This window comes from Chryseobacterium sp. MYb264, assembly GCF_035974275.1.
GTDB lineage: Bacteria > Bacteroidota > Bacteroidia > Flavobacteriales > Weeksellaceae > Chryseobacterium.
The window spans coordinates 1,498,862-1,614,204 of record NZ_CP142422.1; the positions used below are offsets into that span (position 1 = coordinate 1,498,862).

General features: G+C 34.5%; 111 protein-coding genes and 1 tRNA gene (2 of these 112 running past the window's edge). 41 read left to right on the forward strand and 71 right to left on the reverse strand.

Features of this window, described 5'->3' with window-relative positions; translation table 11 throughout:
• Window positions 1–119: the 5' end (the start) of a SusC/RagA family TonB-linked outer membrane protein gene (locus VUJ46_RS06365; protein WP_326984162.1), read on the reverse strand. It extends 2,725 nt beyond the left edge of the window; 119 of the gene's 2,844 nt are visible here — the first part of the coding sequence; the start codon lies at window positions 117–119; its stop codon lies beyond the left edge, outside the window.
• A gap of 376 nt (window positions 120–495) precedes the next feature.
• Between VUJ46_RS06365 and VUJ46_RS06370 the strand changes: the two genes are divergently transcribed.
• Both VUJ46_RS06370 and VUJ46_RS06375 read left to right on the forward strand, forming a co-directional pair.
• Window positions 496–1,173 (forward strand): DUF4197 family protein, encoded by a 678-nt coding sequence (locus tag VUJ46_RS06370; RefSeq protein WP_326984163.1) that lies wholly within the window; start codon window positions 496–498, stop codon window positions 1,171–1,173.
• 40 nt (window positions 1,174–1,213) lie between these two features.
• Window positions 1,214–1,519 (forward strand): DUF493 family protein, encoded by a 306-nt coding sequence (locus VUJ46_RS06375; protein WP_326984164.1) that lies wholly within the window; start codon window positions 1,214–1,216, stop codon window positions 1,517–1,519.
• A gap of 59 nt (window positions 1,520–1,578) precedes the next feature.
• Here the strand turns inward: VUJ46_RS06375 and VUJ46_RS06380 are convergent, their stop codons facing one another.
• The 22 genes from VUJ46_RS06380 to VUJ46_RS06485 all read right to left on the reverse strand — a co-directional run bounded on the left by VUJ46_RS06380 (window position 1,579) and on the right by VUJ46_RS06485 (window position 22,337).
• Window positions 1,579–1,929, reverse strand: a complete 351-nt coding sequence (locus VUJ46_RS06380; RefSeq protein WP_326984165.1) for an ArsC/Spx/MgsR family protein — start codon at window positions 1,927–1,929, stop codon at window positions 1,579–1,581.
• Window positions 1,930–1,967: 38 nt separating this feature from the next.
• Window positions 1,968–2,582, reverse strand: a complete 615-nt coding sequence (locus VUJ46_RS06385) for a deoxynucleoside kinase (RefSeq protein WP_326984166.1) — start codon at window positions 2,580–2,582, stop codon at window positions 1,968–1,970.
• A gap of 39 nt (window positions 2,583–2,621) precedes the next feature.
• The gene (locus VUJ46_RS06390) at window positions 2,622–3,545 is read right to left on the reverse strand and encodes a hypothetical protein (protein ID WP_326984167.1); all 924 of its coding nucleotides are present in this window, start codon (window positions 3,543–3,545) and stop codon (window positions 2,622–2,624) included.
• A gap of 90 nt (window positions 3,546–3,635) precedes the next feature.
• Window positions 3,636–4,661 carry a glutaminyl-peptide cyclotransferase gene (locus VUJ46_RS06395; protein WP_326984168.1) on the reverse strand — a complete coding sequence of 342 codons (1,026 nt, stop codon included), beginning with the start codon at window positions 4,659–4,661 and terminating at the stop codon, window positions 3,636–3,638.
• Window positions 4,662–4,917: 256 nt separating this feature from the next.
• The gene (locus VUJ46_RS06400; protein ID WP_326984169.1) at window positions 4,918–5,940 is read right to left on the reverse strand and encodes a glutaminyl-peptide cyclotransferase; all 1,023 of its coding nucleotides are present in this window, start codon (window positions 5,938–5,940) and stop codon (window positions 4,918–4,920) included.
• A 104-nt stretch (window positions 5,941–6,044) separates the two neighbouring features.
• The gene (locus VUJ46_RS06405; RefSeq protein WP_326984171.1) at window positions 6,045–6,470 is read right to left on the reverse strand and encodes an SRPBCC family protein; all 426 of its coding nucleotides are present in this window, start codon (window positions 6,468–6,470) and stop codon (window positions 6,045–6,047) included.
• Window positions 6,471–6,511: 41 nt separating this feature from the next.
• On the reverse strand, window positions 6,512–8,125 hold the full coding sequence (locus tag VUJ46_RS06410) for a Na+/H+ antiporter (RefSeq protein ID WP_326984172.1): 1,614 nt from the start codon (window positions 8,123–8,125) through the stop codon (window positions 6,512–6,514).
• Between the two features lie 38 nt (window positions 8,126–8,163).
• Window positions 8,164–9,168: a bestrophin family protein gene (locus tag VUJ46_RS06415; RefSeq protein WP_326984173.1), complete on the reverse strand. Its 1,005-nt coding sequence runs from the start codon at window positions 9,166–9,168 to the stop codon at window positions 8,164–8,166.
• A 78-nt stretch (window positions 9,169–9,246) separates the two neighbouring features.
• Window positions 9,247–9,921 carry a DUF2490 domain-containing protein gene (locus VUJ46_RS06420; protein ID WP_326984174.1) on the reverse strand — a complete coding sequence of 225 codons (675 nt, stop codon included), beginning with the start codon at window positions 9,919–9,921 and terminating at the stop codon, window positions 9,247–9,249.
• Window positions 9,922–10,059: 138 nt separating this feature from the next.
• Window positions 10,060–10,452, reverse strand: coding sequence for a DUF1398 domain-containing protein (locus VUJ46_RS06425; RefSeq protein WP_326984175.1), 393 nt, complete (start codon window positions 10,450–10,452; stop codon window positions 10,060–10,062).
• A gap of 153 nt (window positions 10,453–10,605) precedes the next feature.
• Window positions 10,606–11,055 (reverse strand): VOC family protein, encoded by a 450-nt coding sequence (locus tag VUJ46_RS06430; RefSeq protein WP_326984176.1) that lies wholly within the window; start codon window positions 11,053–11,055, stop codon window positions 10,606–10,608.
• Window positions 11,056–11,094: 39 nt separating this feature from the next.
• The gene (locus tag VUJ46_RS06435) at window positions 11,095–11,466 is read right to left on the reverse strand and encodes a VOC family protein (protein ID WP_267402532.1); all 372 of its coding nucleotides are present in this window, start codon (window positions 11,464–11,466) and stop codon (window positions 11,095–11,097) included.
• A gap of 27 nt (window positions 11,467–11,493) precedes the next feature.
• Entirely contained in the window at window positions 11,494–11,964 is a 471-nt protein-coding gene (locus VUJ46_RS06440) for a hypothetical protein (RefSeq protein ID WP_326984177.1), read from the reverse strand.
• Window positions 11,965–11,981: 17 nt separating this feature from the next.
• Window positions 11,982–12,437 carry a DUF1569 domain-containing protein gene (locus VUJ46_RS06445; protein ID WP_326984178.1) on the reverse strand — a complete coding sequence of 152 codons (456 nt, stop codon included), beginning with the start codon at window positions 12,435–12,437 and terminating at the stop codon, window positions 11,982–11,984.
• Window positions 12,438–12,634: 197 nt separating this feature from the next.
• Complete coding sequence (locus VUJ46_RS06450; protein ID WP_326984179.1) at window positions 12,635–13,840, reverse strand: ABC transporter permease; 1,206 nt, start codon at window positions 13,838–13,840, stop codon at window positions 12,635–12,637.
• A gap of 2 nt (window positions 13,841–13,842) precedes the next feature.
• Complete coding sequence (locus VUJ46_RS06455) at window positions 13,843–14,799, reverse strand: HlyD family secretion protein (RefSeq protein WP_326984180.1); 957 nt, start codon at window positions 14,797–14,799, stop codon at window positions 13,843–13,845.
• 11 nt (window positions 14,800–14,810) lie between these two features.
• The gene (locus tag VUJ46_RS06460) at window positions 14,811–16,226 is read right to left on the reverse strand and encodes a TolC family protein (protein ID WP_326984181.1); all 1,416 of its coding nucleotides are present in this window, start codon (window positions 16,224–16,226) and stop codon (window positions 14,811–14,813) included.
• A gap of 194 nt (window positions 16,227–16,420) precedes the next feature.
• Window positions 16,421–18,580, reverse strand: a complete 2,160-nt coding sequence (locus tag VUJ46_RS06465; protein ID WP_326984182.1) for a peptidase domain-containing ABC transporter — start codon at window positions 18,578–18,580, stop codon at window positions 16,421–16,423.
• 59 nt (window positions 18,581–18,639) lie between these two features.
• Window positions 18,640–19,722, reverse strand: coding sequence for an HlyD family secretion protein (locus tag VUJ46_RS06470; RefSeq protein ID WP_326984183.1), 1,083 nt, complete (start codon window positions 19,720–19,722; stop codon window positions 18,640–18,642).
• Window positions 19,723–20,042: 320 nt separating this feature from the next.
• Entirely contained in the window at window positions 20,043–20,174 is a 132-nt protein-coding gene (locus VUJ46_RS06475; RefSeq protein ID WP_326984184.1) for a hypothetical protein, read from the reverse strand.
• Window positions 20,175–20,186: 12 nt separating this feature from the next.
• A complete protein-coding gene (locus VUJ46_RS06480) occupies window positions 20,187–20,348 on the reverse strand; it encodes a class IIb bacteriocin, lactobin A/cerein 7B family (RefSeq protein WP_326984185.1) in 162 nt (53 codons plus the stop codon).
• Between the two features lie 270 nt (window positions 20,349–20,618).
• A complete protein-coding gene (locus VUJ46_RS06485) occupies window positions 20,619–22,337 on the reverse strand; it encodes a helix-turn-helix domain-containing protein (RefSeq protein WP_326984186.1) in 1,719 nt (572 codons plus the stop codon).
• Window positions 22,338–22,533: 196 nt separating this feature from the next.
• Between VUJ46_RS06485 and VUJ46_RS06490 the strand changes: the two genes are divergently transcribed.
• The 4 genes from VUJ46_RS06490 to VUJ46_RS06505 are packed head-to-tail and all read left to right on the forward strand — an operon-like array spanning window position 22,534 to window position 27,957.
• Window positions 22,534–22,710, forward strand: a complete 177-nt coding sequence (locus tag VUJ46_RS06490; RefSeq protein WP_326984187.1) for a hypothetical protein — start codon at window positions 22,534–22,536, stop codon at window positions 22,708–22,710.
• 12 nt (window positions 22,711–22,722) lie between these two features.
• A complete protein-coding gene (locus VUJ46_RS06495; protein ID WP_326984188.1) occupies window positions 22,723–24,900 on the forward strand; it encodes a prolyl oligopeptidase family serine peptidase in 2,178 nt (725 codons plus the stop codon).
• Complete coding sequence (locus VUJ46_RS06500) at window positions 24,900–27,110, forward strand: lantibiotic dehydratase family protein (RefSeq protein WP_326984189.1); 2,211 nt, start codon at window positions 24,900–24,902, stop codon at window positions 27,108–27,110. Before VUJ46_RS06495 ends, VUJ46_RS06500 begins: the two co-directional genes overlap by 1 nt.
• A gap of 7 nt (window positions 27,111–27,117) precedes the next feature.
• Window positions 27,118–27,957 (forward strand): thiopeptide-type bacteriocin biosynthesis protein, encoded by an 840-nt coding sequence (locus VUJ46_RS06505; RefSeq protein WP_326984190.1) that lies wholly within the window; start codon window positions 27,118–27,120, stop codon window positions 27,955–27,957.
• Window positions 27,958–28,021: 64 nt separating this feature from the next.
• On the opposite strand, the gene VUJ46_RS06510 is transcribed toward VUJ46_RS06505, so the two are convergent.
• Genes VUJ46_RS06510 through VUJ46_RS06520 form a run of 3 tightly spaced genes read right to left on the reverse strand, consistent with a single transcriptional unit; the run spans window position 28,022 to window position 40,317 of the window.
• On the reverse strand, window positions 28,022–28,507 hold the full coding sequence (locus tag VUJ46_RS06510) for an ecotin family protein (RefSeq protein ID WP_326984191.1): 486 nt from the start codon (window positions 28,505–28,507) through the stop codon (window positions 28,022–28,024).
• Window positions 28,508–28,549: 42 nt separating this feature from the next.
• Complete coding sequence (locus VUJ46_RS06515; RefSeq protein ID WP_326984192.1) at window positions 28,550–34,420, reverse strand: alpha-2-macroglobulin family protein; 5,871 nt, start codon at window positions 34,418–34,420, stop codon at window positions 28,550–28,552.
• Window positions 34,420–40,317 (reverse strand): alpha-2-macroglobulin family protein, encoded by a 5,898-nt coding sequence (locus VUJ46_RS06520; protein WP_326984193.1) that lies wholly within the window; start codon window positions 40,315–40,317, stop codon window positions 34,420–34,422. Before VUJ46_RS06520 ends, VUJ46_RS06515 begins: the two co-directional genes overlap by 1 nt.
• 18 nt (window positions 40,318–40,335) lie before the next feature.
• Between VUJ46_RS06520 and VUJ46_RS06525 the strand changes: the two genes are divergently transcribed.
• From VUJ46_RS06525 to VUJ46_RS06535, 3 genes are read left to right on the forward strand one after another with little or no spacing between them, the layout of a single operon-like run.
• Window positions 40,336–41,091: a hypothetical protein gene (locus VUJ46_RS06525; protein WP_326984194.1), complete on the forward strand. Its 756-nt coding sequence runs from the start codon at window positions 40,336–40,338 to the stop codon at window positions 41,089–41,091.
• 3 nt (window positions 41,092–41,094) lie between these two features.
• Complete coding sequence (recF, locus tag VUJ46_RS06530) at window positions 41,095–42,198, forward strand: DNA replication/repair protein RecF (protein WP_326984195.1); 1,104 nt, start codon at window positions 41,095–41,097, stop codon at window positions 42,196–42,198.
• 1 nt (window position 42,199) lies between these two features.
• Entirely contained in the window at window positions 42,200–42,493 is a 294-nt protein-coding gene (locus VUJ46_RS06535; protein ID WP_326984196.1) for a hypothetical protein, read from the forward strand.
• Here VUJ46_RS06535 and VUJ46_RS06540 read toward each other — a convergent pair.
• From VUJ46_RS06540 to VUJ46_RS06550, 3 genes are read right to left on the reverse strand one after another with little or no spacing between them, the layout of a single operon-like run.
• Window positions 42,471–44,501: a recombinase gene (locus tag VUJ46_RS06540; protein ID WP_326984197.1), complete on the reverse strand. Its 2,031-nt coding sequence runs from the start codon at window positions 44,499–44,501 to the stop codon at window positions 42,471–42,473. The two genes, VUJ46_RS06535 and VUJ46_RS06540, sit on opposite strands and share 23 nt — an antisense overlap.
• A gap of 13 nt (window positions 44,502–44,514) precedes the next feature.
• On the reverse strand, window positions 44,515–45,159 hold the full coding sequence (mtgA, locus tag VUJ46_RS06545; protein ID WP_326984198.1) for a monofunctional biosynthetic peptidoglycan transglycosylase: 645 nt from the start codon (window positions 45,157–45,159) through the stop codon (window positions 44,515–44,517).
• A gap of 45 nt (window positions 45,160–45,204) precedes the next feature.
• Window positions 45,205–46,251 (reverse strand): ABC transporter substrate-binding protein, encoded by a 1,047-nt coding sequence (locus VUJ46_RS06550; protein ID WP_326984199.1) that lies wholly within the window; start codon window positions 46,249–46,251, stop codon window positions 45,205–45,207.
• Between the two features lie 59 nt (window positions 46,252–46,310).
• Between VUJ46_RS06550 and VUJ46_RS06555 the strand changes: the two genes are divergently transcribed.
• Window positions 46,311–46,384, forward strand: a tRNA-Arg gene (locus VUJ46_RS06555).
• A 21-nt stretch (window positions 46,385–46,405) separates the two neighbouring features.
• On the opposite strand, the gene VUJ46_RS06560 is transcribed toward VUJ46_RS06555, so the two are convergent.
• Together VUJ46_RS06560 and VUJ46_RS06565 are read right to left on the reverse strand one after the other, a co-directional pair.
• Window positions 46,406–47,911 carry a recombinase family protein gene (locus VUJ46_RS06560; protein ID WP_326984200.1) on the reverse strand — a complete coding sequence of 502 codons (1,506 nt, stop codon included), beginning with the start codon at window positions 47,909–47,911 and terminating at the stop codon, window positions 46,406–46,408.
• Between the two features lie 100 nt (window positions 47,912–48,011).
• Window positions 48,012–48,227, reverse strand: a complete 216-nt coding sequence (locus VUJ46_RS06565) for a hypothetical protein (RefSeq protein ID WP_326984201.1) — start codon at window positions 48,225–48,227, stop codon at window positions 48,012–48,014.
• 489 nt (window positions 48,228–48,716) lie between these two features.
• On the opposite strand from VUJ46_RS06565, the gene VUJ46_RS06570 reads away from it, so the two are divergent.
• Window positions 48,717–49,136, forward strand: coding sequence for a single-stranded DNA-binding protein (locus tag VUJ46_RS06570; protein ID WP_326984202.1), 420 nt, complete (start codon window positions 48,717–48,719; stop codon window positions 49,134–49,136).
• A 38-nt stretch (window positions 49,137–49,174) separates the two neighbouring features.
• Here VUJ46_RS06570 and VUJ46_RS06575 read toward each other — a convergent pair whose 3' ends face one another.
• The 3 genes from VUJ46_RS06575 to VUJ46_RS06585 are packed head-to-tail and all read right to left on the reverse strand — an operon-like array spanning window position 49,175 to window position 50,333.
• Window positions 49,175–49,747, reverse strand: a complete 573-nt coding sequence (locus VUJ46_RS06575; protein WP_326984203.1) for a DDE-type integrase/transposase/recombinase — start codon at window positions 49,745–49,747, stop codon at window positions 49,175–49,177.
• Window positions 49,741–49,959, reverse strand: a complete 219-nt coding sequence (locus VUJ46_RS06580; RefSeq protein WP_326984204.1) for a helix-turn-helix domain-containing protein — start codon at window positions 49,957–49,959, stop codon at window positions 49,741–49,743. The genes VUJ46_RS06575 and VUJ46_RS06580 overlap by 7 nt, the downstream gene beginning before the upstream one ends.
• Window positions 49,960–49,979: 20 nt before the next feature.
• The gene (locus tag VUJ46_RS06585) at window positions 49,980–50,333 is read right to left on the reverse strand and encodes a transposase (protein WP_326984205.1); all 354 of its coding nucleotides are present in this window, start codon (window positions 50,331–50,333) and stop codon (window positions 49,980–49,982) included.
• A 165-nt stretch (window positions 50,334–50,498) separates the two neighbouring features.
• Between VUJ46_RS06585 and VUJ46_RS06590 the strand changes: the two genes are divergently transcribed.
• From VUJ46_RS06590 to VUJ46_RS06610, 5 genes are all read left to right on the forward strand, one after another.
• Window positions 50,499–50,987 carry an RNA polymerase sigma factor gene (locus VUJ46_RS06590; protein ID WP_123853370.1) on the forward strand — a complete coding sequence of 163 codons (489 nt, stop codon included), beginning with the start codon at window positions 50,499–50,501 and terminating at the stop codon, window positions 50,985–50,987.
• A gap of 83 nt (window positions 50,988–51,070) precedes the next feature.
• On the forward strand, window positions 51,071–51,901 hold the full coding sequence (locus VUJ46_RS06595) for a FecR family protein (protein ID WP_123865296.1): 831 nt from the start codon (window positions 51,071–51,073) through the stop codon (window positions 51,899–51,901).
• Window positions 51,902–51,987: 86 nt separating this feature from the next.
• Complete coding sequence (locus VUJ46_RS06600; protein ID WP_326984206.1) at window positions 51,988–55,107, forward strand: SusC/RagA family TonB-linked outer membrane protein; 3,120 nt, start codon at window positions 51,988–51,990, stop codon at window positions 55,105–55,107.
• A gap of 10 nt (window positions 55,108–55,117) precedes the next feature.
• A complete protein-coding gene (locus VUJ46_RS06605; RefSeq protein WP_326984207.1) occupies window positions 55,118–56,860 on the forward strand; it encodes a RagB/SusD family nutrient uptake outer membrane protein in 1,743 nt (580 codons plus the stop codon).
• A gap of 18 nt (window positions 56,861–56,878) precedes the next feature.
• Window positions 56,879–57,982: a metallophosphoesterase gene (locus VUJ46_RS06610; RefSeq protein WP_123853367.1), complete on the forward strand. Its 1,104-nt coding sequence runs from the start codon at window positions 56,879–56,881 to the stop codon at window positions 57,980–57,982.
• Between the two features lie 698 nt (window positions 57,983–58,680).
• Here VUJ46_RS06610 and VUJ46_RS06615 read toward each other — a convergent pair.
• The 3 genes from VUJ46_RS06615 to VUJ46_RS06625 all read right to left on the reverse strand — a co-directional run bounded on the left by VUJ46_RS06615 (window position 58,681) and on the right by VUJ46_RS06625 (window position 61,279).
• On the reverse strand, window positions 58,681–59,082 hold the full coding sequence (locus tag VUJ46_RS06615; protein ID WP_326984208.1) for a recombinase family protein: 402 nt from the start codon (window positions 59,080–59,082) through the stop codon (window positions 58,681–58,683).
• Window positions 59,083–59,638: 556 nt separating this feature from the next.
• Complete coding sequence (gene nhaA, locus VUJ46_RS06620; RefSeq protein ID WP_326984209.1) at window positions 59,639–60,826, reverse strand: Na+/H+ antiporter NhaA; 1,188 nt, start codon at window positions 60,824–60,826, stop codon at window positions 59,639–59,641.
• Window positions 60,827–61,069: 243 nt separating this feature from the next.
• The gene (locus VUJ46_RS06625) at window positions 61,070–61,279 is read right to left on the reverse strand and encodes a hypothetical protein (RefSeq protein ID WP_326984210.1); all 210 of its coding nucleotides are present in this window, start codon (window positions 61,277–61,279) and stop codon (window positions 61,070–61,072) included.
• A 389-nt stretch (window positions 61,280–61,668) separates the two neighbouring features.
• Here VUJ46_RS06625 and VUJ46_RS06630 point away from each other — a divergent pair, with 389 nt between their 5' ends.
• Complete coding sequence (locus tag VUJ46_RS06630) at window positions 61,669–61,863, forward strand: hypothetical protein (protein ID WP_326984211.1); 195 nt, start codon at window positions 61,669–61,671, stop codon at window positions 61,861–61,863.
• A gap of 367 nt (window positions 61,864–62,230) precedes the next feature.
• Here the strand turns inward: VUJ46_RS06630 and VUJ46_RS06635 are convergent, their stop codons facing one another.
• The 4 genes from VUJ46_RS06635 to VUJ46_RS06650 all read right to left on the reverse strand — a co-directional run bounded on the left by VUJ46_RS06635 (window position 62,231) and on the right by VUJ46_RS06650 (window position 65,881).
• Window positions 62,231–62,524: a putative quinol monooxygenase gene (locus VUJ46_RS06635; protein WP_123853373.1), complete on the reverse strand. Its 294-nt coding sequence runs from the start codon at window positions 62,522–62,524 to the stop codon at window positions 62,231–62,233.
• A gap of 99 nt (window positions 62,525–62,623) precedes the next feature.
• The gene (locus VUJ46_RS06640) at window positions 62,624–63,484 is read right to left on the reverse strand and encodes a helix-turn-helix domain-containing protein (protein WP_326984212.1); all 861 of its coding nucleotides are present in this window, start codon (window positions 63,482–63,484) and stop codon (window positions 62,624–62,626) included.
• A gap of 696 nt (window positions 63,485–64,180) precedes the next feature.
• Window positions 64,181–65,047 carry a helix-turn-helix domain-containing protein gene (locus VUJ46_RS06645; RefSeq protein WP_326984213.1) on the reverse strand — a complete coding sequence of 289 codons (867 nt, stop codon included), beginning with the start codon at window positions 65,045–65,047 and terminating at the stop codon, window positions 64,181–64,183.
• An 81-nt stretch (window positions 65,048–65,128) separates the two neighbouring features.
• On the reverse strand, window positions 65,129–65,881 hold the full coding sequence (locus tag VUJ46_RS06650; protein ID WP_326984214.1) for an SDR family oxidoreductase: 753 nt from the start codon (window positions 65,879–65,881) through the stop codon (window positions 65,129–65,131).
• A gap of 92 nt (window positions 65,882–65,973) precedes the next feature.
• Here VUJ46_RS06650 and VUJ46_RS06655 point away from each other — a divergent pair, with 92 nt between their 5' ends.
• Window positions 65,974–66,153, forward strand: coding sequence for a hypothetical protein (locus tag VUJ46_RS06655; protein ID WP_326984215.1), 180 nt, complete (start codon window positions 65,974–65,976; stop codon window positions 66,151–66,153).
• Between the two features lie 43 nt (window positions 66,154–66,196).
• On the opposite strand, the gene VUJ46_RS06660 is transcribed toward VUJ46_RS06655, so the two are convergent.
• Window positions 66,197–66,550 carry a hypothetical protein gene (locus tag VUJ46_RS06660; RefSeq protein WP_326984216.1) on the reverse strand — a complete coding sequence of 118 codons (354 nt, stop codon included), beginning with the start codon at window positions 66,548–66,550 and terminating at the stop codon, window positions 66,197–66,199.
• Window positions 66,551–66,961: 411 nt separating this feature from the next.
• On the opposite strand from VUJ46_RS06660, the gene VUJ46_RS06665 reads away from it, so the two are divergent.
• The 10 genes from VUJ46_RS06665 (at window position 66,962) to VUJ46_RS06710 (ending at window position 75,582) form a co-directional block, all read left to right on the forward strand.
• Window positions 66,962–67,315, forward strand: a complete 354-nt coding sequence (locus tag VUJ46_RS06665; RefSeq protein ID WP_326984217.1) for a hypothetical protein — start codon at window positions 66,962–66,964, stop codon at window positions 67,313–67,315.
• Window positions 67,261–67,770, forward strand: a complete 510-nt coding sequence (locus tag VUJ46_RS06670) for a hypothetical protein (RefSeq protein ID WP_326984218.1) — start codon at window positions 67,261–67,263, stop codon at window positions 67,768–67,770. The genes VUJ46_RS06665 and VUJ46_RS06670 overlap by 55 nt, the downstream gene beginning before the upstream one ends.
• A 108-nt stretch (window positions 67,771–67,878) precedes the next feature.
• Window positions 67,879–68,334, forward strand: a complete 456-nt coding sequence (locus VUJ46_RS06675; RefSeq protein WP_089768737.1) for a MarR family winged helix-turn-helix transcriptional regulator — start codon at window positions 67,879–67,881, stop codon at window positions 68,332–68,334.
• On the forward strand, window positions 68,331–68,981 hold the full coding sequence (locus VUJ46_RS06680; RefSeq protein WP_326984219.1) for a TolC family protein: 651 nt from the start codon (window positions 68,331–68,333) through the stop codon (window positions 68,979–68,981). The genes VUJ46_RS06675 and VUJ46_RS06680 overlap by 4 nt, the downstream gene beginning before the upstream one ends.
• An 81-nt stretch (window positions 68,982–69,062) precedes the next feature.
• Window positions 69,063–69,713, forward strand: a complete 651-nt coding sequence (locus VUJ46_RS06685) for a TolC family protein (protein ID WP_326984220.1) — start codon at window positions 69,063–69,065, stop codon at window positions 69,711–69,713.
• A gap of 5 nt (window positions 69,714–69,718) precedes the next feature.
• On the forward strand, window positions 69,719–70,675 hold the full coding sequence (locus VUJ46_RS06690; RefSeq protein ID WP_326984221.1) for an HlyD family secretion protein: 957 nt from the start codon (window positions 69,719–69,721) through the stop codon (window positions 70,673–70,675).
• 2 nt (window positions 70,676–70,677) lie between these two features.
• Entirely contained in the window at window positions 70,678–71,838 is a 1,161-nt protein-coding gene (locus VUJ46_RS06695; RefSeq protein WP_326984222.1) for an ABC transporter permease, read from the forward strand.
• A 59-nt stretch (window positions 71,839–71,897) separates the two neighbouring features.
• Window positions 71,898–72,773, forward strand: a complete 876-nt coding sequence (locus tag VUJ46_RS06700) for a helix-turn-helix domain-containing protein (RefSeq protein WP_326984223.1) — start codon at window positions 71,898–71,900, stop codon at window positions 72,771–72,773.
• Window positions 72,774–72,872: 99 nt separating this feature from the next.
• Window positions 72,873–74,462 carry an oleate hydratase gene (locus tag VUJ46_RS06705; RefSeq protein ID WP_326984224.1) on the forward strand — a complete coding sequence of 530 codons (1,590 nt, stop codon included), beginning with the start codon at window positions 72,873–72,875 and terminating at the stop codon, window positions 74,460–74,462.
• A gap of 172 nt (window positions 74,463–74,634) precedes the next feature.
• Window positions 74,635–75,582, forward strand: coding sequence for an alpha/beta fold hydrolase (locus VUJ46_RS06710; RefSeq protein ID WP_326984225.1), 948 nt, complete (start codon window positions 74,635–74,637; stop codon window positions 75,580–75,582).
• Between the two features lie 75 nt (window positions 75,583–75,657).
• Here VUJ46_RS06710 and VUJ46_RS06715 read toward each other — a convergent pair whose 3' ends face one another.
• The 6 genes from VUJ46_RS06715 to aceB all read right to left on the reverse strand — a co-directional run bounded on the left by VUJ46_RS06715 (window position 75,658) and on the right by aceB (window position 83,973).
• The gene (locus VUJ46_RS06715; protein ID WP_326984226.1) at window positions 75,658–77,463 is read right to left on the reverse strand and encodes a 3-hydroxyacyl-CoA dehydrogenase; all 1,806 of its coding nucleotides are present in this window, start codon (window positions 77,461–77,463) and stop codon (window positions 75,658–75,660) included.
• Between the two features lie 63 nt (window positions 77,464–77,526).
• Window positions 77,527–78,663 (reverse strand): catalase family protein, encoded by a 1,137-nt coding sequence (locus tag VUJ46_RS06720; RefSeq protein ID WP_326984227.1) that lies wholly within the window; start codon window positions 78,661–78,663, stop codon window positions 77,527–77,529.
• Between the two features lie 10 nt (window positions 78,664–78,673).
• Window positions 78,674–80,032: a Dyp-type peroxidase gene (locus VUJ46_RS06725; protein ID WP_326984228.1), complete on the reverse strand. Its 1,359-nt coding sequence runs from the start codon at window positions 80,030–80,032 to the stop codon at window positions 78,674–78,676.
• A gap of 3 nt (window positions 80,033–80,035) precedes the next feature.
• Window positions 80,036–80,587 (reverse strand): hypothetical protein, encoded by a 552-nt coding sequence (locus tag VUJ46_RS06730; protein ID WP_326984229.1) that lies wholly within the window; start codon window positions 80,585–80,587, stop codon window positions 80,036–80,038.
• A gap of 406 nt (window positions 80,588–80,993) precedes the next feature.
• Window positions 80,994–82,274 carry an isocitrate lyase gene (gene aceA, locus VUJ46_RS06735; RefSeq protein WP_326984230.1) on the reverse strand — a complete coding sequence of 427 codons (1,281 nt, stop codon included), beginning with the start codon at window positions 82,272–82,274 and terminating at the stop codon, window positions 80,994–80,996.
• Window positions 82,275–82,398: 124 nt separating this feature from the next.
• On the reverse strand, window positions 82,399–83,973 hold the full coding sequence (aceB, locus tag VUJ46_RS06740; RefSeq protein ID WP_123853380.1) for a malate synthase A: 1,575 nt from the start codon (window positions 83,971–83,973) through the stop codon (window positions 82,399–82,401).
• A 127-nt stretch (window positions 83,974–84,100) separates the two neighbouring features.
• Between aceB and VUJ46_RS06745 the strand changes: the two genes are divergently transcribed.
• The 4 genes from VUJ46_RS06745 to VUJ46_RS06760 all read left to right on the forward strand — a co-directional run bounded on the left by VUJ46_RS06745 (window position 84,101) and on the right by VUJ46_RS06760 (window position 87,913).
• Window positions 84,101–85,585: a helix-turn-helix domain-containing protein gene (locus VUJ46_RS06745; protein ID WP_326984231.1), complete on the forward strand. Its 1,485-nt coding sequence runs from the start codon at window positions 84,101–84,103 to the stop codon at window positions 85,583–85,585.
• Between the two features lie 393 nt (window positions 85,586–85,978).
• A complete protein-coding gene (locus VUJ46_RS06750) occupies window positions 85,979–86,548 on the forward strand; it encodes a DDE-type integrase/transposase/recombinase (RefSeq protein WP_326984232.1) in 570 nt (189 codons plus the stop codon).
• A gap of 156 nt (window positions 86,549–86,704) precedes the next feature.
• On the forward strand, window positions 86,705–86,971 hold the full coding sequence (locus VUJ46_RS06755; RefSeq protein ID WP_326984233.1) for a transposase: 267 nt from the start codon (window positions 86,705–86,707) through the stop codon (window positions 86,969–86,971).
• 285 nt (window positions 86,972–87,256) lie between these two features.
• Entirely contained in the window at window positions 87,257–87,913 is a 657-nt protein-coding gene (locus tag VUJ46_RS06760; RefSeq protein WP_326984234.1) for an integrase core domain-containing protein, read from the forward strand.
• On the opposite strand, the gene VUJ46_RS06765 is transcribed toward VUJ46_RS06760, so the two are convergent.
• The 10 genes from VUJ46_RS06765 to VUJ46_RS06810 form a co-directional block, all read right to left on the reverse strand.
• Window positions 87,881–88,138, reverse strand: a complete 258-nt coding sequence (locus tag VUJ46_RS06765; protein WP_326984235.1) for a hypothetical protein — start codon at window positions 88,136–88,138, stop codon at window positions 87,881–87,883. The genes VUJ46_RS06760 and VUJ46_RS06765 overlap by 33 nt on opposite strands.
• A gap of 458 nt (window positions 88,139–88,596) precedes the next feature.
• The gene (locus tag VUJ46_RS06770; RefSeq protein WP_326984236.1) at window positions 88,597–89,073 is read right to left on the reverse strand and encodes a hypothetical protein; all 477 of its coding nucleotides are present in this window, start codon (window positions 89,071–89,073) and stop codon (window positions 88,597–88,599) included.
• Between the two features lie 35 nt (window positions 89,074–89,108).
• Window positions 89,109–90,101, reverse strand: coding sequence for a YhdH/YhfP family quinone oxidoreductase (locus VUJ46_RS06775; RefSeq protein WP_326984237.1), 993 nt, complete (start codon window positions 90,099–90,101; stop codon window positions 89,109–89,111).
• A gap of 20 nt (window positions 90,102–90,121) precedes the next feature.
• Window positions 90,122–90,919, reverse strand: a complete 798-nt coding sequence (budA, locus tag VUJ46_RS06780) for an acetolactate decarboxylase (protein ID WP_326984238.1) — start codon at window positions 90,917–90,919, stop codon at window positions 90,122–90,124.
• Window positions 90,920–90,960: 41 nt separating this feature from the next.
• On the reverse strand, window positions 90,961–91,374 hold the full coding sequence (locus VUJ46_RS06785) for a cupin domain-containing protein (RefSeq protein ID WP_326984239.1): 414 nt from the start codon (window positions 91,372–91,374) through the stop codon (window positions 90,961–90,963).
• A gap of 1 nt (window position 91,375) precedes the next feature.
• Window positions 91,376–91,936 carry a reactive chlorine resistance membrane protein RclC gene (gene rclC, locus VUJ46_RS06790; protein WP_326984240.1) on the reverse strand — a complete coding sequence of 187 codons (561 nt, stop codon included), beginning with the start codon at window positions 91,934–91,936 and terminating at the stop codon, window positions 91,376–91,378.
• Between the two features lie 11 nt (window positions 91,937–91,947).
• Window positions 91,948–93,078, reverse strand: a complete 1,131-nt coding sequence (locus VUJ46_RS06795) for an L-dopachrome tautomerase-related protein (RefSeq protein WP_326984241.1) — start codon at window positions 93,076–93,078, stop codon at window positions 91,948–91,950.
• Between the two features lie 24 nt (window positions 93,079–93,102).
• On the reverse strand, window positions 93,103–94,038 hold the full coding sequence (locus tag VUJ46_RS06800; RefSeq protein ID WP_326984242.1) for an NADP-dependent oxidoreductase: 936 nt from the start codon (window positions 94,036–94,038) through the stop codon (window positions 93,103–93,105).
• A gap of 82 nt (window positions 94,039–94,120) precedes the next feature.
• A complete protein-coding gene (locus VUJ46_RS06805) occupies window positions 94,121–95,173 on the reverse strand; it encodes an L-dopachrome tautomerase-related protein (protein WP_326984243.1) in 1,053 nt (350 codons plus the stop codon).
• Between the two features lie 129 nt (window positions 95,174–95,302).
• Window positions 95,303–96,196, reverse strand: a complete 894-nt coding sequence (locus tag VUJ46_RS06810) for an MBL fold metallo-hydrolase (protein WP_326984244.1) — start codon at window positions 96,194–96,196, stop codon at window positions 95,303–95,305.
• Window positions 96,197–96,299: 103 nt separating this feature from the next.
• Here VUJ46_RS06810 and VUJ46_RS06815 point away from each other — a divergent pair, with 103 nt between their 5' ends.
• Window positions 96,300–96,656 carry a winged helix-turn-helix transcriptional regulator gene (locus VUJ46_RS06815; RefSeq protein WP_259113313.1) on the forward strand — a complete coding sequence of 119 codons (357 nt, stop codon included), beginning with the start codon at window positions 96,300–96,302 and terminating at the stop codon, window positions 96,654–96,656.
• A 39-nt stretch (window positions 96,657–96,695) separates the two neighbouring features.
• Here VUJ46_RS06815 and VUJ46_RS06820 read toward each other — a convergent pair whose 3' ends face one another.
• The 7 genes from VUJ46_RS06820 to VUJ46_RS06850 all read right to left on the reverse strand — a co-directional run bounded on the left by VUJ46_RS06820 (window position 96,696) and on the right by VUJ46_RS06850 (window position 103,153).
• A complete protein-coding gene (locus VUJ46_RS06820) occupies window positions 96,696–97,586 on the reverse strand; it encodes a helix-turn-helix domain-containing protein (protein ID WP_326984245.1) in 891 nt (296 codons plus the stop codon).
• Between the two features lie 51 nt (window positions 97,587–97,637).
• Entirely contained in the window at window positions 97,638–98,471 is an 834-nt protein-coding gene (locus tag VUJ46_RS06825) for an alpha/beta fold hydrolase (protein ID WP_326984246.1), read from the reverse strand.
• Window positions 98,472–98,607: 136 nt separating this feature from the next.
• Window positions 98,608–99,432 (reverse strand): SDR family NAD(P)-dependent oxidoreductase, encoded by an 825-nt coding sequence (locus tag VUJ46_RS06830; RefSeq protein WP_326984247.1) that lies wholly within the window; start codon window positions 99,430–99,432, stop codon window positions 98,608–98,610.
• A gap of 242 nt (window positions 99,433–99,674) precedes the next feature.
• Window positions 99,675–100,478, reverse strand: a complete 804-nt coding sequence (locus VUJ46_RS06835) for a helix-turn-helix domain-containing protein (RefSeq protein WP_120214446.1) — start codon at window positions 100,476–100,478, stop codon at window positions 99,675–99,677.
• 177 nt (window positions 100,479–100,655) lie between these two features.
• Window positions 100,656–101,633 (reverse strand): SDR family oxidoreductase, encoded by a 978-nt coding sequence (locus tag VUJ46_RS06840; protein WP_326984248.1) that lies wholly within the window; start codon window positions 101,631–101,633, stop codon window positions 100,656–100,658.
• A gap of 215 nt (window positions 101,634–101,848) precedes the next feature.
• A complete protein-coding gene (locus VUJ46_RS06845) occupies window positions 101,849–102,388 on the reverse strand; it encodes a carboxymuconolactone decarboxylase family protein (RefSeq protein ID WP_326984249.1) in 540 nt (179 codons plus the stop codon).
• 30 nt (window positions 102,389–102,418) lie between these two features.
• Window positions 102,419–103,153: a hypothetical protein gene (locus tag VUJ46_RS06850; RefSeq protein WP_326984250.1), complete on the reverse strand. Its 735-nt coding sequence runs from the start codon at window positions 103,151–103,153 to the stop codon at window positions 102,419–102,421.
• A 212-nt stretch (window positions 103,154–103,365) separates the two neighbouring features.
• Here VUJ46_RS06850 and VUJ46_RS06855 point away from each other — a divergent pair, with 212 nt between their 5' ends.
• Both VUJ46_RS06855 and VUJ46_RS06860 read left to right on the forward strand, forming a co-directional pair.
• Entirely contained in the window at window positions 103,366–104,169 is an 804-nt protein-coding gene (locus VUJ46_RS06855) for an SDR family oxidoreductase (RefSeq protein ID WP_326984251.1), read from the forward strand.
• A gap of 37 nt (window positions 104,170–104,206) precedes the next feature.
• Window positions 104,207–105,124, forward strand: coding sequence for a helix-turn-helix domain-containing protein (locus tag VUJ46_RS06860; protein ID WP_326984252.1), 918 nt, complete (start codon window positions 104,207–104,209; stop codon window positions 105,122–105,124).
• A gap of 10 nt (window positions 105,125–105,134) precedes the next feature.
• On the opposite strand, the gene VUJ46_RS06865 is transcribed toward VUJ46_RS06860, so the two are convergent.
• The 5 genes from VUJ46_RS06865 to VUJ46_RS06885 form a co-directional block, all read right to left on the reverse strand.
• Window positions 105,135–106,043, reverse strand: coding sequence for a helix-turn-helix domain-containing protein (locus VUJ46_RS06865; RefSeq protein WP_326984253.1), 909 nt, complete (start codon window positions 106,041–106,043; stop codon window positions 105,135–105,137).
• Between the two features lie 94 nt (window positions 106,044–106,137).
• Window positions 106,138–107,358, reverse strand: coding sequence for an MFS transporter (locus VUJ46_RS06870; RefSeq protein ID WP_326984254.1), 1,221 nt, complete (start codon window positions 107,356–107,358; stop codon window positions 106,138–106,140).
• Between the two features lie 88 nt (window positions 107,359–107,446).
• Window positions 107,447–108,268, reverse strand: coding sequence for an SDR family NAD(P)-dependent oxidoreductase (locus VUJ46_RS06875; RefSeq protein ID WP_326984255.1), 822 nt, complete (start codon window positions 108,266–108,268; stop codon window positions 107,447–107,449).
• A gap of 175 nt (window positions 108,269–108,443) precedes the next feature.
• Window positions 108,444–109,010 carry an NAD(P)H-dependent oxidoreductase gene (locus VUJ46_RS06880; RefSeq protein WP_326984256.1) on the reverse strand — a complete coding sequence of 189 codons (567 nt, stop codon included), beginning with the start codon at window positions 109,008–109,010 and terminating at the stop codon, window positions 108,444–108,446.
• 4 nt (window positions 109,011–109,014) lie between these two features.
• Entirely contained in the window at window positions 109,015–109,818 is an 804-nt protein-coding gene (locus VUJ46_RS06885; protein ID WP_326984257.1) for an enoyl-CoA hydratase/isomerase family protein, read from the reverse strand.
• Window positions 109,819–110,050: 232 nt separating this feature from the next.
• On the opposite strand from VUJ46_RS06885, the gene VUJ46_RS06890 reads away from it, so the two are divergent.
• From VUJ46_RS06890 to VUJ46_RS06915, 6 genes are all read left to right on the forward strand, one after another.
• Window positions 110,051–110,371, forward strand: coding sequence for a winged helix-turn-helix transcriptional regulator (locus VUJ46_RS06890; protein ID WP_326985077.1), 321 nt, complete (start codon window positions 110,051–110,053; stop codon window positions 110,369–110,371).
• A gap of 45 nt (window positions 110,372–110,416) precedes the next feature.
• A complete protein-coding gene (locus VUJ46_RS06895; protein WP_326984258.1) occupies window positions 110,417–111,274 on the forward strand; it encodes a helix-turn-helix domain-containing protein in 858 nt (285 codons plus the stop codon).
• A 121-nt stretch (window positions 111,275–111,395) separates the two neighbouring features.
• The gene (locus tag VUJ46_RS06900; RefSeq protein WP_326984259.1) at window positions 111,396–112,439 is read left to right on the forward strand and encodes an alpha/beta hydrolase; all 1,044 of its coding nucleotides are present in this window, start codon (window positions 111,396–111,398) and stop codon (window positions 112,437–112,439) included.
• A gap of 213 nt (window positions 112,440–112,652) precedes the next feature.
• Entirely contained in the window at window positions 112,653–113,180 is a 528-nt protein-coding gene (locus VUJ46_RS06905; RefSeq protein WP_326985078.1) for a TetR/AcrR family transcriptional regulator, read from the forward strand.
• Between the two features lie 4 nt (window positions 113,181–113,184).
• Entirely contained in the window at window positions 113,185–113,598 is a 414-nt protein-coding gene (locus tag VUJ46_RS06910) for a nuclear transport factor 2 family protein (RefSeq protein WP_326984260.1), read from the forward strand.
• Between the two features lie 371 nt (window positions 113,599–113,969).
• Window positions 113,970–114,818 carry an AraC family transcriptional regulator gene (locus VUJ46_RS06915; protein ID WP_326984261.1) on the forward strand — a complete coding sequence of 283 codons (849 nt, stop codon included), beginning with the start codon at window positions 113,970–113,972 and terminating at the stop codon, window positions 114,816–114,818.
• Between the two features lie 41 nt (window positions 114,819–114,859).
• On the opposite strand, the gene VUJ46_RS06920 is transcribed toward VUJ46_RS06915, so the two are convergent.
• A protein-coding gene (locus VUJ46_RS06920; RefSeq protein WP_326984262.1) for an alkene reductase crosses the window boundary here: on the reverse strand, window positions 114,860–115,343 show its 3' end. Its footprint extends 638 nt past the window's final position; 484 of the gene's 1,122 nt are visible here — the last part of the coding sequence; its start codon lies beyond the right edge, outside the window; the stop codon is at window positions 114,860–114,862.

The following is a 115,343-nucleotide window of genomic DNA, read 5'->3' on the forward strand; positions in this document are numbered from 1 at the left end:
ACCTCTTCGATCTTCTGTTCTTTTGGAACCGTATCTTTTGGCGTAGTTTGTGCATTGACGTTCATACCAAAGTACAAAACAGCAATGAGTGATGAATACTTTAAATCACTTTGTTTCATATAGTTTAATTTTATTCGTACAATCAATTTTTGGAAAGGTTTGATAAACCTCTTTTAATGCCTTAGTGTAAATTCTAATGTATTTCTCAAAAAAAGACATTAGCCAAAATTATAAAAATATCCTTTATATCGTTAATATTTCATAAAAATTTTTAAAATTGACCATAAAAAAAACGAATACTCAACAAAATAATAAATAAAACGCCATTTTAATAATATATAACACATTTTAAAAAAAATAATGCAATCGATTTTCCACCTATGTTTTTAATAATTTTCCCCAAAAAAACGTTCTAAGCATAAAATTTTGTTAAACAGAATATAGTGTTTAAATTTGGTTTGTTATTTGAGAAGATATAAAGTTTAAGAATTATAAATGAAAAAGTATATTATTGCCGCTGCTTTAGTTATTGGAACGGGTGCAGTTATTACAACAAGCGTTCATTCATGCACTACGTTGGCTACTACCGATCTGGGTCTTTCCATTATTAAAAAGTTTTTGCTGAACGGAATTGATAAAGGCGCAAATGTTTACAGTAATAGAGAAGCCTTCTTACAAAACAATATGGTAGATAAGGCGCTTCCCAAGCAGTTGAGAGAAATTAATTCACTATTGGAAAAAGTAGCTCCCTCACTGGTACAGAAAGAGAGAGCCTATATTGCAGACGCAGCCGTTTACACGGTCAATATTTCAAAACCTATTTTGGTAAATGCGGTCAACAGCCTGAATGCGCAGGACGTGACTAGAATTATCAATGGTGAAAAAGGAACTGCGACACTCATCCTGAAAGAGAAGACATCTCAGCAGCTTATAACCGCTATCACTCCTAAAGTGGAAGAACAGCTGAACCAATATGGAATTGTAAAAAGTATTAATACCGCTTTAGCAGGCAGTAATTTTCTAGGAAGTCTTTTAGGAGGAAATACAACAACAGTAAATTCAGGTGGATTAAGCCAATTAGCATCTGAACAATTAGTAAACGGGATATTCAATATCATCGAGGATTACGAAGTTCAGAACTCTAAATCACTTTTAGGACCACTTGGAAAATAGAAAATTTTTCACTATTTTTATATATATTTAAAATTTGTAGATGGATATATTACAAGGAAACCAGCACGCTAGTCCTGAAGATTTTTATCAGTCTTTGAAGGACAAACTGGAAGGTCATCACGATTTTCCAGAAGACTATTTATTTAAATTCATCATTCCGACAGACCAGTCAAAGCTTACGGAAATCTATAAGGTTTTTGACGGTATTAAATTCACGCTGGGAAACCGCGAAAGTAAAAACGGAAAATATACTGCCTGCAATATCAACGCATTTGTTTTAGATGCAGATCAGGTGGTACGTATTTATAAAGAAGTTGCTAAAATAGAAGGAGTCATTCTATTATAAGAAAAACAAAAAAGTCAGCATTCATGCTGGCTTTTCTGTTTATATTTGTAAGCTAAATCTTAATTCTCAATAAAATCTATCACTTTTTCGATAGGTCTCCCGATGATCGCTTCATTTCCTTTAATTAAAATCGGTCTTTGTACCAAAGATGGATTTTCAGATAAAATAGTTAGCCATTCTTCTTCAGAATATTCTTTATCTGCCCACTGTTCTTTATAAAGTTTTTCATTATCCCGAATGATTTCAGAAACATTTTTGTTTAATTTCTTCAAGACCGTTTTTATCTCTAAAACACTCAAAGGCTCTTCCACCATATTAATAACTTCAAAAGCAACTTTATTTTCTTTCAAATATTCCAACACCGCATTGGATTTAGAGCAATTTGAATGATGTAAAACTTTAATGTGCATTTCAAATGATATTTATTAAATTATTCAATACAACTTAATTAAAACAAGCCGTTTAATTCCGCTTCAATTTTATCTAAAATAAATCCAAAATCTTCAGGTTTTTCTACGAAATCCAAATCATCTACTTCAATGATCAAAAGTTTTCCTTCTGTATAATTTGAGATCCATTTTTCATATTTCTGATTTAGCTTAGAAAGATACTCGATGCTGATTGATGCTTCATATTCCCTTCCTCTTTTGTAGATTTTTTTAACCAGATTCGGAACGTCAGACTTTAGATAAATTAAAAGATCCGGTGCAGAAACGAAAGATTTCATCAAATCAAAAACAGAAGAATAATTATTAAAATCCCTGTCTGAAAGTAGTTTCATATCATTTAAATTCTCAGCAAAAATGTGAGCATCTTCATAAATTGTACGATCCTGAATAATATTCTTCCCACTCTCTCTGATCTCTTTTACCTGACGGAATCTGCTTCCCAGAAAGTATACCTGCAAAGCAAAACTCCATTTGCTCATGTCCGCATAAAAATCTTCCAGATAGGGGTTGTGATCTACATCTTCAAACTGTGCATCCCATCCGTAATGTTTAGAAAGCATTGTTGTTAACGTCGTTTTTCCTGCCCCAATATTTCCTGTAACCGCAATATGCATATTTTCCCTTAAATGTTTATGATTAATTAAAAAAATGAATTAAACTCCCAATTTCTGAACCTCGCCGATTTCTTCAAAAAGTTGCAGCATATCAAAAGCATCCGACTTTTCCGAAGATTTGTCTTTCTTCTTTTCTTCTGAACTTTCTATCGATTTTTTAGCAGGTTCTGGTTCGGTTTGCTGTTTAATTTCTTTTCTGTTTTCCAGGCTGTAAAGATAAAGTTTGTTCGCTTTGATTTCAAAATAAGAAAGGGTATTTTTATCCACAATTTGTGCATCAGGATCTTCAAAAACCTTTACCATTTCTTTTTCCGGAACATATTTTAGAATAGAATTATTCGTAATCACCAGAATATTATCGTTTTCACGGCGAAATCTTTTTCCGTTCAACACCTCCGCTTCAAAGATCTTTTCAAACTTCAGACTGAATACCCGAATATGTTTTCTAGTAAGAATATATACTTTATTCTCATATACCAGAAGATCCATCAAATCATCAAAACTTCCTTCAAACGGATAAGAATTAATCGTGGTATCGTTCCTGAAATTATACTGAACCAAACGTTTCATACTATCATCGAGCAACCAGATTTGCTGCAGATCCTCAGCATACGCCATTTTAATAAATCCGAATTTTTGCTTGAAATCTACTTTTTGAATTTCATTAAGATTCTGATCCACAAATTTCATTTCCTGAGCATTTTCGGAGAACATGGGTACGCTTAAAGGATTTTGAACCGTCTGAATTTTAAACGGAACCGTCACCATCAGTTTCCCGATCTGCTTTCCTAAAGAATCATATTTTGTAAAGCTGAAATCTTTGTTTTTATAGATATACAAATTCCCATAATCATCGGCAAGCATATCCTTCGCTTCCTTCAATTTTAAAGAATCTAAAGGAAGGGCTTTCTGCGCAGAAACAGCACAGAATGCAAAAACAAATATTAAATATAAGAATCTCAAATTTTATTTTGGTAAAGATAACTTTCTTAAACGGAACGTCTGCAATTTACAGCCTTTTATTTATACTTAAACGAAGTTTATATTTTAATATTATTTGAATGAAACTTCAAAAATTTTCGCCCAGTTCTTCCCTGTTATCAGCATATTATCACCTTTAAAGGCAATTCCGTTTAAAACATGTTCGCTGTCTCCGCCATCATTTTCGGCCGTCAGTTTTGTAAAGTCGAATTTACCTACTACTTCTCCGTTAGCCGGATTAATTTTCAGAATAATCGGCCTGTGCCATACATTAGAATAAATAAAACCGTTGTGATATTCCAGTTCGTTGATTTTTTCAAACGCTTCGGTATTTCCAGCAACGGCAAGGGTTTTTACCACTTTTGAAGGGTCGTTCACATCAAGAAAAAACAGATTTTTAGAACCGTCTGTTGCAATAAGGTTTTTGCCATCATACGTTAATCCCCAGCCTTCCGCAAGATCATTAGGCAAGGTAAATTCTGAGATTTTTTTCAGTGTAGCTTTATCATAAACGAAACCTTTTCTATTTTGATAGGTCAACTGATAGATTTTATCGCCCACAATTGCACAACCTTCAGAAAAAATATCAGCGGGCTGTTTTTCTGTAATTGTTGGTGTTGTAGAACCTAAAGTATATTTAATTAATTGAGAATTTCCCGATAAGCCATCACTTTCGTAGATATAATTTCCGTCCATCTGAAAGCCTTCAACAAAATTATTCGGGTCGTGAGGATATTCAGCAATGATTTGATAAGCAATATTCTCTTCAGGATTTTTAGCAAAAACATTAATGGTGGCATCCTGATTTAAAGTCTCGCCACTTTTAGTTTTAATGATAAAAGAAACATTATTATCTCCCAAAGAAAAAAACTTCGGATCAACCGTTAAATTGGAAGTTTCTTTGTCTCCAAAACTGATGGTAATGGTTTCTGCATCATCTGTAACCTCCTTTGGAAGTGTAATTTTATCTCCAAAATGATAGCCTTGATCCTGCTTTGAATTATTATAATCCGCCAGCGTATCCATCATTTTTTCTTTATTATTACAAGATGCCAACAAAAAAAACGCGGCCAATCCCAGTACAATATTTCTTTTCATTGAATTTTTTATCATTTTTCAAAAATAGTAATTTTAAACCTATTTAGCCTGAGTTGAAGGGAATAGTTCACGAATAATAGGATGCAACTTTAGTTTAATTTTGAAAAGTTTTTATTTGAAAAAAGTTCTCGATACATTTTTCTTCATTTCACTGCGAAAAACACTCGAACAGACGTAAAAAACTTAATTCTTTATAATGAAAAATAGCGCTCCAAAAAGGAACGCTATTCTATTTTATTTGATGAAAGTTCATTGATTATTTAATCTGAACTTCATATATTTTTGGCCAGTTTTTACCCGTCACCAACATATTTTCACCTTTAAAAGCAATTCCGTTTAAGACATCATCGCTTCCTTTTGTATTCTGCTTCGCAATATCTGTAAAGTCAAATTTCCCAACCACTTCACCGTTTGCAGGATTAATTTTTAAGACAATCGGTTTCTGCCAAACATTAGCATAGATAAATCCGTTGTGAAATTCAAGCTCATTCAGCTGATCGTATGCTTCCGTATTTCCTGCAACAGCAATGTATTTCACCATTTTTGAAGGATCTTTCGGATCTAGGAAATACAACAATTTACTTCCGTCTGAAGCAATAAGATATTTCCCGTCATAGGTTAAACCCCAACCTTCACCAAGAACGTTCGGATAAGGAAATTCAGATAACAATTTCAAAGAAGCTTTATCATAAACATAGCCTTTTTTGCTCTGCCATGTCAACTGATACACTTTATCACCAACAATTGTACTTCCTTCAGAAAAATCCTCAGGAGCTTGTTTTGTTGCAACTAAAGGCGTTGTAGTTCCTAAAGTATATTTTAAAATTTGTGAAGAACCGTTTTGTCCGTCACTTTCATAAATCGTATTTCCCTCTACCTGAAATCCCTGAACGAAGTTTTTTACATCGTGAGGATATTCAGCAATGATTTGATAGGCGATATTTTTCTCCGGGTTTTTTGCAAAAACGTTAATTGTTGCATCCTGAGTTAAAGTTTCTCCACCTTTAGTTTTAATATTAAAAGTTACGGCATTATCTCCTAACGTATAAAATTTCGGATCGATAGTAAGACTTGTTGTTTCTTTATCTCCGAAGCTGATGGTAATGGTTTCCGCTTTATCTGTGATGTCTTTCGGAAGATCAAGCTTGTCTCCAAAATGATATCCTGTACTTTCTTTAGAATTATTGAAATCTGCTAATGTATCAAGAATTTTTTTGTCATTATTACATGAAGCCAACATCAAAACCGCCGCAAAACCTGCTATTATATTTTTTTTCATTGAAATCTAAATATTTTTCCCAAAAGTAGCAAATTTTATTCCGCTTTACGAATTTTGGGCTTAGGGTTTACCAAATTGTAATAGAACCGTTTAATTTAAATAAACTATTGTTCCAAATGCGGTTTCAGACTTCTTCCGATAATTCCGTCCCAGCCTTCAGCAAAAGATTCTCTTGAAAAATTTTCGCCTAATTCTTTTAACTGATCAATTTCATCATGAATTAATGTAATTACCGTTTCGTCAACTTGTTTGTTCAGTTCCCAGGTTACACTCGTTGTTCCTTTTGAAAGTTCAGGGAAAGCCCATGAATATTTCAGTTTTTTATTCGGAATAATCTGTAAAATTTCACATTGATGATGATATTTTTTCTCATCGCCCGGTTCATAAAAATTGAATATTTTCCCAACTTCCAATTCAAAATCGGGAATATTAAAATACCATGATTTCATTTCATTTTTATCTGTGATCGCGTTCCATACTTTATCGATGGGTGCTTTTATTTTATATTGAACAATGATCGGGATGCTCATATTCTACTTTCTATTTAATTCTAAATGATACTCTTTTCCTGTTAACTATGTGCAAATCCTGTAATTTTAGCTTCATCAAAATCCAGTTGCATTTCAATGGTTCTCATCACATGATCATCAAAAATCTTTTCACGTTTCATACGATGAAGTTCATTTCTCTGCGCCTGAATAATCTGTCTCATCACATCTTTATTTTCACTCATTGCCGTTACATAATCGCCTGTGGAAGCCATACATTGCGCCTTATCTACCATCATCATCATTTCGTTTTCCAGCTTATGTTTTTGATGCTGAACAAGACTGTTGGTTTGTGCAAGATCTGAAAAATCATTTTCCAGTTTATGTAAAGCCGTTTCTTTTAATTTTCTCATTAAAATAACTTCCTGTTTTTCTTCAGGCAACTCACTTCCGGCATCATTTATTTTTAAAAATTTCAAAATCGGTGTCAATAATAAACCTTGTCCTACCAATGTAATTAAAATAATCACAAATGTTACAAATAAGATAATGTTTCGGTGAGGAAATGCTTCGCCATTAGGTAAAAATGCCGGAATCGACAATGCCGCTGCCAAAGAAACAACACCCCTCATCGCCGCAAAACTAATGATAAAAGGCTCTCGCCAATCCGGTTTCGGAACTTTTAATCTTAATTCTTTTGAACACAATCGTGGAAAATACATCAGCGCATAACTGTATAAAATTCTGGTTCCAATAATGGCTCCACCAATTACAATGCTGTAGAAAATTCCTTCTGAAATTGTGTAATCTTTCATAGCAGCTACCACAACGGGTAATTCTAAGCCAATTAAGATGAAAATAATAGTATTCATCAGGAAAATTAAAACACTCCAAACATTTCCGGACTGAATTCTCGAAGTATGACTTAAATAACAATGTGAATTATAAGACATCAACAAACCTCCTGCAACCACCGCCAACACTCCAGAAAAATGAAAATGTTCGGCTCCGACATACATGATGTAAGGAACAATTAATGTAATAATAGTATCGATATTAGAATTTGACGGAATAATTTTAAGCAAAGAACCAAAAAGTAATCCTGCGCCCGCTCCTACAGCAATTCCGCCAACAGCCATGGTGAAAAAATCTTTTACAGCTTCTCCAAAAATGAACTGACCGGAAATAACGGCTGCTAAGGCAAATTTAAAGACAATTAAACTCGATGCATCGTTGATTAAACTTTCGCCTTCCAGAATACTTGTAATTTTCTTCGGAATTTTCATGTGCTTCAAAACCGAAGTTGCGGCCACCGCATCCGGCGGAGAATTTACGCCTCCCAATAAAAATCCCATCGCCACGGTAAGCCCCGGAATAATGGATGACGACAAATAAGCAACGACAATGGAGGTTAAAAATACCAATCCGAAAGCCATTGAAAAAATCTGCTTTCTCCATTTGTGAAAGTCTTGCCACGAGGTAAACCATGCCGCTTCAAACAAAATTGGAGGAAGAAAAATAAGGAAAACCAAATCGGGCTCTATTTCTATATGTGGCATTCCCGGGACAAGACTTATCAATAATCCTGCAATAACGAGGAAAATAGGATAAGCAACTTTCAGTTTTTGCCCGATCATTACCAATATCATCACAGACAACAATACCGCGATTGATATAATGACGTATGTGTGAATCATTTTATATATGTTTATTTAGTTAAATTTTTTTATCTTTTTTAAAGAACAATATTATTTTTTGCTGTAATTGGCGCCGGAAGATTTTCTTCATCCAACATATCACGCATATCGATTTCTATTGTTCGGCTGATCTGTGTAATCGGAACGTCGTTCGGACTTCCTTCAAAAGGATTTACAGAAGCCTCTCCTACACTATCCAATGTATGAAAACACCATGTTACCAATAACGAAAACGGAATATTGAACCATAAAGTCAGCCCTTCAAGAATAGTTCCGTCACCTAATTTGTCAAATTCTTTTAATAAACCAAAAGGCACAAAAAGAATGAATAAAAGCAACAGATAAGTTGTAATAGAAGAAAAATTTCTTGGATAAGGAAAGTTTTTAATTCGTTCTGCTTTCCCTTGATTATCGGTAAACTTTATCAATTGCTGATTGATTTGCGTCCACTGAAAATCGTTGATTTCTCCATTTGCATACGCTTCCGACAATTCTTTACTTTGACTTGCCATCAGCTGTGTCGCTCTGTTTTTCTTGTTTAAAATATATTGAAGTTCCGTTTCTGAAAGGTAATTTTTCAGTTCATCATCCAACTTCGACAATCGTTCGGGAATATCATACTTTCTGGCATATTCATCAAACTGTGCCGTATCCATATTTTCCCAGGTTCTCGTCTCACGAAGCTGAAAACGAAGCGCCGTTAACCATGCATAATGACGTAGAAACATCTCTTTTACTTTACCTGAATTTTTAGATGAAAGAGAATCTCGCAAAATATATCCGAAACTTCGGCTGTCATTAATAATCGCTCCATAAATCTGCCTGGCTTCCCAAAGTCGGCTGTAGCTCGCATTATTTTTAAAACCTACGATGAAAGCAACCGCCGTTCCCATGATTGCAATCGGTTGCCATGGAAATGAAAGGAAGGTACATCCTAAAAAATACAAAATAGTAGGAATTGATGATAAAACCGTGAGCCAAAGAATACTTCTCTTTGTCCAGACTGCAAATTCGCGGGCTCCAAACCTTTTTCCTGAGTGCATAGTGTTTCGTTTTTAATAGTTTATTGTTATTATTTTTTAAGGGTTTTTAGCACTCAGCAAATTTATTTCATCAACCCCCTAGTTTTTAGTAAACGAAATATTGTTATAAAAACCAATCTGAACCTGTCCTCGGTTTCTGTTCTCCTGAATCTGGTTCATATATCCCGCTTCCACTCTCATATTTTTATTGATTACATATCCCAACGCTCCATACACCCTGTTTCTGTCGAAAGTCGGACTGTTCAAATGAAGGAAAATTTCATTATAAACAGAACCATAAAATGTTTTCGGAAGCATTTCTTTATTATTAAGCGGAATATTAAGTCCTAAAAGATAACGAAACCTCATCCTGAAATCATCCTGTAAAAAACGTTCTTCCAAACGGTAACGATGCTGAAGATTGAATCTTCCGAACTTTTGTTTTGTAATATATTGCTGAAAAATTCTGTGTTCTATATTTTCAGTTTTTTCACCGTTTATATAAGGTTGACTTAAAATAAAACCATAACCCAACAAAATATTGTTATTATTTTCCGTTAAATCATATCCAATTCCGGTACGAATCAGGAGTTGCTCCAAATCTCCTCCCATATCAAAATTTCTATACTGGATCTCGTTATGAAAATTTAATTTTTTACTGATTTTATTATTTCCAAAATACATATACCAAGCTCCCAGATCATTTTTTTGCGCATACGAGAATGTTGCTGCCAATGAAAAAATGCTTAAAGCCAACGTTTTTAAAATCTTCATCTTCTTAAATTTTACCTTTATGTTTATTATTAAAATCTATCAAATTTAAAAATTCAATATTAATTATCAATAATAAGCAAAATTTAATTGTTGTGAAAATTTTTCTTTTTCAAATAAAAGTTCCTGATCAACGGTTTGTTATGAAGGAACTTGCTCCATCAACACATCATTTCCTGAGTTGTCAAAATACGTACAGGTAAGATGAGTCAGATCCATTTTCCAGCCTTTAATTCCGGTTTCTGCACAGTCTTTACAAAAAGTAGGATAATCTGTACCGCCTTGCTGGTGAAGTTTTAGCCTCGATTTAAATTCATCCAAATTCAAATCTTCAGCGATATCCATTGTTTCATATTTTGCTCCTGTGGAAACAGATTGATTTTCTGCATCAAAATATTCTGCATTACCGTCACTCACATAAGTCACATAATTTGCAACTCCCAAATCTTTTATTGCTTTAATATAATTTGGAAAATCGGCACCGCTTTTTACTTTTTGGTGCTCTGCTTTAATTTCATCAATGGTGAATTTCATTTGTTTATTTTTTTAATGATGAGTTTTATTTCAATCACAAAATTTTCAATTCAAATTTAAAAATTTTTGGAATGCAAATGTATTATAAAATAAAAACTGACGGAATGTTCCGCCAGTTAGTTTTTTCGATATTTCGTATTCAAAATATTAATCTTATGGATGTTGCTGCATTTTCGCAGGATCGTCATAATTTACCATCCAGTTGATCTCGAATTTATCGGTAAACATTCCGAAGTAAGCACCCCAGAAAGTATCTGCTAAAGACATTGTTATCTGTCCGTCAGCAGAAAGCCCATTGAACAGTTTTTCTGCTTCTTCCTTCGATTCTGCATTGATGGAAATGGAGAAGTTATTTCCAGTTTTGAACTGAGAAGCATAGTCGCATCCCGCATCGCTTCCCATTAAAATTGTTTCTTTAGAAATAGGAAGAGAAACGTGCATGATCTTGTCTTTATCTTCTTCTTTCGCTTCCTGACCTTCCATTGGAGGCATTTCACCAAAAGTTCCGATGTAAGGATATTCTCCTCCGAAAACAGATTTGTAGAAATCAAAAGCTTCTCTACAATTTCCGTTGAATGTTAAATAAACGTTTACTGACGCCATAATGTGTTCTTTTTTAAAGTTGAGTTTAATTTGTAAATATTATCTATGCTGATCTATTAAAATCATATTACCATCCGGATCTTTCAGGTAAATATGTTCAGGCCCCTCAGTTGATTCGTCTGCTTCTTTTTCGATCTCAATTCCATTTTCCTTCAGATGTTTCTGAATAGCGCGAACATCATCAAAAGATTCAAGATTCTGAGCATTTTGGTCCCATCCGGGGTTGAAAGTAAGCATATTTCCATCAAACATTGCCTGAAAAAGACCGATAATATGATCTCCATTTTTCAGGATCAGATAATTCTGGTCGATATTTCCCGCCATCTGACTGAAACCTAATTTTTCATAAAAATCCTTCGATTTCTGCAGGTCTTTTACACTTAAACTAATTGAAAATGCTCCTAATTTCATATAGATTTTTGTTATGTATCAACTTAATTACTGATTGTTCAAACTCGTTTTGAAGTTCAGGGTTCCGTCATAGCTTTTCCAGTCGCCTGTAAGTTCAATAGTCTGTCCGTCTACTTTTTCTGTGGTTTTATTCCACTTAAACTTATAGACAAATTTTCCTTTGAAAAGCCCTGAATGCTTTCCTTTATTTTCTTCAGCAAATTCATATTCACCAAATACAATTCCTTTTTTCTTGGCGTCTCTGTATTTTGTGATCGTTAGTTTTCCTTCCAGTTTTGCATAAGTTTTATCGACAAGTGAATATCCTGAAACAAAATATTCCTGATCGTTCTTTTTATTCTGTTCAGAAATATTGATCTTCAGTTTGAGTTGCTGCTTATCATTACCAATTGTTCCGATATAAGGCTTGCTGTTATTCAGCCATACATTCGAAATATCAGGCATTTGCGCCATTGCAAAATTGGAGACTAAAATGAGGAATAATAAAAGTTTTTTCATGTGTTCTGATTTATTTTTTAAACTCCGAATTGAGATAAATGGTGATTTAAATGTTTAGCAAACATATTGTTCCATTCGATAGAATTTAGTTTTCCGAAAGAAAAAGATTCTTTTCCGTCAAAAGCTGAAGCTCCTAACTGTTGAGTTTTTTGGATAAAACCAATCAGTCTTTTCTTTTCATCATCAAAATTCTTTCTTCCCTGAACCAAAAACTGAGGCGATGTAGGAGAATCTCTCGGATACGCTTTTTCACCTACCACTTTAGGTTTTACGAATCTCTTAAGGATAAACTTTGCAATTGCTCCCGGTTTTTTATGTTTTTCCGGTTCGTATACCATTTCATACGTGATGCAACAGTGCGCCAACATTTGATCTACCGTCATTTTACCCCATAATCCGTGGGTATCTTCCACCAGTTTATTTATTCTATCTATATAATTCTGAGCATCTTTCGCATCAAATACATTTTCCATAGCTTATTTTATTTGTCAAAGCAAATATATCAGTTTTTTTGTATCATTTTTCAACTCATAAAAAAAATAGTAAAAACACTGAAATACAATAACATTTATGAAATATATGTTACGAAATACCGATTTTTGATCATGAATTAATTACAATTTTTTAATGTTAAAATTGTCAGTCCGTCAAAAGTTAATTTTATGATGAATTAATTCAAATTCTCAGAAGAATTTTCGTTTGAAATTGTAACAGATTTTGGATTTTTGAACATCAGCCACATTTTAATTTTTAAAGCAATCCACCCTAAAATGGCGTAAACGATTAAAAGAATACTTAAATGTTTTAAATATGGATACGTAAGTTCTACAGAACCTTTCTGAATCAGTAAAATTTTAAAAGCCTGTAAAAAAGGCGTCAACGGAATAATATTCGCGATAAACTGTACAAAAGCCGGCATGGCATTCAGAGGCCAGGTAAAACCACTGATGATGAATGCCGGAGAAGCAATCACCATTAATATCTGGGTAGCTTTTAAAGCATCCGGAATTAAAATACTGATCAACACTCCTAAAAATGAAGCTGAGCCCACGAAAACTGCAGTTAATACAATAAAATTAAAAATTCCTTCCGGCATCGGAACCTTGAAAATCATATGCATAAAATAATAAACACTCACAATTAAAATTGAAAAAATCCAGATGGGAAGAACCTTGATTAACATTGTTGGAAACGCCCATTTTCGCATTTTTGCATATTCTTTAATAAATGTTCCGCCCTGAAATTCTGCAGCAAAACTCACCGCCATCGCCAGTAAAATAACCTGCTGTAAAACTACGGCCAACATCGCCGGCCACATAAAAATCAGGTAATTTCCTGTGGTATTGAATAATGTGATATAATTAGCTTTAAAAGGCTCATACTGTGTTACTGCTCTTGTAGCTGGCATTCCCGCTTTTTGTAGCGCTTTAATAGAAACTCCTGCCGAAAAAGTTCCTATGGTTAACTGCAAAGCTTTGGATGCAAAATTAGCCGTTAAAACATTTCCTGTATTCACATACACGTTGAGTTCAGGATATTTTTTCTGAAGAATAGATGCTTCAAATTGAGACGGAATAATCACCACCGCGGCGGCTTCATGCTGAATCACCTCATCTTTAATACTGAAAGGTTCCTGCAAATACCGAATGATCTTAATACTTTTATTGTCTTCCAACATTTCTGTCAATTGGCTCGACAAAGGTGTATTATCCCTGTCGATCACCAAAACCGGAGTATTTTCCACTTTTCCGCTTTTGTAGACGAAACCTAATAATGTTGCATAAAAAACGGGCGCCAGAAAAAATACGGTTCTCAAGGTCGAATTACCGATAAACAGCTTAAATTCTCTTCGTAAAAGTCGGAAAAATTCTTTCATAATTATTTCAGCAATACATTTGAATTCACCAAAATATCTTTCGCTTTATTCATATCATCAGGTTTCACCTTGATTTCGTAGATCGCGTCCTGTAGCTGATAATCGGGGTAAGCTGTTGTGATATCTGCATATTTTGTCAATTGTTTGATATATAAAATCTTTCCCTGCAATTTCTCTTTATTATAAGGAACCTCCATATTCACGGTCTGCCCTTTTTTATACTTCGAGATCTGACTTTCAGGAACTGTAAAACGGAAAAACGTACTGTTAGGAATATATCCGTTGAACAATGCAAAACCTGCTGTCGCCAACTCTCCTGGATTTAAACTAATAGTCTCAATTTCCATGTCGTTGGTGGCTATCACATATCTTTCGGAATAGGCTACATTAGCTTCCTGCAAAGCACCTTTTGCCTGTGAGGCCTGCCCTGCTGCCATTTCCACTTTTTCGAAACGGGTCCCTCTTTTCACATCATCCAATTCTGCTACCACCGCGTCGTACTGCGCTTTTGCGCCCTGCATTTTAGCATAAACTTCATCATAAGCCTGTGGTGACATCAAGCTGTCACGATACATATTGGACGCCCTTTTATATGATTTCTGTGCAAAATCGTACTGTTCTTTCAACCCTTTATATTTTGCCTGAAGCTGCTTCATCTGATCGGCCGTGGCTCCATTTTTTGCCATCTGTTCCTGAGCTGTGGCTGCACTTACGGCACCCTGAGCCTGAGCAATTTTTGCAGAAACTTCAGGAATATCAAGCAATGCCAAGGTATCCCCTTTCTTTACGGTTTGCCCTTCTTCTACAAGTATTTTCACAATTCTGCCTGTAACTTTCGGAGCAAAAGAGATCACTTCTTTCTTTGTTTTCCCTTCAGAATCGTTCAGTTTTTCTTTTTTGTTGTCACAACTTCCCAGCAAGAGCAAAACAGCACATAATATAGAGAGTTTTTTTTGCATCATTTTAAATTTTAAGGTTGATAAAGTTTCGCAATATCCAGTTCTTGAGTCGATCTCATCAACTCAATTCCCGCTCTTCTCTGGTTGAAGACCGCATTTTGATATTCCAATTCGGAAATTTCAAGATCATTTTCAGCATCGATAAGTTGGGAAGACTTGCTCATCCCGTATCTGAATTCTTTTTCGGCCTGTATCAATGCATTTTTTGCCAACTCTTTTTCCTTTGATTTTAAAGCAATCTGAGCGGTGGCAATATCATAATTCGTTTGATTATTGGCTAGATTCAGGGTTAGTTTTTTCAGCGCATCTTCTTTTTGATTCTGAAGCATTTCTTTCCCGATTTTAGCGGTTTCTTCGGCATGTTTTCCTTCATTTCCATCAAAGATTTCCCATTTGAAACCTACTCCGGCAGTAATTAAAGGAAAAATATTGATATTTGTGGGTCGCCAGTCCAGTTTCGCTCCACCATATCCCAACTGGGGAATCGCAGGAATTACATTTTCCGACGTTTTAATGCGGCTTCCGTACAAACCAATGTAGTAAGCAGAAGCCATCAACTGAACTTTGGGGATTATCCACGTTCTTTCCGCTTTTATTTTATAATCGGCAGCAACAATTCCGTGTTCCAACGCACGAATCTCTGCTCTTTGTTCGATGCCTTTTTCGGGAGCTAATAATTCCACAGGCTCTAACACTGGTTCAATTAATCGTAATCGTTCCTTATTGATTCCCGTTAAAATATAAAGCTGCGTTAAGAGTAATTCTTTTTTGCCCTCATATTCCACCACTTTTGCATTGAGTGTGGCCTGAGCAAGTTCTATTTTTTTATGGTCATAAGGTGTAATTAATCCGTAACCTAACGCCTTATCGGCTGTTTTCCGATTAATATCTAATCTTTTCGTACTTTCATCCAACACCTTTTTTGACTGATGAATCAAAGCCAGCTGATCGTATGCTTTTGAAATCGCTGCTATGACCTCATCCTTTGTTTTTTCGAGCAGTATACTTTCTGATAACTTCTTTTCCTCAATCGCTTTCTTCAAATATTTCACCTTTCCACCGGAATAGACCACCATTTTGGCATCCGCTTTGGCAATACCCGAAAAGCCTGAAACATTAAGATTATTATTAAAACTTCCTTCCGGAATTCTGATAAATGGGGTTAAATTAATTTCAGGAGAAGTAAGACGAGCCGTAGCATTAAGATATCCTGCCTGTCCGCTCATTTCCAACGTAGGAAGAAAAATATCCTTCAGTTTATGCTCATCAAGATCGGTGAGTTTATTTTGGGTCAGCTGCATTTTAAGATCGGAATCCCGCACCACTGCACTATCCAGTAATTCTCTGAAATCAGGCGCAGACTGAGCCCAGCCCAATACCGGAAGTGTCAAAAAACTAAACGTAAAAATCAATAGATTGCTTTTCATGGTTCATGTTTCTAACAAATATAATGCAAAAAACGATGTAAAACCATAAGAAATTCCCACAATAGAGTGAATTTAAAAAGAGTTTAAGTCCCGTTTAATAGAAAACCTTTATTGATGATAGTTTTAGCGGAATTGTTTAACTGAAATTTAAGTTTTGTTTTAATTGAAAATTTTGTTAATCTCTACCCTCTTGGCTAGTCCAGTTTTGTTCCTTGTTTTTCCCACATCATTTTATAGATAGAATCTCTTGAGATTAACTCTTGGTGTCCACCCTTTTCTATAATCTGCCCTTCTTTCATTACCAAAATGGTATCAGAATTAATAATAGTACTCAAACGGTGCGCAATAACAATCATTGTTTTTCCTTGACTTCTAAATTCCTGTAATGTATTTTGAATAACCATCTCTGATTCTGTATCCAATGAAGAAGTGGCTTCATCTAAAATTAATATTTCAGGGTTTTTGTATAAGGCTCTGGCAATGGCAATCCTTTGTTTTTGACCTCCAGAAAGCAAAGCTCCGTTTTCTCCTAGGTACGTTTGAAATCCATTAGGTAATTTTTCTACGAAACGTAATATTCCCAAATTTTTAGTAATATTTAGAATTCTCTGTATATCGGGAAAATCTTCACCTAATGCTATATTTTCGATCACATTTCCGGAAAACAAATCTATCTGCTGCGGAACTACAGATACTAAATTTCTTAAAGAATGATTAGAAATATAGTGGCTGTCATAATCTCCAATCATAATTCTTCCTGTTTTAAGTGGGTATAAATTTTGAACCAAGGAAGCTAATGTACTTTTGCCACTACCACTTTCTCCAACAATAGCAGTTGTCTCTCCCTTTTTTATAATACAATTAAAATTCGTAAATACTTCGGTTCTGCTACCATAACTAAAACTTACTTCTTTAAACTGAATGTCTCCAATATTTTCTTTTATTAATTCTAATTTATCTGCACTCTCCTCACGTTCCAGATCCATGATTTCGAAAAGACGGTCGGCAGCTATTAGTGCATTCTGAATAGTTTTATTCATCCCGATTAATTGTGATACAGGATTGGTGAAATATCCAATCAAAGCATAGAAAGACAATAATTCTCCAGGGGTTATGATTCTATCAATCACATATCCTGAGCCCGCCCAAAGTAGTACAATCGTAAAAATTCTGGATAAAAATTCGGATGAATTGCCTGAAAATAAGGCATTCTTTACAGAAGCGTAAATTGTTTTTAACAATTTGGAAAAAGCATTGTCTGTTTTATTATTAGCAAAAGTTTCTACGCCAAATTGTTTAATCGTTTTTACGGAAGTGATGGATTCCACCAAATGAGATTCTAGTTCTGCACTTTGCTCCATCAATTGTCTTTCTACTTTTTTATTCAATTTATTGGTAATCCAATATACTAAAAAATAGAAAGGAATTACTAATGCTGTAATTAATGCCAACTTCCAGTAATAGGTAAACATTAACGCAAATGAAAAAATAATGATAAATAGATTTACAAAAATCTGTATGGAAACATCATTTATAAAGGTTCTTATTTTGACAGCATCATTTACTCTTGAGATAATTTCTCCGACTTTCATGGTATCAAAAAAACGTTGAGGAAGTTTTAGTAAATGTTTATAATAACCGAGAATAAGATGCTTATCCATTTTTTGCCCCGTTTGTAAAACTAAAACACTTTTCATGGCTCCAATAAAAATTTGAAACAACAGTATGACTATCATTCCAACTGAAAGTAAGTTGAGCAACCGCTTATTACCGTCTATCAGAACATAATCTGTTATTTTTTCTATATAAATTGAGGTTGATAATCCCAAAATAGTATACACCAAAGCACCTAACAAGGCTTGAATTAAAATACTCTTATGTGGCCGAACCAAGTTCCAGAATCTTTTATAAAGGCTTGTTTTTTCATTTCTTTGTTCAAAATACTCATTAGGTTCTAATAGGATTAGAACCCCTGTCCATATTTTTGAAAACTCTTCTGTTTTGTATTCCTCCAGCTTCCCTCTGGCGGGATCCATTACTGTAATTTTATCCTTTGTGACTTTATAAATGACCACGTAATGATGCATTTGTCCGTTAACAATAATATGAGCTATAGCAGGAAGTGGAAGCTCTGGTAGAGCATCAATACCACCTTTTACTCCTTTTGCATTGAAGCCCATTTGTTCTAAACCTTGTATTAAACCTAAAACATTGGTTCCTCTTGTATCGGTATGGCAAATTTGTCTGATTTTTGCAATTGGCATTTTTAATCCATAATGGATCGCAACAGAGGCAAGACAAGCAGCACCACAATCTTTAATGTCATGCTGTTTAATCAATATATCCTTTTTCATTTGTGTGTTAAAACTTTGAAATTATCGTAAAAGTTTTCATGGTAATTATGGGTAAAGATTTATTTTAATTTGGGGTTGAACCAATCGTCAACACGGTCAAATAACAATTGCCATAATGTGCGGTCAAGCAAATGAAAACGTGCTGTAAAAGTCATTCCCTTATCTATTTCTCCTTTATACCCGTTTTTCAATTGCAAATAGTTTTTATCCATTTTACAAAGAACTCTAAAGGAAGCTTCTCCAGATTGTTCATTAATTTTAATATTCTGATCGATCTCAGAAACTTTGCCTTTCAATAATCCCCATTGATTATAATTATAGGTATCGATTTGGTATTTTACATTTTGTCCGACATGGATAAAACCAATGTCTTTAGGGGAAACTAAACATTCAGCAATTAATGAAACTTCCGGAGAAATTTCTCCTATATTTTGTCCCTGTGTTAAAAAGTTATTTTTCTGTATTCCGGAAAAATTTACAAGTCTCCCTGAAATGGGAGCTGTTATGATATAATTTTTTTGTTCTTGATTAATACGCTGAACTTCTGAACCTAAAGAGCGGATTTGTCTTTCTACCTCTCTTTTTTGAGTTTGCCACTGAGCAATTTGTTGCTCTCTTACTCCGGCAATTTGGTTTTTAAGCCCTTGAAGATTGTAGTAAAATTTATCATATTCTGCTTTAGGGATTACTCCCTGATTAAAAAGTGTTGCGGCTCTATCAAAGTCTTTTTGCGCTAAAGACAATTGTGTTTGTACTTGTGCAATTCTTTCCTGCATGGCGGACAGTTCTCGTTGATATTGTCCGGTTTGTAATCCCGAAACTTGTGCTCTCGTTAATTTACTGAGATCCTGCAACTGTGCTGAATAGTCTGAACTTTGACTGTTTTGAAGATTTTTCTGTGTATCCAGCTGTTCTGCTGTGACAATAAGCAAGGTATCTCCTTGTCTGATTTCCTGATTATTCTTTTCTAGTTTGTTATAAATAACTCTTCCTGAAACGATAGCAGAAATTTTTGTATTCTCCTGGACAGATCGTATAACGCCTCTTGAAGAAGAAGAAATAGGAACTTTTGTGATCGGTAAAATGCATAGGAAAACAACTACAAGAACTAATATTCCTATATAAATTGATTTTTTGAACATTGAAAATTTGAGATTTAACTATAAGAAAAGTTTATTATAATTTTGATAAGCCTAAGCTTATGCTGTGACTAAAATATTACTTTAACATCCTATTATAGCGAGTAATATTAAAAGTAAATTATTTTTATTAAATTATAAATATAAAATTACAGGAAGAAGAAAAATACTACTTCCTATAATTATAATATGTATTTGTTTTTAGTTTAATAAATAAAATAATGCCTTGCCAATAACTTTTCCACAAATAAGAATGAAAATAAAACTTAATATACAAGCCACTATGATACTTACTTTTTTAGAAAAAACCATATAATTAAAATTTACTTTTTTGAATGTTCATATTGTGTCTCTTTATATCCTACATATATGCCTAGCATTAATGCAAAAACTAAGAGACCACCACCGTTTATATCTTTCTGCTCTTGTAAAGTTAATTCTTTTATATTTTTCATAATTAAAAAAAATTAATGAGTTAGGTAATAAGCGGCTTTTCCAATTTCTTTTCCACCATAATAAACGGCTGCTGTCACTGTAGCTATGCCCATGATTAATGGTAAAATACCTCCCTCTGTTTCTTGTAATTCCTTATTGTTCAGTTCTTGAACATTTAATTTTTTTAGATTCATATCTATATTATTTTAAAAATTAATATTTTTTTTGCCATACAATCCCTGGCATGGGTTTTTGCTGATCAGCGAGCGTTATATTTATATTTTCTGCACTGTACACATACAAAAAATAAAACATTTGTGTTTTTATCTGAAGCAAACTTAAATCAGAAATTGACAGAAAAAAAACAATACTTAGACGGATTTATAAATTCAGAATATATATTTATAAAACCTTTCAAGATTAAAATTCTGAAATTCAATTATTTAGAATAAACAAACAGTAAACTATAGTAAATTTGATTTTTCGATTTCCTTAATATAAATAGAGGGTGTAGTTTCGGTTTTTTTCTTAAATGCAATTGAAAATGCTTGTACATTATTATAACCAATCTCCTCTGCAATAGCTGGCAATTTATAAGATCGAAATTTTTTATCTTGAACAAGTCGTTCCAAAACGTAGTCAATCCGTAAATCATTAAGATAAGAAGTGAAATTTTTACCTTTATGATTATTAATAGTCTCGGATAAATAGGCCGTATTTGTCTTTATATTTTTTGCCAAACTAGCTAAAGTAATACCATTTTTTAAAAAGAGTTGTTTATTTTCAAAAGTATCTAGTCCATTCAAAATAAACTTAGTAACATCATCCGGAACCGTTTTGGTTGTTTTGTTTTCTATTTCCTCGACAGGCACAGGTATTTGAGACTCAATAATTTCTTTATTGATGGTAGATTCAATATTTCTTTTTTCAATACGTTGAATTAGTTCTTGAGCTATTTTTCGGTGTTTGCTTGCTGTTTTCTTCGCTTTATAATAAAGAGTTAAAATTAATAGAAGGACTAAAATTAAGACACCAATAGAAATATATAATATTCTTTTTCTATTTTTTAAATCTCTGATAATATTTTCTTTTTCTTGTAGAAGATTGGGAGTATCATACTTTTTAGGCAATTCTGTAGAAAGATATTGAAACTGGTCATCAAGTTTTTTATCTACTTTTAGAAAACGATCGATATAATACAATTGTTTTTCTTTATCATTTTTTTCTTTGTAATAATCTATAAGATAAGTGTATACTTCGCGGAGCTCGGGAAAGGTGATATTAGTTTTTTGTACATTAAAATCTAATTTAATATAGGCTTCAGCCGCTTTTTGGGAGTTCTTTAAGCCTTCATAAGATTTACCAATATTTAATAAACAATAATCTGCATTTTGATCACTGATTTTGGAATAGTAAGCATTAGCTATAGAAAAATTTTTAATTGCGGATTTATAGTTTTTTAACTTTAAATTATAAGCTCCTGTGTAATATATATATTGGTTGAAAACATATTTATTTTTATCTGCCAATTGAGATTTTTTCCCTTCATTTATAAGAATATTTGCAGAATCAATTTTATTTAGTTCAATATAACAGTAAATTAGACTAATCCGCATCTGATTATGTTGCGATTCATCAGTAAAACTTCTTTCATTATACAGATAATATCTGAATGTTTTAGCTGCTTCTGCATTTTTACCTATATAACTATTTATATATGCTATATTCATATTTGCATATGCTGTAAGCTTTTTGTCTTTTTGCAGCTTTGCATATTGTAATCCTAAAATATAATTATCCAAAGCAAGCTTTAAGTTATCATATTTGTAATAAAGATTACCTTTCATTAAATATGTTTGAGAAGGATATATTGTTCCTTTTAAATTTCTTGTAACTACAGTTGTACTATCTAAGTATTTTAGTGCATTAGAAAAATCTTCATTAAAATGAGTAAGAACATAGCCGTCAGCTATTGCTAGATTATTGTTTTCTTTTTTAGCCTTTTGCAGATAATATTGAGCTATAACCTTAGCATTATCGACTTTAATATTATCATTGTAATTATAAAATTTGTTTTTTAGCTCTTTATAATTAAATGCTCTTAAACTATCAACTTGTTTATTTTGTGAATAAAATAAATTGCTAAATAATATGATTAAAAGTAAGTATATAGATTTCATCATTTTGGAAATTCATTACAAAAATAGGGTTTTCATAATTAAAAAAGATGTGAAACAAGAATAAACAAAAAAAACATTAACATCTACATTTTCAAAACATTACATCATTTTCCATATATACATTTATAAATCTAAAAATATAATTCTATTTAGTTTTATAAAATTTACTTTCTTTGTAAGATAAATTTTAATATTATTAATGATGAAAAAACAAAATCAAAGTGAAAAAAAATTGTCGTTAAAAAAAGTTCAATTAATGAAGCTTAATGCTATGAAAACGATTACTGGAGGTGGCGGGAATCAAGCGGGAATTAATATGAACGGAAATGATGACCCAAATCTTCCTACTCCTTTTCAAACAGCTAGTAGTAAGTAATTCTTAAGACTAATGAAAATAAAAATATTTCTTATTATCAGCTTCTCATCATTTTTTACGAGTGCTCAAAAAACAAAATTACCTCAATCAAAGCCAACTATTGATGAGTATTTTGGAACTAAAATCATTGATGATTACAGAAATTTGGAAAATTTAGATGACATCCAAAACATAGATTGGATGAAATCTCAGACAGCTTATACCAATTCTGTTTTAGATTTAATTCCTAAAAGGAATTACTATGTAGAAAAAAGACTAGAACTTGATACAAGGCAAGGCTATTCTGTATCAGATTTGAAGATAACAGATAATAATAAATATTTTTATTTAAAGAAAAAAGGAAATGAAAAAATAGCAAAATTATATTATCGAGAAGGATTTCAAGGAAAAGAAGAATTACTTTATAATCCTATTAACTACAAAAATTCAGAAACAAATCATGATTTTATTATCAATTATATAAGTCCAAGCTTAGATGGTAATAAGATTGCTGTTTCAATAGCTGAAAAAGGTGTAGAGCTATCCGATCTGATTATTATCGATGTTAAAAAAAAACAAATCTATCCTGAAGTCCTTACCAATACTGCGCCTGCTAGTTTTGATGGAATAAAATGGTTAGATGATAGTAGCGGTTTTTTTTATGTAAATTTTTCTACAATTGATTCTAAATCTAAAGACTTCTATAAAAATACTCAGACTGTTGTTTATAAAATAGGAACTGATCCAAAAAAAATAATTGATGTTTTTTCTGCCAAAAACAATCCTGATTTAAATATTGCTGAGGATCAATTTCCTATGATTTTAAATTCTGATATTGATGATCAGTTTTATAAAGGAATGTTGTTAGATTTCCAATCATACCGAAAAACATTCATAATCAATAAAAAAGATTTATTAGCTGGGAAAAAAAATTGGAAATTATTTTCTGAATCAAGTGATAAAGCTAAGAGTTTAGATTTTTTGAATGATCAAGTCATTTTTTTATCATACTATAATTCATATTTAAATAAATTATGTAGAACAAATATTACTAATCCAAATTTTAAAAATGCTGAAGTATTAGTTCCAGAGAAAATAGAAGAAATAATTAAAAGCTATAGAATAACAAAAGATGGTATTTATTACACCACTACTAAAAACGGTGTAGAAGCTAAATTGTATCTATATAAAGATGGAAAGGATAATGTAATTAAACTCCCTTTTCCATCAGGAAATATTGAATTACAGAGTAAAGGGAAAAATTATTCAGATATTTGGATTACCTGTTCTGGGTGGGCAAATGATGAGCAACGTTTTAAATATGATGTAAAAAAGGATTTTTTTATTCCAGAAAACATGGCTCCTGTGGCAGAGTATCCTGAATTTAAAGATATTACTGTTGAAGAAATAAGTGTAAAAGCAAGGGATGGACAAGAAATTCCAGTTTCTTTAATTTATAATAAGAACATTAAAAAAGACGGCAAAAACATGGTGTTGATTGACAGCTATGGTTCTTATGGAATTTCCTCTAATCCTTTCTTTGCTAAAACTTACTTGTTATGGGCTAATCAAGGTGGAATGGTCGCTGTAGCTCACGTAAGAGGGGGAGGTGAAAAAGGAGAGCAATGGCGCTTAGGAGGATATAAAGAAACAAAGCCTAATACTTGGAGAGATTTGATAGACTGTACAGAATATTTAATAAACGAGAAATATACCTCAAGAGATAAGGTCGCTATTTGGGGAGCCAGTGCAGGAGGAATTACAGTAGGCAGGGCTATGACAGAAAGACCAGATCTTTTTAAAGCAGTCATAGCTGAGGTTGGTTCATTAAACATGCTTAGAGATTATACAAAACCTAATTCTCAGCCTAAAGAGTTTGGAAGCATAAAAGACCCAAAGGAATTTAAAGCTTTATTGGAAATGGATGCTTATCATCACATTAAAAAAGGAGTAAAGTATCCAGCGACTTTCATCACAGGAGGGATAAATGACCAAAGAGTTATTGTTTGGGAGCCTGTAAAATTTGCAGCTAAATTAATGACTAATGATGCATCTTCTAATCCTGTATTATTAAAAATAGATTTTGAAGGTGGGCATGCTGGTAATGTACCTGTTGCTCAACGATATGCTAATTTAGGCGATATGTTTGCATTTGCATTATGGCAATTAGGACACCCTGATTACCAGCCAAAAGAAAATACAAAAAAATAATGTCTCGTTTTCCTTATCAATTTTTTGAGGAGTATGTGGTACGTACTCCTCTATTTTCATATAAAAATTTCCAAAATCAGTTTAATGGATATGTTGTTTCTGATGATGAATTAAAGAAAATTTGCAGAGAGCCTATTTTTTTGGAAGCTATTTATTTGTCCTCACCATCTTTATACGTGGAGATTAATAAGTGGCTTGGTTCAGAAAAAGATTTTTCTACAAAAGAATTTCAAAAATTAAAGCATACTATTTTAAAATATTATAGCCGAATAAGTACAAGATCTACTCCATTCGGATTGTTTTCAGCGGTTAGGTTAGGGAAATTCAGTTTAGCGATGTCTAACATTCTTAATAATGAAAATAACCAACGCTCAATCGATCATCTATTACGAGATACCAAATTGGATATGTCTTTTCTTGTTTCATTGGCACAACATTTTACGCAGCAAATAGAAATTAGAAGTAAGCTTTTATTTTTCCCGAATAACAGCATCCACCAAGTAGGAAATAGAATTCATTATATAGAATATAAGTACACAAGAGGAAAAAGAGACTATATTATTTCTTTAGCTCCCCTTTCTGAAGAATTACAGCAGATATTAAATTTTTCAAAGAAAGGCAAAACGCTGCAAGAAATTGGTGATATTTTGATTAATGATAATATTACGAAAGAAGAAGCAATAGAATTTGTAGAAGAGCTTATCGAAAATCAAGTGCTTGTAAGCGAATTAGAACCCAATGTTTCAGGAGATGATTTCTTAGATTCCATTATTACTATTTTAGAGAAAAGGAAAATAAAAGCTGAAGCCGAAATTTTAATTTCGATAAAAAATAAACTGAATGAGTTAGACCAAAACATTCATAATTCAATTTTTAAGTATATTGAAATTGAAGAATTAATAAAATCTTTTTCAATAGAATATGAATCTCAATACCTTTTTCAAACTGATCTCTACAATAAAACATTATTTTCTTTATCATCTGAATGGAAAAGAAAATTAAAAAAAGGAATAAGTTTTTTGAACAAACTCAACCTTAATCAAAGAGAAAGTGAATTTTCGAAATTTAAAAAAGTTTTTAGCGAAAGATTTGAAACACAAGAGTTGCCCTTATTATATGTTTTGGATAATGAAGTAGGAATCGGATACAAACAAAATATTCATTCAAAAGGCATTCATCCTTACCTAGAAGATTTAGTAATTCCCTATTCGCAAAAGAAACCAAACAAGAATATTGAACTTACTCCTATTTCAGTAAAGCTTAATGAGAAATTACAGGAAGCTTTACTGGATAATCAACAGACTATTGAACTTACTGATGAAGACTTTAAAGATTTTGAAGAAAATTGGAATGATTTACCAGATACAATCTCCGTAATGACAGAAATAATTTCTGAAAATAATCAGGAAAAATTATTCTTAAATACTTTTACGACAGGTAGTGCTGCTAATCTTTTGGGGCGATTTTGCTCTGAAAAATCTGAAATCCGTCATTTAACCAAAGCTATTGCTCAAAAAGAACAGGAGCTTCATCCTGATGAGATTTTAGCAGAAATCATTCACTTACCGGAAGCTAGAATTGGCAATATAATCAGAAGACCCACTTTAAGACAATATGAAATTCCTTATTTAGCTCAATCCCTTTTACCAGAAGAAAATCAAATACCTTTAGAAGACTTATATATTTCGTTAAAAAATGACGAAATTATTTTACGCTCGAAAAAATTGAACAAAGTAATAAAGCCATATCATACAAACGCACATAATTATTATACCAACACCCTTCCTGTATATCATTTCTTAGCAGATTTATATTCGCAGAATATGAGATCAGGACTTTCTTTTAATTGGGGAGGATTAGAGCATGTGTATTCATTTCTGCCAAGAATAGAATATAATAATATCATTCTTTCAAAGGCTAATTGGAAAATTACAGAAAAAGAATTTTCTTCTTTGGATTTGACAAACTCACACAAAGCAGATTTTCTTTTGAAATTAAAAAATTGGAGAAATAAAAGAAAAATTCCTGCATGGGTTCAATGGGCAAAGTTTGATCATACGCTCACAATAAACTTGGAGAATTATGATATGGCAATGCTTTTTATTCAAACTGTAAGAAAAGAAAAGACGATCAATATGGAAGAATTTTTATATAACGAAAATGATGACTTTAAAAGAGAATTTATTTTTCCCATGTATAAAGTAAAATAAAACAGTGATGAAAAGAAAGTTTATTCCAGGAAGTGAATGCTTGTATGTAAAAATTTACACCGGTATTAAAACAGCAGATCTTGTTTTGGAAGAAGCTGTACAACCGATCGTAGAATCTTTTCAGGCTAATAAGCACATTTCAAAATGGTTTTTCATTCGATATAATGATCCTAAACCTCATCTAAGAATAAGATTTTTATTAAATCATAGCAACCATTATAATAAAATCCTTCATCAACTTCATCATGTTTTATCTGAATATTTAGAGAGCGGAGAAATCTCACAAATTACATTTGATACTTACACTAGAGAAATAGAACGTTATGGAGAAAATACGATGGAAGAAGCTGAATCTTTATTTAATAAAAACAGCGAATTTACTCTACAGTGCCTGCATTACGATGATGAAGAGAAAATCATCATTTCTCTTTTTTATGTGGATGAAATTTTAAACATTATTGGTCTTTCTACTCAGGAAAAATTAAACTGGATTAGAGATTTTAACAACGCATTTAAACAGGAATTTAATGCGGATAAAAAGCTTAATTCCCAATTAGATAAAAAATACCGAGCATTTAAGCCAAAATACTTAGATTTTATTCAGTCCGAAGAATTTTTGGAGGAAAGAAATATTATTATTTCGAATATTAAAGAAAGTAATTTAATATTACAAAACATATTATACCATTATGCTAACCAATCCCTAGGAATGTCTTTACAAAGCTTTTTCCAAAGCATATTTCATATGAATATCAACAGACTTTTTATTTCTAATCAGCGATTGTTTGAAATGATAATCTATGATTATTTGCTAAGATATTTCAAAGCAAAATCCTTTTCTAAATAATCAAAAATAAAGTGCAGACAACTATTTATCTGCACTTTTATATAATTTGTTAAAGTAATCATATTTATTTTTGAACCGCTTTCTTCATCGCATCCGGACGAAGCACTCTGTAACGCACTTCCATATCTTTCGGAATATAGAAAACCAATGGCAACTTGCTGTTGTATCTCACCGTTTCAGGCTTTAAGTTGACGAATTGTTTGGTCAGTTTCTGATCCGGACAGCCCATCAACGTACCTCCTACTTCACCTTTAGATTCAACATCATAGTAAGTGTAGCCCCATCCTTGCAGGTCCTGAGTTTTTACTTCGCCCATCATAAAGTGTTTGTTGCAGTCTAGCATTTTTTCTGCACCTACAAAAAACTCAACTTTTAAGTCGTTTTCGTTTTTAGCAATAGGCAACTGAACGTATACTTGTTTATAACCTTCTTTCGCTTTCGGGAACATTTCAATCTCCAGTTTTGCGAACTTTTCTGCTTTCTTCTGAGCAAAAGCGTTCACTCCAATCATCATTATTAAACCTGTCATCAGTGTCTTTGAAAATTTCATATTTTTTGTATTTTAATTTTACAAATTCCTTAAAGCCAAAAATCATTCCAAAATCTGAACATTCATTCCTTTCGAGTGAGAATTCATCTGCGGCGCATAATAGTTCTGCATCGTGGTAATACCGTTTGAGAACTTCCCGGCAGCATTCGCAATATAATCGTACTCAAATACATATTTACCTTTTGGCATGTATTGAATATAGAAATTTGTGGATGCGTCTTTAGTAGATTGATAATATCCTAAATTATTTTTCCATTGATATGCTGAAAGTACATCCACGGGCTCAAATCCCGCCGCTCTCATGTCTTTAATATGAATAAATTCCATTGGGCGATCGGTATTCAGGATCATTTTTACCGTTACCTTATCGCCTACTTTCAGTGGCGTTTCAGGTGTTATTTTCTGTAATTCTTCGCCGTTTACCGTTTTGATTTTTTTGTATAATTCTTTGGTAATCGAAATGTAGTTTTCAGAAGATTTTATTTTATCCAGATCTTCATAATATTGCCAGAATAAACCTCCCTGAACAATTCCTGCTCCAGGTTTTGTAATGGTAACGGTTGCAAGGTTTTTATTTAAAATATCAGATTTTACAGCCGATTTCACATATCCCGTTGCCTGCGTTTGTGGCTGCAGTTCTTTTCCGCCCCAAACGATGGTTGCCTTATCGCTTTCAGCGCTTGTCCATGATTTTCCTGAATTTAAAATCGTAAAAATAACCTCCGAAGTACCTCTTGACGTTCCCCAAGAATTAACCTCTTTCTGCGTAATCAGCCAGATTTTCATATCTTCAATAAACTTCTGATCATTTGGTTTCAGCGTATTGAAAGCTTCCAAAGCACCCGCCTGATTCACCACTTTTGAACCGAACCAGCCCCAGCCATCCAGATTTTGTTTCCAATAAACACCTTGTGTTTTTGTGTTTACTGAAGTTTCTTTTAAGTAATTTAATAATTTATCTGAAACCTCTTTTAAGCCGTAATCATTCATCAATAAAGCCGCACGATGTAATCCGAAGAAGGTAAAATCTGATAATTTTGCCGTTTTTGCTTTTTGTTTAACCAAAGATTTTAAAGAAGCTCCTTTGCCTTTCAGCGGATATTCTTTTTCCCAGTAATTTCTCGTGTCCAAATAATCCAATGACCAGTTTGTCCAGACATTTTTTTCATTCGAATCATAATATTTACCCATTTCATGATCAACATATCCAATCAGGTTTTTCACTAATTCTTTTTGTTCTGAACTTTGATAATCTTTCACGTTATCTTTCAACCAGGAATTAATCTTCCCTAAATTTTTAAGAATATATAAAGAAGTGGAATACGAACTCGGATATCCCTGATACCAAGAGAAACCTCCATCTGGATTTTGCAGTTTTTTGAAATCATCCCAATCCTGATTGATCGAATTTTTCATGGTATTTGCATCGAAAAGCAATGCCAATTTAGCCATCTGCTCACTTTCATTTTTACTTTCTAAAACCCAAGGCGTTTCTTCCAGCAACAATTGTTTCAGCTCCTGATTTTTTTCAAGATTTGAATTTAATAATCCTTTATTCTGATACTCTTTAAAAACCGTTTTCATTTTCGGATTGGCTTTAAAAATTTCTGAAGCCAAAACATCGGCAAACCATTTATTAAAGATGACATCTGCAGAATTATTCGGATCATTTTTCAAACTTGGAAGCGCAAACATAATTTCCCAAATAGGATTGGTCGTGAGCTCCAAGGTATTTGATACATTGGAAATCGTTGATGAATTGACATTTTTAAGATTTTCAAGCTCAAAAGTTTTGGTTTCGCCTTCTTTTACAAAAATCGGAAGCGCATCGGTCACCAACATTCTGTTAGGAAGAATCGCCACTGCTTTTTGCTCACCGTCAGAATATTGCCCCGCCTTGGCAACGATTTTTAAAATAATCGAAGAAATAGTATTCGGAACTTTCACTTTCCATGTTAAAACTGAATTTCCATTTTCCTCAACCGAAAAAGCCTGCTCTTTATTATATCCTGAAACCGCTGTTACTGTACTCAATCCGAATTTTTCTGAAATATCTTCATTTGTAAATGCATCAAGAACCTGCAATTGGGCAGAACCGTTTAACTTTTTATTAGTTAAATTAGATAATTTTGACTGTAAATTAAGTTCATCCCCTTCTCTTAAAAATCTAGGATAATTGGGGGTAACGGAAAACTCTTTCTGAGTGACCACTTCTTTCTGTAAAGTCGCCGCTCTTGCATCTTTGGTGTGAGCCAAGAACATCAATTTCCACTTTGTTAATGCTTCTGGAGAAGTAAATTCAAAATTTACATTTCCTTCGGAATCTGTTTTAAGATCCGGATAGAAAAAAGCGGTTTCATTTAAATTCTGACGAACAGGAATTTTGTCTAGTTTATTCTCAGAACCTTCTCTATCAATCGCATTATTATCATAATCTCCATTAGCTACAATATCTATTGCAGCATCATCAGTTACAGCTTCTTTTTTCATTCTCATGGCTACGGGAGCTGCAGAAGGACTTGGAACTCTTGAACTGAAAACCTTCACACCTGCAGCCCTTCCAGATAATTCACTTAATACAGTATATTGCATTTCATTATCAAACCAATTAAACTGAGGAACTTCCACATAATTTCCATTGAAATATTTCGATCTTTTTTGATAATAGCTTGAATAAAGGCTTTGTCTCATATCATACGATGAAACAATAGAATAAGGCGTGTAGAGCTTTTGCCAGTTAAAACTGTTCGCAGCAAACTGATCCAGAGACATATCGTACATATTCGCCAAAACCTCAGCATTGATCTTTTCTTTATCGCTTCCTGAAACTTTTACAGTCCATTTTTCCTTAGAATTAGGTTCTAATTTATCTCTGAAAGTTACTGTTTCAATCTTCAGAGGTTGTTCTGTGCTTTTAATTTTCAGATCAACACTTTCGGTCTGAACATCATTGAATGAAACGATTTGAAACTGAAGATTTACCATTGACACAGACGGATCTTTTGGAATCTCTGTTGTATATTCCAGCAAACCGTTTTTAAACTGATGACCCTCTGAAATTGTTTTTCCTGAGCCATTTTGAATAAAAACATTTACCAAAGCATTAGGAACCGCAGAATAAACATATACTTTTGCCTTTTCCCCTCTTGAAAATTCATTTTTAGGATCTAAAACGGTCAAGAATGTTTTTTGATTTGGCTTTAATGATTTTTTGTCCCAAACGCTGAAATTCTGAGCTGTTTTAATAGTATCTTTTCCTTCAATATTATACAATTCCAGCTGATAAGTTCCGGCATCCAGTTTTCCAAGATCCAGATCTGCTGTTGGTTGTTGGATTTTATTAATTAAAACTTTCTCTACTTTCCAGTTTTTTAACTCATCATTTTTATCATAAAGATCATGCGGAAATTTACTGTAAAACTCTTCTTTTGAATATTTTGGTTGATCCTGAATGACGGTTTTAAAATTATTTCTAAAAATCCTGCCCGGCTCCTGAAGTTTGGTCAGTTTTACCTGATAAGACTTTTTAAGATCCTGCTCATTATAATTCTTGGTTTCAACTTTCAGTTTTGTATTTTCATCAGAAAAAGTATTTTCAATATCATCCGCTTTGATATAATGGGAAACCGAAGCCACTTTCAGCTTGGTGTCAGCAGACTGCGTTTCACCATTGATATCTGTTATAGAAGCATTAATTTCATAATTATCAATCTGAATTCCTTCAATCTTTTCATCTTTTTTAAGATCTAACTGAATGGTAAATTCTCCTTTCTCGTTCGTTTTAACGTCCCCTAAAATCGAGTTTTCATTATCATTATTTTGCGGATACCAACTGAAATATCTCCAACGGATATTACGTTTTTTGATTTCATAATTGACCGTGGTATTACTCAATGCAACACCGGAAAACATCATTGCCTTTCCTTTCAGTTCAATGGTTTGTCCGTATTTATAATCTCCTTTTACCGGTTCAAAGGTCACTTCAAATTTGGGACGTTTATATTCTTCAACACTTATATCTTTATATCCGGCCGTTCCACCATCCGTTTCCAAAGTAAATCTGCCGTTCAGCTTTCCTTTTGGGAGAGTAAAACTTCCGTGATAAGAACCAAATTCATTGGTGGTAAATTCCTGAGAACTTACATCCTGATAATTGGCATCTTTCAGCGTAATTTTCTGCTTTAATCCTGAAGCAACCGATTCAATTTCTTTGTTAATTTTCGTATTGATGACTTTAAAATAAACCGTCTGGCCAGGTCTGTAAATGGCACGATCGGTAAAAATCTGAGCACGGGTTTGGGTTTCCTTATTGGGATTTCGGTCAGCATAATATTCCCTGTAGACATTTGTGAATTGATAATCATTCGTTTTAGGCTGCTGAACAAGATATTTTACATAATAGTTTTTAGAAGGCAAAGTAAAAATACCGTTTGCATCTGTTTTACCTTGAGTTTTAGTCAGACTTTTACCATTGGTGTATTCGTAAAATGTAAGATTTTCATTAGCTATAGGTTTTCCATTTTCACTGTTGACCAATTTAAGCTGAGTGGAATTAACTTCACCTCCGCTCTTACTTTGATAAATAATTTTATTGTTTGAAACTAAAAAATAAAAATTTTGTCTTTGATCATTTTCACCGTTTGCGACATTATATTCAGCAATATACACTCCGGAAGGAAGAGGTTTCATTTCCAAAGAGGTTGAATGACTTTGATAATCTTTGGCATCCGTCAACTGGAATATTTCTTTTCTTACCTGATTTTTTTTAATAGTTTTGAATAAATCTCTATTAGAATTTCCCGAATACTGCATAAACAAAGTAAAATCATCTTTCACTTCATAGATATTTAAAGAAAACTGGGATACATTTTTGTGATCAACCACGAAATGAATCGGCAGATTAGGTTGCGTTTGCTGCTCATATCTAAAATTGAGGGTCGGAATTTTAATTTGTTCTTCAATATTTTTGATATTCTCAATAAATGGAGACTTGGGATACTGAGCTTTTGCCTGACTGGCGATTTCCAATGCTTCTTTCTGTTGTTTCTTTCCAACCAGTTCAGACATGATCTGCTCCATGACCAAAACCGTGTAATCTCCTTCTGTACTAGACTTAACAATATTTTTCAACTGCTCGAGTTTATCTTTACACTGATTAAAATTGCAGTTTTCTTCCAGCTTCTGATGCATAAAATACAGCTTTGAATTTCCTGTATTTTGAGCAATCAATTCATCAAAAACAGCATCAATTATCTTTCTGTTTTCAGCAAGCTCGTTTTTAGTAAAAAGTTGATTATCTGAAAAGAAATTTACTTTTTTCAAATCATACCAATCGGCCAAAGTCGGAAAATAAGCGATGTCTTTAACATTAGAAAAAAGATCCTTGTATTTTGCTAAAGACCCCTTTTTCATTTCAGATTTCTGCTGATCTAATGTCTGAAAATTTTTCGTTAGATAATTTTTAAAATCAAGTTTACTCCATGTTTCTATCTGCGAAACATCCTGAGAATTAAGATTTGTTCTTCCGTTTACTTTCCATGAATTTTGATTATAATAATCCATGAAAAAATTATTGGTCAGTACTTTAAAAACAATTTTTTCATCTCCTTTCAATTGTTTTTCAGCCTCCTGAATTTTGGTAAAAAAAACTGATGCCGCATTATTTTGATCATCATCCGAAGTCGTATTCAAAATACTGAATTCAGCTTTCAGAGAGCGGATGAGCTGTAAGGTATTATTTTCTTTCATGGCCTGTTTTTGTATGTCTAAAACAATGGGAAGATTAGATTTAAAAGTTCCCGTTTTGCTGTTTTCTTCCACTTTTTTCCATTGGTCGTCGTAGTATTTTTGTGCCTGTATCTGATTAAAGACAGCCAAGCATAAAATGAGGGTGATAAGTTTTATATATTTCATTATTGTTTATTTTTAATTTCAATGGTATCGCCTTTTGTCCGGGCATTCATCTGAGGAGCATAATAATTCTGCAAAGTGGCAAATCCGCTGGAGAAATTACCCGATGCATTACATATCAAATCATATTCAAATACATATTTACCTTTCGGCATATAGTAAATATAGAAATTGGTAGATGCATCTTTGGTGGTCTGATAATATCCCAGATTATTCTTCCACTGATATCCTGAAAGCACATCTACAGGCTCAAATCCCGCTGCTCTCATATCTTTCAAATGAACATACTGCATCGGACGATCCGAATCAAGAATCATTCTTACGGTCACTTTATCTCCTACATTTAACGGACTATTTTCTGTAATTTTCATTAATTGTTCTCCATTTTCAGTTGGCATTTTTTTATAAAACTCTCGGGTCATGGCAATATACGTTTCGGTAGATTTTACTTTGCTCAGATCTTCATAATATTGCCAGAACAATCCTCCCTGAACAATTCCAGGACCAGGTTTTGTAACGGTAACTTCACCTAAACCAGGATTTATCTTCTCCGATTTTACAACCTTTTTCAGATACCCTGTCGTTTTCGAATCCTGAGAAACTTCTTTTCCGCCCCAGATTACAGTCGCTTTATCAGCTTCTGATGTCGTCCATGATTTTCCAAAATTCATCATAATGTAAATAATTTCAGCTGTTGTTCTGGAGTTTCCCCACGAATTATTTTCCTTTTGTGTTGCCAGCCAAACTTTTGCCTCTTCAATAAAATTAACGTCTTTGGGCGTTATTTTATTCAGAGCTTGAATAGCTCCGGCATGATTAACTGCTTTTGATTCGTACCAGCCCCAATCATTCAGGTTTTTCTTCCAATATACCCCTTGTGTTTCTGAGGAAACGGAGGTTTCTTTTAAATAATTAATTAATTTTTCTGATGCAACTTTTAAACCATAACTGTCAAAAATAAGCGCTGCCCTGTGAACTCCATAGAAAGTAAGATCTGTTAATTTAAACGTATCTGAACGTTCCTTAATAATTTTTTTCAGCCTTGCTCCTTTCTCACCAAGCGGATACTCTTTTTCCCAATAACGTCGGGTATCTAAATAATCCAAAGCAAAATTACTCCACGGGTTATCTTCTTTTTCTTTCCAATATACATCCAATTCCTTGTCAATATAATTGATTAGTTTGGAAACCATTTCTTTCTGACCTTTCATTTGATATTCTGAAATTCCTTCTTTCAGCCATTCGTTCATTTTACCCAGATTTTTAAGAATATATAATGACACTGAATAACTGCTTTTATAGCCCGGAAGCCACGAAAAACCTCCATCACTACTTTGATACTGCAATAAAATTTCCCAATCGGAATTAATGGAATTTTTCATCGCATTCACATCGAAAAGTCTTGCTACTTTATTCATTGTTTCTTCTTCAGATCGCGATTGTAAAACCCAGGGCGTTTCTTCTAAAAGAACCTGTTTCAATTCCTGATTTTTTTCAAGATTACTTTTCAGAAGATCTTCAGATTTATATTCATCAAAAACTGCTTTCATTCTGGGATTTGCTTTAAAAACCTCTGTTCCCACAATGTTGGCAAACCAAGTATTGAAACGCGAATCTGAACTGATATTAAGGTTATCACTTAAATCGGGAAGCGCAAAAAGAATTTCCCAAATAGGATTGGTTTTTAGGTCTAATGTATTGCTGAAATTAACAGCTGTTGAAGAAACATTATCAACTAAATTATTTATTTTAAATGTTTTCGTTTCGCCTTCTTTTACAAAAATCGGAACGGAATCTGTTAAAAGCATGGTATTGGATAAAACCGCAACCGGAATCTGCTCGCCATCAGAATATTTCCCTGATTTTGCAACTACTTTTATAATAATTGAACTGACTTTATGATAAGGCGTTTTTATTTTCCAGCTTACCACTGAATTTCCGGTTTCCTTTACGTCAAAATCTTTCATAGAAGAGCTAATTCCAAACTGAGAGGTAATATCTTCATTATTTTCAGCATTCAAAATCTGTAAAATGACCGAACCTTTTAATGTTTCTTGTGTAAGATTGGAGATTTTAGCCTGAAAATCAAGTTCGTCTCCTTCTCTTAAAAACCTTGGATAATTTGGGGTTACAGATAGTTTTTTCTGCGTAATAATTTCTTTTTCCAATGTAGCTGCTCGGGTATCTTTTGTATGTGCTAAAAACATCAGCTTCCATTTTGTTAATGCTTCCGGGGTTGTAAATTCAAAGCTTACATTTTCGTTGATGTCTGTTTTTAAATCCGGATAAAAAAATGCAGTTTCATTTAGATTCTGGCGGGCTTTTACCTCATCAAGAATTTCTTTCTTATCGCCTGGTTTTTTAATATCATCTTTATCTAAAACTCCGTCATAATCAGTATCTTCATATTTCGCAAAACGATTTCTAGAACTTTTAAAACTACTTTCAACTTCTTCAGCGGTAACTTTTCTAGGTTTAGGGCATCCATTATATTCAGGCAGTCCGGGAACAGTAGGACAAGCATCATTTCGATCATCAATCCCATCACCATCAGTATCTGTGGTTAAACCATATTTTATTAAAAGATTATATAAAACATCATCATCAAACCAATTAAATTTTGGTTCACTAACCATTCTTTTTTCAAGATAGTTTACTTTTTTCGACCAGTATTCTTTTTCAATAAAATTTTCAATATTAAAATCTTTTATAATATTTGGTGGATAGTAAATCGTTGACCATCTATAATTGTTTACAGCAAATTTGTCTAAAGATTGATCATACATATTCGCCAAAACCTCCGCAACAACTTTTTCTTTATTTCTACCTGTGATTTTTACACTCCATTTTTCTTTGGAGTTCGGCTCTAATTTATCCCGAAAAGTCGTTAATTCTATTTTTAATGGATCTTCATCCTTTTTTACATAAATATCAGCATATTCATTCTGAACGTCGTTATAGTGAGCCACGACAAACTGAACATTATATTTTACAACTTCTTTATTTTGAGAAACCGGAAAAGTGAAAGAAGCAAATCCGTTCACAAACTTTTTTCTTTCAAACTTTGGTTTTCCAGTTCCATCCTGAAGATAAATATTTACCGTAGCATCAGGAATCGCAGAATAAGCATACAAAGTTACCGAAGAGCCTCGCTGCACTTCTTTTTTAGGTTCCACAACTTTCAAAAATGGATACTGATTTTTGCCCAGACTTTTATTACTCCAAACACTGAAATCCTGTTCTGCTTTGATGGAATCTTTCCCTTCAATATTATAAATAAGCAATCGGTAGGTTCCCGCTTCTAATTTGCCAAGATTTAATTCTTTTCCTTTTTTAGTACCATCAATAATAGTTTTTAAAGTTTCCCAATATTTCTGATCTTCAAATTTATCATATCGGTCATGAGGAAATTTGCTTAAAAATTCTTCTTTTGAAAGTTTTGGAAGATCCTGAATATTCTTCTTAAAATTATTCCTCAAGACTCTTTCAGGTTGCTTAAGCTGAATAAGTTTTACTTTATAACTTTTATCTAAAGCAATCCCGTTATAATTGAATGTTGAGACATTCAGTTTTACCTCATTTTCAGCAGAAGTTTCTTTAATTTGTTCAGCCTCCAGATAATGCGAAATGGAAGCTACATTGACATCCGTCGCGGCTGATTGTGTTTCTCCGTTAATATCCGTAATACTTGCTTTTATTGTATAACCATCGATTTGAATACCTTCTTTATTCTCATCTTTTTTAAGATCAATTTTAATAATAAATTCTCCCTTTTCGTTGGTCTCTGCTTTTCCTAGAATCGGATTGTAATTGTTGTAAATATCTTCATACCACCAAAAGTATCTTTTACGGATATTCTCTCTCTTAATCTCATAATTTACAACAGCATTATTCAGGGGAATGCCTGAAAAGGTAAGCGCTTTCCCCTTCAGTTCAATAGTTTCGCCATATTTATAATCACTTTTAATGGTATCAAAAACAATTTCAAATTTCGGACGTTTGTATTCTTCTACAGAAAAATATTTTGTACCATACAAATCTCTTATATCATGTCTTCCGGATGTACTTAAACTGAATTGGCCATTCATTTTATCCTTCGGAAGCACAAAAGTTCCACTGTAAGAACCAAATGAGTTAGTTTTAAGCTTTTGAGTAGAAATAGCCTGTCTGTTCGCGTCATATAAAGTAATTTCCTGTTCATTATCAACAATCAAGGCATCTCGTTTTTTTTCAAAATCAGGATACGTTGAAATGACTTTAAAATGAACCGTTTGGCCGGGTCTGTAAATTTGTCTGTCTAAAAAAATCTGACTTAAAGGACGTTCATCTCTATAATCATGATTCCATTCGTAATCATTATTCAATAGATTAAAATCATTAGAATCTGGTTCATAAAGAAGTTCTGTACGGCTATAGTGATCAACCTTCGGAGCAAATCTTGCAAAATTATCTGTTTTAATAAGAATTTCAGTTTCACTCACATTCGAATAATCTCTAAAACCATACTGCTGTAATTTTGTATTTGGTTTTATTTCGCCATTTTCCCTTGAAAGCAAAATATAATTTTTACTCTGATCATAAATCACCCTTGAAGAAGTCGCGATAATTAAAAATCTAGAAACATCTTCACCGTTAATATATTCTGCAATATAAAGCCCTTTCTGAAGCGGATTCATTGCTAAAGAAGTTGTATATGTTTTGTAATCCTTTTTATTTGGCAAAGAAAAAATATCCGTCCGTACGAGGGTTTTATTAATTTTATCAAAAAAATCTTTATAATTAAGTTTTTCTAAATCTTCAAGATTATTCTTAAAATCATTAACCTTGTAAATTTTAACTGTAAAACGATCCGCATTTTTATGCTTGGCAACAATATGAATTGGTTTTTCAGGTAAGTTGTGAACATCATAAGTGAGCTCTACAAAAGGCGCTTTTATTGTATTTTCCTGCGAAATAATGTTACTTAGAAATTTAGAATTCGGATATTCCAGTTTCATCTTATCAATAAGTTGCACAGACTCCAGAAACTTTGATTTACGGTTAAAAAAATCTACAACATCTTTAGTGATTAAGATCTTATAATCTGCTTTCAAAGGTGAGTTGATTAAAGAAATCTGTTGATTAATAAAATCTTCCTTATCCTCTCCCGAACTTTCAGAAATAAGTTTTTGATGTTGAAAATAGAGTTTAGGATTATTATCATTAGAATCAATTAAATTCTGATATAATGTAGAAATAATTGTCTTATTTGCTTTTAATTCATCTTCAGTGAAAATATAATTTTCCTTTAAAAAATCTATATTTTTCTTCATCTTCCAATCATAAAGCGTAGGAAAAAACTCAAAATCGCTTTCGCTTTTAAAAGCTTCTTTATATTTTTCCAAACTAACTTTTTTTAGTTTATGATCAATATTTGAAAGCTCTTTAAACCTTTGGATATAGAAATTTTTAAAATCCAGTTTGGTCCACGATTCTATTTTTGAAATATCTCCTTCGTTAAGATTCGTTCTTTTTTGAATTTCCCACTTTTTTGTATTAAAATAATCCTCAAAAAACTCAATTTCAAGAACTTTGAAAAGTAAAAGATCATTTTTACCCATCCTTTTTTCTGCCTCTTGTATTTTCGTAAAAAAGTCAGATGCATAATCATTTTTCGGATCGTCTTTAGTTTCTTTATAAATTGTAAATTCAGTTTTCAGAGCTCGAATAAGCTGTACAGCATTTTTTTCTTTAATAGCTTTATTCTGAATTTCAATAATAATTGGTAGATTAGATTTCACATCTCCATTGTGGTAGCCTTCAGCAATTTTTTTCCATTGATCCTCATAATAGTTTTGAGAATAAAAAAAACTACAGGAAAATAGAAAAAATAATAAAACACATTTGCAGATGTTTTTCATAGGTATTAATTTTGATAAATGAACGTTTTAAAAATACTGAAAAAATCCGTTATCGATAGTCAACTTTACGTATCCTTAATGGGGACTCTTTTTGCAGTGTTTTTCATGGAAGAGCAAAACACATTCCGTTACCCTACGTTTTTTTTAATTTTCATCACGTATTTCAGTGGTTATCTGTATACAAAATATCAATATACCAGGCATTTCTTTAAAATTTTAATCTTAAATGCTATTGGTGGAATTATTTCTGCACTTTTAATTTATCATAACCATAATGAAATCAGGCTTCTGAAATGGTTTATTATCGTTGTTTTAGGACTTTTGTATAACAGTTTTTTTCTCGATGTTTATATCCGAAAAATCCCTTTTCTGAAAGTATTCTATGTAGGTTTGGTTTGGGCATTGGTGAATTGCTGGCTTACGTTGCCGGAATTTAATCTTTCGATTTTTTTGATTAGTTTTTTCTTCATCACCGCACTGGTTTTACCTTTCGATATTCGGGACATGAAAAGTGATACAGTTCAGACCTTTCCGATGCTTATTGGAGTTCAAAATACGAAGCATATTGCCTATTTGCTTATTTTTGTGAGTAATATTCTATCGATTTTTTATTTAGATTTAAATTATTCAATTGCATTTTTTTTATCAAGTATTGTCACTTATATTTTAATTTACTTCTCTGAAAATGAAAGAGATGACAGTTACTTCTCTTTTGGAGTGGAAAGCTGTTCTGCACTTCCCTTTTTATTTTTAGCAATAATGAAGTATTTTTGACAAATGAAAATCAAGAATCTTTCCCTTTATAATTTCAAAAACCATTCTGAAAAAAAATTCGACTTTTCTCCGCAAATCAATTGTTTTGTGGGAAATAATGGCGCAGGGAAAACCAATATTCTTGATGCGCTGCACTATCTTTCAGTAGGAAAAAGTTTTCTGGGAAATACCGACCTCAACAACATCAAAAATGAAGAAGATTTTTTCACGATTAGCGCTGAAATTCAAAACGAAGAAAGCGAAGATATCATAAGGATAACACAGCCGAAAGAAGCAAAAAAAGTCATTAAAAAAAATGATAAAAGCTACGATCGCCTTGCCGACCACATTGGCTATTTGCCCAGTGTCATGATCTCACCTTATGATTCTAATCTTATTTCAGATTCCGGGGAAAGCAGGAGAAAGTTTTTAGATTCGATGATCTCTCAGACAGATTCTGAATATCTTTTTAATTTAATTCAATATCAAAAAACCATTCAGCAGAGAAATGCTTTGTTAAAATATTTCGCTAAAAATAGAGTTTGGGATAAAGATTCTTTAGATATTTACAATGATCCTATTACGAAATTTGGAACTAAAATTTTTGAAAAAAGAAGAATTTTTGTTGAAAAATTAAATCCTATTGTTCAGAATTTTTACGGAATTATTTCCGGTGGCAAAGAAACGGTTTCTGTCATTTATGAATCTCATCTGCTTGAAGGTTTTGATTTTGCTCAACCTGAAAAAAAATTTAATGATCTTTTAGCAGAAAGCCTAGAAAAAGACAGAATGCTGACTTACACTTCCAAAGGAATTCATAAAGATGATCTTTTATTTGAAATGGATGCTATTTTAATAAAGAAAATTGGTTCTCAGGGACAGCAGAAATCTTTTTTAATTTCATTAAAACTGGCTCAAATGAGTCTTGTAAAAGAGCTGACAAACAAAATACCTATTCTTCTTTTGGATGATATTTTTGATAAGCTGGATGATACAAGGGTTTCACAATTGATAGAGCTGGTGAATCAGGAAAACTTCGGACAAATTTTTATTACCGATACCCATCGCGAACGAACAGAAAGTGTTGTGAAAAAAATTAATGAGGAAAGCATAATTTTTGAAATTTAAAATGAAGAAGAAAAAACGTGAATACCAATCTTCGGAATTGGTAAAATCTTTCGCCAAAATCTACGGATTTGAAGGAAAATTGGTTGCATTCGAAATCAAAGACTTTCTTGAAGAATATTTGGATGAAAGCCTTTTTCGTGAGATAAAAACGGTAAACATTGAAAATAAATGCATCATTATTAAAATCGATTCTCCTTTGTTAAAACATGATTTTCAGATGCGTAAAAGTTTCTATCTGAGAAAGTTTCAGGCAAAATTCGGAGAGGAAAAATTTAATGATCTCCTGATTTTGTAGTCATCGTACTGCTCATCAAAGCGTCTGCTTTTTTGTCTAATCCCGAACGGAGCGGAAAGAAAAATTTCAGCGGATGCTTGACGAAATATTTGAAAATTTCTTTATAAATCATACTTACCTGTCCAAAATTCAGTTTTCTTGATCGGAATGCTAAAAACATCGATAAGGTAAAACTTACCAAAAAGTTGAAGAATCCAATAAGGAAAACGGTTATGAATGATAACCAAAAAGTATAAGAATCGACAGAAAAATCTTTTCCATAAAGTCCGATGGCAAAATTACCTGCTGCAAATGTGATGTGACGGATATCCAGATCTAAACCGAAAAATAAACCTATCGGAGCGGTTGCCCCCAGAAAAACCCCAAACCAGAAATTAGAAACAATTCCGGGCCAGTTCTTAGCATAATACTTAGACAGCCCTTTCGCAAACTTTTTACCCAAAACCCTTCGTATCGAAAAGTTTTTTGCAATACGCTCCGGAATCTGATAAAAAACGGAGTTATTCCCAATATTACCTGAAATAATTCCTGAAATGAAAAGATAAAAACCGGCAATACTTGCGTGTAAAATTGCCTTAGATTTAAAAGGATCCAGATCCATTAATAATTTATCCGACCGATCGACCGCCAGATTCTGTGAAAAGAACACATCCAGACCGTAAATTATTAACAAAGCAATAGGAAATGACAGTACAACATTACCCACGAATGCAATAAATTGGCTTCGGAATAATTTCGAGACCAAATGAGCAAACTCAACGTAATTGCTCCGATTATTGCCCTCTTCAGACAGTATCTTCGTCATGGTCGCCGCTGTCATTGCAGGCTGCTTGGTTGCCAATGTAAAACCCATCAGATAGATCATTACAAAGCCCATGGCATAATTCATAGAATATAGAAAGGCATGGGAGAAATCACTTCCCGGAATATAGCCGTACAGCATTTTCAGAACGCACAAGGCACCTACAATAATCCCGCCACCACTGGCTTTATAGAACATCGTCATATATTCTTTCCTCGTAGACGTTATATAGTGTGTTCCTGTTTCTGCGGTATGGTTTGTGATGAGATGTGAGATTAATCTTGTACTGTCATTGATTAGCTCTGAGATATTATTTCGATGGGATTTGTAACTTAATACATTAAATATTAACTGTTTTGATTTAATTAAAACGTCTTGTTCATCGTCAATTACAAGGAGCTGAGCGATTTCAAAAATACGCTGCAGCTGCTGCCGGATTTTGAGAAGAGACTGATTAATCTTCCCGGAAATACCATACTTAGAGGAGTTTTTAAAGGCAATACTAACAAAATCCAGAGACTGCTCAATATAAATTTTAATCTGTTTATATCTGCTGTCTTTGGAATTTAACTGAATTTCAGGATTTAATTTACATTCTTCAGCCAAATCCTCAAGTTCATTTTGTAAAGCTAAAAAAGGGTTGTCAAAATTTTTGTACTCAGGAGCCATTCTCACCACTTCCACTTCCATGGCAGCACCTGTCACGCGCCAGGAAAGGATATTCATTGCGAAAAGCATCTCTCTCTTGACATTAGGTTTTAAAATAAAATCAGAAATTCCAGCAATTTTAAAAAACTCATTGATTTCGTTTTCAGGAAGATTATGAAGATATTTTAAATCTTTTTTTGGCCTTAAACTAACATTATCAATGAGATACCAAACTGTTTTCTCATTAACAACCGGTGGAAGAATTTTATTTAAAACTCTTTTTTTTAATTCAGGAAAAAAAGCATTTTCAGATAAAATATTAGCTTCTGTTAACGATAAATTAAATGGTTTTCCCTCGAAAATATGATGAATATAATATTTAAAATTTTCAGTAGTTTCCTGATTTTCTCTAAAAAAATTAAGCACCTCTGTAAAATCGCTTTCTTTTATAGACTCTAAAAATTCAGCTAAAGGCTCTAGTGAAGACGTTTCGTTCCTAAAAGAAAAGTATTTTTTAAGAACAGATTGAAAATGGGTACCGGAATTAAAAAATTTCATTGGTACAAAGATACTATTTCAAACTCACATTCCTCATCTGTCTCATGATCCAATTATGTTTCTTTCTAAGATAGGCCGATGGATTTTTGGGATCATATTTCTTTGGATTAGGCAACACAGCAGCTATCCATGCAGCTTCTGAAGTCGTAAGATCCTTTGATGACTTATTAAAATAATACTGTGATGCTGCCTCAATACCAAAAACGCCCTGTCCCATTTCAATTGAATTAAGATATCTTTCCAAAATAATATCCTTACTCCACACCTTTTCGATAATGAATGTATAAACAGCCTCCAGCCCTTTTCTCACCCAGCTTCTGCCCTGCCAGAGAAAAACATTTTTTGCCGTTTGCTGGGAAATCGTACTTCCACCACGCAGTTTTTTTCCTTTCTCATTGTTTTTCATCGCCTTTTCGATAGCGGTATAGTCAAAACCATCATGAATAAAAAACTTTTGATCTTCAGACGCGATAACGGCTTTTTTCACATTATTTCCCATCTCATCATAAGAAATATAATCCCTGTGAAGTTTTCCATATTCAAACAGACCTCCGATCTGAGTAAGGGTAATAGGAGGATTGAAAAACCTTCCCCATACGATGAACACTACATTCAGTATAAGGATAATGAAGATAAACTGTTTAATTTTTTTCCACATAACATTCTGTAAAAAGGAATAGCAAAAATAAGGAAATCCTTTGATTTATTGCAATTCTTTCATGTAGGTTAACTGATACTCGGGTAAAAGTTCGGAGTGAAAGATCTTAATATAATCTTTTAAAACCCAATCAGCCCTTACCACACCGCTTTCAAAGAAATCATTGGCCTTATCTTTTTCTTTCCCTGTAATTCCATAGACCTTTCCTTTATTGAAAACTTCTAATTTTTCGTAAAAAGGATTAATATTCAGCATTTCTTTCTTAGAGACATGATTTCCAGCATTTACCCAAAACTGAACATTTCCTGATTTAGCAAAAACCTCTTCAAAGCTCATCGTTACCGCTTTTTCATCTGAATTATCTTTTAAAATATAATTGGCATTGGCATCTGAAATATAATTGGCTACCGAAGTTTTTCCTCCGGGAAGATACCAGACATCGCCATACATTTCATTCGCGAGAACCGTTGGTTTTACTGTAGACTTTAAAGCCAATTCTTTTAAATCATTGTAATTTTTCTCAATTTCATTAAACTTCGCCTCTGCTTCCTGGTCTTTACCCAAAAGTTTTCCGAACAGTTTAATATAAGCCGTTTTCTCTAAAGGTTTCTGTTCAAGATATTCATCAAGAAAAACAACCTGAATTCCATTATTCTTCAGTAATTCATAGGTATTTTGAAAACTCGCAATATAATTGGTGAAAATAGCATCCGGCTTTAAAGAAATGATTTTTTCAACATCATATTTCTGATCGCTTCCTATATTCTGAATCTTTCCATCTTTTACCAAGCTCTGAATTTTATCTGAATAAATATATTCCGGGCTCGAAACACCAATAATTATATTTTCAGCATCCAACTCTGAAAAATATCCCGCCAAACTGGCATTTAATAAAATAATTTTCCTGAATGGCAGTTGATCTGCTTTGAAATTATAGGTATAATTTCCCGATTTTATCTGTAAAGACTTGATATCTTCTTTAAACTCCACCCGATTGGAGATTAAAACAGCATCTGCAGACGAAATTTTTGGTTCTCTTTTACAGGTGATTAGCGTGAAAAATGCGATAAACAGTAAATTTTTTGCTTTCATCTTTCAAAGAAAAGAAAAAAGTGCTATATTTGCAAACCTTTAAACAACAAGGAAACAACGGCCTCGTGGCGCAACTGAATAGCGCATCTGATTACGGCTCAGAAGGTTACAGGTTTGAATCCTGTCGAGGTCACTAGACCGACATTTGCAGTTTTCACTCGCTTATGTCGGTTTTTTTATATCCTAAACCATTGTTATACTGATAGATACACTGAGCAACAATATTCATTTTAGGTGTTTGAAAACTTTTTCCGTCAAATTCGACTTTTTTTGGAAATATCAAACACCCTATCGTCCTTTTTGTTTGAAGATCGCCCTGCTGATAAAGGTTTGAGAGATTTTCCATGGAATCCAGCGCATTTTCTATTTTTGTCTTGATATCAAGTTCCTTGCTTTCTGCAACAATGTATTGAAGTTCCAATTCTAACTGTTCGATTTGGGTTTTTGTGAGCATTTTTACCTCTTTGTAATCCTCTTCATCCAATTTATCAGAAAGATATTTATCTCTCGCATTGGTAACTTTTTCATGAAGCAAGCTAATCTCTTTTGAAATAGATTTTCTTTTCGAATCAATATCAAAAGTGAATTGTTTATAATTGTCTAAGAGTATTTCTTTCATCAAGTCTTTGATGATTGGATTGTATTCTAATTTTGAGATTTCCTTTTCAAATAGTTCATTTAATTTATCAGAGTCAAATCTAAAACCACACTTGTAATGACAGTGATAATAGTAATAAGTTTTTGACTTCCCTTTGGCGCCACTCGCGGTAAGATTCTTTCCACATCTTGGACAAATAAGAAGCCCCCGAAGTGGAAACCTCTCATTACCCAGAACCCTTCCACCAGGTCCCTCCACTTTCCTTTTCTTGTCCATTATCTGTTGAACTTGATAAAACAGTTTTTCACTTACAAGTGCTTCATGTTTTCCATCAGTATAGTAAGCTTCTTCCTGCTTATAGTCCTCGATATAAATTTTACCGCAATACACAGGGTTTCTCATTGCTTTCGCAAATGCACTTCGTGACATGGAAATTCCTTCCCTTTTATTCATTTGCAGTCTCACGTGGTCAGCCGGAATATGTCCTTTCGAAATCTCATTAAACGCCCAGATGATATTTGATGCCTCCGGTTCTTTTATAGCAATATACTTTTTACCGTCTTCCTGACTTCTGTTGATATATCCGTAAGGTGCAATTCCCATCAATCGCCCCTCTTTTTTTGCTCTTCGCATTCCGTGGAAAGTATTCAAGGCTCTTCGGTCGTTTTCTACCTCAGGAGTTGAAAGGTATATTGCCAACATTAGTTTATTTTCAGGAACAGACATATCCAAGGGCTGTTCAATAGCTTGAGGAATAATGTGATTTTTTTGAAGCAAACTTATCATTTGGTATGCATCGCCAGTATTGCGACTGAATCGATCCCACTTAGTGAATAGAACCAAACTGCTTTTATGACTCTTTTTTTTAATTTCAATGAGATACTTTTTCCATTCTGGACGTTCAAAACTCTTAGCTGAGTGATCTTCATAAATAACCCTATTAATAACTATATTGTGATTAGCACAATATTTTCTTAATCGTTCATCTTGGTCTCTTTGGGAATAACCTTTCTCAGCTTGTTCATCGGTTGATACCCTTATATACAAATCTGCAATATCCATAATTGTATTGATTTCGTTAAAATTTAGATTTAGAAAGCATCAAAGGATAGGTGATGCCATAGAAATTCATCATTCCGATATATAGCTAAGATACAAATTATCAATCAGCTGCAAAAAATTCTTTTAAAGTAAGTTTTACAATAGTATATAAAAATTCCATAATTTCTTCTGATTCTTCTTGATTCACCTCGTAACCAGCTTTATTTAATAACTGTAAAGCTCTTTCAGATGGAATCTTTTTTAACTGTATTGACGGAATGTATGTATCGATTTTAATTTTTTGGGCAGTTTGCTTCTTTGCTCTCTCTCTCTTCATGATAATCTTATTGAGAATTGTAACTCAATAATTGTAATTTACGGAGCAACATTATCACTTCATTTATACTTCTTTGTAAGTCATGAATTGGCTTTATTATTCTACTGATTTTAAATGATAATTTCTTATAAAGTAAGAGTTCACCAAAATCTATAAAAAAACATAAAGCAAATTCTACAACTATATTGATACAAATATTGTAGTAAAACAATTTCTCAAATGTAACCGATAAAAAGGCAGCTAAGGTATATCGGTCATCCATCACACATTCCAGCCAAAAGACTACGGCATAAACGGTTTCCTCCCTAAAGGTACCCTCCAATTATTCCGTTTCCTTTTGGCTTTTCCTATTGCCCTGTAAGATTATCTGCTTTCTTTTTTCCGGTTTTTCTTTTGAAAAATATTTAGCGAAGCCCAAGGGGCTTTCAGGGAAAGGACGGAGAAAAGATCGTGAACAAATCAAAATGTACAATTTTAAAAAGCAATGTTATGAACATTATCGGAAGACTGACAAGAGATGCAGAAGTACGCACGCTGTCAAACAAAAAACAAGTAGTCAATTTTTCAATTGCTACCAATGACAATTATCGCAATAAACAAGGCGAAAGAATCGAGCAAACCACCTACTTTGATTGCTCTTACTGGATTTCGCCAAAAGTAGCTGAAATTCTTACCAAAGGTGCATTAGTAGAATTGAGCGGAAGAGCCTACACAAGTGCATGGATAGGAAAAGACGGGCAAGCACACGCAGGATTAAATTTTCATACTTCACAAATCAAAGTTCATGGAGGAGCTGAAAAATCAGGTGCTACTCAAACGGCTTCTAAAAACAGTACTAAATCGGAAAGAGTTAAATCCGAAAAATCTACCTCAGAGAAAAAGGAGGAAGATGACGATTTACCATTTTAAAACATTCTCAAACATTTTCTAACATTTAATTACAAACATCATGGATGATAGAAGTGATTGAGTTTTACCACGTTTTTCATCGTTCTGTGGTATCGTTCTATTTTCCCTTGGGTTTGCGGATGCATCGGTCTTCCGTGAACCTGCTTCATCTTTAAATCTTCTTTCAGGTAGGTTCTGAGTTCGTTTGATATGTAGCAGGAACCATTGTCTGAGAGTAATTTCGGTTTGGCTTTAGACTTTAATTTTGCTTTTTCAATCGCTGTATTTACTGTTCTTTTCACATCTTCGGCCTTCATCGAATCGCATAGCTCCCAGTGGATGATATACCTGCTGTAGTCGTCTAAAACAGTGCTCAGATAGTACCAACCCCAACCAATCACTTTAAAATAAGTGAAATCTGTCTGCCACATTTGATGCACAAATTCTGTCTTATCCTTAAATTCATTTGCTGCTGAAAGTAAAAAATGATTCGGTGCAGGGATTAAATCCCGTTGCTTCAAAATCCTGTAAACACTGGATTCTGAGATGAAAATACCTTGTTCATCGGTAATTTTGTGCGCCAGTTCTCTTGAGGAAAGTTCTGTATCTTCCAAAGCGATTTCTACTACCAAATCTTTTTGTTCTTCCGGAATGCTATTCCATTGTCTTTTAGATGTTTTTTGGATGTTTCCAAGCCATCGTAGCCGTTTTCAAGGTATTTCTGATACCACTTATAGAAAGTACTTCTTGCAATCCCAAAGCTTTCCAAGGTTTGTTTTACACCAATTTCACTCGTAGTAACTTCTTGAATAATTTCGTATTTCTCACTTGCTGATAATCTCATAAACTTTCTGTATTTATGGGTTAATCCAGCATGTCTAAGCTTTTTTTCACAATGTCATAGCGCAGAACCAAATCCGCAACCATCTCTTTCAGGCGGGCATTCTCTTTCTTCAAATCCGACACTTCATCACTCGTTGCTTCTCTAATAACATCGCCATTGAGCCGTTTTTTACCGGCTTCCATAAATTCTTTGTTCCATGAATAAAACTGAGATTGCGCAATACTATGCTGTCGGCATAGTTCTGCTACAGAAGTTTCTGCACAAAGCCCTTCCATTACAATCAAAATTTTCTGCTCGGCTGTGAAGATCCTCCTTGTATTTTTACGGATGTCTTTAACGAATTTTTCGGAACTTTTCTTTTTAGGTGTTTCCATAATTAAATGTAATTCTTTTTTTGAAAACACTCCTTAACTTTTATACTATATAATGTCTACTTTTTGCTGACGATTTACACATAGATTAAAATTAATATATATTTGATATTACCTCAATTCGAATTGAGTATTTTTGCGACTTACTGAAACCGTTCGGTTCTTATAATGGAACATTTTAAAAAAATATATTTAGATTACAAACATCAAGTATACTTTTTTGTTAAAAAGTATATTTCAACTATGGAAGATGCTGAAGATGTTGTTCAGGAGATTTTTGTACATCTTTGGAAACATTCTTCCTCTCTGAAAAATCCGCAAACGTTAGAAGCTATCATCTTTAAAACCGCTCAACAGGAAGTTTCCAATTATTACAGAAAGAATAAAATACTTTTCTCTTACACTGATGAAAGTTTGATAAAAGATGAAGCCGATCCAGAAAAGGGAGATCATGAATTTAAAGATGAACAATTGAAAAAAATAGAGATTCTGATGGAAGAACTTCCGGAAAGAAGCAAAACTTTTTTCTATAAAAATAAACTGGAAAAAATAAGTTATTCTCAGATCGCAAAAGAAAATAATATCTCAAAAACAGCTGTAGAAAAACAGGTCAATAAAGTAATCCGATACATAAAGGCCAATCTAAATCTATTTTAACGAAATATTAACTCATGTAAACAAATCATTAAATCCACCTCTTCGGGGTGGATATTTTTATATTACTGCGTAAATATAATTGTATGAAAGATTCTCAAAAACATTTTGAAAAAACCTGGAAGACTGTCTCTACTGAAAAACAGGAAATGGATTCTGCAACAGATTCCAGAATATGGAGAGGACTAGAAGGAAAAATCAGAAGAGAACGTAGGCAAAAATATTATTGGAGTGCTGTTGCTGCTATTTTGCTGCCTTTGTTTGGGATACTGTTTTTCTATGAAGATGTTACTTTAAAAGAAACGAAAGGTGAGTTAACAGTACTTGTGTTGCGAGCAAATGAGTCATCTAAGACTTTCAGATTATCAGATAATAGTATGATTACTTTAGAACCTCATAGTACATTATCGCTAAGTAAAGATTTTGGAGAACGCTCCAGAAATGTAACATTTCAAGGGAAAGGTTTCTTTTCTATTGCTAAAGATAAATCCAAACCTTTCATCGTCAATGCAGGTGATTTTAGTGTTGAAGTATTGGGAACAAAGTTTTCGGTCGATCAGCAATCGGATGAAAAAAAGGTAAAGCTGCTTGAGGGAAAAGTAAAAATAGAACACAAGGGGAAGCTCACTTATCTTCTGCCACATGAGAACTGGAGCACTTCTCCTACCAAAAGTGATTTCCATTATTATGCAGTGAGCACGGCAAAATCTTTCACCTTTGAAAATACAACCTTCGAAGATGCCATCGCTGAAATAGAAAACACCTATGGAACTCATATTACCTATCCTCGAAAAATTGCTAAAAATCAAGTATCGGGTTCTTTTTCAGGAAATCTTAAAGAAATTCTTTCGATTATAAATTATCCTTTTAACCTAAAAACAACATTCAACAATGACCAAGAAATAATTCTCTATTAAAATAAAACAGCACTAATAATGTGGCGTTATCAGTGCTTGTATTAATTCAAAATTCGCTAAAGAATAATAATTAACTCATCAAATTTATGAAAAAAACTGCAATTTCTATTGCTTTACTCGTAGCTGTAGGGTTACCGGTGTATAATTATGCACAAACCCAGGCTAATGTGCCTGTAACCAATACTCAAAAGCAGGTTCCTCTTGTCCAGATCATTAAAAAATTAGAAAAATCAACCAAAACTAAGTTTTTTTATTCTGCTTCAGATTTTAGAAATATTTGGGTAGATGAGAGCAAAATCAACTACTCTTCATTACAGCAAAGTTTAGAATATTTAAAAAAGAGTATTCCATTAGATTATCAAATTCAGAATAATACGATAACTCTAAGAAAATCAGCCAGTACTTCTTTTGTTGAAAATAATGTACAACCGATAAAAGATACTCTGAACCAGCAGGAGAAAAAAATAGAAGAGGTAGTGGTTGTTGGATATGGCACCCAAAAGAAATCAATAATAACAGGTTCGGTATCTGTTGTAAAAGGTTCAGTAACCGAAGGGCAGCCCGTATTATCTGCAGGAAATGCTTTACAGGGTCTTGCAGCAGGTGTTACGGTTACTACACAAACAGGAGCTCCCGGTGGTGATGCCGGAAATATCAGAATCAGAGGGATCAACAGTTTCGGAGGATCTGACAGCAATCCGCTTGTGATTATTGACGGTGTTGCAGGAAATATGAACGATATTGATGTTAATATGATTGAGTCTATCTCTGTTCTTAAAGATGCCGCTTCTTCTGCAATCTATGGTTCAAGAGCAGCTAATGGAGTTATTCTCGTGACCACAAAACGTGCTAAAGGGAATAAGCTTACTGCACAATACAGAGTATATACAGGATGGCAAATGGCTACGGCAATCCCAAAAGTTACCGATGGCCTTACCTACATGAAGGTGTTTAACGATGCGAGTATGAATGACAACGGTACCAAGATCTACAGTGACGAAGCAATCAATGCTTTTTTAACCGCTTATAATAAAAACCCGAACAACTATGACTGGCAAAAGGCTATTCTTCAGGGAAGCGGATATTTACAGGATCATTATTTTTCACTGTCGGCAAAATCAGGAATTATAAGTGTAACTCCATCATTTGGATATGCAAAGCAGGAAGGGATTATAAAAAACACCGATTTTACAAGGTTTACTTTCCGTAATAATATGGATATTACCCCAAATGATCAGTGGAATATCAAATTAGATTTATCGGTAGTCAACAAAGACAGAAAACAAATTGCTGACGAAGCCACGATATGGAATTATCTTGGGAGAATGCCCACCAACATTCCCATCTATTATGGAAGTAACTATTCTGATGGATGGGTAAAAATAAATCCGGTGGGTTTCATCGAAGACGGAGGAAATCGCAAGCAAAATAATCTGGAATTTTTTGGAAATTTAAATGTTTCCTACCAACCTACGAGTTGGTTAACCTTAAAAGGACTTGTCGCTCCAAGATATGTCACTACCAATATCCATCTTTTCAGAAAAAGTGTAAATACCTATTATGAAGACGGAACTGAAGCCGGTGCAGCCAATACTTTCACTGAACTTACAGAATCTGCAAGACGACAGTTTTATGGGACATACCAGTTTCAGGCAAATGCAAAAAAAGAATTTGGAAAGCACAGTTTTGAACTTCTTGCCGGGGCTTCAAGAGAAACCTATGATGAAAAAATATTATCCGGCTATAGAAGAGATTTTCTCTATGATAATTACGAAGTCTTAGATGCCGGTGCAGACAATGAAACGAAAGATAATGGAGGTTCAGAATATGAATGGTTATTAGTTTCTGCTTTTGGTAGATTCAATTACAATTACAACCAAAAATATTTATTTGAAGCCAACATGAGGTACGATGGAACTTCAAGATTTATTGGTAAAAATCGTTGGGCAGTTTTCCCATCATTTTCTGCGGGTTGGGTAGTTTCAAGAGAAAACTTTTTCGAAAATCTAAAAGGAACCATCAGCCAATTGAAATTAAGAGGTTCATGGGGAAAATTAGGAAATCAGAATATCAGCTCTTCTTATTATCCTTTTTCAGAACCGCTATCATTGGGAAGTACTTCTATGAACGGACAGGTATATCAAACGATACAGCAATTGATCATGTCTAATCCTGATTTAAAATGGGAAGAAACCACGATGTCCGGAGTTGGTCTTGATGTATCCTTATGGAAAAAATTAGACTTAACCTTTGATATGTATGATAAAAAAACTGACGGAATTCTTTTACGATTAAACACCTCTCAACTTACAGGTTTAGAACCTCCGATACAAAATGCTGCAACAGTAAGCAACAAAGGTTGGGAAATCAGCGCACAATACAATGAAAAATGGGGAGATTTTAAAATGAATCTGGGCTTCAATCTTTCCGATGTCAATAATAAAATCCTTGATATGAAAGGTCAGTCTTCGGGGACATTACTTCGCCAGCAAGTGGGCTCCTCTGTAAATTCTATCTATGGATTTATTGCTGACGGTTTATATCAAAATCAGGCAGAAATTGATGCAGGTCCTACACAGTTTGGAACTTTAAAACCGGGAGATATCAGATACAAAGATATTGCCGGAGCTTTTGATGCTAATGGTAATCCGATTGGGGATGGAAAAATTACAGATGCCGACAGGGCTATCATCGGAAGTACAGTTCCCCGATATACGTATGGTTTCAATATGGGATTTTCCTGGAGAGGTTTCAGATTGTCAGCATTGATTCAGGGAGTCGGAAAAGCCGATGGTTACTTAGATTCACATTACTCAATTCCTACAGTTAACTCAAGTGCGGTGAAACCTTGGCAGCTTGATTACTGGACTCCTGAAAACACTGATGCCAAATATCCACGTGTTTCCCTCACCTCTACCAATAATACACAAAACTCCACCATGTGGATGAGAAGCGCTGCTTACACCCGTCTCAAAAATGTACAGATTGGCTATGAACTGCCAAAATCCTTTATTGACAATACATTCCTGACGAGTGTTTACATTTATCTCAATGGTCAAAACCTATTGACTTTTACAAAATTCTACGAAGGATATGACCCTGAAATAAATTATAACGCAGGAAGTACCGATGGTGTTTCCTTGGGAGGCGGAAACTATTATCCGCAAGTAAAAACATTCTCTTTCGGTATTGATGTTAAATTCTAATTACAAAACAATGAAAAACCTTATAAAAATATCGTTATTATTCATCATCACTGCGTGTACAAGCGCCGATATGGATTTACAACCTCTAAACGGTCCCACATCAGGAACTTTTCCGGCTTCCTACGAGGAAGGAAAAATGGGACTTTTTGCCGCATATAGAAATTTAAGCACTTTAGATGCAGCCAGTACACCTATTTGGCATGTGATGGATAATATCACTGATATCGGATACGCAAGACCGGGAACCAACTACACCTCTCCTATTACAAGTTCTATCACCACTACCAATGCACTAGCTATAAAACCTTGGGAAATTCATTATAAGACGATTGCAAGATGTCATGCCGTATTAGATAGATTAAATGATATTCCGGGGCTTACCGAAGCACAAAAGACAGAGCTTGGTTCAGAATTAAGATTTATTCGTGCCTATTGCTATTCTCAACTGATTGAGCTGTATGGGGGCGTTCCATTGGTAAAATCAACAGTAACACTTGATAATGCAAATGTTCCAAGAACATCTATTACAGAAATTCAGCAATTCATTATTGAAGAACTTGGAGCAGTTGCCCCTCAGCTTCCGATATCACAATCGCAGTTCGGAAATGTACGTGCATCGCGTATTGCAGCCTTAATGTTGAAAGCAAGAGTTGAACTTTATTCTAAACAATATGCAGCCGCAGCAGCGACTTCAAAGCAGGCACTAGATTTGGCAGCAGGAGTTCATAGTTTAACTGCTTTTAATTCTTCCGTGAATTATGTTGGTAAAGATCATACCGTAGGAGAACCTGATCCTAGTAATATATTCGGACATAGTGGTTTTTCGGGGAGCAAAGAATGGATCTGGGTTGCAGAATACAACATCAATGTCCCAGGATATCTGCATAATCAACAGTATTATTCAGCATCCCGTTTGGGTAAAGGAGTTTGCTATTGGGGACCGACTCAAAATCTTATCGATTCGTATGAAATGACAGACGGTTTGTCTATAACAGAATCTCCATTATATGACGAAACAAACCCATTCAAAAACAGAGATCCCCGTCTTGATATGTATGCCGTAAGACCACATTCCAGATACCTTGGATATCAATTTGAACCTAACACCGCTTTTTCAAAGGTAAACAACTATTGGACAGTTGTAAACGGAAGTGCTCCAAGCCAGGTTGCCAATGCAGATGCCACGAATGCCTATCGCTCATTCAGTGGTTACTTATGGCGAAAAGTGGTTGATATTGCAGACTTTAATTCTACCTCTGTAAGTGGAAATTCAGATTTAAATGTGGGAATTTTCAGATTACCTGAATTAATGTTGATTTATGCAGAAGCAAAAATTGAACTGAATCAGTTAGATAATTCCGTTTATGATGTGATTAATCAAATTAGAGCACGCGCAAAAATGCCGGCTTTAAATAATGGTCTATCGCAAACTGAATTGAGAAAAGCCCTTCGATATGAAAGAAAAGTAGAATTAGCAAATGACGGATTGAGATGGTACGATATAAGACGTTGGGGTATTGCCAACAATGTAATGAACGGATATTTATATCTGAACCGTAACGCAAACAACTGGACAAAATCTGCAATTTCAAGTTTTGATGAAAGCGCCAATCCCGTCTACAATCATCCAAAAGCTTCCACCTATTTTACCACCCAACAAGTAGTCTACAAAGTAAATAAAGATGAATATTGGCCGATACCACAATCGGAAATGGACGCCAATCCTTCATTAAAACAAAACCCAGGATATTAAGCTATACAAAAGAATTTTATGAAAAAGAATATATCATTACTCTTACTACTGCTTTCTGCAGTGTTTTTCGCGCAAGAAAAATTTCAGGCTCCAAAACTAGACAATGAAAAATCATGGAGTATCATCCTCATTCCCGATACCCAAAACTATGTAAAATGGAATCAAAATCAGCCTATTTTAGATTTGATGGAGCGATGGATCGAGGATAATATCTCGACACTTAATATTAAAATGGTCTGTCAGGTTGGTGATTTGGTGGAACACAATAATATTCTTAATCAGGGATATGACGGCGATCAAAGTGCAGACGACCAATGGAAAGCCATACAGTCTATCATGGGAAGACTGAATGAAAAAGTTCCTTATGTAGCTGCCACCGGAAACCATGACTTCAGCATCAATAATGAAGGACGAAGATTTTCTCGTTATAATGAGTTTTTCCCTTCCAACTTTAACAGTTTAAATCAAAAACATTTAGCACAGAACTTTTTTAATGATGCCGGAGCTCCAAGCATGGAAAATTCGGTTTTGGAACTAAAAGGATTAAATGGATTGGACTACTTATTTGTCAGCCTTGAATTTGCACCCCGAGATAAAACCCTGGAATGGGCTAAAAAAGTCTTGGAAATGCCTCAATACAAAAACCACAGATCCATTTTAATAACCCATGCTTTTTTGAATGAGAAAGACAAGCGAACAAATAAAGAAAATTCATGGTTCATGTATGAGCCCTTTTTAGTCAATAATGTTCCTCAAAAGTCTAAATCTATCGCACTTCCGCAATCTAATAATGGAGAACAGATATGGGAAAAGCTGATACAGCCGTCCCAAAATATGCAGTTGGTACTAAGTGGTCACATTTCCGGTGAAGGGTTTCGCACTGACACTAACAGCTTTGGAAAAAATGTCAATCAAATGCTTTTTGATATGCAGAGCGAAGGTGGCGGTCACCGCGATGGTAACGGAGGCGATGGCTGGCTTAGAATTATTGAATTCTATCCCGATAATAAAACAGTCAAAGTAAAAACCTATTCTCCTCTATTCGGAATTTCCCCAACGACTCAAAAGAACGCTTATAAAACCGACCCTAGAAACGAATTTATTTTTAAATTTACTGAGTAACATAATGTGATAATATACTTGAATGTACCAAACTATAATTTACACATAAATCATTTTATTACTTATCGACTAATAAATCGGATTATAAAATAAATGAAATTACATTTTTTGATTTGGTGCATTCTAGTATATAATTGCCATATTTTAATGTACCAAATTATATCTCTATATAAATTATGATATCTACAACAAACTAAATATTCTATCAACTTTGTGAACTTAAAAGACAATAGAAGTAAACTAAAGCCAAGCTATGTCAATTTCAATTGTTTCAAATGCATAAATTATATTACAAAAAACTTTACAACTACAAGAGCCTTAATGCTAGATTTGGGATAGCCAATTCGTGTTTAATTTGGCTCAAACGAACCAAATCATCTATAAAAGTGTTTGAAGATACGCTCGTCTTGCTCACAAAACCGACGTTAGAAGAATTCTTGCTTCTTTGTCGGTTTTTTTAATATATAACCATCTGTTTTACTGCAATATACAAGATTTCCAAAATGGTTCGATGTTATAATTTTCAACAATAAAGCCTTTTAGTTATTAATTACTCAAAATACTGATTATTAATATTTTACATAAAAAAAAAAAAAAAAACAGCACTATTCATTTTAAAATAATGCTGTTTTTTTGTTGACAAGACAGTCTCATAAAGTCCTATTTCGATCAAATCTATCTTTGGATTGGCGAACTTTTTATTTTTTAAGACCCATATTTTTTATCTCTTCGTCCGTATGATTATCCAAAATTTTAGCATACCTATAAAATGTTGCTCGAGTCAATCCGAACGGCTTATAAATATCTTCCGGACGTTTCGTGACATCCTTATATATATTACGTAAAAGTAATAGCTTCGAAATTGTCTCTGTAGTGTAACCTTTAGGTCTCCTACCTAGCCTACCTCTTGCTCTTGCAGATTGCAGTCCTGCATTAGTTCTTTCTCTTATTAATTCTCTTTCATATTCAGCCAGAGAAGCCATTAAATTTAAAAATAGCCTGCCTTTAATTGTAGATGTATCTACACCATCGACAAGACCTTTTATTATAATCCCTTTGTCACTTAAACTTAAGACTAAATCAATCGTTTTTTGAGACAAAAATTCGATTAATAGTAAATCTTACCACGTTCAATTTTTAGTATTTGCAATACATGCATCTTCTTTATAATTCTAATAATTGTCTCAACTCGTAAAGAAGTCAGACTAGCCAATTGATATCTAGTATAGGGTACTTGAAAACTATACTGTTCCGTGCAATTAAAATAACTCTTTAGATGATCAAGTAGCCTTTGAACCTTAATCATTGGGGCACCGATAGCAAAAAAACTCGAAACCAAATATATGAAATGCAGACGTTCTGCTGTATAGCAATTGACATCTACCAAAATTTCAGGTTTTTTCTGGATTAGATTAAAGTAATTAGATTTCGGCAAGCAAAGTATCGTACATGATGTTAATGCGATTGCACTAATTCCATATTATTGCCAAAAAATTATCTTGTTTCATAATAATTTGATATTGCGAAATAAGAAAGAAAGCAATAAATATTTATCGTTTTTTGACACTTTATAACTCACGACCTTAACAAAGTACAGAATTTTAAATTCCTTGTGAGTATAAGCCTCTGGCTAAATAAAATATAAAAAAGTACAAATTAAATTTCGGATTCTTTCGTATATTTTCCTGAAAACTTCAATACAAAAAATCCGATTAGGCCTGCAATTACCGATGTTAGGAGAACTGATAGCTTAGCTTCCTGTATGAATATTTCATTATCAAAAGATAGAATTGATATAAATATTGACATTGTAAATCCAATTCCCGCCAAAAAACCTATACCCAACATATGCTGAAATGAGCTATTTTTAGGCAACTGACCTATTCTCAGTCTTGAACATAAGGAAGATGTTAGAATGATTCCAATAGGTTTTCCGAAAAGAAGTCCTAATGAAATTCCTAATCCTAACGGCGATGTTATTCCTTCAATCATTTCTTTTTGAAAGGTAATATTTGTGTTAGTGAAAGCAAACAACGGAATTATAAATAAATTGACAGGCTTCAGCAATGTGTGTTCTAGCTTTTCCAATGGAGATTCTACATCACTGTCATTTGTTGGTAAAGTCATTGCAACCAGTACACCTGCAATTGTTGCGTGAACCCCTGAGTGATGAACAAAGTACCAAATAAAGATTCCTGGAATAAGAAACAAATATGAGTTTTTTACATTAAACTTATTCATTAAAATAAGTATGATTAGACCAATACCGGCAAAACCCAAATATAACCATTCTATTCCTCCGCTGTAAAATATAGCAATGACTAATATGGCAATCAAATCGTCAACGATAGCTAATGCAGCTAAAAAAATCTTCAAACTGCTTGGAATACGATTATCTAGTAAGGAAATTACAGCTAATGCAAAAGCAATATCGGTTGCCATAGGAATTCCCCAACCTCCAGCAGTTACAGAACCACCATTAAAAGTAAGATATATGATTGCAGGCACAATTGCACCTCCAACAGCCGCAATAATTGGTAGCAACGCTTTTTTAGGAGTGGAAAGTTCACCTTCTACAATTTCTCTTTTTATTTCAAGTCCAACCAATAAAAAGAAAATCGCCATCAAGCCGTCATTAATCCACATACTTACAGAATAATTAAGATGGATAACGCCTCTGTCAAATCCTATATAGGTATCCAATAAATTTTGAAGGTATGATGCTGATGAAGTATTGGCAATTAACAGGGAAGCTAAAACGCAAAGTAATAGTAGAATGCCTGCAAAGTTTCCAGATTTGACAAAATTTTTAAAAACGTGAAGGTTGATCTTCTTTTCACTCATCGAAAAACAATTAAAACTGCAATATAAGGAATGTTACAAACAATCAAACAACAGGGATGCCAATACATTTTGCAGTATAACAATTCTTCTGTATGATAAAAGAAAGGAATGAAGTAATTTTAAAATGTAGGATGAGATTTTGTCCCCCCATCCTATCGATTAAGATATTGTATTACATAAATATTATTAAACGTTTTTTTGAGATTGTAAACAATGTCAGTTTATGAGTAGAAACTTTTACTATTACTTGTCTTTGAATTTTGAAAAGTATTGATTTCCAATGTAAACACCTACTGAAATTACTAAACCTCTGAGGAACGACCAGAATAATATTTCGTTCACTTTATTTGTGGTGTAATTAGTATCATCGTAAAAATTAATTTCCATTAGAAATATAATTACCGTCATTATCAGTGCACCTAATGAAATTTTTTCTAATCTTTTCGAGTCCATATAATAAAAATTTTTTGACTTTTTAACCGGTGATGAGCTAATATATCATTTTTGAGATTTTAAAAGTGGTTATTAACGTTTCGGGGCTTTGCGATGGTGGGCAATCGAAGCACAAATCTTCAATTTTACACAAAAGTTGAACCGAAGAACTACCGTTGAACTTTGAAGTTTCGCCCCACTATCGCAAGACCCTTGTTGAACTAAACCTCCGGTAGCTTTACAGTTCGCATAAATCAGTTACTTTGTAAAGTTAATTAAAAAATCACTAGAATGGCAACAAAAAAAAGAGTTTAGACGAGCTCAGAGAAAACAAAATTATCAATCAGGCGAAGCTCGAAGTTCCTGGTTTTACAGAACTTTTAGACCGTTTTAAACCTACCGTTTCGGTTTTGGGAAGAAGCCGAAGTACGTTCAATAATCACTCCAGACACGTCGCTGCGGTATCGCTGCATTTCGGTAAAATCCCGACAGAATTAGATGCAGAGCAAATCTATCATTACCTTTTTTATCTTCAGAAAAAATCAAAATCACCTTCACAATCTTATTTTAAACACACGGTTTTTGGAGATGAGCCAAAACTTTGAAACCCCTAAAATCTAGCATTTGGGTAAGAGAATTTATGCCCAAAAGTGAAGGAAAACACGATAAAACCAAGAAAAGCTACCAATATTATTCACAAAAAAAGAGACTCTTCTAGAAGTCTCTTGTATATCTTTAAAATTTTCCGTCGAAAAACCCATAATGCTGAAAAAAAAGCTCCCGAAGCTTACGTTCAACATGAGTTTCATTACCGGCTTTTCAAGAACAAGGACACTCTCGTTATTGTGTGCTGAACTTCTTCGTCAGTCTAATCTTAATTTATATTCAAGCTGTTTTGCAAATAAAGAAAGCCTGTCGAAATTCATTTAAAGAACTCTGACAGGCTTCCATTTTAGAATACTTGTGCTTTGTTTATTTAGCTGCTAACACATCTATTTTCTCAATAGAAGGTTGAGTAGCCAACAATTCAGGTGCATTTTCCATTAACGCTTTTGCAATCTTACCACCAAGATGAGCTTCTCTGCCTTCTTCATCTGAAAAAGTATCAAAAATTCCAAATGTAGAAGCGTCAATACGGAACGCATACCATGTAACAGTACCTGCTTCTTCATTAGCAAGTGGCAATGCACCTGTAATAAAATCTTCAACATCTTTTTCTTTTCCTGCTTTTGCCTCTAGTCGAACTAATAATCCTAGTTTTTTCATTTTTTTTATTTTTAAATTAAACCAATTTTGTTTTAACAAATGTAGCACCTTTAAGCTTGTGGTACTTTTTTATTTAGCTCAAAAACTTATGAAAAAAGGTCAAGTTTTCATAATGTTTTTTGGACTGTAACCAAATTCATTTTTAAAAGCTGTGCTAAAATTTGATAAGCTATCATAACCAAAGTCCATATAGATTTCTGATGGTGTTGCTTCATTATTGAGCAATAATTTTTTGGCTTTGTTGAGCCGTTTTAGTTGAAACCATTTTCCTGGAGACTCTTGATATAATTGTAAAAATTTTCGTTTAAAAGTAGACAGACTCATATTACATAGAAAAGCGACCTCGTCAATATTCAAACTCGTGTACAGATTTTTTTCAATGACCATTTTAAAAGATAATTCTCTTTCATTGATTAACAATGAATGTAGATAAACAAAAAAGCTTTGCCCATACTTATCAGCCAGATACAGCATAATTTCTTCAAATTTCAATTCCAGAATCTTTTGAGAGATAGTTTGATTCAAACCATAAATTTGTTGAATAGAATTAATAAAATGGATAATAAAATTGTCTTTTTGAATAAGGAAAAAGGGACTATTGGTCGTTGTTTTATTTAAGTTATTTGGATTAGATAAATGCCCATATTTCAATAAAAAATCATTAATATTTTTCTGAGAAAAGAAAAAGAGTAGGCAGCTGTAGCTATTTGCCCCGATAAGTTCTGTTGTTAAAAAATTCCCCGATGCAAGGAGCAAGGCTTGCGTAGGATCTATTGAAACGATGTCATTAGAAAAGTGAATGTCCTTTTGACCGTCCAACAAAAAACTGAATACATTTTTGTTTAGGTTTATCTTATTTTTGGAAACATGTTTATACGCTTCGTAGTTAGCAATTTGCAGGTCTGGAGTCTCTGTGTGGTTATTATCAAATAAATGTTCAGGAAAGTTTATAATATCCATAAAATTATTGTCTTAAAAACATTTTGGCATTCTAAATATATTAAATTTCTATTTCAAAAATCGTTTCCTCAAGTTTGGATGAGAAGTTGTTTAGCCTTGTACATAACAGTTTGGGGCTTTGCGAAATGAGCTAAAATCGAAAACGAAAGTTTCGACTTAGGCTACACAAAGTAAAAGCCAATTTCTATACGGGAAATTATGAAAAAAAAAGCTAATAAAATTGGCATTGAGGAATATGAAGCAAAAAAAATTTAACTAGCACGTTACACCGCCATTTTGCCAATACAATTTTTGCTTAAACCTTCGGCGGATTTACCATACGCATAATTAAGTTGAACTAAACCTCCGGTTGCGAGCTTCGATTTGCGCGGTCCGCCAAGTTGGTTTTTGGAGATGAGCCAAAACTTTGAAAAGCCTAAAATCTAACATTTTGCGTAAGAGAATTTATGCCCAAATGTGAAGGAAAACACGATAAAACCAAGAAAAACCACCAAATTCACCCACAAAAAAAAGAGACCTTTCTGAAAGTCTCCTGTAAATCTTTAAAATCTTTCGTCGATAAGCCCATAATGCTGAAAAAAAGCTCCCGAAGCTTCCGTTCAACAGGAGTTTATCTCAGCGTTTTTTATTATTTATTTTGGTTCGATGATTTTTCAATTCATTGTTGGCTTTGCAAGCCCAACGAAACTCTGGTTATTATCTGCTGGCTTTATTTTCTCTATACGTTGTGGGTGTCATTCCAGTATGTTTTTTAAAGAATCTTGTGAAGTATGTGGGATATTCAAAGCCTAAATCATACCCAATTTCGCCAACAGTTCTATTTGATGTTTCCAAATGCTTTTTTGCCTCTGAGATTATTTTATCCTGAATAATTTCTGAGGGAGTTTTACCAGTGTTGTATTTTATCAAGTCGCCAAAGTAGTTGGTAGACAAATGTAATTTATCGGAAAAATAATGAACATTAGGTATTCCTTGCTGGCCGTTTAAATAGTAATCGTTTAATAACTTTTTAAATTCTAATACTAATTTGTTATACAGTGGCTGTCTTGTTTCAAACTGACGTTTATAGCATTTGCCTATATAAGTAAATATCAGATTGCAATATGCCAACAAGAGAGCCATGTCATAGTTGTCTTTTTGGTATTCCTCCAAAATTTGTACATACAAATTTTCTATTCTATTTTGCTCATCATTTGTTAGGAATAAGGCTTCGTTAATGTCATACTGAAAAAAGCTAAAATCAATGTTGTAATCTCGTAAAAGTATGGGCGAAATCAAAATGTGGTAACCTTCCCATCTTTTATCTATATTCCAACTGTGAATTTGATTAGGTTTAATAAAATATAGAAATGCTGATGTTGTATCAAACTCAGTATTTCCATACCAATTTAAGTCTGTCATATTGCGCTTAAATGCCATCATATAAAAGTCTGATGTAAGCCCATCACACAACAAACGTAAACTTTTACAGTCTTCATATTTTACAACATCTATCAAGTCTTTCTTTGGGTCGTTGTAACCATTAAACCTGTTGTATTCTTTTATGTTATCAAAATGAATCATAAGCTTCATTTAAAATTAAGGATAAGACACCATAAGAAATGCCTTATCCTAATATTAAAATTACGTCTAATTATTGAATTATTAAAATTCCTGTACGGTCGGACGAAGAACAATTTCGTTGATATCTACATCTGCGGGTTGTTCTATGGCATAGGCAATGGCTCTTGCAACAGAATCGGCTGGAATGGCGTGTATGTAAAAATCTACTACGAAGTCAGTACTTGCTTTGTGTGAGCTTCCATATTTCAATTCTGAATCAATAGCACCTGGTTCAATGGTTGTAGTTCTAATTTTTCCACCTACTTCGTGGCGTAACCCTTCGGAAATAGCCCGAACTGCAAATTTGGTACCACTGTAAACCGTACCTCCTGGACTAAATACCTTAATTCCTGCTACAGAAGAAATATTGATAAAATGTCCTGATTCTTGTTTTTCGAAAATAGGCAATGCTGCTGCTATTCCGTACAATACTCCTTTGATATTAATATCAATCATTCTCTCCCATTCATCCACTTTAACTTCAGTTAATGGAGCAATTGACATTAAGCCTGCATTATTCAAAAGGACATCAAGTTTCCCGAACTCACTGATGGCTTTATTGATTAAAGCTTGTACATCGGATTTATTGGTTACGTCTGTTTTAAGATAAACTGCTTTTCCGTTTCCTTGTTTATTAATGTCTACAGCAATTTTGTTTAGGCTTTCTTCTCTGCGGGCTCCTAAAACTACGTTTGCTCCTTTAGCAGCTAAAAGACGTGCAGTACTTTCACCTAAGCCACTACTTGCTCCTGTAATTACTACTACTTTACCCGAAATGTTCTCTGATAGATTCATACTTATTAAATTTTAATTTATGATTTTTAATAATTTATGATGCAAAATTACTTCGATGATACATTTCTGAGTTAAAACAAAATAGGGAAAAGATGAAACAAATTACAGGTATGGGTGAACTTAAGCTTGCAGATAAATTCCAAATTTACGCATTGCGTCAATCCAAATTATATGATATTCGCAAAGCCATTTATACTAATAATATAAAATATTATTTTGATGAATTGATCATTGGTTTCATACAGTCTTATTTTGGTCAAATCTACGTTTAGATTAGCGAACTTTTTACATTTTAACCCCCATTTTTTTAATTTCTTAATCAGTATGATTATCCAAAATCTTAGCATAACGGTAAAAGGTAGCCCTAGTCAGTCCAAAAGGCTTATAAATATCTTCGGGACGTTTCGTGACATCTTTGTGCAGTCCCAACCAGATTGCATCCATTTGTCTTTGATTCACCTCCTTTAAAGTTGGCATACCATACTTTTCAATAATGCTAATCACTAATTCTTGATTCCTGTGATCTTCTTTAGCGAATTTAATAAGTTCATTTGATTTTCTTATCCGTTGGTCATTTTCTAAAACTTCGCTCAAAATTTGACGTTGTCTGCTGCAATCGACTTCAATAATATCTATTGAACCTACATAGACAAATTTATCCCTATTCATATAAAGGAATATTGATATTATTAAAACAAGAGCGGTTAATATGCTGAAAAATATTTTTTTTTATCTTCATTTCTATTTTTGTGTCATATTCCAAAATGGGCTGACCACTTGGTTAAAAACTAATTTTTCTCAAAGATAGGAATTATTTTAAGTGTCGGAATAAAATATGGATTATAATAGTGACATCGTCACAACGTCCTAAATTATCAAAAAATGTCTGCACTGATTTTTTTTAAACTAAGTTGGGCATTTTAGGGCAGATTAAACGGTATAGTGTTCAAAATTAATATATTTGCTTACACAATCACGTTTATGGCTATGTTTACATTATTTCTAAGTTTTCTTCTTGTATGTTTTTTTCTTGTAAAAAAATTAATAGTGGGGAAAAGATTTCACAAAATGCCAAGAAGAATGATGTTTTTTTTAATTCCTATGCAAGTAGGTACGCAATGGGGGCTTACAGATACATTGGGAAATATAAAGGTTTCTCCTCAATATGATGAAGTAATTGATTTCGATATTGATCCGATTATGGGAGAGCCTACACGTTCGTATTATTTGATGCGAAAAGGAAATACGCTTCATTATATAGATTCAAACAATAAGAGATATTTTACCAATTTTGAAATTGTCCAGGATAGTGATAAAAATATTTTTTACAAGAAAAATAATCGAGTGGGATTCACTCGTCCCTCTTTTGTTAACGGAGAATGCAAATTGATGAAAATCCTGACTCTTATCCATATGATAAAATTACCAGATTAAAAGATAAGCTATTTTCTTACAGCATCGTAAAGACTGCTAATAAAGTTGGACTTTTAGAGTACGAAACTAAAATTGTGATTCCTTTACAATACGATTCACTAGACTATTCCGTTCAAGGTGAGACCGCAACTTTTACAGCTTATCGTTTGAAAGAGAAGAAGATTATTTCAACTGAAAGACTTCCGATAGACCTGAGACTTCCACCACCGCCAAGTACAAAGAGTAAAATAACCTGGGAAGAATTATTAAAGATGGAAAAAGTACCGGACGGTGAAGGCTCTGCATTACTGAAGAGATATAAAAATATTTCGCGAGTGAAAGGAAATCTCAACAAAATAGTAATAAAAGAAAATAATAGCGAGCGGTATGCGATTTTTGATAGGTACTCAAATCAGCCATTAGAATTAAAGTATCGTTTATTTTCACTAATCACAAATTGTCTTAACAATAATTAAATCAAAAGCTTATGTCATCTCAATCATATCAAGATTTAAAAAAATTTAACACAAATAGTTGTTATTACAACTATTGTTTAATTAACTTTGTTCAATAATAATTTTTATATGAAAGCTGAAAAAATATTAACTGAACAAGATCGATACAATCTGCTTACCGGTAATGTACCTCTACTGTTCAACCGTTTTTTGGGTCAGCAATTCAAATTGAATAATATTAACCTGACCCGGGAACAATGGTCGGTGCTAGTACCTTTATGGAAACAACAGGGATGTTCACAGCAGTCAATAGCAGATTTTACCCACAGGGATAAACCCAGCATAACTAGACTTATTGATCAATTGGAAAAAGAAGGTTACGTAGAAAGAAGGTCTCACCCTACTGACAGAAGGCAAAATCTAATATATTTAACAAATAAAGGAAAGGAGATAGAGGAAAAAGTAATGTATATTGTGAACAATGTCACCGAAAGAGCAACCAGAGGACTTTCCGAAAATCAAATTATGGAGATAAAAAACTTCTTTCAGCATATTCAAAACAACATTCAAAACGAAATGTTATGAAAAAAATAAAGTTAGCCATTACATTTATCCTATTCGGCACTATCACCAACGCACAGATTCTTATAAGTAAGGATTTGGATTATGCTATCGGAAAGGCATTGCAAAAAAATACTGAAAAAAGGAATCAAGATCTTGAATTACAAAAATTAGAATTAGAACGCAAAAGCATATTGGCAAAATATATACCGAAGGTCGAGGCGTCAGGTTTATACTCTTACATCAGCAGTGATGCAAAATTAGATCTAGCTACCCTGAATTTACCCATCACAGGATATCCTGTTTTTGGGGGATCTTCCGATTTCAGCACAAATGCGAATATCCTTTATGGAGGTATTACCGCAAAAGCGGTACTGTTCAGTGGCGGACAAATCCTAAATGGAGCCAAGGCTCTCAAAGAAAAAAACACAGGAACAGCTTTTATGATGGAAAATCAGAAAAATGAGGTCATAAAAGATATCATAGGGAGCTTTGACCGTCTCAAACTTCTGGAAACCGCCGAAAAACTCATCGATAACAGCGAAAAGAGATTGAATAAGGAAAAAGAAAGAGTAGAAAAGGCGATATCCGAAAGGTTGGCAATTCCTTACGACCGAGATAAGATCAAACTTTCCACTCTGGAATTGGCTTCCAAACGTGCAGATGTTTAAAATAAAAGAAAACTTCTGATACTCAAGATAAAACAATCCACCAATCTTTCTGAAGAAGAAATTCTTAAAACCAATCATCAGTTGGAGCCCATCATTATTTTGGACAGCCTGAGCACAGCAGAACGAAATGAGGTAAAAGCACTGGAATCTTTCAAAAAAGCTTCCGAATATGCCCTTAAAAAAGAAAAAGGAAGCCTTCTTCCCACAGTTGGGGCTTTTGCGGGATATAGCTATGCATCATTATATAATGCCAATACAAAAGTGCCGATTGAACAATTAAATACGACCGCCAATTTGAAACTAAATGAATTGACACTACATCCGAACTGGATGTTAGGCGTGGCCGTGAAATGGGAACTCTTCAGCGGATTTGAACGTAAACATAAAATAGACGAAGCCAAAATAGGACTCGCCCAGGTTGAAAATAAACTAGCTGACACCAAAGAAAAAGTAGACCTGGAATTGGAAAAAAACAAGGTAGAATACAATACCACGTTACATAAGGTAGATATTGCGATCCAAAGGGAAAAAATAGCACAAAATAATAATGAGATAGCATCAAAACAATACAGATTAGGGCTTATTAACGTCACTGAACGCCTGGGGGCGGAAAACGATATATACAAAGAATCCTTAAACAAAGTAGAAACCGTGATTGAACAGCGTAATGCTGCTATTGAAGTTTACCGTGCATCGGGAAAATTATCAAACTTTATTAAAATCCAAAACTAAGCAAAATGAAAAAAATTATTTACATACTAAGCATTGCAGGCATTTTAGCTTCTTGTGAGAATAAACCGAAAGTATCACAAACCATCCAGGGAAAGACCGAGCGGGAAGAGATTGCAGTAGTAGGCAAAATAGCAGGCAGGATAGATAAAATTCTGATCAGCGAGGGAGCTCTTGTTAAAAAAGGAGATACATTGGCGATATTGGAAATCCCGGAAGTAGACGCAAAAAAATCACAGGCACAAGGTGCGGTAAAATCTGCTCAGGCACAATATGAGATGAGTGTACACGGTGCTACTGCCAATCAGTTGGCACAGCTCTATGCCAAGAAATCCGCTTTGGTAGAGCAATATGAGTTTGCAAAAAAATCGCTGGCAAGAATGAATGCAATGGTAAAGGATTCACTGGTTCCGCAACAGCAATATGATGAAGTATTCGCCAAGTATCAGGGAGCCAAATCACAAATGATAGCCGTAGATGCAGAAATTGCCGATGTTAAAAACGGGGTCCGCATAGAACAGCAAACAATGGCGTTGGGACAAAAAGACCGTGCACAAGGAGCTTTGAAAGAAGTACAGGTTGCCGAGAAAGAAAGGTATATCATTGCACCACAGGATATGAAAATAGAATCCATCACATTGAAGCTGGGGGAACTGGCACTACCAGGATATACGCTTTTCAAAGGTTCTCTTAATAATTCCATTTATTTCCGTTTTACTATTCCTGAAAGCCAATTGGCAAATTATGCACAAGGAAAAGAAATCAATGTGCATATACCTTACAAGAATCGGGATATCAAAGGGAAAATCAGAAATATAAAACAAATAGGTGCCTATGCTAATATTGCTACAGCATATCCTGATTATGAAGTGCAGGACGCTTTGTATGAAATATTGATAGACCCTATTAACATCCAACAAGCAAACGATATCCTAAGCAAAACAACAGTAACGCTAAAACCTTAATAATGAAAACATTTCTCAATCTGATCAAACGGGAGTTCGGTTTGTTCTGGAGCAACAAGGTTCTCAGAATTTTGTTTATTGGGGCTCCTTTGATGTACGGTATTTTGTTGGGATATGTTTACAGCAAAGGGAAAGTGACAGATTTACCAATTATAGTGGTAGATTATGACCAAAGCGCACTCAGCCGGAAAGCCATCGAAATGATGAATGACAACGAAGTTTTGTCTGTTGCAAGGCTGCAGTTTGATGAGACAAACCTCAATCGTTTGATGATTGAGAAAGATGCAACCTGCGTCGTTATTATCCCAAAAGATTTTGAGAAAGATGTGCTGACAAAACGATATCCTGAAGTCACTACCATAGTCAATACTGCAAATGTATTGACGGCAAATTATTCTTCATCAGCACTTCAGCTGGTCTTAGGAACCCTCAAAGCAGGAACACAGGTCGAAACATTGCGCAAACAAGGAGTTCCGGAAAATTTGCTAATGAGCCAGTATGAGCCATTTAAAACCACGTTTATAAAAAAGAACAATAGAAGCACCAACTATATGTATTTTTTGTGGCCAGGTGTTTTGGCTACTGTGCTTCAGCAGGTATTACTATTGGGGCTTGCTCTTTCTTTTGCTTCCGAGTTTGAAAACTGCACTTTCAAATATCTGGTACATAGAAGCCGTTCTGCATTTATGCTGATACTGGTTAAAATCTTGCCTTATCTCATAATGAGCTTCGGGATATGGCTGATGTACTGGGGTTTTACCAAGTGGTTCAGAATTCCTTTTTATGAAAACATTTTTCCGCTTACCCTTATAGCGGGCGTTTTTGTAATCTCGGTCTGCTTTATAGGAATTTTGGTAAGTATCCTTGTTCCGAACCAGCTGAAAGCTACGGAAATCCTTATGGTTATTGCCACACCCAGCTTTATCCTGTCAGGATTTACCTGGCCGCTCAGCCAAATGCCAGCTTGGGTTCAGTATATTGCAAATATCATCCCGCTTACACATTTCCTACCTGCCTTTAGAATACTTATCATAGAAAAAGGCGCTGTAGACCTCACCTATCCCTATGTTATAAAAATGATAATCATAGGAACAGTAAGCGCCATTGCCAGCTATAGTGTTTTATTTTACAAAGTCCGAAAGATTAAAAGAGAGGAGCTGTAGCGAGATAAATATAAGGCGAAAATTATATCGGCCTACATAAATCCATTTAAAAAGGAACCATGAAAGCTTACGAAAGTATTAAAGAAATATTATCTTTTTATCACGTACATTGCGACGAACCTTACTTTATATCGTCAGGAAAACTCATTTTTGAATTCCCAAAAAGACTCTTCCGAATGGATTTTTATGCATTCTGCATCTGTATTTCTGGTAGTATAGATTTAGAAATTGATAATCAGCATTACAAAATATCCCAAAACGGATTCCTGATATCTGCTCCGTCAACAATTATAAAATTTGTAAATACCAGCAAAGATTTCCGTATGAAGGTTCTATTCTTTGAAAAGAATTTCCTGCTCAAGTACATTTCTAATCCATTTTTTATCGAGAATCTGTCTCTATTCAATAAAAATAGCTTTAACGTAGTAATTTCCAACGAATCAAGTAGTACGCACTTAATCAATTTATTGGATTATCTTCAACAGCAGACCACGAGGAATGGTCGTTTTACAGAAGATATTGTTCGTACTATTATTATTAATATTTTATTGGAAGTTGCAGTCCTAATTGATAAAGACAGAAAAGACAACGCATATCCTACTCCACAGGATAACAATAATATTTTTTTTAAATTCAATGAATTGGTGAAAGAAAATATTTTGCAGCATAAGGACGTACAATACTATGCGGACAAGCTATTCATTACCAACAAATATCTTATTCTGATTGTAAAAAAAGCGACCGGCAAAACGCCACATCAGATTATTGATGAGGCCTTATTAAAAGAAGTATACGTTCTGCTCGGCTATCCAGAAAAAAACATTTCTCAGATTGCATTTGAAACGGGCTTTAATTCTACCTCTGCATTCGGCCGTTTCTTTAAAAAGCATGCGTCAATATCGCCCCAAAGGTACCGAAGACAACAGTATTTTTAAAAAAGAAATTCCGTATATGATTTTCGAATTTAGGGACACTAAGGAATTAAGGTATATCAATACCTTATATTATATAAAAATAACCTAAAAAAATATCATATGAGCAATTCGAACAAACATGCATATTTCATTGGAGGCGGATTGGCAAGTCTTGCCGGTGCCGTATATCTGTTAGAAGACGGAGACTATAAAGGCGAAAACATTCACATCATTGAAGCCCTGCCGATTTTGGGTGGTAGCAACGATGGTGCGGGAACTAAAGAAAAAGGATTTATTTGTCGTGGCGGGCGTATGCTCAACGAAGAAACCTATGAAAACTTTTGGGAATTAACATCCCGTATTCCTTCTCTGGATGTCCCGAACATTTCCGTAAAAGACGAAATTCTGGCATTTGACCACGCGAATCCGACAAATGCAAAAGCGCGGTTGATTGACAAGAACGGAAACATTTTACCCGTAACGGATATGGGTTTCAACACTCAGGACCGGATGAAATTTGTGAAATTGTTTTTTGCCGATGAAAATGATTTAGACAACATTACCATTCGTGATTGGTTTGACGACCATTTTTTTACGACCAACTTCTGGTATATGTGGCAAACCACTTTCGCCTGGCAGGAATGGAGCAGTATTTTTGAATTTCAACGCTATATGAAACGTATGCTGTTGGAATTTTCAAGAATCGAAACACTCGAAGGAGTTACCAGAACACCATACAACCAATATGAATCCGTTATCTTACCGTTGAAAGCATTTCTTGACCAGCATAAAGTGGACTTTTCATTAAGAAAAACCGTTACCGATTTGGATTTTGCCGATGATGATGGCATTACCGTAACGGAAATAGAATGCATCAATGCAGAAGGAAACACAGAGAAAATAACCGTGAATGAAGGCGATTTGGTATTCTTTACCAACGGATGCATTACAGACAATTCCAATAATGGAGATTATAATACGCCTGCAAAACATTTACCGTCAAATCCGCCAAGTTTTGCATTATGGCGTAAAATTGCCAACAAGAAACCCGGCAAGTTAGGTAATCCCGACCCGTTCTTTACCAAACCTGATGAAACAAAATGGTATTCATTTACGCCAACATTCAAAGGAAATAAATTTCTGAAACTTATTGAAGAATACACTGGCAACAAGCCGGGCAGCGGAGCTTTAATGACATTTAAAGATTCATCGTGGCGAATGTCAATTGTGGTGGCTGCACAACCGCATTTCAAAGCGCAAGGCGATGATACTACTATTCTTTGGGGCTACGGATTATATCCAGATGCAGTGGGAGATTATGTGAAAAAGCCTATGATTGATTGCACGGGCGAAGAAATTTTGACGGAGTTGATTCATCATTTGCATTTTGAAAAACACGAACAGGAAATAAAAGACAGCGTTATCAATGTTATTCCGTGTATGATGCCTTACATCGATGCTTTGTTTCAGCCAAGAGCTAAAGCAGACCGCCCTGCAGTTGTTCCTGAAGGCAGCACCAACCTAGCAATGATTAGTCAGTTTGTAGAAATACCGGAAGATATGGTTTTCACAGAAGAATATTCGGTACGTGCAGCACGCATCGCGGTATATACCCTACTCGGCCTCGATAAAAAAGTAACACCAGTAACGGAACACTGGAAAAAACCAGACGTTTTGGCAAAAGCCATCCATACCTCTTACAGAAATTAAAAATAAAAAAAGAGCTGCCTTTACACTTTATCGAAGTTCTTTCTTGCTAAAGGCATATCTCTCTTTAATCTATAAAAGAGATTGTCTATAATAACCAATTTATCTAACTTTATTCTGCTCTTGCTTTTGTCAAGGGCAGAATATTTATTTTTGTACAAAACCAACCGACTCTATGGCAAAACAAACATCAGGATATATAAACAGGAAGAAAATTGCCAACTCAGGTACGCACAATCTTTTTTATGAATTATTCGAACCAATAAATGAACCTCCAAAGGCTACTGTCCTAATACTACACGGGATGCAGGAGCATAGCGGTCGTTATAAAAATTTTGCGGAATATCTGGCGAAGAACGGTTTTGCAGTTCTATTATATGACCATCTCGGACACGGAAAAACGGCGGAAAATCGGGAAGAACTTGGCTATTTTCAAAAAGAAAATCCCAAGCAGCAACTTATAGACGATGCCGCAACGATGGCAGCATTTTTAGAAAACAACTACCCTAAAATTTCTCACTTTTTATTGGGGCATTCTATGGGTTCTTTCATTGCAAGATGCTTACTTCAGAATCAGAAAGATGTTTTTAAAGGAGCGGTCATCGTAGGAACGGGCGGAAAAATCAACGGAATCGGTTTGGCTAAATTTTTCCTGTCCATCAACAATATTATTGCTCCAAAACACCGGAGCAAATTCATCAACAGAACTTTTTCAAAAATTAATAATCAACATTTTAAAGGCGAGAAAGATGGCGACCTTACCAGTTGGCTGAGCCTCAGCAAATCCAACCGTGAATCATTTTGCAGGGACAGCCTATGCGGAGTACCTTTTACCAATAATGGTTTTTACGCATTAGTTTCTCTAAATCAACAGGCAACTGAAAGAAAATGGGCAGAAAAATTACCAAAAGAATTTCCCTTTCTTTTTGTAAGCGGAGCTGATGATCCGATAGGAGACTTCGGAAAAGGTGTGGAAAAAACGGTAGCGCAAATGCAAAAAGATGGTTTTACGGATCTTAAAACTAAAATTTATCCTGCTATGCGACACGAAATACTTAATGAAGATATTAAAGAATCTGTCTATGAAAGTATAAAAGATTGGCTCTATGAAAAAATATCATAAAGAAAAAAGTATTTTAATTATAAATAACTGATTAATAATTAAAATACTTAGTTTTTAATGGAAATTTAGCATTTATCAAGCTTTTAAAAAATCCTTGCTTTGCCATTCCGGATCAGGATATTTGTAAAAACCTTCGCCGGATTGCTGACCAAGTTTTCCTTTGTCGATAAGTTCGGTTTTTAGCTTTTCTGCTATTTTCTGTGTTAGTTCTCCCGGGATTTCTTTTAAGATGTTATAATTGGTGTTCATCCCATTCAAATCTAAAATAGCCATCGGTCCAAAAGGAGCACCTGTTGCTATTCTCCAGGTTTTATCAATGGTTGCAGGATCGGCAACGTCATTCGCCCACAGTGCAAGGCCAGCCACCAAAAGCGGAATCAACAAAGAATCCAGAACATAGCCCGATTTTTCCTTCTTCAGTTCCACGGGCAGCATAGAAATGGATTTTGCAAACTCTACAATCTCGTTATAAACCGTTGGGTCGGTTTGATCAGAACCCATTATTTCTGCCGTATTACGAACCATTATATGATTGGCAAAATGTAAATGGATGAATTTTTCCGGACGATCGGTAAATGTGCTTAATCTGCTCGGCAAAAGTGTGGATGAGTTGCTCGCAAAAATAGTTTTTTCCGGCGCGTGCTCAGAAGCTTTTTCCCAGAAATCTTTTTTGATATCGATGCTTTCCGGAACGGCTTCTATCAATAAATCAGCATCTTGTAAAGAAGCTTTCAAATCTGTCGAATAAGTGAGATTATTTTTGGTATTTTCGATTTTTTCTTCATCAGCTTTCAGGTAGTTCTTATATTCTTCAGCCAAGACATCAAAACGGTTTTTTGCCTTATTTAAAGCTTCATCATTAACATCATAAACCGTGACTTTATAGCCAAAATAGGCGCACTGCACCGCAATCTGAAAACCGAGAACGCCACTTCCAGCCACTACAACATTTTTGATACTGATTTTAGATAAATCGACTTCCGGCACTTTCAAAAAATCTGGGCCTTGCCACGAAGGATTTGGATATTTGTAAAAACCTTCGCCAGTAGAAATTCCCAGTTTATTTTGGTCAATGAAGGTTGATTTAAGTTTATCCAGCACAATCTTATCATCTGTTTTGCCCTTCTCTACTTGCAGTTTGTAAATGTTGTATGGTGTCGTCAATCCGATAATATCATACAAAGCCATTGGTCCGTAAGGCGAACCAGTTCCCAGCATCCAGGTTTTGTCGATGGTTTCTGGCGTAGCATAATCGCCAATCCAAAGCTGCATTCCGGCATTCAGAAATGGATTTAATAAAGAATTGAGCACATAACCAGGAACTTCTTTTTTTACCAAAACAGGCACCATCCCTATCGCCTTGGAAAAATCGACTATTTCCTCAGCTATTTTTTCGTCGGTTCCTGGATGGGGCATAATTTCCGCCGTATTTCGCAACCATATTTGATTAGCAAAATGCAGGTTAAGGTATTGAGCTGGTCTTCCTGTCACCTCTGCAAACTGACTTGGCAACAAGGTGGATGAATTACTTACAAAAATGGTTTTCTCCGGTGCAATTGAAGAGAGTTGCTTATAAAATTCCGTTTTTATTTTAATATCTTCTGGCACTGCTTCTATCAAAAGATCGGCATCTTTCACAGCAAATGCCAAATCGGATGAATAGTGCAGTCTTTCCCTAGCTTTTGTAATTTGTTCTTCGGTGGCGCCAAGATCCTTTTTATGATTTTCGGCCAAGCCGTCGAACTTTGCTTTCGCCTTTTCCAACACTTCATCGTTGATATCGTAAACAGTGGTTTCAAATCCGTGAATTGCTGTTTGAAAAGCAATTTGGAATCCCAAAACACCACTTCCAGCTACCGTTACATTTTTTATTTTGCTCATAATTTTGGTTCATTTTTGGTAATAAACTTTACGGAACTAGGGCTCAGCAATTTTCATTTTCAATTATAACTGATAAAACTCCGGACTGAATGCGTCCTCCAAATTCTTTGGTTCTTTACGTTTTTTGTGGTTTAGCTCGTGTCGTGAGGTTGAAGATGTTACATACGCTGATTGCCGTGAACGCTGTAAATTCCCAATCGGTGAATTCTCTTCTATGGTTCTAAACGGTGTAAACGACAGATTTTCCATAATTTCAAAATTACCATCCTCAGGAACCGTTTGTTTTGGTATTGTGATTTTTGCCACCGTACGGAATGGTGATAATTCCTGCGACCATTCTTTTGTAAGGTCATTGACAGGCATTTCTTTCAGGTCTTTGCAAAGTTGTATTTGCAACTCAAACGTAAGGTCTTTTTGAGCTATTTCTTTGATAATTCCTTTTCTGTACGGCCATTCTGCGCTGTCTAGATCAATATCTTTTTCCGTGATGGCGTTCTTGGTCTGCTCAGTTGGGATTACTCTTACTTTGGCGATATAATCACCGTGGCGAACTGCTCCCATACTGTAAAATTCATAAAGAAAACTGTTGATGGAAGGGATTTTTTCAAAAGTTTTAAGAGCGCCCAATTCCTTCAAAGCCTCAAAATTTGGAAATGCTTTTTTATTTTCGGTGACCCAAAGTGTGGCAAATTCTAATTTTCCCAAGGCTCCCTTTTCAAAGAAATCATTTAGCTTTAAAAACAGCTTTGAAATGAAAACATAATGTTCTGCCGAGTTGCAGAAAAACACGGGATTATTAATCAGGTTAAAATCAACATTCGTAGAATCTTCCTCTCCGGGAGATAATTTTTTGCCATCTATCCCAAAAATCTTTAAAGCAAATCCTTGTGCATTACCGCTAAGTTTATCGGGCAAAACTCTGGACGAACCATTGGAAAAGCGAACTGCTGCCTGGTGTTTTCCGGGTTTCGCATAAATGCCCTGCGCCAGTTCTTCGGGCAGATTATCCAAAATTTCAACCTCTGCTTTCAGTACTACATAACCATTGGCGTGCGCATCTCTTGTATGATGGGTCGCCCTGCTTAGGTTTGGCGTATTTTTGATGTATTCGCGGATATCGTTATTAATGGTGGTAATATACTCATCGAAATTTTCTGGAATTTCTTCCACTTCGTAACTGTACTTTATGTAATCTTCCATAGTGCTTTTTTTATTTTAATTCACTAATCCATTTTAAAGCAGAAATGCTTGGAATAAAACAATATTCGCCGCCTTTCACAATGTTGTAGGTCTGCAAACCACGGTATCTTTTGATGAGGGGTTCTCCCGGTGCAGAAAACAGTGCGTCTTCGTCCTGTACACCAATCATAGGATCTTTTTCTGTTCCCAGATTTTGGGAGTTACCATCGTTTGCCCATTGTTTTTGAAGAAATTCCAGTGTTCCCATTGCATCAGCACTAATGCCAATAAAGTACTGTCCACGTTCCTTACCGTCATTTTTAGTTACCTCCGGCGGAACAATTTCGCCAAAAGTTACACTTTTTCTGATGATCCTGTGCAAACGTTCATCCTCCAAAACAAAAGATTTGGAATCTCTTGGGTTCATCCTGCGGATATGCGAACTGAACGGACACTTTTTACCGTACTCATCATTCTTGAAAGAAAAATCATTGTTCTTTTGCATATCATCTCCTAGCGCTTTATCATCTTTTTCGGGAGCTAAAACCAAAGGTGCACCACTTCGCCAGCGACCTACCATTTTGGCAGCCAAGAGCTCTCCCTCTTCCGGTGAAGAAGAATTTTCCTTAATGAATTGATTAAATTCTGCCACCTGACTTTGATACTTTCTGAAAACCATAAAAGAACCGTTCTTTCCTAAAACTTCAGGTTGTGGAAATGGCTTTACGATGCCTGCTTCTCCAGGATAGCCCATTATAAATTCACCTGCTTTAAGTGGACGATCAAATCCGGGCGGCACATCTATCCCACTGCCTTCGATCTCCGGATTGCTAATGCCGTCCCTGAATCCGAAAACATTTTTAACCTCTTCAGATACGGCGAAATCGTGGCTCATTATTACTTCTACGCCGCTGTTATTCGTCAATTTAGAACGAAATTCCTCCAGCTGGCTTTTCCACGCCTCTTCATTGTTGGCGATAATTGCCGCTGCGATGTGAATATGTGATCTTTTAAAAACCTTTTCCCAGTTTTTAGGGTCATTAACTCCAATGTCATACAGAAACCGGGAACGTTCTGCCATTCCCTCCTTGAAGGATTCGGGAAAAGTATCGAGTGACTCTTGAGGGACACCGATTTTTTCCAGACCTTTATAAGTGAATGTCAAAGTAACCGATGCGCCTTCATTCTTATGCCAGTCTTCCGCAGAACTCACAATCGGCAAGAGTTTTTGGAGCATTTGTCTGGCTGCCACAGCATCTCTGATTTCAATGATAGCCACTGTTCCGAAATATGGTATAGGTCGGCTTCTGAGAATTAAGGCCTGTATTTCATTCAGCTCAATTTCAACTTTATTGGGATTAAAAATCCGCTTTAAAAATTCCAATGCCATAGGTTAGATTTTATTTGCTTCGTCAATTGCCTTATTCAGTCCTTTAATGATTTTATCATTTCTCCTTATATCATTCACCGTAAGATGCGGAACACCTACATACCAACCTGTCGCGGTAATCTGATGGTCTAGAATAAACTGTTTTACACTCGGGTTTTTTATGCCTGGCCAGCCTTCTACATTCCCAAAAATGATGTCCATCAGCTGCGGAATTTTTGTGGCGAAATCATCAATATAAGCATCCCAGTCGCCATCGTAAGCCGTGCAGAAAAGAATCTTGCTATCGTTATCAAACAAAACTATACGAAGGTCATGCAGGGTTCCTACTTTGGTTGCGCCTTTCAGATCCCCACCTGCAATTTCCATTATGGTTCTGAGATTTTCTGCACCTCCGGGTTTTAGGTCTGCCATCGCAGTTAACTCAGATACACGGCCGGATCTTAACCCTTTTCTTCCGGCAGATGTAGTGGAATGGTCATAACCATCATCGATACCTTCACTGAAATTCGCCTTTGCTAGCTCGGCAGCCAATTTTACTTTGTCTATGAAACTCATAATTAAGATTTTTGATTAATTATTCACATTGTTTTTTGAGATAAAAACAATAATTTTAAAGAGTGTACTACAAATGTAAAGCCACAGGCAGCCTTAAAAATATACCAAAATTCGTATATTATGTACTAAAACTCCCTAATCCCACCTATTTGCTTTAAAAGCTTCAATTGATAAAAGGAAATATCTTATCTTTAATCTTGTTGTAATTTTGAGAGAATAAAACCTATTTAACTATAAAAAATCAATCTTTAATAATTGAGATTTCTCAATATTTACTCAATAGAACATTCAAAACAAAAACCTTCCTCAAAACAGGAAGATTGCAACAATTAAATTTAATTATAATGGATTTTTTGTAAGAATAGTTAAACGCAAAAATACAATGAAATTTGCCAATATTAAATTTTTAATGAAACTGTGCTGTTTCTGTAGAATCTCTCATCGCCACTGTTGCTGCCGAACCATTGGTTACAATATTTTGAATTTCATCAAAATATCCTGTCCCAACAAAAGACTGATGTTTTACCGCTCTGAAACCCTGCTTCTGCAAAGCAAATTCGCGTTCCTGCAATTCAGAATAACCTGCCATTCCTTTTTCTTTATATGCCAAAGCTAATTCAAACATCGCAGTATTCAAAGCATGAAAACCAGCCAATGTAATAAACTGGAATTTGTAACCCATTTTTCCCAATTCTTCTCGGAAATTCAGCATTTCATCGACACTTAATTTTGCAGCCCAATTAAAAGAAGGTGAACAGTTATAAGCCAACATTTTATCTGGAAATTTTGTACGAATTCCTTCTGCAAATTTTCTTGCCATCTCCAGATCCGGATTTGACGTTTCCATCCAGATCAAATCGGCATAAGGAGCATAAGATAAACCTCTGTCAATTCCCTGCTCTACACCATTTTTCACAACATAGAAACCTTCGGAAGTTCTTTTCCCTGTCACAAACTTTTTATCCCTGTCATCAATATCTGAAGTCAACAAATCTGCCGCATCTGCATCTGTTCTAGCAATAATTACAGTCGGTACTCCCAAAACATCTGCTGCTAAACGAGCCGATATTAGCTTATTAACCGCTTCTTGAGTCGGAACCAAAACTTTTCCACCCAAATGCCCACATTTTTTCGCAGAAGATAACTGATCTTCAAAATGTACTGCTGCCGCTCCCGCCTCAATCATTTGCTTCATTAATTCATAAGCATTTAAATTTCCGCCAAAACCTGCTTCTGCATCGGCGATTATTGGAACTAAATATTCTTTTTCTCCACCTCCGTTTACGGATTGAATTTGATCTGCCCTTAATAATGCATTATTTATTTTCTTCACAACAGAAGGTACTGAATTCGATGGGTACAAAGATTGATCGGGATACATTTCACCAGACAAATTAGCATCTGCTGCAACTTGCCAACCTGAAAGATAAATTGCTTCCAGCCCCGCATCAACTTCCTGAACCGCTTGATTTCCAGTTAAAGCTCCTAATCCGGCAACAAAATCCTGAGAATTGAGTTTTGTCCAGAATTTCTTTGACATTTCGGTAGCAATCGTATAATCTAATTGGTAAGAACCTCGAAGTTTCAGTACATCTTCGGCTGTGTAAGGTCTTTTCACGCCATTCCAACGTGGATTATCCAGCCAATCTTTTTCTAATTCCTGAATTTTTTCCTGTTTTGTTTTCATAATATTTGGAGTTTAAAATTTTCTTCAAGTTGCGAGATCTGAGATTTCAAGTGAAACTATTCGAATTGAAATGTGGAAAAATTTTGTGCGAGAACTTTTCTTATTAAAAATTTCTAATTCTATTTTAAATAAACAGATACGCTTTCAATGTTAAAAATTCAACAAAGTTTTCACAGAAAATCAATTCGTTAAAAAGTTCTTTTGCCAGAGTAAATTTTCCGTTTTTGAAACGTTCTTCACCGACATATTTTTCAATTCTTTCCAGTTCCTCAAATTCCCATTGAAGAATCATTTCCCTGGTCAGTTTTCTTTCATCATTTAGAAATGCTTCATTTTTCAGCCATTGCCAAACTTGAGTCCTTGAAATTTCAGCAGTTGCCGCATCTTCCATCAGATTATAAATCGCAGCTGCACCTACTCCCATTAACCAAGATTCGATATACAGAATTCCGACGTTGATATTTTTTCGGACACCCTGTTCGGTAATTTCTCCTTTTGGAATTTCCAGTAAATCATTTTCTGTAATTTGATAATCAAACTTTTTATCGATTTGATTTTTCTCAGGCATAAACTGGTCGAAAATATCTTTCGCCACAGAAACCAAATCGGGATGTGCAACCCAAGTTCCATCGTGACCATTTTTCACTTCACGCTCTTTATCATTTCTGACCTTTCCAAAAGCCTGACTGTTGGCTTCATAATCATTTTTAATAGGAATCTGCGCCGCCATTCCACCAATCGCGTGAACATTTCTTTTATGACAAACTTCAATCACTCTTTTTGAGTATGCATTCATAAAAGGTGAAGTCATTGTTACCTGATCACGATCAGGGAGAATAAATTCTGGAAGATTTCTGAATTTTTTAATGAATGAAAAAATATAATCCCATCGACCACAATTCAAACCGGAACTATGTTCTTTTAATTCGAATAAAATTTCATCGATTTGAAAAGATGCAGTAATAGTTTCAATTAAAACTGTTGCTTTAATTGTTCCCTGAGGAATTCCGAGATAGTTTTGAGCAAAAACAAAGACGTCATTCCACCAGCGTGCTTCTTTGTAATGTTCTAATTTGGGGAGATAAAAATAAGTTGCACTTCCGTTTTCTATCAATTGTTTTATGTTTCTGAAAAAATAAATTCCAAAATCTATTAATGAAGCGGAAGTTTGTTCATCATTGATTTCAATATGTTTTTCATTCAAATGCAAACCTCTTGGACGAACTAGCAGAACAGCCATTTCTTCATTTAATTGGTATGATTTTCCCTGCTCATTTGTAAAATCAATTCTTCTATTGATTGCATCCGAAAGATGGATTTGACCTTCCATACAGTTTTTCCAGGTTGGAGAATTGCTGTCTTCAAAATCCGCCATAAAAGTTGAAGCACCACAATTCAAAGCATTAATAATCATTTTTCGATCAACTGGCCCAGTAATTTCCACTCTTCGATCCAGCAAATCTTCAGGAAGTGGATTGCAAACCCAATTTCCTGTTCTGATTTCTTCGGTTTCTGGAAGAAATTTTGGAAGAATTCCTTTATCGAAATCTTTCTGTGTAATTTCTCTTTCATCTAAAAGCTCTAATCTTTTAGCATTAAAGTTCTGATGAAGCTCAACCAAAAAATCAACTAAATCATTAGTAAAAATTTCTTCAAACTGTTGCTGAGCTTTAATTCTTAATTGAGTCTTTGTTTCCATAATCAATTGATTTTCTGATTCGACATTACAAACCTAAATAAAAATTTTCACATGCAGCGAACGTTCGCTAAATTTATTTTAAAATTTATTATGCGAAAAATCGCTTCCAAATATTTATCTTTGACTTATGAATTCTGAAAGTGACTATATCAAGACGGTTTTCGGGCTAAAACTGAAACAGCAAAGACAAAAGAAAAACTGGTCTTTGCAGGATCTCGCTACAAAGACCGGATTGTCTAAATCTTACCTCAATGAAATTGAAAATGGCAAAAAATATCCGAAGCACGATAAAATTATTCAGCTTTCAGAATCACTGAACTGCACTTTTGATGATTTAGTATCGACAAAACTGGATAAAAGTTTAGCTCCATTTAATGAAATTTTACAATCGGATTTTTTCAAAGAAATCCCTTTGGAACTTTTCGGAATCAATAAAAATAATTTGATAAGTATTATCAGCGATGCACCAAGAAAAGTAACTGCGTTCATTAATGCTTTGATCGAAATTTCTCAGAATTATAATTTAGGAAAAGAACGATTTTACTTCGCTGTTCTTCGTTCGTTTCAGGAATTGTATGACAATTATTTCCCTGAAATTGAAGATAAAGCATTACAGTTTGCGCAAGAAAATAAAGTAGAGATTGGTAAAAATCTACAGTCGGATATTTTAGAAAATATCTTATCTGAAAAATTTAATTATAAAATTCAGTCAGAAAATTTTGAAGAATATGGAACTTTAGACAATCTCCGTTCGCTTTTTATTCCTGAAAAAAAACTATTGCTTTTAAATAAAAAATTGGAACGGGATCAAAAAACATTTATTCTATCAAAAGAAATCGGCTTCAATGTTTTGGAATTAAAAAATCGTCCAAATACATACTCCTGGCTGGATTTTGGAAGTTTTGAGGAAATTTTAAATAATTTTTATGCTTCTTATTTTGCCGGAGCATTATTGATTTCAAAACAAAAAATCATTAGAAAAACTTCAGAATTTTTCTTTCAGAATGAATGGAACCCCCAAAATTTTGAAAGTCTGATTGAGAAATTCACCAATTCACCGGAAACTTTTTATTACCGATTAACGAATGTACTTTCTTCAGAATTGGGAATTAAAGATTTGTTTTATTTATGCCTTGTTAAAAAGAAAAATTCAGATAAAATTCAGATTTTAAAAGAGTTACATTTAAACCATCAACAAGCTCCACACGCAAATGCAACCAACGAACAATACTGCAGAAGATGGATTGCTGTAAAAAATCTACACGATTTAACTGAAAATGAAACTTTGACGGACGCCCAGATTTCTCATTACAAAGATCAGGGATTCAGCTATTTGGTGATTTCTACTTCACAAAAAAACCCGTTTTCGGATGGAAGTAATCGAAGTTATTGTTTAGGAATTCTGTTGAATGCTCAAACTATTAAGAAAATCAATTTCATTAAATCATCAACTTTAAAAACGATAAACGTTGGTGTAACTTGTGAATCGTGCAGTATTGCAGATTGTGAGGTAAGACAGACGCCGGCCGTTCGATTGGAAAAGGAACACTTTAATCTGAATATGAAAAGTGCGATTGAAAAAATTAAAAAGGGATGTGAAGCGGAGAGGTAAAAGTTTATAATATTGTGAATATTTTTTTCTAATCTAAATCTAAAATTAAAATTAAATGAATTTCTTATTGCGGCGAGGTAACATACGTTATTGTTTCTACTTATATTTTAGTTTATATATAATGAAAAGCAAAATACTTAAGAAAGAAATAATAGAAGTAATGTTCATATAAAAAAATCCGCCAATATTTTTTTTGCAGGACGGATTTTTCTATATGAATTATGTGTTGTCAGAACTCCAATACAAATTCCTCTTTCGGGATTCTTACTTTTTTCATCAGCCCAATCCAGTGTTTATCGGATTTTAAAGAAAAGAGGGCTGATAACCGCGCCATCGCATATCCTGATTTCTGCCTCCAATGAATTTAAGGATAAAACCAATTTTGTACACGAAATGTGGCAGACGGATTTTACCTACTTCAAAATTCTGGGCTGGGGCTGGTACTATCTTAGCACGGTAATTGATGATTTTAGTCGCTATACCGTCCACTGGGAACTTTGCCGAAATATGAAAGTGAACGATGTCCAAAGAACGATGGATACGGCAATAAAGAAGGCGAACCTGAGAAAGGGACAAACCCCGAAACTATTGTCGGACAACGGTTCCTGCTATGTTGCCGATGAACTGAAGAATTATCTTGAAGACAGGCACGCTATGAAGCAGATCCACGGAAAACCCGCACATCCCCAGACTCAAGGCAAGATTGAACGCTACCACCGGACGATGAAAAATGTGGTGAAACTGCACCATTACTACAGCCCGGAGGAACTGGAAAAGGCTTTGGAGGAGTTTGTGAACCGCTATAACAACGAGCGCTACCACGAATCCCTGCAGAATCTCACCCCGGCAGATGTCTACTTTGGAAGGGCAGATGAAGTCCTCAAAATAAGACAGCAGATAAAATCTGAAACTTTGAAAAGAAGAAAAAGAGAATATTACAAAACTAAACTAGTCCAAATATGATTTTTTTTCTTTAAAAGCAAAAAAAATGTTTTTATCGACTATATTTGAATACCGAAAACACTATCTAAGGAAAAGTCCACTTTCTTTTGAAGACGTACTGTAATCCTCCCCCAAAACCGCATCATTTAAAAATATAGTTTTTAAATTTGGAAGACTATGAAAAACAGTAAATTTTCAGAAGTTCAGATTATCAAGATTTTATCTGAGCAAAATCAAGGAAAGACAGTGAATGAGATCTGTCGGGAACACGTTATCAGCCAGCCCACATTTTATAAATGGAAGAGCAAATATGGCGGTTTGGATGTTCAGCAACTCTCCAAAATGAAAGAACTTGAAAAGGAACTTTCGCAATACAAAAAAATCGTAGTGGAACTTACGTTGGAAAATGTGGTGATGAAAGATGTAATTGCAAAAAAGCTGTAACACCTTCCGAGAAGCGAGAACTGGTTGTTTATTCCGTATCACAGCACGGAGTAAGCACTCGGAATGCGTGTAAACTTTTCATCATAAGCAGTTCGGTATTTTATTACAAAAAGAAGAAAAACAATGAAGGTGATAGAATCCGTGAGGAGCTGGTGTTGCTCGCAGAACAGCATCAGACTTGGGGATTTTGGACGATGCATCACCGTTTGAGAAACTTAGGCTTTGGGTGGAAATCGAAGATTCGACGTAGTCAATCACAAGCGGGTTTACAGGATTTACTAATCGATGAAACTGAATCTGAGAAGCAAGCGGAAGAAACGGCTTCCGGCAAGGGTAAAAGAACCTTTGCTTCGACCTATTTATCCCAATGTAACGTGGAGTATGGACTTTATGCACGACACTTTGGAGAATGGTAAAAGCGTGAGAAGCCTTAATATTATTGATGATTTTAACAGAGAGATTTTGAATATTACGATCGATACCAGTTTACCATCAGCAAAAGTAGTTTCCGAGCTGGAGCAACTGATCGACTGGCGTGGGAAACCGGAAAAAATAAGAGTTGACAATGGTCCAGAGTTTATTGCAGGAAAATTAAAAGGCTGGTGCAACGAAAATGAGATTATTCTTCATTATATTCAGCCTGGAAAACCTACGCAAAACTCTTTGGTGGAGAGATTCAACAGGACTTTTCGGACAGAATTTCTGGATGTTTATCTTTTTGAGAACATCAGGCAGACGAGAAATTACTCAGAAATATGGATGTGGATGTATAATAATGAGCGCCCTCACAAATCATTGCAATATCTCACACCAAGAGATTTTTTGTTGAAATATGGAAAACTCAAACAAACACAGGCATTAGAGTTTCCCACATTCCAACAAAATTTTAACAACCACAACAGTAAATTATTAACCAAAAACTCTACTTTTGAATATGCCTAAGATGGGTGAGATTACAGCTTTGCCGTAATAAGAACCTATTGTTGACTGATATTCATATTCATCCCAACTAAAATCTTTATAGCCGCTCGATATGCCTCCATAAACAACAGTTTCAGGTGAGCCAAATTTATTATCCATAACCACCCAGGCCAGTTCTTTATCTCGTCTTCTAAAATCTGTCCAGTTCAGTCCAAAACCAGTTCCCGGTTGAATTATAGCAAGCACCTTCGCTGATTTTTGATTAGACCAATACAATGCTTGATAAGTCGCAACTCCTTCTCCTCCAATAAAAATTAGACTAAATTTTTCTGGACCATGGCTGGCATCAAATTCTGCAAGCCTCTCATATACTGTCCAATGTGCGAATGGTTTTGCAAATTTCTCGTGAAATCTGCTATATCTATCTAAATTAAAATTTGGAGGTAAAGGTCTAGATGTAATTTCCTAGCGAAAGCAAAACAGAAAGCGTCGTTTTAAATGTAAAAACTGTGGCATTTATCTTACTTCGGATAATAAATATAGGAACGCTCCAAAGTTCAGTTACAGTCAAAATAAAGTATCAATATTTCTATATATCGGATATAAGGCAGTGTAATCTTCCCTTATCAATATAAAGTTATCGTTTTTTGAGATTAATTTATATAAGATTTGCAACAATCATTTTTTATTGATGTTTGGATAAATTATTTTTTTATTATTTGATTGATCATCTTAGCCCAAGGCATTCGACCTAACCTAATATAATCTATTGCATGAATTAAATAAGCTAAAAATAATCCATACGTGAGATCTTCTGCCATATGAACACCATAAAAATTTTCTCGATCTGGTAAAGAAAATAATGTTTCAATTCCATCATTTTTATCTTTATCAAAATAATATCCAGTAGCTAAATAGTTTGATTTACCGAAAATAATTAATTCAGGATTATATATTGATTTATCTAAATCTTTTGAAAACAATAATGTGTTAATTTCAGCAGCATTGGTAAGTCTATTACTTGTCTTTTCGTAAGCAACATATCTACTAATTATTGATGTGAAAATTGGATTTCTGTATTTGGGTAAAACATCGCATTGTATATCATTTTCAAACTCTGGCAAATGTGGATCTAGTTGAAAAATTCCAACATTTTCCCTCTTACTACCAAAATAATCCAAATTAATCTTTTTTGATTTGCCTAAGAATTCAATTACTAAATTTTCAACACCGCCCTTCCCTGCATTTTCCCGTTATAAATTCTATCAATATATTCAGGCAGCACTTCAAGACTTATTTCCTTGGCTAGATCATTAAGTTGCTGAGGTTTCCAATCTGTTCCCAAATTTTCCCAAACAGGAAGTCTTTTCTCCAAAGGAATTTCCACGCTGTCGATTCCGATTAATTGAATGCCTTTAAGAATAAAAGGGAAAACGGTTGTGTTAAGTTCTTCTCCGCCTACCATCCCGCAGGTTGTAACGACTCCTTCATAATGGAGACTCTTGATTAATGTCGCCAGAATATTTCCTCCCACAGTATCGATAGCCGCCGAAAAATGGGGTTTAAGTAAAGCCTTTCCGCTTTTATCTTCAAAATCCTGTCTTGAAATAACTTCAGTTGCGCCCAATGATTTCAAAAAAGGAACTGCTTCTTCTTTAGAGCTGATTGCCGCCACATGAAATCCCAATTTCGCTAAAATGGCAACCGCAAAAGAACCGACTCCGCCTGTAGATCCGCTTACTGCGACAATTCCTTTTTCAGGTGTGATTCCGTTGCGAAGCAATGCCTGCACCGAAAGGCCTGCCGTAAAACCAGCTGTTCCGTAGATCATTGCTTCTTTAACAGAAAGACCTTGTGGTAATTTAATAATCCAACTTTCAGGAACAACAATGTACTGTCTGAATCCTCCGTTGGTATTCATCCCTAAATCAAAGCCTGTTACCAAAACCTGATCTCCACTTTTCCAGAGTGAAGAAGAGGAAACTTCAACTGTTCCTGCGGCATCAACTCCAGGTGTATGGGGATATTTTCTCGTTACCCCTTTATTTCCTTTCGCAGATAATGCATCTTTGTAATTAAGCGAACTGTATTCTACTTTTATCAATACTTTTCCTTCAGGAATATCTTCAATTTGCTTTTCTACAATTTTTGAGCTGTACGTGCCATCTTCCTGCTCTGCTGTTTCTAAAGCCTGATATGTTTTTATCATAATAATTTTTTTGTATTAATTTAATAAACAGAAGAAGCTTCTTTCCCTTCAAACTTCAACTGACGGAAGCGATTGTTTTCACGAAGCAATTCGATATCATAGCCACTTTTTTCATTAAGATAAATTTTAATTTCTGCGTTTACAAGATTTCCGGACATCAGATGCCCAGCAAATTTTCTATCATCTGAAATAAAGTGAAAATGGAACGGAGAAAGATCAACATTACTTAATAAAGATGGGGTAAAATAACCCACCATTGTTCCTTTTATATTTTTTGCCTTGTACTGAGGTCTCACTTTCATTAATATCGCAAGCTCAGTCGTATCATCCGGAGAAACAGGATTTGCGCCTCCTACAGTAATTTCTGCCCAAGTTCCCTCAATTTTAATGGCATAAGGCAGATTTTGAGTAGTTAATAATTCCTGAACTTTACTTTGTAATTCTTCGAAACTTCCCGTGAAAGTTAAGTTTTTCACGACATCAGCTTTAAAATAAGTAAGCGAAGTAAATGGGGATTTCAGACTTTCTGACGCAACTTCTACTTTGCCATTGGGTGGAATTCTATAAATAATTCCATCCAGAGCAATAAGTTCTCCGTTGAGATGATTAAATGTTCCCAGTCCGAAATCTCCATGCGTTTTTAATTCCTTCACTGTGTGTGTTCCCTCATAAATTCCTCTGCGCATTGCATCAATCATAGAATAATGCCAAATTCTTTCTTCCTGAGATTTTTTTTGATTTTTAATAGGTTGTTGCGCAATTCCCGATATCCAGGTGAACAAAACCAAAAGAGACAAACTAAAAATTGTTTTTTTCATAATAATTGGGAATGATGTTATTTAGAATATTTGATAAAAACTTATTTCTTTTGATAATAATTATCCTTTCCCTCAATCCAGTCTTTTCTTGCCGGACTAAAAAAATCGATGTCAATCGTATCATCCTCCAAAGCTGTAAAACTGTGAGGAACATTCGGTGGAATAATCATTCCCTGCCCTGCTTTTACAATATATTCCTTGTCCAAAATATTCACTTTCACGCTTCCTTTGGTAATCAGAGAATACTGTTCGTTGGAGTACTGATGCGTCGGAACCACCGCTCCTTTTTTGTAGGTGAAATATCCGATAGTTCCCTGTTCGCCGGAAATCATTCCTCGTGTGAGAAGTTCGTTCACGGGTTTTGTCGGTAACTCTCTTAAGGTAAATGTCTGAACGTTCTGTGCAGAAACTGTTGCTGTAAAAAACAGGCTTGTGATGAATAATATAGTTTTCATTTTATAGATTGTTATTTAAAATTTTCTTCGCCGAATCTGATGCAATCACCAATCCGCCCGCAAGCATAATGATATCTTTGATGACCAGTCTTCCTGCGCCCGACAGATAAGGGAATCCGTGCTCAGAACTTCCCAAATCCGGTACATAGACTTCCGGTGTTGTAATGAGAAACGAAAGTGTGACCAGAGACATTCCAAAAGTGAGTAAACCACCTGCCAAACCTATTTTTGGAGACCAGATTCCCAGCAAAGTCAGTAAACCGATGGCAACAATTGCAGTTCCCAATCCGTACGCAAAAGTGTAAGTTCCGTTTTCTGCATTCCATTTGATGTTGCCCGGAATTACTTCGCCTTCTTTATTTTTGTGCGCTTTGTATTCGTCCGGATGATTATAGAAAAAACTCATCACCGGACTGTTTGCCACAAAGGGAACGATGCCATCTGCTTCGTATTGAAAAGCTTTCAAACCACCAATCCAAGCCACTACCACAAAAATTGAAATTCTTAAAAAGTTGATAAAGTGCCTTTGACTGTCAGCGATTATTCGAATTAAATTATTCATTTCATTTGATTTTAAATTTTAATTCTAAACACTTTAAAAGGTTTTTTAAACTGCGCTGCCCCATCGTGAAACCAAGGCATCAGCTGAATTTGAGAATTGGAAATGTATAAATATCCATCATCAGAAATACTGTAACTGTCAGGCCAAATCAGTTTTTCATCGTCTTTTACAATCGTTTGCATTTTCAAATCAGGCGTAATTTTTACAATTGAATTTTTCTCTAAATCTCCCAAGTATAGGTTTCCTTTTTTATCGAAAATCATCCCGTCTGTCGTTATGAATTTTCCTAAATCTTCTACACTTTTGTTTAAAACAGCATCAGTTGTTTTAAAATCTCTCAACAAATCAGTTTTAATTCTGTACAAACGGTTATCTGTAAGCGGTTTGTAGTATAGATATTGATTATCGGGAGTCAGCGCAATACCATCAGAATTTACTTTCAGCAAAGAACCGTCACCTTTTTTAAGCTCTGTTCCCAAAGGAGAAAAATGATAATTCGGATCAGATTTAACGGAAGCGGAATTGGCTAAAATCAATTTTGAATCGCCTGTATTAATATTTAAAACCACGATTCCTCCTGTATTTGAATTGCTTAAATAGGCAAAACCATTTTCATTATCCACCCGGATATCATTGATGTAAACATCTTCGTTTACCACATTTTCGGGAAATCTGTATATTTTCTCAATTTTATTAGTGGCTAAATTGATTTTAACAACTTTACTGCTGTGCTGGTACACTTTTCCAAGCCCAATTCCTGCTGCATCTACTACCCAAAGAAATCCTTTGTCATCGGTAACTACAGACTGTACGGTGACAAATTTGTTTTGTCCGTCTTCGCCTTTTTTGAAGTTGTTCCATTCTGCATCGGGATAAGGAATGGGTTTTCCATCTTTCACCTCAACCACAGAATAAGAATGCTTGTCCAGCCAATACGGATAATTCACAAAAACCCTGTTATCTTTTGCCACGGCAACACCCGTTAACTGATATGTGCTGTCCGAGAAAACCTCTTCCAACTGTGCATTTTTTTGTATTGAAATTTCATTCTCAAACTTTGTATTAGCCTGATTCGGAGATTTATTGCAGGCGGCTAGTGAAACTAATGCCATTGCCAATACTGCTATATTTTTAAAGTTCATTTTGATACTTTTAAATGATTGATTTTACAAAGTAACCACGATTTTACCAACTGTTCTGCCCGTTTCTTGTTCCAGATGTGCTTCTCTCATTTGTTCGAAAGGAAATATTTTGGAAACGTGAGGTTTAACGGCCCTTCTTTCCAATAAAGAAGCAATCTGTTTCATATCTTCACCGCTGGATTGTACGAGAATGAAATAGCCTTTTACGCCTTTGGATTGTGCTTTTGAAGTCACTTCTTCATTCAAACCTGTTGGGATACTGATGATAGAACCGCCTTCTTTGGTTACTTCAAGAGAATGGTCGATATTGTCTCCGCCAATCGTATCCAAAACAAAATCGAAAGTTCTTCCTGCCGACTTCCAGTCGAAACCGTGATAATCAATATGTGAATCTGCACCTAAACTCAATACAAAATCTTTATTTTTTGCGGAAGAAGTTCCCGCCACTTTTGCTCCCAAATGTTTGGCAATCTGCACTGCGATATGTCCCACTCCACCCGAAGCTGCGTGAACCAAAACGTTCTGCCCTTCCTGAATTTTAGCATTGTGTACCAAAGCCTGATACGCCGTAAGCGCTACCAAAGTGGAAGCTGCAGCGTCTTCGAAAGAGATATTTTGAGGTTTTAAAGCCAGTTGATTAGTCGGAGCTGCAACATATTCTGCATATGCTTTTCCGTGTCCTGGAAAGTTAACCATTCCGAAAACCTCATCGCCCACTTTAAAATCTGAACTTCTAGTTTCTTCCACAATTCCCGAAATATCCCAACCCAAAATCAATGGATTTTCTGTTTTTATTCTCCCATAAACTCCTTTTCCTGCACGGCTTTTTACATCTACCGGATTGATGCTGATGGCTTTTACTTTTACTAAAACTTCGCCCTCGTTAATGGTTGGTTTTGCTAATTCTACGTATTCTAAATTGTCTACGTTTCCGGCTTCTTTTAATACAATTGCTTTCATAATGTTGCTATTTTTTAATGTTATTTATTTGAATTATTTTATTTAAATCTTGAAATGAGTTTAATTTAGTTGTGGTTTTACATTAATTTTTAAGCTTATAAATCACCACAGGAAATTTCACTTTACTCTTTCCTTTTTGAAATGCCGCCAAACGGTTCAGTTGACCTGTCGGAATCCAGAGATATCCATCATCATCAATCCATAAAGCGTCTGCCCAAAGCAATCTTTTGTCTTTAATGACCAGACTTTCTTTTCCTTCTGGCGAGATTTTGATGATTTCACTTTTGTTAACATCGCTTACATAAATATTCCCATCTGTATCGATAGCCGTTCCTCCTGTTGATGGGGTTTTATAGAATAATTCCACTTTGGAAGCCAAATCTTTTTCGGATATATTTTCATCATTCAGATAGTGTGTTTCCACTCTCCAAAGCGGTCCGCTTGCAGGCTGGAAATACAGCCATTTTCCATCGGGAGAAATTTCCAATTGGTCTGCGTGGATTCTCACTTCATTTCCTTTCTCATCTTTCATTATTTTTCCTTCGGCTTTTATCGGTAAATTATCAGTTGTTGAAGAATGATTTTCCAAAACTCTCCTGCCTTTTCCTGTTGTTTTATCTAATATAATTAAAGCCGGTTCACCCGCATCTGTCAAATAAATCGTGTTTCCTGAAATTCTTAAATCATCGATAAAAGTCGAAGGTTTTGCAATTCCTGAAAGTGGAATTATCTGTTGAACCGTATTGGTTTTAATATCAATTGAAACTAGTTTTAATGCATTTCCCGATAATGGATTTTTTCCCATTGAAGGTGTTCCTGTGTCCACAATCCAAAGCAAACCGTCTGGTCCTAATCTCAGTGAATTGGTTCTTACGAATTTTTCATTCATATCTGCTCCAGATTCCCAATTGTTCCAGTCTTCATTTGGATAGGGAATGATTTTTCCGTTTTTCAGAACTTCTCCGATTCTCATTCCTTTATCGCCTTCAATTCTTGGAAAATTAACGAAGATTCTTCCGTCTGAACTTGTTGTAACACCATTCCAGACGATATCTGATGTTGCTGCTTTTTCTAATTGTGCATTCGCTACTCCGAAGAAAAGAAATAAGGTAAGAAGATTGAATTTAGTTTTCATTTTATTTTGATTTTCCATGATTTTAATAAGTCAAAGGTAGAAGTACTATGTCTGAATAAATAGTACATTTCGGGGGAAGAATAGCACAGATTTACAGAAATGAAAAATCCTCCAACTGGAGGATTCGGTTTAAAGTGTATAAAAAGCTTTCGGAATAAAACGATAGCTGTTTTCGTTTTTTTCAATAAAACCTAAACCGGGAAAAGGCAAATGGTCTCCAAAAAGAAGCTGTTTCGTAGATGCTAATTTTTCTAAAACTTCTTTGCGGGTTTTTACAGCCTGTTCAAAATCCGAATCGATTTGATTTCCCCATTCCGGATGTTCCACCAAAATAATATGCTGAAAAGTATCTGCGATATGAACCAATTCTTCTCCTGCAGATGAAATGGTAATTACCGTATGTCCTGGCGTGTGTCCCGGAGCGTTTTCAAGTTTTAAAAATCCAAATAATTCGGCCTCATCTTTATAAAACTCAATATCAGAATCAATTAGTGAAAGATGATGTTTGGCAAACTGAATTTCAAAATCGGCAACAGCATCTTGTGTTCCTTTTGAAAAATCAGGAATTTCAGCAGTCCAGAAATCGTATTCTGTTTTTGAAAGATAAATTTTTGCGTTGGGAAAAGCCAAAGAATCATCCGCATTTACAATTCCGCCAATGTGGTCGGGATGTGCGTGCGTGAGAACAATATCTGTGATATTTTCAGGTTGAATTCCGGCTGAAATCAGATTTTCTACTAATTTCCCGCTGTTTGGACCGAGTTTTTGTCCGCATCCGGCATCAATTAAAATAGTTTTATCTGCTGTTTTTATTGCAAGAACATTACCTGCTAAAGTCAGTTTGTCAGGAGAAAGAAAATGTTGGCTGAGAAAATTTTCAATGTCTGATGGATTGATATTCGGAGCAAACATTGGCTGAATATTTTCTATCACAGATTCTCCGTCTGTAAAAACAAAAACCTGTAATGTCCCAATTGGAAATGTAAAATATCCTGAATTTTTAATGTTGTTGATTGTATTCATTTTTTTATAAATTTGTTGGTACAAAATTAGAGTAAGCAACTATCCAAAATATATTACTATCTTTTTTGATAGCGCTATTATTTAGGATATTGAATAAAATAATATGGCTAAAGTTTCTGGAAATATTGAGAAAAAAGACTGTCAGGAAATTATGCTTCCGATACTGGATGCGCTGGAAATCCTAAAAGGAAAATGGAAACTTCCGATTATCGTTTCTCTGTCTTTTGGTAGTAAAAGATTTAAAGAAATTTCAAGAGAAATCTCTGGAATTACCGACCGTGTTTTGTCTAAGGAATTAAAAGAACTGGAAATTAATTTTCTGATTACCAGAACCGTTCACGACACCTTTCCGCCAACAGTAGAATACGAAATTACGGAACACGGTTTGTCTCTGGAAAAAGTCATTATGGCGATGAAAGACTGGGGACTGGAACATAGAAAAAAAGTCACAGGAAAGTAGGTTACTTGTCTGTGACTTCTATTATTGATTAATTTTACATTAATTCATCTGTGACTTCCTGAACTCTAAAGGCTTCATTCCTGTCTGCTTTTTGAATAATCTTGTGAAGTAAGAGGCATTTTCAAAGCCTAATTCATAAGCGATTTCAGCCACACCTTTTTCACCTAACCTCAACAGATTTTTAGCTTCGGAAATCATAAATATATGAATTAGCTCCATTGCGGTTTTTCCTGTTTCCTGCTTTAATAAATCACTCAGATATCTTGGCGAAACAAAAAGCTGGTCGGCTAAAAAAGCAACATTCGGAAGTCCGTTTTTCTCAAGCAAACCTTCGCCGATGTATTTTCTAAGTGCGTCATTGAATTTTGAAGCTGTCTTTCCGGTCACCTGAGCTCTGTCAATAAACTGTCTTTTGTAATAACGCTGTGCATATTTTAAAATCGATGAAATATGACTTAAAATAATCTCACGACTGTATTCATCGGGATTATTAAAATATTCTCCCTGAATTTTCGAGTGAAGTTCCAGAATAATCTGCTCTTCTTTTGGAGAAAGGTGCAAAGCTTCCGTCACTTCATAATCAAAGAAACTGTATTTTTCAATTTCCTTGAAAAGCTCGTGCCCATTCAGATAATCTTCGTGAATCATCAGCATATAGCCTTTTTCTTCAAACTCAAGGTTTTTCATCTCGATAATCTGTCTTGGTTTCGCAAAAAACAGACAGCCGTTGTCATGGTCATACGGTGTGCGACCGTACATAAAAATTCCTGATTTTATTTTCTTGAAAGCTATCACATAACAATCTGTGGTAAACTCTCTGTTCCCCAATCGACACTCCGACTGACAGCCAATCATACTGAAAAGCGGATGTTCCGGAGCGCCCCAATGATTACCCAAATGTAATTCGGTAAGGGTTTTGTAATGTTGCATCGGTTTAATTTTATCTAAGTTAAAATAATTTACCGGAAACAGGATTTACTATTATCCTAAAAAAAGGTTGATGTATCCTGCCGTAAGCTCCGGATGCTGATGTTGAGGACCGTGCCCCGCATCATTCAAAATAATATGCTGCATTGTAGGTGCATTTTTCAATAACGGAAACCAGTTTTCTGTCGCAAAGCTGATATCGTGGTCTCCGGAAATAACCAAAACTGGAGATTTTAGTGTTTTGTAACCATCTCTGAAGTTCAGTTTGTCTTCTCTCATTGTTCCTGAACCCGCAATATATCTCTGGAAAACCTCCATTGTGGAAGGAATTAATGAACGCTCTAATCTCTGCCCGATTCTTTCGTGAAATTCTCGAGCTGCCTGTCTGCTTTTTTCGGAAGACGGCTCAAAGAACAGATAATACTCATCTTCCAAATCATTAATTGGTTTTAAAGCGTGGTCAAAAAACACCTGTTCTATTGGAATTTCATTTTCTCCCGGAGGATTTGTTCCGATTAAAATAGTATTCAAAACTCTGTCCTGATTCTGAAAAGTAACAGCCTGCGCCACCAATCCACCATACGACCAACCCAAAACATTAAACTTATCGATTCCCAAATGGTCTGCCAAAGCCGGAACCGTACTCGCCACTTCTACAATATTTAAAGGCAACTCTCCTTCTGAGCTTCCGATTCCCGGATAATCAAAAAGAATAACGGTATTTTTTTCTGCCAAAGAATCTAAAAACAAGGGGTCCCAAGTATCCATAATTCCTCTGAATCTGTTGACAAAGAACAATGGAGCTCCGTTTCCAAACTGTCTGTAAGCAATTTTATTGTTGTTGATTTCTGCAAATTGCGTTTCTGCGTTTAAAGCTGTTGTTTTCATAAGTATTAAGATTTTGTTTGTTATTTAATGATTCAAAATTGAGAATTTTGGATTAGAATTAATTTCACAAATCAGCGGAACTTTAGCACAGAAAAACAATGCTATTTTTTTCTGCTGATTTGGATTTTAAATTTGATTAATGACCGTGAGCGGCAATACTCACCTCTTTCCAGTTTTGGATTTCGTCTAATCTTTTCGTGTAAACCTCATTCACAACATGATAAGCAATTTTACCAAACAATACTCTTTGCGGAGGATTTTGATTGTCGATAAGATTCAAAACAGGTTCCACTGTCGCTTCCGGTTTTCCCCAGGTATCAGGATTTTCCCCTGTTTCTGCAAATGCCTCACGTACCAGATTGTAATCTATAATCTCCGAAGAAGTCTGTACTGCCGAAGCTCCTGCCCAGTCTGTGGCAAATCCGTTTGGTTCAATCAACGTCGCTTTAATTCCCAAATGTGCGGTTTCAGAACCGATGGTTTCAATTAATCCTTCCACTGCGAATTTTGAAGCGTTGTACAATCCTAAAAGCGGTAAAGTCGTTAATCCCAAAAAGCTGGAAATCTGAATAATATGTCCGCTTTTTTGTTTTCTCATCACCGGTAAAACCGCCTGTGCCACCCAAAGCGACCCGAAGAAGTTAGTTTCCATTTGTTCTCTCGCCTGCTGTTCCGTCGTTTCTTCTGTCGTTCCGAATAAACCAAAACCTGCATTATTAATCAAAACATCAATTCTTCCGAAATGTTTTTCTACTTGTGCCGTTACTTCAAAAACTTCTGTACGGTTGTTGACATCCAGTTTCAAAGGAAGAATTTGGTCTCCATATTTATCTTTCAAATCTTCTAATGCAGCAATGTTTCTTGCCGTTGCCGCTACTTTGTCTCCTCTTTCCAAAAGTGCTTCAGCCCATAATTTCCCGAATCCTTTAGATGCTCCTGTGATAAAAACTATTTTACTCATTGTTTTAATTTTTTAGTGTTATTTAATGAAGCAAAGTTATCATCAAACCCAACAGAACTGTTAGCTCATTTTAGCTGAAAAATAGCACAGAAATACGTTAAAAATATTTTCTGATTAATTATAAAATAGCAGTTTGGCTTTAAAATTAGACTGTTCATCTTTAATTAATCATCAAAAAAGCTTTCAGAAAAATATTCTGAAAGCTTTTTATAAAATATTGAGATAAGAACTATTGATTTTAATTAATGTACAATCGTTTTCTTATCTACAATATTCTTCGGGCTGTCTCCAAATTGTTTTTTAAAAGCAAACGAAAAATGCGAAAGGTCTTCAAAACCAAGTTCAAAATAGATCTCATTGGGTTTTTTATGCTCGTGCTCCAAAAGATAGCGGGCTTCTTGAAGTCTGCGATGAGTGAGCCATTTCCCAGGCGAAGTAGCAAAAATAGTCTTGAATTCTCTTTTAAAGGTAGATAAGCTTCGTCCTGAAAGATATGCAAAGCGCTCAAGACTAATATTGAATTTATAATTACTATTCATAAACAATTCCAAATCAGCTTTATGCGGACTATTAAAATTGAAGAAAATATCTTTTAAGCTTGAATGATTTTTCAGCAAAATCATCAACAATTCTTCACGTTTAACGTCTACAAAAGTCGCTTCAATTTGTTCTTTTCCATTATAATATGGTTCTAATGAATCGATGTAACTTTTAATAAACTTATCTTCTTTTACAAACAAAAAAGAATCATCATTGTCGGTAGCTTCGACCTGATAAGGATGTCGTTCCAAAAATTTCTTTAAAAAAGCCTCATCAAAAGCAATAATTACCTTTTCAAACTGCCCGTCTTCTTTATGTTTTGTATATCGTACGAGATGATTTTTTCTGGCAATACAATAATCGCCTTGTTTCATCGAGTAATATTTATAACCGTCGTAGGCGACCATAGAACCTCTCAGTAAAAACAAAAAGAAATGCTCCGGAATAAATTGTTCTGGAGAAATTTCCGGACCCAAATGACAAGATTGTATATTATTAAATTTCATCTTATTTATTTTATTGAAACGACTTAGCGCTGATTTTGTTCCTTTCCTTTACATTGATTTTATCTAAAAAAAAATTAAATCAGTCAAAAGTGATTCACCTACTTTTTAGAAAAGACAAAGCAATACTTAAATAAACCCCAAAACAGCTTTAGGGAACGAGTCTCATCCTAAACAAAATTAAAAATTTTCATTCAAACTATCTGCGCTTGCCAAAAGTGCCTCTTCACGGCTTCTTGGATTCCAATTGAGAATAGTTCTCGCTTTATTATTGGATATCTCCTTGTAAAATTCTCTGCCAATGGGTTCAAGGTTTTTGATTGTTGATGTATACTGAGGTCTCTCTTTTTTGAATAACTCGGCAACATCATAAAAGCTCATCACACCTTCCGAAGTGGCAATAAAACGTTCTCCATTAGCCTTAGGATGAAGCATTGCTTTTATATGAATATCAGCAACATCTCTCACATCTACAACACCCATTGTAAAAGTTGGCGTGTACTCTAAATTTCCTTTAAGAATTCCAGAAACTGCAACATCTAATGAAGCAGAAGTAATGCCTCCAATGACAGGACCAAAAATTCCAACAGGATTGATAACCGATAGCTCCAAACCATTTCCTTGTTTTTCGATAAATTCCCAAGCCGATTGTTCAGCAATCGTTTTGGACTTGATGTAAGCAGGAAGTTCTACATTCGAATTTGTCCAGTCTTCTTCTGTAAAAATATGGTTTTCATTATTGATACTGTAACCAACAGCTGCAAAAGATGATGTGAGTACCACTCTTTTCACTCCTGCATCACGAGACGCTTTCAGTAGACGAAGTGCGCCGTCTCTTGCCGGTATAATAAGTTCGTTTTCATCTTTCGGATCTTTAGCAGGAAAGGGCGATGCTACGTGAAGTACATAATCACAGTTTTTAACCGCTTCATCCCAATTTTTATCTTCGGTAAGATTTGCTTCGTAGAAAGAAAGATTAGAAAAATCTTCGATTCCGCCTTGTTGTAATGCTTTAATAATTACATCCTTTTTAGACAATGATCGAAGCGTAGTTTTCACATTAAAATCTTGATGTAATAACTGTAAAATGATATGAATTCCTAAAAATCCGGTTCCTCCTGTTACCAAAACAGTTTTGTTTGCCTGTATATTTTCCATTATTAAAATTTATTAAGCAAAGTTGAGAATTAATCGCAGTAATTATTTTGTTTAAAAGGTCAACTTTTATTTGTTCAAAAGGCCAGTCTTCTAACTTTAGGATTTTGTAATACTATCAAAATGAACTTTAGCAAGAACACTGTTGCTTAAAAAAGCCTCCCGAAAATATATCCGGAAGGCCTCCCTTAAACTAAATACTTATATTAAAACACTTCTTAAATAGCCTGTGCCAAAGGAAAATCAATAGGAATCTGCGTATTGGCAAATACATAATTGGTAAAGCTTCTCAACGCCACCAAAGCAGTCAGCTCAACCAAAGCTTTTTCGTCGTATCCTTCGTTGAAGAAATTTTCTAAAGCTCCGTTTCCAGCATTTCCTTTATGGCTAGCAATTGATTTTGCCAACTTAATCACAGCGTCTAATTTTGTCTCTGAAAAACTTCCTTTTCTGATTTCCAGTGTATTTTCTTCTGTAAAGCCTCTCATTTTCGCCAAAGTTGTGTGTGCTGCCAAACAATAATCACATTCGTTGACTTGTGAAACGATAAGATTGATGGCTTCTCTTTCTTTTGCCGTAAACGATGAATCGTGCGCCAAAGAAGCTTCCGTTTCCAACATCGATTTTAAGGCGGATGACGAATAACCGATGGTTGCATACAAATTGGGAATTTTCCCCATTTTTTTCTCTACAGATTCTAAAATAGTCTGTGTACCAAAACTTAGCTGTTCTTTTTCGGGTACTGAAATTGTTTTCATTTTATGATTTTTAATGTTATTTTTTATAATTTATTTTTCAAATTTTACATCTAGAATATCGATGGAAACCAATACAAAATCTTTATTGTAAGAGCTGTCTTCATCATTCAGAACATAAATATTTCTTTTAGTTCCTGTTTTTATGCCTTCAAATTCTTTGTAGTCTTCAATAATCTGTGTTGCAGAAGAACCACCCAAAACTTCAGGCCAATAGTCGTGACGTTTTAAAAGTCCGTCTTCATTAAAATAAAATATCTGTCTTTTGCTGTGAGTAGCGAAACCGTCGGGATAAATCACTTCCAGTCTGTCCAATATTTCACCGTGTTCATTCCAAGATTCAAGATGATTGATTTCCACTCCCGGAATCAGAAAGTTAAATGGAGCCGTTGCATAATTCCAGGTTGCATAGCTGGAGAAATAAATAAGCTGAGCTCTTGTCCAAGGCGTTTCCACCGTATGACCTTTGAATGATTCTCTCGGATTTTCCAAAGATTCTATAAGTTGTCCGTTTTCGTCAAATAACTGAACTTTTCCGGGTTCAAAAGATGAAGTATAATTTTCTTTAAAAATATTTTCCCATATACTTTTCTGCTCTTTTAAAGAACCGATAAACTGTACATCGCTCAATGCGTTTTCGTGTCCTTTCATTCCCCAGACCGCACCACCGATTTGGGTGTGGATTTTTATCGTCTGAAATTCAGCAGCGTTATTGATTCCGTGAGCGGCTAAAACTTTATTGACCAATGTTTGAGTTGAAGTTTCCATTTTTTTAATTTTTAAGTGTTATTAAATTGTTTCGTTTTGTTGATACAAAGTTAGCTCGGCTTCAAGGCTAAAGTGTAGTTCATTTCAGCGGAAAATTAGCACAGAATTACCCAACCGAAATCGTAGAAATGTATAAGACATTCCGTAAAATCGACAAGCGATTCGTGTTTGCTTATCGGAACTTTGTCTAAGAAATTTTAAACAAATTCATTATGAAAAATACAGTATTCATCACTGGTGCGTCATCGGGATTGGGAAAAGCAAGCGCAAAATTATTTCAACAAAACGGATGGAATGTCATCGCCGCAATGCGTTCGCCGGAAAACGAAAAAGAACTGAATCTTCTTGAAAATGTTCTGTTGGTAAAACTGGATGTAACCAATCCACAACAAATTCAGGAAGCGATAACAAAAGGAGTAGAAACCTTCGGTTCGATTGATGTCTTGTTAAACAGCGCAGGCTACGGATTGATGGGCGTTTTCGAATCTTCAAATCCTGAACAGATTCAGAAACAGTTTGAAGTCAATGTTTTTGGTTTAATGAATGTTACCAAAGCCCTTTTACCAATAATGAGAGCTCAGAAAAAAGGAACAATTATTAATATTTCTTCGTTCGGAGGGGTTACAGCGGGACCGTTTGCCAGTTTATACAACAGCTCTAAATTTGCAGTGGAAGGATTTTCCGAAGCTTTATATTTTGAGGTTTCTTCGTTTGGAATTGATGTAAAAATCGTAGAACCAGGAAGTATCGCCACCAATTTCAGAAGCGGAATCGAAATGATTCAGAATACAATTGAAGAATACAATACGGAATTGGCAGCATTTATCCCTAAATTCACCAAACGTACAGAACACCTTCAAAAAGCGAGCGCAGAAGAAGTTGCAGAAACTATTTTTGGGGCAGCTACAGATAAACTTTCCAAATTAAGATATGTAATTGGTGAAGACGCACAGTTTTATATTGATTTGAAAAACAAAAATTCTGAGGAAGATTTTCTGAGACTGATGCAGAATTAATCATTAGAAAATTTTAATTTTAATTAAAATCAGAAAAATGTCAGAAGAGTTTATTTCCATAAAATCCGTTGCAGACTTGCATAATTTTTACAATTATGCAAGTCCAAAACATCCTTTGATTACGGTAATTGACTTGACAAACATAAGCCGTTCCGACGAGAATTTCGCAGACTATATCTACAGCCTTGATTTGTACACGATTGTTTATAAAAAATTTAAAGGAAGTCTAAAATACGGACGTTCAAACTATGATTTTCAGGAAGGAACCTTAATGTTTACAGCTCCGAATCAGGTGATGAGCCCGAGTGCAGATACAGAGATTGAAGAAGGATGGTTTCTGGCATTTCATCCTGATTTTATTTACGGTTCAGATTTAGGTAAAAAAATTCATAAATACAGCTTTTTCCAGTATGAAAGCAATGAAGCACTTCACATTTCGGATGATGAAAAAATTTTGCTTGATGAAGTGACTGGAAGAATTAAAAAAGAATATTCCCAGAATATTGACCGTCATACTCAGGGTTTAATTTTAAATCAGATTGAAATGCTTTTGAATTACTCTGACCGATTTTATGACCGACAATTTTTTACCCGAAATAAAACCGGAAATGATGTAACCCAACGATTTGAAAGTCTTCTTAATGATTATTTTAACGAAGAACAATTGATTGAAAAAGGTATTCCCGAAGTAAAATATTTTGCTGAAAGACTGAACCTCTCTTCCAACTATTTATCAGATTTGCTCAGTAAATTCACAGGCAAAACGACGATAGAACATATTCATCTGAAATTGGTAGACAAAGCAAAGAATATCCTGTTAGGAACCACAAAATCAATAAGCGAAGTTGCTTATGAACTCGGATTTGAGCATCCTTCTCACTTTACTAAAATTTTTAAAATTAAAGCAGGAATTTCTCCACTACATTTCAGAAGACAGTTTCCTGAGCAGAATTAAACATTAAAAATTATTTAACCGCTTCTTTTTTATACTGAACAGGCGTTACCCCAACCACTTTTTTGAATAATCGGGTAAAATAAGACGGGCTTTCAAAACCTAAGTCATAGGCAATTCCTGCAACATTACTTTCTGAACTCAGCAAAAGGTTCTTTGCTTCTTTAATCAGATAAATATGAACATGTTCCAACGCTGTTTTTCCGGTTTCCTGCTTCAGAATATCGCTGAGATAACGGGGAGAAACCGCAAGCTCTCCAGCCATAAAATTAACACTTGGCAAGCCATCTTCAATGTGTTTATTTGCTTTGAAATAATCATCCAGAACGGTCAGGAATTTTTTAACCATACTTCCCGAAATATTTGGGCTTCGGTCTATGAACTGCCTTTTGTAAAAACGGTCAGAATATTTTAAAATAGAATCGATATGCGACAGAATAATTTCCCTGCTGAATTCGTCAGAATTTTCCTCATACTCTCTTCTTATTTTCTCGTAAAGTTCCCACATAATCACTTCCTCCGAAGGCGAAATATGAAGGGCTTCATTAATTTCATATTCAAAGTAACCGTACTTTTTAATCTGCTCATTCAGCGGATGTCCTGACAAATAATCTTCGTGGAAAAACATCACGAAACCTTTTTCTGCAAACTGTACATTGCGAACTTCTATGATTTGTCTGGGCTTCATAAAAACTGCCGAACCGTTGTTATGGTCATATTTGGTTTTCCCATACAAAACATAACCAGACTTGATTTTCTTTAAACCAATCATATAGAAATCTCCTGTAAAACGGTCTTCCCCGACAGAAGAGGTCATCAGTTCCTTACAGGTCATCAAACTCAAAAGAGGATTTTTCGGAGGTTCGAATCCGCTTTTTTCGTGTAGCTCTACGATACTTTTATAATGATTGATTTTTTCCATATTTAATTGGGTTAAAAGTTTTAAGTATAATCAAATTTAATAAATTAAAAAACAGAAATGACAAGCACTTCTGTTTTGTATAGTAACTGACTTATTATTTTGTAGCTTGGAAATTACTCTTGGCGCGTTCCAGACCAACAGCTTTTCCAAACAATAAAATTGAGATAAATAATATTGCTACGATTATAAAATTAACCAACGCAAATGTCTGTATATCTTTTATTTCAAATAGATTGATTAATCCATAACCTGCAACTGAACTTACAACATAAACACCACCACCCGTTAAACCGCTTGCAATCCCTGCATTAGTCGTGAATCTCTGTAAACTGTATGCGTAAACATTATTGAAAATAAACCCAGATAAAAGATGTAGCGATAAAGTGAATCCCAGTAAAAATTGCACTCCGTCATACTTTAAAGTGACAATAAACATTGAAACAACTATGATTAACTGTAAGATAACCGCAGCATTTATCTTCATAAAAAGTCCTTTTTTAATCATTAATTTAGAAATTATTCCGCCACTCATCAGCGCAATTCCGGAAGCCAGTGAGCTGTATCCTGTAACAACAGGAGAAAATCCGTACACCTTTTCGATAATAAGCGGACTTATCATTCCATAAACGACTAGAAGTGAATAACTTAAACCTATTATAATTAAACCTAAATAAAAATCAGGTGTTCCCAGCATTTTTCTGTAAACTGCTGCAATTTCTTTTCTTTTAAATACCTGAAAATTCTGTAAAGATTCTCCTGTAAACCGAAGTTCGAAAAATAAAATGATAACAGTAAGAATTCCTAAAAGATAAAAATTGGACTGCCATCCGAAAAGCACCTGCAGATAGCCTCCGATAAATGGTGCCACAATCGGTGCCGTTGCCCAGACAATCGAAAAAAGGCTGGTGTAATGTTTTAGTTTTTCACCTTTGTAAAGGTCAACAAAAAAAGATCTTTTCCCGACAATAATCAGTGAAACGGTGATTCCCTGAATGATTCTCATCAAATAAATCACGTAGATTTCCGGAACCAGAGCAATGATAAAACTAGCCAGTGAAAATGTAACCAATGCAAAAATATTGATTCTGTATCTGCCAAAACTATCGAGAATGCTTCCGATAAAAAGCTGGCTAAATCCAGAACTTACCATAAATAAAAGCAACGAAATCTGCACTTTTTCAATCGGAACACTCAAATCTTCTGCCATCGCCGGAAGTGACGGGATATAAATATCCGTCGTCAAACCACCCAGCGGAATGAGCATAAATGCCAGTAATGTACTGATGTATAAATATTTTGTTTTTTGAAATTTCATTCTGATAATTGATTTTAAAATAAGAATCATTAAAACTTTAAAGCAAAAAGTAAATCCAAATCTAGATTGGATTTACTTTTTTATCAAATTATCCGTGAGCCGCTTCAGAAACTTCTTTCCAGTCGTTCCAGACCTGAAGTTTTTCTGCATATACCCTCTCTGTTTTTCTCAGTCCTACTTTTCCTAAGAATAAACGAAGTGGCGGGTTTTCACTGTCAATTAATTTTAAAATTGCAGGAACGGTTGCTTCCGGTTTTCCATAATCCTCAGGTAATAAACCTTCAGCTTCTCCCAAACTAGATTTCAAAGCATCATAAGCAGGAATAGCATCACCGTGAACTGCAGAACTTCCACCAAAATCTGTTGTGTAACCGTTGGGTTCAATCATCGTTACATTGATTCCGAAAGGTTTTACTTCTGTTGCTAAAGCTTCACTGAAACCTTCCACTGCAAATTTTGTTGCATTATAAATCCCCAAAGTCGGCAAACTCCAAACGCCTAAAACACTCGATAACTGAATTACGTGACCGCTTTCTTGCGCTCTGAAAATCGGTAAAGCCGCCTGTGTTACCCAAAGAGTTCCGAAAACATTGGCTTCAAAAACATCTTTGGTTACTTTTTCTCCTACTTCTTCCACTGCTCCGAAAACACCATAACCAGCATTATTGATAACAACATCTAAACTACCGAAGTGATTTTTAGCTTTATTTACAGCTTCAAAAACAGCTTCTCTGTCGGTAATGTCTAAAGAGATAGGAAGGAAAGAGTCGGGATACTGTTCTGCCAAATCTTTGTATGCTTCAATATTTCTTGATGTTGCTGCAACTTTGTCTCCTCTTTTAAGGAATGCTTCTGTCCAAAGTTTTCCAAATCCTCTTGATGCTCCTGTGATAAAAATTGTCTTTTCCATTTTTAAAAATTTTAATTGTTTTGTTCTTTAATTTTGATAGGACAAAGTTATATAGCATCACAGCCTGACTTGTAGCTCATATCAGCGGAAGAATAGCACAGAATTACGGAAAGTCATTTTGATTTAATTTTAAAATAAAATCGGAAGAAAATTCTCCCGACTTATTAAGCTAAGCTTAAATATTATTTTTCAAATGTGCTTCAAATGATGACAATTCCTGTTCTATATTTGGGTTTTTAAAAACATCATAGAATGCAAATGTCGGCAAGGGCTTAACTCCTACGAACTGAAGTGTTACAGTGAAAGGCTTGGTAAATTCTTCCATAGAAAAATCTTCAAGGAGCTGACCAGAGTTTCTAAACGTTTCCTCGGGAGCATTCCAGGTGTTTACAATCATTCCTTTGCTTTGCAAAAGACCGCCTGTACCATAGTTTCCTCCATTATTCCTACCATCTCCGGCGTAGATTTTTCCATAGCCGCTCATAAAAACTTTATCGATATAGTCTTTTGTTTTTGCTGGCATTCCAAACCAGTTAATTGGGAAATGAAAAAGTACAAAATCTGCACTCACCCACTTTTCGATTTCCTGTGGAATTTCGTAGCCATTATCAATTACTGTTTCGAGAATTTCGTAGCCTTTTTGTTCGAAAACACTTTTACTTTTTTCAAAAATCGTTTTATTCAGATTTCCTTCTGCAATTTGTGGCCATTTGATATGACCGTTGATGATTAATGCTTTCATTTAATTATAAGTATTTTCCAAGGTTAAGTTCGACATCGCCATAGGTTTGTAATCCTTGGTCTAAAAGTTTTTTAATTCTGTTTCTTGCTTCAGGCTCTGTTAATGATACAAAGAAGGCTATCTGTGTTTCCATAATATGTTCATTTTTAGGAATAATTACTCTTTCATTCATCGTTGCCTTGATTTTCTTGATAATTTTCAAATCAAAAGAGTCAATTCTTTTGGCTAAGTTTTCTACAAAAGCATCTAATTCATCATCTGGAAATGCACGGTTAATCCAACCATAATCAGCGGCAGTTTGAGCATTATAATCGTCACCACTCAGAATAATTTCCAAGGCTCTGGCTTTTCCTGTTAAAAGATGAAGGCGCTCTAATCCGCCACCGCCGGGAAAAGAACCGATTCCGATTTCGGGTTGAGCGAAAAATGCTTTTTCCTGACTTGCAAAACGCATATCGAAAGCCTGAATAAACTCGCTTCCCAATCCTCTCGCTCTTCCTCTAATCGATGCAATGCTTACAAACGGAGCTTGTTCAAGACGTTTTGCAACATCAGGCCAAGATTTTGAAAGTCCGGTTTTTCCCTCTCCTTTAGGAAAATCAAAAATATTGACCAATTCTGCGTGAGCAACATAAAATTCTGGATTGGAACTTTCAAAAACTACTACTTTTAAGTTTTCGTTAGCTTCGAGTTCATCCATTAATGTTCTTAATTGAACCGAAAATTCAGGGTCAAATACATTTACCGGAGGATGATTGATGGCTACTTTCCAATAGCTCTCTGTAATTTTCTGTGTTGTAAAAATCATAGTAATTTCTTTTTTAAAGTTTATTTGTAACTGGATAAAATCTTCTTCAAATTGACAAGTGAGAATATTTCATTATTTTTGCTTGCAAATTGAAAGTGTAAAGATATAAATTAACTTGCAAAATGCAAGTAAAATATTTATGGTAAAAAAAAATAGAAATTCTGGATGTCCGGTAAGTAACTCATTGGATATTTGGGGCGACAAATGGAGCTTGCTGATTGTGAGAGATTTGATGTATGCAAAACAATGTACATACGGGGATTTTTTGAAATCAGAAGAAAAAATAGCCACCAATATTTTGGCGACGAAACTTCAAATTTTAGAAACCGAAGAAATAATTTCCAAATCGCAACATCCTGAAAGTAAAGCAAAATTTTTGTATAAACTGACCGAAAAAGGTATTAGTCTGCTACCCGTTCTAATAGAGATTTATTTGTGGGGCGAACAATATTTTGAACTGTCTGAAAACCATAAAAAATTTCTACAGGATGTAAAAAAAGACAAAGAAGCTTTTTTAAAAAGGGTGCAAGAAAATCTCAGAAAATCACTTTAATTATCATTAAATAAATAGAAAGCAATTACGTAAATACTGTCGTCAATGAAAAACTCTATAAAAACTTTCGAATCGCATCACAAAAAACTAGGTTTGATTTCTTTTAATTCCGAAACTTTGGATTTTGTGAATGGAGAAACATTTAGACCTTACATTAAAGTTTTATTTGTTCCTGCAGGTTATTCTTTGACAGTAGATTTCAATGTTTATGAAACTAAAACTCCAGCTTTGTTTTTCATTAATACCAATCAACATCTTGATATTGAGACAGGAACTAACGATGATGCTTTTTTGATTCATTACAACAGAGATTTTTACTGTATTCAGATTCACGATGAAGAAGTGGCTTGTGACGGACTTTTATTCAATAATATTTTTGAAATTCCAAAGGTAGATTTGCTGGAAGACGAGCTGAAAACGGTGTCGCAATTATTTAATCAAATCAATGATGAACTAAATTTTCAAGACCGTTCGTCTGAAGAAATGATTAGAACCTATCTAAAGCAAATCATTATTCGCGCTACAAGGCAATGGAAAAAACAAAATCTCCAGACTGAAGAGCTTAATCTCATCAATGCTGAACAGGATTTTTTCCGAAATTTCAGCCGTCTCGTAGATATTCATTACAAAGAAAAGCACAGCGTAGCTGATTATGCAGACCTTCTGAATCTGGCTCCTAAAACGCTTTCCAATAAATTTCATAAACTCAATCTTGAAAATCCGAATGAGATGATCAAGAACAGAATTATTCTAGAGGCAAAGAGATTATTACTTTACAGTGAGTTAAGCATCAAAGAAATTGCCTATCAATTAGGATATGAAGACCCAGCGTATTTCAATCGGATGTTTGCGCAAAAATCTGGGAAAACTCCGGCGGTTTTCAGGAAAGAAATTAAGGCTTGATTCAAATACTTTCCAATAAAAGGAAAAAAGTACAATTTTTATCGACTTTTTAATCTTTATTTAGACTAGCTATGTGGCATACCTTTGTCTCATCAAAAAATAACAATCTAAAAAAAGGATTATGAAAACTATCTATTTAAAAGCATTAACATTAGCTTCATTCGCAATCTTCAATTCTAACATTATTGCACAGTCCAATCCCGCATCTCAAGACTCGAATATTGGCAGAGAAACCAGAGAATTTTTAAAAGCTCTGAACAGTGGAGACGGAAAACCATTGGAAACCTTAGCCCCAAAAGATGCAAGATTGGTTTTAGTAGGTGCTCAAAAATCTGTAAACTTCGATTATTCTGACATTGAAGAATCTGAAAGAACCATTACTCAAGACGGACAAACAGTAAAAATCCACATTATAAAACCAAAAGACGCAAAAGCAGGACTTCCTGTGTTTATGTTCTTTCACGGTGGCGGTTGGGTTTTGGGAGATTATCCTACTCATAAAAGACTGGTTCGTGACTTGGTGGTAAATAGTGGCGCTGTCGCAGTTTTCCCTGATTATACACCATCTCCAGAAGCTAGATTTCCTGTTGCCATCAATCAGGCTTATGCAGCAACCAAATGGGTTTCTGAACACGGAAGAGAAATTGGTGTTGACAGTAGTAGACTTGCTGTTGCAGGAAATAGTGTGGGTGGAAATATGGCAGCTGTGGTTGCATTGATGGCGAAAGATAAAAAAGGACCTGAACTAAAACAGCAAGTGATTTTGTGGCCAGTTACAGATTCAGATTTCAGCAGAGCTTCTTATACTAAATATGCTCAGGAAAGATTTTTAACAACCCCATTGATGAAATGGATGTGGGATAATTATCTTCCTGATTTAAAAGAACGAAATAATAAGTACGCTTCTCCACTGAAAGCTTCTTTGGAAGAATTAAAAGGTTTACCTCCTGCTTTAGTTCAGGTTGCCGAAAATGATATTTTGCACGACGAAGGTGTGGCTTACGGAAGAAAACTGGATGACGCAGGAGTTCCGGTAACTCTTACAGAATACAAAGGTTTCATCCATGATTACGGAATGTTAAATCCTCTGGCTCACATTCCTGCTGTACAAGAATCAGTTCTGGATGCGGCTAACGCTCTTAAAAAAGTACTTTTTTCAAAATAACTTCAGTTAATTCTAATGATCTTGAGAGAATTAGATTTTCTCAAGGTTATTTACTGGATTAATATGGTATGAATCCAGAATAAAATCTTCAAGAATTACTGTATGAAGCCTTGACTCTTAAAACAGCGCACTTGATAAATAAAAATAAAAAAAACAGACAAGTCTGTCTATGTTCGAATTAAAGTTGTACTTTTGTCTCATCAAAATAAAATTATGCTATCACCAAGAGAAAGAATTATAGAAACAACCCTTATTTTATTTGCAAATCAAGGATATAATTCCACAGGAGTTAATCAAATTATTTCTGAAGCAAACGTTGCCAAGGCAAGTTTTTATCAACATTTTAAATCCAAAGAAGATTTATGCGTTGCTTTCCTAGATGCGAGACATACCTATTGGTTTAATGAACTGAATAATTTCATTAGCGCTAAAGAAGATATAAAGTCAAAAATAATTTCATCATTTGACTTTTTAATATTTATGAATTCTAAGGAAAATTTCAGAGGATGCAGCTTCCTGAATATCTTATCTGAAATTCCAAATGATAATATTAAAATTCTGAAAGCAATTCAGCAACACAAAAAGGATCTTCGAAGTTTTTTTTTATCACTTATCAAAGATGAAGATATTTCAGATCACATTTACATGCTTTTTGAGAGCTCTATCATTGAAAGTCAAATGTTTAAATCAAATCAATTAATAGAAAAATCAAAAACAATTATTAACAATTTAATATATTAAAAAAATGGAACAGAAACACCCACTACCACCGTTTACATTAGAAACTGCATTACAGAAAATACAATTTGCAGAAGATGCCTGGAACTCTCAGGACCCTGAAAAAATATCCAAAGCTTACACAATTGACAGTGAATGGAGAAATCGAGATAAATTCGTAAACGGTAGGGAAGAAATTGTAGAATTTCTTAGCACTAAATGGAAAAAGGAACTAAACTATAAGCTTAAAAAAGAATATTGGGCTCACACAGAAAACCGTATTGCCGTAAGATTCGAATATGAATATATGACTCAAGAGGGCAATTGGTTTAGATCTTATGGAAATGAAAATTGGGAATTTGATGAAAATGGTTTAATGATGAAAAGATATGCAAGCATCAACGATTTAGCAATCAACGAGGAAGATCGAAAGTTTAAATAATTGAAATTAAAAGAGGATTTGCAGAAAAGGGATTTGTCCCAGTTGCTAATCCTATTTTTATTTATAAACAAAAGAACAAATTAAAACTGCAATATATTTTAGCTGATGACAGACTTAAACATAACAGTTACAAGTATTAAGTAAAACATCCGTGCTACTTTTATATATATTACAGATTAAATTAAGGATCTGGAATTTTCATATTTTTTATTTGGTGCGCTGAAATATATAGTTACTTAATTTTAATATTAATCTTTGATTCTTACTTTATAAATAAATTATAAAGCAAGGACTTAAATCAAATACATTTTATCAATTCTACTTGAAATATTGTACAATTATTTCATATTTTTGTATCAATATTTCATTATATGAAAATTTTAAATCAATTTGAACCATTGATGATTGAGGAGATTGAAGGTTTGTGTGAGACCTCTTCTCATCATTCACATACTTATTATGAGTTGGTCTATATCAATTCAGGGAAAGGAGTGCATTATCTAAATGATGACACTATTCCCTATCAGGATGGAGACTTATTTCTAGTTGCTCCCGGTGAATTTCATTCATTTGAGATGGAAGATATGACTCATTTTACATATATCAAATTTACTGAAGCTTATTTTGAAAGTAAAAAGCATCTTGCGCCTGACGAATTCAAAATAGGTTCTCCGGAAATTTTGATGGAAATGAAATGGCTGAAAGAAGTGAAGATTTGCATCAAAGAGCCCTGTAATCATATTCTGAAATCAACGATCAATAATCTGGTTGTTTACAGCAAACATAAAAATATCAGTAATTCACCGATTGCTTATTATCAGATTTTAAGCATCTTCGGAATGATAAAAGAAATTATCAAAGACCGAGGTGAAGGTTTATTTAAGCAGGAACTGAATTTTGAAAAATTGATTTCATTTATTCACGAAAACATTTATAATAGAGACAAACTTAGTGTAAAAGCAGTGTCATTATGTTTCAATATTTCACCTACTTATTTTAGCAACTATTTCAAACGTCATTTTAATATTTCTTACCAGGAATATCTGGACACTTATCGAGTGGCACTCATAGAAAAAAGATTAGAAATCGGAGGTCTTAAACTTAAGCAAATCGCAGAAGAATTTGGCTTTACCGATGTGAGTCATCTTTCGAAAACCTTTAAAAAGATCAAAGGCAAATCACCGAAAGATCATATTAAAGAAACAGTAAACTCTAATTAATAAGAAAAAATATGGATGAGAAAAATTTCTCATCCATATTTTTATACAGGTTGATTATACAATTCCGATTGCTGCTGCTTGCTGAGTTCATCAAAAATCTTATAATCAACATAACCCTCAGCAGAAAAACCATAAAAAGTATCACGGTCGGGAGGTGTCAACGGAAGATTGTTTTTTAGTCTGTGAACAAGATCCGGATTTGAAATTAAAGGGCGACCAAAAGCCACAAGATCTGCAAGATTTTCTTTAATTAAATCTTCTGCTTTTTCTTTTGTCAAAAATCCTGCGAATATGATATTCCCGTTGTACCAATTTCTGAACTTTTTGATAAAATCAAAATGATCATTGTGTAAAGTTCCCTGATCGTGAAGATGAACGTATGCAATTTCATGCTTAGAAATCTCTTTAGCGATATATTCGTAAAGTTCATTTATTCCATCAAACAAAGACATATCGTGTTGTGTTCCATAAGGCGAAAATCGAATACCAATTTTATCTGCTCCAATGGCTTCTGAAATAGCATCA

What these genes read in the sequence shown, in the direction of transcription:
- VUJ46_RS06565 (WP_326984201.1), bottom strand. Translation starts at nt 48,227, where the DNA reads ATGAAGAGAGAGAGAGCAAAGAAGCAAACTGCCCAAAAAATTAAAATC.
- VUJ46_RS06910 (WP_326984260.1), top strand. Translation starts at nt 113,185, where the DNA reads ATGGAACAGAAACACCCACTACCACCGTTTACATTAGAAACTGCATTA.
- VUJ46_RS06860 (WP_326984252.1), top strand. Translation starts at nt 104,207, where the DNA reads ATGTCAGAAGAGTTTATTTCCATAAAATCCGTTGCAGACTTGCATAAT.
- VUJ46_RS06680 (WP_326984219.1), top strand. Translation starts at nt 68,331, where the DNA reads ATGAAAAAAATAAAGTTAGCCATTACATTTATCCTATTCGGCACTATC.
- VUJ46_RS06470 (WP_326984183.1), bottom strand. Translation starts at nt 19,722, where the DNA reads ATGTTCAAAAAATCAATTTATATAGGAATATTAGTTCTTGTAGTTGTT.
- VUJ46_RS06760 (WP_326984234.1), top strand. Translation starts at nt 87,257, where the DNA reads ATGAAACTGAATCTGAGAAGCAAGCGGAAGAAACGGCTTCCGGCAAGG.
- VUJ46_RS06455 (WP_326984180.1), bottom strand. Translation starts at nt 14,799, where the DNA reads ATGCAAAAAAAACTCTCTATATTATGTGCTGTTTTGCTCTTGCTGGGA.
- VUJ46_RS06405 (WP_326984171.1), bottom strand. Translation starts at nt 6,470, where the DNA reads ATGAGCATCCCGATCATTGTTCAATATAAAATAAAAGCACCCATCGAT.
- VUJ46_RS06495 (WP_326984188.1), top strand. Translation starts at nt 22,723, where the DNA reads ATGAAAATAAAAATATTTCTTATTATCAGCTTCTCATCATTTTTTACG.
- VUJ46_RS06580 (WP_326984204.1), bottom strand. Translation starts at nt 49,959, where the DNA reads ATGAGATTATCAGCAAGTGAGAAATACGAAATTATTCAAGAAGTTACT.
- VUJ46_RS06665 (WP_326984217.1), top strand. Translation starts at nt 66,962, where the DNA reads ATGATGTTTTTTTTAATTCCTATGCAAGTAGGTACGCAATGGGGGCTT.
- VUJ46_RS06805 (WP_326984243.1), bottom strand. Translation starts at nt 95,173, where the DNA reads ATGAAAACTAAATTCAATCTTCTTACCTTATTTCTTTTCTTCGGAGTA.
- VUJ46_RS06465 (WP_326984182.1), bottom strand. Translation starts at nt 18,580, where the DNA reads ATGAAAAAGGATATATTGATTAAACAGCATGACATTAAAGATTGTGGT.
- VUJ46_RS06845 (WP_326984249.1), bottom strand. Translation starts at nt 102,388, where the DNA reads ATGAAAACAATTTCAGTACCCGAAAAAGAACAGCTAAGTTTTGGTACA.
- VUJ46_RS06460 (WP_326984181.1), bottom strand. Translation starts at nt 16,226, where the DNA reads ATGAAAAGCAATCTATTGATTTTTACGTTTAGTTTTTTGACACTTCCG.
- VUJ46_RS06690 (WP_326984221.1), top strand. Translation starts at nt 69,719, where the DNA reads ATGAAAAAAATTATTTACATACTAAGCATTGCAGGCATTTTAGCTTCT.
- VUJ46_RS06420 (WP_326984174.1), bottom strand. Translation starts at nt 9,921, where the DNA reads ATGAAGATTTTAAAAACGTTGGCTTTAAGCATTTTTTCATTGGCAGCA.
- VUJ46_RS06520 (WP_326984193.1), bottom strand. Translation starts at nt 40,317, where the DNA reads ATGAAAAACATCTGCAAATGTGTTTTATTATTTTTTCTATTTTCCTGT.
- VUJ46_RS06435 (WP_267402532.1), bottom strand. Translation starts at nt 11,466, where the DNA reads ATGAAATTAGGAGCATTTTCAATTAGTTTAAGTGTAAAAGACCTGCAG.
- VUJ46_RS06850 (WP_326984250.1), bottom strand. Translation starts at nt 103,153, where the DNA reads ATGGAAACTTCAACTCAAACATTGGTCAATAAAGTTTTAGCCGCTCAC.
- VUJ46_RS06535 (WP_326984196.1), top strand. Translation starts at nt 42,200, where the DNA reads ATGAAGAAGAAAAAACGTGAATACCAATCTTCGGAATTGGTAAAATCT.
- recF (WP_326984195.1), top strand. Translation starts at nt 41,095, where the DNA reads ATGAAAATCAAGAATCTTTCCCTTTATAATTTCAAAAACCATTCTGAA.
- VUJ46_RS06645 (WP_326984213.1), bottom strand. Translation starts at nt 65,047, where the DNA reads ATGATTCATTTTGATAACATAAAAGAATACAACAGGTTTAATGGTTAC.
- VUJ46_RS06785 (WP_326984239.1), bottom strand. Translation starts at nt 91,374, where the DNA reads ATGAAAACTATATTATTCATCACAAGCCTGTTTTTTACAGCAACAGTT.
- VUJ46_RS06650 (WP_326984214.1), bottom strand. Translation starts at nt 65,881, where the DNA reads ATGAATCTATCAGAGAACATTTCGGGTAAAGTAGTAGTAATTACAGGA.
- VUJ46_RS06755 (WP_326984233.1), top strand. Translation starts at nt 86,705, where the DNA reads ATGAAAAACAGTAAATTTTCAGAAGTTCAGATTATCAAGATTTTATCT.
- VUJ46_RS06505 (WP_326984190.1), top strand. Translation starts at nt 27,118, where the DNA reads ATGAAAAGAAAGTTTATTCCAGGAAGTGAATGCTTGTATGTAAAAATT.
- VUJ46_RS06695 (WP_326984222.1), top strand. Translation starts at nt 70,678, where the DNA reads ATGAAAACATTTCTCAATCTGATCAAACGGGAGTTCGGTTTGTTCTGG.
- VUJ46_RS06655 (WP_326984215.1), top strand. Translation starts at nt 65,974, where the DNA reads ATGAAACAAATTACAGGTATGGGTGAACTTAAGCTTGCAGATAAATTC.
- VUJ46_RS06835 (WP_120214446.1), bottom strand. Translation starts at nt 100,478, where the DNA reads ATGAAATTTAATAATATACAATCTTGTCATTTGGGTCCGGAAATTTCT.
- VUJ46_RS06510 (WP_326984191.1), bottom strand. Translation starts at nt 28,507, where the DNA reads ATGAAATTTTCAAAGACACTGATGACAGGTTTAATAATGATGATTGGA.
- VUJ46_RS06540 (WP_326984197.1), bottom strand. Translation starts at nt 44,501, where the DNA reads ATGAAATTTTTTAATTCCGGTACCCATTTTCAATCTGTTCTTAAAAAA.
- VUJ46_RS06820 (WP_326984245.1), bottom strand. Translation starts at nt 97,586, where the DNA reads ATGCAACATTACAAAACCCTTACCGAATTACATTTGGGTAATCATTGG.
- VUJ46_RS06370 (WP_326984163.1), top strand. Translation starts at nt 496, where the DNA reads ATGAAAAAGTATATTATTGCCGCTGCTTTAGTTATTGGAACGGGTGCA.
- budA (WP_326984238.1), bottom strand. Translation starts at nt 90,919, where the DNA reads ATGAAAAAAACAATTTTTAGTTTGTCTCTTTTGGTTTTGTTCACCTGG.
- VUJ46_RS06450 (WP_326984179.1), bottom strand. Translation starts at nt 13,840, where the DNA reads ATGAAAGAATTTTTCCGACTTTTACGAAGAGAATTTAAGCTGTTTATC.
- VUJ46_RS06875 (WP_326984255.1), bottom strand. Translation starts at nt 108,268, where the DNA reads ATGGAAAAGACAATTTTTATCACAGGAGCATCAAGAGGATTTGGAAAA.
- aceA (WP_326984230.1), bottom strand. Translation starts at nt 82,274, where the DNA reads ATGAAAACAAAACAGGAAAAAATTCAGGAATTAGAAAAAGATTGGCTG.
- VUJ46_RS06425 (WP_326984175.1), bottom strand. Translation starts at nt 10,452, where the DNA reads ATGAAATTCACCATTGATGAAATTAAAGCAGAGCACCAAAAAGTAAAA.
- VUJ46_RS06895 (WP_326984258.1), top strand. Translation starts at nt 110,417, where the DNA reads ATGAAAAACTCTATAAAAACTTTCGAATCGCATCACAAAAAACTAGGT.
- VUJ46_RS06635 (WP_123853373.1), bottom strand. Translation starts at nt 62,524, where the DNA reads ATGAAAAAACTAGGATTATTAGTTCGACTAGAGGCAAAAGCAGGAAAA.
- VUJ46_RS06490 (WP_326984187.1), top strand. Translation starts at nt 22,534, where the DNA reads ATGATGAAAAAACAAAATCAAAGTGAAAAAAAATTGTCGTTAAAAAAA.
- VUJ46_RS06430 (WP_326984176.1), bottom strand. Translation starts at nt 11,055, where the DNA reads ATGGCGTCAGTAAACGTTTATTTAACATTCAACGGAAATTGTAGAGAA.
- VUJ46_RS06400 (WP_326984169.1), bottom strand. Translation starts at nt 5,940, where the DNA reads ATGAAAAAAAATATAATAGCAGGTTTTGCGGCGGTTTTGATGTTGGCT.
- VUJ46_RS06705 (WP_326984224.1), top strand. Translation starts at nt 72,873, where the DNA reads ATGAGCAATTCGAACAAACATGCATATTTCATTGGAGGCGGATTGGCA.
- VUJ46_RS06625 (WP_326984210.1), bottom strand. Translation starts at nt 61,279, where the DNA reads ATGGACTCGAAAAGATTAGAAAAAATTTCATTAGGTGCACTGATAATG.
- VUJ46_RS06905 (WP_326985078.1), top strand. Translation starts at nt 112,653, where the DNA reads ATGCTATCACCAAGAGAAAGAATTATAGAAACAACCCTTATTTTATTT.
- VUJ46_RS06890 (WP_326985077.1), top strand. Translation starts at nt 110,051, where the DNA reads ATGTATGCAAAACAATGTACATACGGGGATTTTTTGAAATCAGAAGAA.
- VUJ46_RS06670 (WP_326984218.1), top strand. Translation starts at nt 67,261, where the DNA reads ATGCAAATTGATGAAAATCCTGACTCTTATCCATATGATAAAATTACC.
- VUJ46_RS06485 (WP_326984186.1), bottom strand. Translation starts at nt 22,337, where the DNA reads ATGATGAAATCTATATACTTACTTTTAATCATATTATTTAGCAATTTA.
- VUJ46_RS06515 (WP_326984192.1), bottom strand. Translation starts at nt 34,420, where the DNA reads ATGAAATATATAAAACTTATCACCCTCATTTTATGCTTGGCTGTCTTT.
- VUJ46_RS06775 (WP_326984237.1), bottom strand. Translation starts at nt 90,101, where the DNA reads ATGATAAAAACATATCAGGCTTTAGAAACAGCAGAGCAGGAAGATGGC.
- nhaA (WP_326984209.1), bottom strand. Translation starts at nt 60,826, where the DNA reads ATGAGTGAAAAGAAGATCAACCTTCACGTTTTTAAAAATTTTGTCAAA.
- VUJ46_RS06590 (WP_123853370.1), top strand. Translation starts at nt 50,499, where the DNA reads ATGGAACATTTTAAAAAAATATATTTAGATTACAAACATCAAGTATAC.
- VUJ46_RS06500 (WP_326984189.1), top strand. Translation starts at nt 24,900, where the DNA reads ATGTCTCGTTTTCCTTATCAATTTTTTGAGGAGTATGTGGTACGTACT.
- VUJ46_RS06870 (WP_326984254.1), bottom strand. Translation starts at nt 107,358, where the DNA reads ATGAAATTTCAAAAAACAAAATATTTATACATCAGTACATTACTGGCA.
- VUJ46_RS06570 (WP_326984202.1), top strand. Translation starts at nt 48,717, where the DNA reads ATGAACATTATCGGAAGACTGACAAGAGATGCAGAAGTACGCACGCTG.
- VUJ46_RS06720 (WP_326984227.1), bottom strand. Translation starts at nt 78,663, where the DNA reads ATGGAAGATTACATAAAGTACAGTTACGAAGTGGAAGAAATTCCAGAA.
- aceB (WP_123853380.1), bottom strand. Translation starts at nt 83,973, where the DNA reads ATGGAAACAAAGACTCAATTAAGAATTAAAGCTCAGCAACAGTTTGAA.
- VUJ46_RS06700 (WP_326984223.1), top strand. Translation starts at nt 71,898, where the DNA reads ATGAAAGCTTACGAAAGTATTAAAGAAATATTATCTTTTTATCACGTA.
- VUJ46_RS06440 (WP_326984177.1), bottom strand. Translation starts at nt 11,964, where the DNA reads ATGAAAAAACTTTTATTATTCCTCATTTTAGTCTCCAATTTTGCAATG.
- VUJ46_RS06815 (WP_259113313.1), top strand. Translation starts at nt 96,300, where the DNA reads ATGGCTAAAGTTTCTGGAAATATTGAGAAAAAAGACTGTCAGGAAATT.
- VUJ46_RS06610 (WP_123853367.1), top strand. Translation starts at nt 56,879, where the DNA reads ATGAAAAAGAATATATCATTACTCTTACTACTGCTTTCTGCAGTGTTT.
- VUJ46_RS06415 (WP_326984173.1), bottom strand. Translation starts at nt 9,168, where the DNA reads ATGCACTCAGGAAAAAGGTTTGGAGCCCGCGAATTTGCAGTCTGGACA.
- VUJ46_RS06660 (WP_326984216.1), bottom strand. Translation starts at nt 66,550, where the DNA reads ATGAATAGGGATAAATTTGTCTATGTAGGTTCAATAGATATTATTGAA.
- VUJ46_RS06640 (WP_326984212.1), bottom strand. Translation starts at nt 63,484, where the DNA reads ATGGATATTATAAACTTTCCTGAACATTTATTTGATAATAACCACACA.
- VUJ46_RS06825 (WP_326984246.1), bottom strand. Translation starts at nt 98,471, where the DNA reads ATGAAAACAACAGCTTTAAACGCAGAAACGCAATTTGCAGAAATCAAC.
- VUJ46_RS06880 (WP_326984256.1), bottom strand. Translation starts at nt 109,010, where the DNA reads ATGAAAGCATTAATCATCAACGGTCATATCAAATGGCCACAAATTGCA.
- VUJ46_RS06605 (WP_326984207.1), top strand. Translation starts at nt 55,118, where the DNA reads ATGAAAAACCTTATAAAAATATCGTTATTATTCATCATCACTGCGTGT.
- VUJ46_RS06585 (WP_326984205.1), bottom strand. Translation starts at nt 50,333, where the DNA reads ATGGAAACACCTAAAAAGAAAAGTTCCGAAAAATTCGTTAAAGACATC.
- VUJ46_RS06380 (WP_326984165.1), bottom strand. Translation starts at nt 1,929, where the DNA reads ATGCACATTAAAGTTTTACATCATTCAAATTGCTCTAAATCCAATGCG.
- VUJ46_RS06900 (WP_326984259.1), top strand. Translation starts at nt 111,396, where the DNA reads ATGAAAACTATCTATTTAAAAGCATTAACATTAGCTTCATTCGCAATC.
- VUJ46_RS06710 (WP_326984225.1), top strand. Translation starts at nt 74,635, where the DNA reads ATGGCAAAACAAACATCAGGATATATAAACAGGAAGAAAATTGCCAAC.
- VUJ46_RS06730 (WP_326984229.1), bottom strand. Translation starts at nt 80,587, where the DNA reads ATGAGTTTCATAGACAAAGTAAAATTGGCTGCCGAGCTAGCAAAGGCG.
- VUJ46_RS06865 (WP_326984253.1), bottom strand. Translation starts at nt 106,043, where the DNA reads ATGGAAAAAATCAATCATTATAAAAGTATCGTAGAGCTACACGAAAAA.
- VUJ46_RS06800 (WP_326984242.1), bottom strand. Translation starts at nt 94,038, where the DNA reads ATGAAAGCAATTGTATTAAAAGAAGCCGGAAACGTAGACAATTTAGAA.
- VUJ46_RS06600 (WP_326984206.1), top strand. Translation starts at nt 51,988, where the DNA reads ATGAAAAAAACTGCAATTTCTATTGCTTTACTCGTAGCTGTAGGGTTA.
- VUJ46_RS06550 (WP_326984199.1), bottom strand. Translation starts at nt 46,251, where the DNA reads ATGAAAGCAAAAAATTTACTGTTTATCGCATTTTTCACGCTAATCACC.
- VUJ46_RS06745 (WP_326984231.1), top strand. Translation starts at nt 84,101, where the DNA reads ATGAATTCTGAAAGTGACTATATCAAGACGGTTTTCGGGCTAAAACTG.
- VUJ46_RS06885 (WP_326984257.1), bottom strand. Translation starts at nt 109,818, where the DNA reads ATGATTTTTACAACACAGAAAATTACAGAGAGCTATTGGAAAGTAGCC.
- VUJ46_RS06795 (WP_326984241.1), bottom strand. Translation starts at nt 93,078, where the DNA reads ATGAACTTTAAAAATATAGCAGTATTGGCAATGGCATTAGTTTCACTA.
- VUJ46_RS06750 (WP_326984232.1), top strand. Translation starts at nt 85,979, where the DNA reads ATGTGGCAGACGGATTTTACCTACTTCAAAATTCTGGGCTGGGGCTGG.
- VUJ46_RS06810 (WP_326984244.1), bottom strand. Translation starts at nt 96,196, where the DNA reads ATGAATACAATCAACAACATTAAAAATTCAGGATATTTTACATTTCCA.
- VUJ46_RS06715 (WP_326984226.1), bottom strand. Translation starts at nt 77,463, where the DNA reads ATGAGCAAAATAAAAAATGTAACGGTAGCTGGAAGTGGTGTTTTGGGA.
- VUJ46_RS06410 (WP_326984172.1), bottom strand. Translation starts at nt 8,125, where the DNA reads ATGATTCACACATACGTCATTATATCAATCGCGGTATTGTTGTCTGTG.
- rclC (WP_326984240.1), bottom strand. Translation starts at nt 91,936, where the DNA reads ATGAATAATTTAATTCGAATAATCGCTGACAGTCAAAGGCACTTTATC.
- VUJ46_RS06915 (WP_326984261.1), top strand. Translation starts at nt 113,970, where the DNA reads ATGAAAATTTTAAATCAATTTGAACCATTGATGATTGAGGAGATTGAA.
- VUJ46_RS06375 (WP_326984164.1), top strand. Translation starts at nt 1,214, where the DNA reads ATGGATATATTACAAGGAAACCAGCACGCTAGTCCTGAAGATTTTTAT.
- VUJ46_RS06480 (WP_326984185.1), bottom strand. Translation starts at nt 20,348, where the DNA reads ATGAATCTAAAAAAATTAAATGTTCAAGAACTGAACAATAAGGAATTA.
- VUJ46_RS06830 (WP_326984247.1), bottom strand. Translation starts at nt 99,432, where the DNA reads ATGAGTAAAATAGTTTTTATCACAGGAGCATCTAAAGGATTCGGGAAA.
- VUJ46_RS06855 (WP_326984251.1), top strand. Translation starts at nt 103,366, where the DNA reads ATGAAAAATACAGTATTCATCACTGGTGCGTCATCGGGATTGGGAAAA.
- VUJ46_RS06560 (WP_326984200.1), bottom strand. Translation starts at nt 47,911, where the DNA reads ATGGATATTGCAGATTTGTATATAAGGGTATCAACCGATGAACAAGCT.
- VUJ46_RS06395 (WP_326984168.1), bottom strand. Translation starts at nt 4,661, where the DNA reads ATGAAAAGAAATATTGTACTGGGATTGGCCGCGTTTTTTTTGTTGGCA.
- VUJ46_RS06675 (WP_089768737.1), top strand. Translation starts at nt 67,879, where the DNA reads ATGAAAGCTGAAAAAATATTAACTGAACAAGATCGATACAATCTGCTT.
- VUJ46_RS06385 (WP_326984166.1), bottom strand. Translation starts at nt 2,582, where the DNA reads ATGCATATTGCGGTTACAGGAAATATTGGGGCAGGAAAAACGACGTTA.
- VUJ46_RS06475 (WP_326984184.1), bottom strand. Translation starts at nt 20,174, where the DNA reads ATGAAAAATATAAAAGAATTAACTTTACAAGAGCAGAAAGATATAAAC.
- VUJ46_RS06840 (WP_326984248.1), bottom strand. Translation starts at nt 101,633, where the DNA reads ATGGAAAATATACAGGCAAACAAAACTGTTTTGGTAACAGGAGGAACC.
- VUJ46_RS06595 (WP_123865296.1), top strand. Translation starts at nt 51,071, where the DNA reads ATGAAAGATTCTCAAAAACATTTTGAAAAAACCTGGAAGACTGTCTCT.
- VUJ46_RS06445 (WP_326984178.1), bottom strand. Translation starts at nt 12,437, where the DNA reads ATGGAAAATGTATTTGATGCGAAAGATGCTCAGAATTATATAGATAGA.
- mtgA (WP_326984198.1), bottom strand. Translation starts at nt 45,159, where the DNA reads ATGTGGAAAAAAATTAAACAGTTTATCTTCATTATCCTTATACTGAAT.
- VUJ46_RS06725 (WP_326984228.1), bottom strand. Translation starts at nt 80,032, where the DNA reads ATGGCATTGGAATTTTTAAAGCGGATTTTTAATCCCAATAAAGTTGAA.
- VUJ46_RS06525 (WP_326984194.1), top strand. Translation starts at nt 40,336, where the DNA reads ATGAACGTTTTAAAAATACTGAAAAAATCCGTTATCGATAGTCAACTT.